Here is a 115,343-nt window from a genome sequence, read left to right on the forward strand (position 1 = left end):
GAAACGCGTTCTTCGGGTTGTGCTTCGACAGAACCTTCGTGATCGCCGCCGTCAGCGTCGTCTTGCCGTGATCGATGTGTCCGATCGTCCCGATGTTCACGTGCGGCTTAGACCGGTCAAACTTTTCCTTCGCCATGACTCTCTCCGTGTTTCCTTGACTTCTAGAAATTCAACTTCACAACTTGCTGCGCCTTACGGTGCAGGTTACTTGTCCTTGCCCTGCACCTTGGCGATGATCTCTTCGGAGACCGACCGCGGCGCCTCTTCGTACTGCTTGAACTGCATCGAGTAGTTCGCGCGGCCCTGTGTCGACGAGCGCATGTGCGTCGCATATCCGAACATCGTGCTCAGCGGCACTGTCGCCTTGATGGCCTGCGTTCCGCCAACCATCTCCATGCCCTCGATGCGGCCACGCCGCGAGTTCAGGTCGCCGATGATCGTTCCCATGAACTCCTCGGGAACCGTCACTTCGACGTCCATCATGGGCTCAAGCAGAACCGGCTTCGCCTTCCTGGCAGCCTCCTTGAAGGCCATTGAACCGGCGATCTTGAACGCCATTTCGTTCGAGTCGACGTCGTGATAGCTGCCGTCGTAGAGCGAAACCTTGATGTCGACCATCTCGTAGCCGGCCAGAACGCCGCGCGTCATCGCGTCCTGAATGCCCTGGTCGATCGGCTTGATGTACTCCTTCGGAATCACGCCGCCCTTGATGTCGTTCGAGAACTCGTATCCCTTGCCCGGCTCGTTTGGCGCGATGCGGATCTTCGCGTGGCCGTAGTTACCCGAACCACCCGTCTGACGGATGTATTTGCCCTCTGCCTCGGCGTTGGCGCGGATCGTCTCGCGGTACGCCACCTGCGGCTTGCCAACGTTCGCCTCGACCTTGTACTCGCGCATCATACGGTCGACGATGATCTCAAGGTGCAGCTCGCCCATGCCGGCGATGATCGTCTGACCCGAGTCAGGATCGGTGTGCACGCGGAAGGTAGGATCTTCCTGTGCCAGCTTTGCCAGCGCCATCGACATCTTCTCCTGGTCAGCCTTCGTCTTCGGCTCGACTGCGAGCTCGATAACGGGTGCCGGGAAGTCGATCGACTCAAGCACAATCGGAGCCTTGTCCGTGCAGATCGTGTCGCCGGTGATCAGGTTCTTGAGACCTACAGCCGCGCAGATATCACCGGCCAGAATCTCCGTGATCTCCTCGCGCTTGTTGGCGTGCATCTTCAGCAGACGCCCAATGCGCTCCGTCTTGCCCGTGCGCGGATTCAGGACCGAATCGCCGGTCTTCAGCGTGCCCGAGTAGACGCGGATGAAGATCAGCTGGCCGACAAAGGGGTCGGTCATGATCTTGAAGCCCAGCGCCGCAAATGGCTCGTTGTCGTCCGTCTTGCGGATGATCTTCTCTTCAGAGTTGTCAGGGTTCGCGCCCTGCACGGGAGGAATGTCGATCGGGCTGGGAAGGTAATCGACCACCGCATCCAGCAGCGTCTGCACGCCCTTGTTCTTGAACGCCGAACCGCACAGCACCGGAAAGATCTTCATCCCGATCGTCGCCTTGCGGATGCCGGCCTTCAACTGCTCGACGGTCGGCTCCTGACCCTCAAGATAGAGGTGCATCAGCTCGTCGTCATTCTCGGCGACAGCTTCGACCAGAGCGTGGCGAGCCTCGTTGGCCTTCTCCACCAGATCAGCCGGAATCTCTTCCACCGAGTACTGGGCGCCCATCGTCTCGTCATGCCACAGGATCGCCTTCATCGTGACCAGATCGACAACGCCGGCAAACTTCGCCTCTGCACCGATCGCGATGTTCAGCGGAATCGCGCGCGCGCCCAACCGGTCAACGATCGTCGAGGTCGCATAGACTGCGTCCGCGCCGGCACGATCCATCTTGTTGATGAAGCAGATACGGGGGACCTTGTACTTGTCAGCCTGGCGCCACACCGTCTCAGACTGCGGCTGCACACCGGCGACCGCATCGAAGCAGGCTACCGCGCCGTCCAGCACGCGCAGCGAACGCTCCACCTCAGCCGTGAAGTCCACGTGGCCGGGAGTATCAATGATATTGATACGGGTGTTCTTCCACGTGCAGGTCGTCGCAGCCGAGGTAATCGTGATGCCGCGCTCCTGCTCCTGCTCCATCCAGTCCATGGTCGCAGTGCCCTCGTGCACTTCGCCGATACGGTGCGTGATGCCCGTATAGAAGAGAATGCGCTCGGTCGTCGTCGTCTTGCCGGCGTCAATGTGCGCCATGATCCCGATATTCCGGCAACGATTCAGAGGTGTAGTGCGTGCCACGATCCGTCTCTCATCTGCGGGCCCAGACCCGCGGTAATAACTACGTTGAAACTAAAAACAAACTCTGCAGAGAATCTCTTTCTTTACCACCGATAGTGCGCAAAGGCCTTGTTCGCTTCAGCCATGCGGTGAACGTCTTCCTTCTTCTTCATCGCCGCGCCACGGCCGTTGGCCGCATCAAGCAGTTCTGCAGTCAGCTTCTCGACCATGCCCTTCTCGCCTCGCGCGCGGCCGTAAGTCACCAGCCAGCGAATCGCCAGGGAGGTGCGACGCTCGGGATTGACCTCAATCGGCACCTGGTAGTTCGCACCGCCCACGCGGCGGCTCTTGACCTCAAGAAGCGGCTTCACGTTCTCGACAGCCTTCTTGAAGAGCTTCAGGGCCTCGTCGCCACCCTTCTGCTCCAGATTCGTCATGGCCTCGTAGAAAATATTCTGCGCGGTCGATTTCTTGCCGCCCCACATCATCGAGTTCACGAACTTCGTCACCAGGGTCGAGTTGTAGACCGGGTCGGCCGCAACCTCACGCTTCGCAATGTAACCTTTTCTCGGCATTCTCTCTTCTCTTCTTCCTCCAGGACCGTAGACCTCTCAAGCCCTGGACCTGTTATCAGACTTCAAATCTCTTGCGGCAAAGCCGCGGCTTACTTGGCAGCAGCCTTCGGACGCTTCGCTCCATACTTCGAGCGGCCCTGCTTCCGGTTGGCCACGCCGACCGAGTCGAGCGTGCCACGCACAACGTGGTACCGAACACCCGGCAGGTCCTTCACACGGCCGCCGCGGATCAGCACAATCGAGTGCTCCTGCAGGTTGTGGCCGATGCCAGGGATGTACGTCGTCACCTCAATCCCGTTCGTCAGGCGGACACGAGCCACCTTACGCAGAGCCGAGTTCGGCTTCTTCGGGGTCTGGGTGTAGACGCGGGTGCAGACGCCGCGGCGCTGAGGCGAACCCTGCAGCGCGGGGCTGGCCGTCTTATAACGAGTGGGCGTGCGGCCCTGCTTGACGAGTTGATGAAACGTAGGCACTCGAACTCCTTGATGTTACAAACCTGATCTTTTGTCAGGCGCGCAGAAAGGGCCGGACTTCGCTTTTGCATCACACGCAAAAATCGAGGACGCACAATGCGCCTCTAGCGAAGAACTCCCCTGCTTCGCGTCTGTTGAACCCTGTACAGCCAGACGAAAACAGTCGACGGTGGCCGGGTCTGCTGGCTATCTCCGGCTTTCTCGCCCTCTTAGCCCGCCCAACTCCGTTTCGCTGTTCCGGCCCACATAGCCCATCCAAGGTGGAGGGTGTCGCAGGCACGTTTCGATGGGCCGCAGATTTCGGCTCTCAACCATCCTGAGAACCCTGCGGTATCTTTCTTATATCCAGTATAGCGCAAGTTTACGTTCTCCGCTCATTGAGAAGAGAACTGAAGACTGCCTGGGCATTTCTCTACCCCCACTTCCTGGTTTCCCTACGAAGTGGTCCGGATACTCGCGGAACCCTCTAACAATAGCAATTCCCTGGCCTAGAGTCAATAAATGGTGCGTCAAATCGTCGTCTTTCGCTCATGCCTGCGCGATATCCGACGCCACCTCACCCAAAATCCACGTGCTACGCTTTCGAAATGATCCTGGCCCGCCGCACGCTCTGCCTGCTGACTCTCTTCTCTGCCTTGGCCATCGCCCCCGCGCCGGCCCAGACTACCTCGTCCGCCTCCGGCTCGCGCATCAGCTCCCTCCTCCAGATGCTCGGAAGCACGCGCACCCCCTTCGAGGCCGCCATCTCCCCCGACGGCGCCACCGTCGCCTGGTCCATGCGAGATCACAAGGACTCGCAGATTCACCTCACCAGCGTCGCCGACCCCACCAAGGACCATCTCCTCACGCCGTCGACCGCGGCCGCCAACTGCAGCAATTCCTCTCCCACCTGGTCGCCTGACGGCAACTCGCTCGCCTACTTCTCTACCTGCACCACCGACATCGATAGGCCGGAGCAGCAGCAGGTCTTCGTCTGGTCGAAGAAGACGGGCCAATCCCGCCAGCTCACCCACCTCACCGGTGAGCTCAGCTCACACGCATGGTCGCCCGATGGCAAGACCATCGCCTTCCTCTTCGTCGAAAACGCCACCCGCTCCGCCGGAGCCCTCGCCGCCATGAAGCCTTGGAGCGGAGTCATCGGCGAAGACGGCGTCGAAGTGCAGCGTGTAGGAGCTGTTGATGTAGCCAGCGGACGTTTTTCTGAGATCACTCCCCAGAAACTCCACGTCTACGAGTTCACATGGTCCCTTGACTCCAAACAACTTGCCTACGTCGCCGCCAATCCTCCAGGAGAGAACAACTGGTGGGTTGCCAAGCTATACACATCCAGCGTCGAACATGAAACGACAACTACGAACGACGTAACAATTCACAATGTGAAGTTGGATGTACATGCCATCCTCGACACTCAAAAAATCTCTGGCCCCCTCCACGGCCTCCAGATCGCCCTGCCCCGCTTCTCCGACGACGGCAAGCAAATCGCCTTCATCGGTGGCCTCATGAGCGACCAGGGCTCGACCGGCGGCGACATCTGGGTCATCCCGTCCACCGGCGGCGAACCGAAGAACCTCACCCCCAACCGCACCTCCACCCCCGCCTTCTTCGGCTGGATCGATGACAAGACCCTCGGCATCTCCGAGCACGTCGGCGGCAGCTCGCGCATCGTCGTCCACCACATCGACACCGGCAAGGACGATCCCGCCCAGGCCGTCACCTTCCCTGAGTCCATCGGCTCCGGAGCCTCCGTGATGAGCGTGTCAGTAGCCGACAATGGGGACATCGCCATCATCCGCAGCTCTTTCGAGCGCGCTCCTGAGGTCTGGGCTGGCCCCCTCACCAACCTCAAGCAGATCACGCACCTCAACGACGCACTCAAGCCGACATGGGGCAAGTCTGAGAACATCGAGTGGACCAACGATGGTTTCCACGTCCAAGGCTGGCTCCTCTATCCCGCCAACTACGACCCTAATAAAAAGTACCCGCTCATTGTCAGCGTCCACGGCGGGCCTTCCTCAGCCGCCACACCGCACTGGCCCGGAGTCGGCTACGGCGGAGTCCCTTTTTCCGCACTGGGCTACTTCGTCTTCATGCCCAATCCACGCGGCTCCTATGGTCAAGGTGAAAAATTCACGCAGGCCAATGTCAAGGACTTCGGCTACGGTGATCTCCGCGACATCCTCGCCGGCATGGACACGCTCGAGCAGCGCCTCCCCATCGACAAGACTCGCGAAGGCCTCACCGGCTGGAGCTACGGCGGCTTCATGACCATGTTCACCGTCACCCAGACGCACCGCTTCCGCGCCGCCGTCGCCGGAGCCGGCATCAGCGACTGGAAGAGCTACTACGGCGAGAACTCCATCGACCAGTGGATGCTCCCCTTCTTCGGTGCCAGCGTCTACGACGACGCCCCCGTCTATGCGAAGAGCTCCGCCATCGAATACATCAAGAACGTGAAGACTCCTACGCTGGTCGTCGTAGGCGACCGCGACGGCGAGTGCCCCGCGCCGCAGAGCTTCGAGTTCTGGCACGCCCTCCGCGACGAAGGCGTCAAAACGCAGCTCGTCATCTACCCCAACGAAGGCCACGCCTTCCGCGATCTGGCACATCGACGCGATGTCCTCGAACGAGCCTTCAACTGGTTCGAGACAGAGATGCCGAAGAACTAGAGGGCTCAGGGCTCAGCGAAGCTACTTCGTCATTTTCGTCGCATACTACCGTTGCGCACTTTGCATTCACCTTTGCGCCCTGTGCGTTTGCATTTCTTGTTGTCGTTCCGTAGCGCAGCGAAGGAATCTGCTGCGCGCGCGTACGTCCACTTCGCTACGTCATCTTCTCGCACATTCCATCCAAACCGTCGCCACTGGAGCCATCTCATTTGCCTCTCCTCAAGTCACCTTTTACACTGATTGCTCGGGTTACACTGATTGCTCGGGAGTTCAGCGTTTGCGGTACAAACCGTCTAACTTGTGTCCCGGTTGGACGGGGAGGTTCAATGCGTCGGTTCGTCACTCTGGCAGTTCTGTTTCTCTTCACAATTCCGTTTGGCATCTCCATCTCAGGCTGTGCAAAGAAAAGCTCCATCACCTATTGCACCGGAGACACGGGCCCCATCGTGGGACAGGCCACAACCCTTACTCTGACGCCTAAGCTCTTCGGCATCTCGCTGAACTTCGCCCAGATCGGTCAGGTTGCATCGCCGACCGCCACCGACTGTAAAGGAACTTCCGTCTCCATCGGAACCTTTACCTATGGAGTCTTCGACGCCAACGGCAACGCCACCATGGACGTCGCCGACGTCGTTCCCACCACAGGCCGCCTCTGCGCCGGGACCTGGAACCGCAATACCGGCGGCGGCATCGCAGACTACACCACCTGCAACCCGACCAATAAGACCGGAACCGTCTACGTCGTAGCTAGCGCCGCCGGCGTCAACAGCAACTCCATTCCCATCTTTGTACATCCGAAGGTCACCAGCGTCGTCCTCGGCAACGCGACCCCCCCGGCCAACTGCTCTACCGACCCCAATCCCTCGTCCAACTGCTGCGCGCTCGCGTCTACCCAGACTGTCACCGCGCCCCCGTATTCCGCCAACTCCTGTCTCTCGCAGGGATCCACCGGCCAGATTGTCGCTCGCGCCTTCGATACCAACGGGAATAACATTACCTGCGCTGTCGGCCATCTCAGCTACATGCCGCAAACCTCCTCCATCGTCACCGTCGACGAGAACGGCGTAGCCACAGCTCAGCAGCCCGGCTCGACCGTCATCACGGCCAACATCGCCAACGCCAGCAGCTCGGCCGGTTTCTTCTCCACCTGCCCACCAGTCTCCATCGCGCTCACCGTGGCCAACTCCGGCGGCCAGACGAGTGCCGTCGTCGACCAGAACACCAACCAGCCGCTCTCGGCCACGGTCCTCGACAAGAATGGGACCAAACTCACCGGCCTGAGCCTCGTCTACAACTCGACCCAGCCCACTACAATCCCCGCCGCCGCCGCCGGAAGCATTACCCCCATCTTCCCGGGAGCCGCGGCCATCACAGCCATCTGCCAGCCGCCTTCCTGCAATCCGTCTCCAATTAATGAGATCGGCCTGCTCGGCAACGGAACCCCGGTCGCCTCCGACTCTGTCTCCATCACCTCGCCGGGAACGAGCAGCACCCTGCTCTACATCGCCAGCACCAAGTCCCTCTATCTCGTGCCGGTCGACTTCACCACTACAACCCTCGGCGCTCCCGTCCGGCTGCCCTACGTACCAAATTCGATGGTCATCGCCAACGACGGCTCCTCCATCTACATGGGGAGCGACACCGAGCTGATGACCTTCAACGCCATCACCAACGCGCTCTCCAAGGAAGACAACACCGTCAAGGGCAAGGTCCTTGCCATCTCGCCTGATGGCACAACAATTGTCATCACCGACCTGGTCCGTCAGCTCGTCTACCTCTACGCCTCGAGCGGCGTCGTCGTCTCTACCGCCGGCGGAGTCGGCACTCACGCTGAATTCACCCCCGACAGTGAGACCGTCTACATCACCACCGGCACGCCGAACTCCGACGGAAGCGTCACCCCCGGAAACACGCTCCTTGTCCACTCCCAGTTCACAGGCTGGTCCAGCATCACGCTCGGCTCGCCCGCCGCTGACATCGCAGTCACCGTCCCCAGCGTGGGAGCCTACCTCGCAGGATCGACAACGACCGCGCGCAGCTACTGCCCCAGCACCACGCTCTCGGCCGACGGCAGCAGCGTTGTCAGCAATGAGTACTACCCGCTCTCCGACAGCGCCACTGTTCCCACAGACATCGTCAGCGCCACCAACGACGGACAACACATTATCGGAGCCACCGTCTCAGGCAGCCCATCCGTTGTCGATCTGGCCTTCAAGTCTTCGACGCCCGGCCTGCCCATCGGCGCCTGCCCCACCGTGGTGCCCAATACCTACTTCACGAACAGCCGGACCGCCGCCACAACCGTTCCCCTCAGCGGTGTCACAGCAACCTCCATCAACGACGTCATCCCGTCCTCTGATTCGAAGATCGCCTTCGTAACCTACAACGGCACTGGATCGCTCCCCGCATACGCTCCCTCAAGCGGAGCCGTCACCAACGTGACTCTCACCGGAGGCGCGACCTCTCCCGTTGCCGCTGCCATCAGCTCGGACAATTCCACGCTCTACGTTGGAACGACCGGCGACAACAAGGTCCACCTCGTCAGCATCAAGACCCTCACCGACGACTCGACCAAGACGATCGCGCCCAACCTGCCCGACGTCAACAACAACATCGTCACGCCGAACCTCATCGTTCAGCACCCGAAGAAGGCCACCTCGTAGCCTTCGGGAACCCACAACGAGCAACACAAAAGCCCTCTCCACCGAGAGGGCTTTCCTTTGCCTGCTCTACTTCCTCAAGCCAGCCGCTGCTTCAGCAGGTCCCGCGCAATGGCATCCAGCACACCGTTCAGAAAATGGATTGACTCCGGCGCGGCATACCGCCGCCCCACCTCCAGCGACTCGTTGATAATGATCGCCGCTGGAGTACTCGGATACCCCAGCATCTCAGCCACCGCCGCGCGCATCAGGTTGCGATCCACCACAGCCATCCGCTCGATCCTCCAGTTCTGCGCGTGCGCCTCGATGAGCTTGTCGATCTCATCCTGCCGCGATGTCGCAATCCGGTAGATGTCCTCGGCGAACCCTCGCGTCTCTTCATCCACAGCCTCGCGCGACGGCCAGAACAGCTTCGCGACCTGCTCCGGCGACTGCTTCCCCAGGTCGCCCTGAAAGAGCATCTGCATCGCCAGCTCACGCGACTTCCTTCGAGTCCCCATCAGCGGCCACCCTCTGCGATCTGAGGCTGGCCAATCTTTTTCTGTATCGACACCATCTCGATCGCCGCAGTCGCCGCCTCAAATCCCTTGTTCCCTGCCTTGAGGCCCGCGCGATCCAGCGCCTGCTCCAGCGTCTCGCACGTCAGCACCCCGAACGCATGCGGCACACCAGTCTCCTGCTGCGATTGCCCGATTCCCCGCGCCACCTCGTTGTAGATAGCCTCATAGTGCGCAGTCTCTCCGCGCAGCAGACACCCCAGCGTCACAATCGCGTCGAACCTCTTCGACTCCGCCAGTGTCCGCGCCGCCGAAGGAATCTCCCACGCGCCCGGAACCCGCACGATCTCGACATCCTTCCGCGCTGCGCCGCTCCGGTACAACCCATCTAGCGCTCCCTGCAGCAGCCGGTCTGTAATCACCGTGTTCCAACGCGTCGTAATCACGGCGAACCGCATCCCCGCTGCCGAAAGATCACCCTCAATCGCCACTGGCCTGCCGTGCAGCACGTTCTCCGACTGCCAGAACCCCAGCGTCAGCTCCTCGCTCGCGCCCGTCGTCAGCTTCACCGTAAACAACCGGCTGTTCCAATGCGTCGGCTCGGGCTTCGTCAGCAGCGACGCAATCTCTTCCGTCCGGTAGCTCCCCAGCATCCACTTCTCAACCGCCATGTGAATCGCATCAAGCTCCGTGACCTCAATCAGCAGGCGAGGCGTCGCCGGCTGCTTCCCTGTCACAAACTCCAGATTCCCCAGCGGAGCCAGCATCGCCGCGCCGCGGCCCGTGCCATCGTCCCATCCCCTGCCTTGCTCAAAACCCAGTGCCAGAAACAGGCTCTGCAACTTGTCGAACATCTCCGGCGACGCAACCGCGTTTACCACCGTCATTCCCTTGATCATGCTTTCGATTGTATCGTTTGAATCGCGCCCCACTCGCGCATATCAGCACCCGGAGATCGCATGCCCGACCTCAACACCTTCCAGACCCTCCTCTGCGAGGTCACCGACAACATCGCCACCGTCACCCTCAACCGCCCCAAGGTTCTCCACGCCCTCGACACCCAGGTCTTCGACGAGCTCGAAGCCGTCTTCACCGCCCTCGCTGCTGACCCCGCCGTCCGAGTCATCCTTCTCACCGGCTCCGGAGAAAAGGCCTTCGCCGCCGGTGCCGACATCAACGAGCTAGTCGCCAGCGACCGCACGACCGGCGAGGCCAAGTCCCTGCGTGGCCAGTCCGTCTTCCGCCTCATCGAGACCTGCGGCAAACCCGTCCTCGCCCTCATCAACGGCTTCGCTCTCGGCGGAGGCTGCGAGCTCGCCCTCGCCTGCACCCTCCGCATCGCCAGCGACAAGGCCCGCCTCGGTCAGCCCGAGGTCAAGCTGGGCCTCCTGCCCGGCTACGGCGGCTCTCAGCGCCTCCCCCGCCTCACCGGCCTCTCCGCCGCGCTCAAGCTCCTCATCACCGGCGAGATCATCGACGCCGCTGAGGCCTTCCGCATCGGCCTCGTCGACGAGGTCGTCCCCGCCGACTGGCTCCTCGCCCGAGGCCATGAACTCGCCCGCTCCATCGCCGCCCAGGCCCCGCTCGCCGTCTCCGCCTGCCTCGACGCCGTCCGCCGCGGCGCCGACCTGCCCCTCGACTCCGCCCTCAAGCTCGAAGCCGAGCTCTTCGGCCAGCTCTGCGCCACCGCCGACAAAGCCGAAGGCACCCGCGCCTTCCTCGAAAAGCGCCCCGCCGCCTGGACCGGCAAATAGTCCTAACGACTTACAGCGGTCAGCTTCTAAAAGACCACGGCAGTCCTATGCTGAGACAAAATCGGGTGCGCCAGGTCTCGATTCTGAGGCCTGGGTTTCGCAGAATGCCCGGGGCCCATGTAAATCGCCCCACAACTGACTCGCTAACTCGCTGGGTCCCCGCCCCTTGCCTTTACCGTCTCCGTTGTTATGCTGATAATCGTGCCAAAGCTCCGCTCCACATTCGCTCTAACTCTCTCCGCAGCCCTCCTCGCGCCTGTCGCCCTCACCGGCTGCTCTCGCCCCGCTGCGCAGAGCGCCTCCCCGACGCTCGCCTCCTCGCAGCAGGCCGCGCTCAACGCCGCCCGTCAGCAGCTGGAGCTCATCCCGCCGCCCGCCAAGTCGCGCTACATGGCCGTCCACAGCCTCGACACTTGGGAGAACCCCTACCTCACCGTTCAGGGCTCCATGGTCACCCTGCACGTCCTGCTCGCTGACGCCAACGCCAGCTCGCTCGGCCAGGGCAGCATCCTCCGCCCCGTCGGAGCCCGGCGCCGCAACCTCGACGTCCGCCTCAGCGACCTCCCCACTGCGCTCAACGCCATCCCTGAGAGCTCCTGGCCCTACGGCCGCGTCATCGCCATCGAAGAGGCCCACGAGACTCCCGCCTCCGCCCGCCCTGTCGTCCGCCGCAACATGGAGGCCGTCATCAAGACCCTCAACGACCTCGGCGTCGTCGTCTACGACTGGTCCACCGCCAACGGCACGCAAGGCTGAATCAAGTTCCTCGATACAGCATGAACTTCCTCCCCTCATGCGCTACTGTGCTCCTTCCCTCGGGTGAGCGATTGCATACGACGGCCCTTATTGTCTTCTGTCTCTTTTTTCTGTTCGTGACCCTCGCCGGATTCTGGGCCGCACGCTGGCGCCGCCCCCCCGGCGGCATTGCCACCCTCGAAGAATGGGGACTCGCCGGCCGCACCTTCGGAACCTGGATCACCTGGTTTCTCATCGGTGGCGACCTCTACACCGCCTACACCGTCATCGCCGTCCCCGCCGCGCTCTACGGCACCGGAGCCATGGGCTTCTTCGCCGTTCCCTACGCCGTCATCGCCTATCCCTACATGATGCTCGTCCTCCCGCGCCTCTGGTCCGTCTGCCACCGTCATGGCTACGTCACCTTCGCCGACTTCGTAGCCGGCCGCTACGGCAACCGTTGGCTCACCGTCGCCGTCGCGCTCACCGGAGTCCTCGCGCTGATGCCCTACATCGCGCTCCAGCTAGTCGGGATCCGCGTCGTCATCGCAGCCATGGGGATCCACGGCGAGTGGCCCCTCGCCGCCGCCTTCATCATCCTCGCCGCCTATACCTACTCGAGCGGCCTCCGCGCCCCTGCTGTCATCGCCATCGTCAAGGACCTCATGCTGTACATCATGGTCCTCGCCGCCATCATCATCCTCCCGCTCAAACTCGGCGGATATGCGCATATCTTCGAGGTCGCCAACCAGGCCCTCGCCACCCACACTCCCGCCGCCACCACATCGCTCCGGCAGGGACAGTTCCTCGGCTACTCTACGCTCGCCATCGGATCGGCCATCGCACTGATGCTCTATCCCCACACCGCAACCGCAGTCCTAAGTGCAAGCAGCGCGAACGTCGTCCGCCGCAATGCAGCGATGCTCCCCGCCTACAGCTTCCTCCTCGGCCTGATCGCGCTCCTCGGCTACGTCGCTCTCGCCGCCGGAATCTCCATCAAAGACACCAGCTCCGCCATCCCGCTTCTCTTCCTCAAGATGTTCCCCGAGTGGTTCAGCGGCTTCTGCCTCGCCGCCATCGCCATCGGAGCCCTCGTTCCCGCGGCCATCATGTCCATCGCCGCCTCCAACCTCTTCACCCGCAATCTCTACGGTGCCATCGCCCGCCGCAAGATGCAGCCGCACGAAGAGTCCAACATGGCGAAGATCGTCTCGCTCGTCGTCAAATTCGGCGCGCTTGCCTTCATCCTCTTCCTTCCCACGCCATACGCCATCCAGATGCAGCTCCTCGGTGGCATCTGGATGGCCCAGCTCTTCCCCGCAGTCGTTATCGGAGTCTTCTCCCGCTGGTTTCACCCCTGGGCGCTCCTTGCCGGTTGGGCCGCAGGTATGGCCAGTGGAAGCGCAATGGCGGCCTCCCTCAGCCTCAAGAGCTCTGTCTACCCGCTCCATCTCCCCGCGTGGCTCGGAGGAACCTGGGCCATGTACGCCGCCATCCCCGCGCTACTGCTGAACCTCGCCGTCTCCGCGCTCCTCACGCTTGTCCTTCGCGCTGCCGGAGCCGCCGAAGGAATCGACACCACCGACGCCGCGGCCTACGTCGGATAAACTCCACGACACAGCCCACCGCGCACCTGGCGCATCATACAATTTGGTGCAAACCAAAAACGGAAGCGGACACATGATGAGACAAAGGCGCCTGGAGATCGTTCGAGACAACACAGTAACCAAAGCAGAACAGAAGCAGCACGGCCGCTCTCTGGCCAAGGGCATCGCAGCCGGGCTCGTCGGCGGACTCGTCGCCACCGCTGCCCGCTCGCTGTCCCATAAGGTCTATCCGCCGCGCCGTAACGGCGAGCCTGAGAGGCCTGAGCTCCCCTCGGGCCAACCCACCGGCTATGCTCTCGCCCTGAGAAGGGTCGCTGCCTCTCCCGCCATGCACTGGGGCCTCGGAGCAGCCGCCGGAGCCGCGTACGGCGCCGTCGCAGAATACTACCCCCAAGCCACATCAAGGGATGGAGCCAGCTTCGGCATGACCCTCGCCGCCGCCTCGCAGGATGGCGCCCTCGCCGCCCTCGGCCTCGCCGCCGCCCCAGCGGTGGAACACAGCACTCGCGAAAAATCCAGCGACATGGCCTCCTTCATCGTCTTCGGCATCGTCACCGAAACCGTCCGGAGAGTCGTTCGAAGGCTCATCTAGCCGAAACGGACCGTGCGTTCCACGAGAGGGGCTAATCCGTCGGCAGTATGTGTGTATAGTCTGGCCTCCTGGAGGGATGCCAAAAATGGAAATCCGCGGTGAATTCCAATTGCGGGGCGCATGAACTCGATGGAATAGCCGCACCCCTTCTCGCGGCGTCTCTCCCATGACTTCTATCCCGGCGGACGCCACGAGATGCTAAATGAGATCAACCGGAATGAAGTCGAGTCGAATTTGCTTCGCAGGCTCTCTGCCACTCTTCACTGGTAGGCGACATCTGTAACAGCAAGGGTTTTTACCGCGAGCGCGGGATATCATCCCGCGTCTGGCCCCAGTTCGCCACCAGTGAGTCCACCACGACGTGCCCGACCCGGTAAGCCGCCTCCAGGGACGGGAGGTAAGCACTGTAGTGCGCGACCTTCGTCTCCGCCAGGCTCTCGGCAGCGGTGATACCGGTTCGCTGCTGGTCGTAGTTCGAAGCCGCGCGCAGCACCAGTACGCGGTGAATATCGACCTTCCCCGCCCGCCCCAGCCAAGTCAGCGACTGCAGCGTGCCGGTGTCTTCCATTCCGCACACTGCGTACGTGCCCTTGCCGTCGGTTTGGTACTTCACCCAATCCCGAGCCCACTGGTTCATCAGCTTGCCGTGCCAGAACGTGGAAGCTGAAAGATTGTCGCCGCGCAGCACAAAGGGCGGACGATGCGCCATCGCGCCCTCATACTGCATCCGCCGCTCCTTGATGTCCTTCGTATCAACCAGTTCGATGTTCTTTGTCAGGTTGAAGGCCCAGTCCACCAGCGCCGTATTCAAATGGTAGACGTTACCGTCGTCGCCAAACCGGGCGGTCCGCGGCTCCTCATAGGGAGTCGACTTTCCCAGCGGGACATAGCCCGTCTTCCAGTCCTTGGGGATCTCCCGCGCATCGATCTCATGCGACAGGTCCCCATCCACAACATAGTCGGACCAAACCGCGGACCCCAGCGAGCCCATCGCCGGATCGATCCCAGCGATGCCGGCGACAAGAAAATAAGCATGAGTCAGATCAAACCGGGGATCGTTGCCGAGCGCCATGATCGTCGCCGCTGCCCGCGCCGTGCCCACGCCCGTCACGACGCCCAGCACGCCGTCCTTGTTCATCCGCAGGTCGTGATATCCCTGCGGAAACGGCAACACTGTATCAAGATGTTCGCGTTCCACCCATAACTGATACTCACCCGGAACATCACCCGTATCGGCGCCGACCTCAAACATGCTGACGACAACAACTTTGATCTCGGTCGGCTTCTGCGGAGCCTGTGCGAAGGCGCAGCTAGCCGTTACCAGAAGGAGAAGGCTTGAAAGGAGACGCATAACTGATGGTAACGCACTCCATACAACACGCTATCGGCTCTTATCCGGCAGTTACGCCCCCAACCTCCAACCCGAAGCGCGATTCGCTCGCGCTTCTGCAGGTTGTCTTTGGAGTCAAACTACAGAAACTGCGCGATTAGACGCCCTTCTTCTGCGGCTCCCAGATGAACTTGTGGATCTGCAGCGACAGCCGTGCCGGCAATCCATCCTCCAGCATCCACTCCACCAGCTTCCGCGGATCAAGCGCCATATTGTCCGCCGTCCGCTGCGGGCTCGGTATCTTCTGGAACGCCGGAGAGAGCAGGATCTGCCCTGCCTTCAGCTCAAGCGAGTGTGCTCTGATGAACTCGCGCGTGAACTCATAATCCGCGCGATCGCTGATGACGAACTTCACCTCGTCATTCGGCGTCAGCGCGTCAAGGTTCTCCATCCGGAAGCTGTTCGCCGCCGAGCCAGCGCCCGGACACTTCACATCGACGATCTTATGCACAGCCTTCGGAACCTCAGCGAGAGGCCGCTCTCCGGAGGTCTCGATCATCAGCGTAAAGCCTTGCGCAAGCAGCCGCTCCATCAACGGGAGCAGCTCGCGTGCCTGCAGCATCGGCTCGCCGCCCGTGAACTCGACGAGTCTGCAAGGCGCAAGCGCTTCGATCTGAGCAACGATCTCGTCCTCGGTAAACGGCTTGCCGCCCGTAAAGGTGTACTCGGAGTCGCACCACGAGCAGCGGAGGTTGCAGCCGGCAAGACGCACAAAGATGCACGGCAGACCGGCGAAGGAAGACTCGCCCTGAACGGACTTGTAAAGCTCAATGAGATACATAGGAAGGTTGCTACTCGTAGTACCGCGCGAAGCTCGTGTCGGTCTCGTAAAGCGTGCAGTCTTTGATCTTCACGCGGCCTGCGGTCATTTCGTCGAGCTGCTTCGCGGTCTCCTGGTAGAAGTAGCGCGCCAGATTCTCAGCCGAAGGATTCACCGTCGTAAAGGGCTCAAGATCATTGATCATCTGGTGATCCAGACGATCCACCAAAGGGCGCATCACCTGCTTCAGCAGCTTGAAGTCGAGCAGAAGTCCAGCCTCATCAAGCTCTTTGCCCACCAGTGTGACAAAGACCTTGTAATTGTGGCCGTGCGGATTCTCGCACTTGCCTCGGTAATTGCGCAGGTAGTGGCCGGAGGAGAATCCGGCTTCTACAGTAACTTCAAACATGACTCTTCGTTCCCTTCAACCGGCCGCGCTGGAGGAATTGTGGTTAGGAGGGCGCGACTCGCAGCGGCCTCTTTTATTGTACCGGTTTTGCCCAGACGTCAGCGTTTGCGCCTCTCGCGACGGGCCTCTTCCGCGCGCCGTTCCGCCTGCTCAAACAGTGAGGACAGAACGCCCGCGAGCGCAACGACCAGCGCCAACACAAACAGCGCAAGCCCGGTCGTGCGCCAGAGGCTCACGTCGCCAGGCGAACCTGGCTGCTGTGCGATGTTCGTATACGCCAGTGCGCACGAGATGAGCGAGAAGACAAACAGCGTCCCGGCAAGAATGTAGAGGTTGCGTCCCATGATGCTGAATCTATTCTATGGGCGCGCAACCTCCCTTGCCCTGAGCTTTCTCAGGCAAAGAGAATGCAGGATGCATTTGCGGACAGCGTTCCAGCTGTCTCGTTCCAATGCGCGACGCGAATCCCGGCTCCCTCGGCGCTCTCCGTAGAGCCGACGTAGACAAGTTGATCTGAGCTGCTTTGCGCCGGAAGCTTCGTTGCGGCGAGGGTGGCGGCTGTGGCAGAGACGAAGGAACGGCGGGTCCAGATGGTCAAAGTTCTCCGCTGTCCATCCTAGCCGATCAACAAGTTACGTCTTGGGATGGAAGAAGTTCTCCACGTCTGTGATCTCCTGCGTGAGCCGGTACGGTGGAAGACTCTCAAAGAAGATGCGGCCGTAGCGCTGCCGCTGAATGCGCGGATCGAGCAGCATGAGCACGCCGCGATCGTGCAGCGAGCGAATCAGACGGCCGAATCCCTGCTTCAGCGTGATGACGGCGCTGGGAATCTGGTAGTCGAAGAACGGCTTTCCTCCGTTCTCCTCAATGGCATGCATACGCGCTTTGACCACCGGATCGGTTGGGACGGCGAAGGGCAGGCGATCGATGATGACGCAGCTCAACTGCTCGCCCTGCACATCGACTCCCTGCCAGAAGCTCGAAGTGCCGAAGAGGACGGCGTTGGGAGTGTTGCGGAACTGCTCAATGAGCACATGGCGCGGGGCAGTGCCATGAAGCAGCAACGGATAGGGCAACTCGGCCAGCATGCGTTCGTAGATCTCTCGCATCTGGTTGTAACTGGTGAAGAGGCAGAAGGCGCGTCCTCTGCTAAGTTCGAGCACACGGCGTATTCGCTCCGCAGCCTTCGCGGTGAACTCCGCATCGCGCGGATCGGGCATGTTCGGCGGAAGGTAGAGCAGCGCCTGCTTCTCGTAGTTGAAGTGCGACGGCACGACTAATTCCCGCGCTGTCGTGAGACCGAGGCGCTTGCGGACGTGCTCGAATCCGCCGGAGACGGTCAGCGTCGCTGACGTAAGGATGACGCTGGGATAGATGTTGAACAGCGACGTTTCGAGCAGCTCCGAGACGTCGATTGGCGTGGCCTGCAGGTGCGTGTTGAAGGCGGCGTTTGCATGCCCACGCGCAAGGTTGCGGACTCCTCCAACAGCGCGGCGCTCGATCCAGAAGACGGTGTTGCGGTCGCTCGATTCGAGCAGGAACGCGAGATGCGCGCGGATGTCGGCGGCCCGCTTGCGCAGTCCAGGCGCCTCGTCGACGTTCTTGACACGCTCCAGTTCTCCTTCGAGGCGTGTAAGCGCGTTCAGCGTCGCCGTGTACATATCTCCGCTCTCTTCGAGGAACTCCTCACGATGCTCGAACGGCATGCGTCCCACGGTCTGGTTCGGCTCCGTGGGCAGCGCGGAGAAGAAGAGGCGCGCGCGGTTGTGCAGTGTGCCGCAGGCGCTCTCGATGGCTGCCGTGGAGGCCTGCTTCGCCTTCAGCATCATCTCGACGTCGCGCGTGAGTTCGTCGAAGCGCTGCGTGCTGAGGCCGATGCCGAAGTAGTTGGAGGCGACCTCCTCGAGTTCGTGCGCCTCGTCGAAGATCACCGCGCCGGCTTCGGGAAGAATGCCCGCGTCGGGAGCGTTCGCCGCCTGCTGCTTGATGCCGAGGTCGGCGAAGAAGAGGTGATGGTTGACGATGACGATGTCTGACTCAAGCGCCTTGCGGCGCATGGCAGTGATGAAGCAGCGTTCCCAGTCGGGGCAGCTCTGGCCGAGACAGGCTTCGGTGCGCGCGTCGAGCTTGTGCCAGAGTGCGGAGGTCTCGGGCAGGGCGTCGATCTCGGCGCGGTCCCCGGTCTCGGTTGTGCGCTCCCACGCTGCGATGTGGTGGAACTGGTCGATCTCTTCCAAGCCACTCAAAATCGGGTTGTCGCGCAGCGCGTAGAGCTTGTGGCGGCAGAGGTAGTTGCCGCGGCCCTTCATGTAGCAGACCTTGAGCGGCCCGAGCAGCGATTCCAGAAACGGAACGTCCTTGAAGTAGAGTTGTTCCTGTAAGTTCTTCGTTCCGGTTGAGATGATGACCCGCTGCTGTCGCTCGCGTGCGAGGCGCAGCGCGGGCAGCAGATAGGCGAGCGTTTTGCCGGTCCCGGTTCCGGCTTCGACGATGAGGTGACGCTTCTCCTCGAAGGCCTTCTCGATGGCTCGCGCCATGTCGTACTGGCCGCGGCGATACTCAAACGACAGGGACGAGCGCGAGAGGATTCCGCCCTGCGCGAAGAAGTCGTGCAGCGACGGAAGGCGCGCTCCTGGTTCAAGCGGCGCGGCCGGAAGAATCGAGATTGGAGTAGTTGAGGACAAGGCGAAGAAGTGGCAAAGCTCTCTCGTTTCTATAATAGACAGGGTTGCAGTCGCTTTTGCTAAGTGGCGATTTTGGAATAACCTTGCCGCCAAGCGTGCGCAGGGAGAAAGCTGGACCTTTCGGTGGCAAAGAACGATAAAAAACGGCTCGGCAAGAAACACCGGCAGGCAAGCACACGGCCTAAGAAGGGCCGAGCGCCCAAGGTCGCTCCCACAACGGGAGCTGTTGACCCGCGCAAGCGCAAGCTGCTGGCCGCGAAGAAGGCAGAGGCCGAGAAGGCGAAGCGGCTGCCAAAGCGCTCGCCCGAGTACGAGGCTCGTAAGACGCTGCGGGCCGATGAACCTTCGCGGCCATCACGGGCGAGCCTCGCGAGCGGTGGCGAGGACTGGCGCGAGGTTGAGCTTGCTGCCTCGCAGCTTTCGGTTGCGACCGATAGCTCGCGCGACGAGATGCCGCTGATTGCAATCTGCGGGCGGCCGAACGTGGGCAAATCGACACTGTTCAACCGACTGACTGGTTCGCGACGCTCGATCGTCGGCGACGAGCCGGGCATTACTCGCGACCGCATCTACGGTGAGATCGAGTGGGCCGGACGCGACGTTCGGCTTGTCGATACTGGCGGCGTGATTCCGGATGACGAAGCGTTGATTCCGAGCGAGATCTTCCGGCAGGCGCAGGTGGCGCTCGATGAGGCCGACGTCATCGTGATGGTCGTCGACGGGCGCACGGAGCTGGCTTCGCCCGATATGGAGCTGGCGCGGCTGCTGCTTCGCGGTGGCAAGCCGGTATTTCTTGCCGTGAACAAAATGGACGCGGCGGAGCTGCTCGCAGGCGCGGAGAACTTTCGGCGGCTGGGTTTCCGGCACGTCCTGCCGGTCTCGGCGGAGCATGGCACGGGCGTCGGCGACCTGCTCGATGAGGTCTTCGCAGCGCTGCCTCCTGAAACGGTCGCCGAGGAGCCGACCGAGGTGATGCTGACCACGGAGGATGAGATCGCCGAGGACGAGGGTGGCCCTCAGGCTCCGGTGCGGCGTCTGAGATCGCACGGCGAGTTCGAGCAGATCGAGACGAAGATTGCTATCATCGGGCGGCCGAATGTGGGCAAGTCAACGCTCCTGAATGCGTTCACGGGAACGCAGCGCGCGATCGTGTCGCCGATTGCGGGCACGACGCGCGATGCAGTGGATGAGGTTGTCGAGCGCGGCGGACACAGATTCCGGTTCGTCGATACGGCGGGAATCCGCCGCAAGGGCAAGACGAAGCTGATGGCCGAGAAGCTCTCGGTGGTGATGGCTCGCAAGCACCTTGAGGCAGCGGACGTGAGTCTGCTGGTGATCGACGCGACCGAGGGTGTGACGGCGCTCGATGCCAACATCGGCGGTTATGCGCATGAGAGCGGGCGCAGCGTTGTGATTGTCGTCAACAAGTGGGATGCCGTGACGACGAATCGGAACGATGGCAAGGCTCCTGCGGACAAGAAGGTTTATGAGGGCCAGGTTCGCGATGCCCTCAAGTATCTGAGTTATGCTCCGCTGTTGTTTATCTCGGCGGCGGAGGGGCAAGGCATCGAGCAGGTCTTCAAGAAGGTGGAGCTTGTGGCCCGCGAGCGGCGCAAGCGCGTTTCAACGGGGCAGATGAACCGGTTTCTCGAGCGCGTCGACTTCCAGAAGGCTTCCGTGCCGATGTCGAAGCGGGTCAAGATTTATTACATGACGCAGGCTGCTGTGGCTCCGCCGACATTTGTGCTGTTCACGGACAAGGACGTGAAGCTGCACTTCAGCTTCGAGCGATTTTTGGAAAACCAGATTCGGGAGGCGTTCGGTTTCATCGGCTCGCCGATCTGGTTCAAGGTTCGGGCCCGGAATAAGAAGAGGGCGGAGTAGGGTACCCTCCCCCTCCCCTCTTTTTTCGTAAACATCATTATTCAATGATTTGCTGTTTTTCCACAGCGAGCCAACTGTCCCATGCTACGAGGGCGCGTTCGCACTGGATGCGGTGGCGTTCTTTTTTGTCGCGGATCTTCTTGCGGAGATCTTCCTCGAGCGGGGGAAGGAGGTCGAAGGTGATGTTGGCCGGGTCGAAGCGTTTGGCCTTCTCCACGCCAGCTGCGTGGGTGATGTAGTGGGTGAGCGAGCCGTTCGCCGCGATGCGGGGGGCGGGGGTGGGGGTGCTGCCCTGGGCGAGGGCGGCGGCGTAGCGTCCGGCGAGTAGGCCGGAGGCGATGGATTCGGTGTAGCCTTCGACTCCGCTGAGCTGGCCGGCGATGAGGATATTGGGGTGCTGCTTGAGTTGGAGGGTTTCGGTGAGGACCGCGGGGGCGTTGATGTAGGTGTTGCGGTGGATCTGGCCGTAGCGGAGGAACTTTGCGTTTTCGAGGCCGGGGATGAGGCGGAGGACGCGGGCCTGCTCGCCGTACTTGAGGTGGTTCTGGAAGCCGACGAGGTTGTAGGAGTCGGCGCGGAGATTCTCCTGGCGGAGCTGGACGACGGCGTAGGGCCACCTGCCGGTCTTCGGGCTGGTGAGGCCGGCGGGTTTCATGGGGCCGAAGCGGAGGGTATCACGGCCGCGGCGGGCGATCTCTTCGATGGGGAGACAGCCTTCGAAGTACTTCAGTTGTTGGTTGCTGGTTGTTAGTTGTTGGTTGTTGCTTGGTTGATTTGGGATTTGTTCCCACTCTTTTGCTGGGACGGCTTCGGCGGTGGCGAGAGCTTCGATGAAGCGGTCGTACTCCTCTTTGGTGAAGGGGCAGTTGATGTAGTCGGCGGTGCCTTTGTCCCAGCGGGCGGCGAAGTAGACCTTGTCCATGTCGATGGTGCTGGCGTCGACGATGGGAGAGATGGAGTCGTAGAAGGCGAGGTGGTCGGAGCCGGTGAGGCGCTGGAGTTCTGAGGTGAGCGCGGGCGAGGTGAGCGGGCCGGAGGCGAGGATGGTGATGGTGTCGGCGGCGTTCTCGTCGAGGCGGGTGATCTCTTCGCGGACTACGGTGATGCGGGGGTGCTGGTCGATGAGGGCTGCTACTTTGGCGGAAAATTCGGTCCGGTCGACGGCGAGTGCGTGGCCGGCGGGGACGGCGGAGGCGTCGGCTGCGGCGAGGAGGAAGGAGTGGGCTCGGCGCATCTCCTGCTTGAGGAGCCAGGGGGCGGAGTTTTCAGACTCAGACTTGAGGGAGTTGGAGCAGACGAGCTCGGCGAAGTCGGAGGTCTGGTGGGCCTCGGTGGAGCGATGCGGGCGCATCTCGTAGAGGGTGACTTCGCAGCCTGCCTCGGCCGCTTGAAGAGCGGCTTCGGGGCCGGCTAATCCGCCTCCGATGACTTTTATCTTCTTCGCCGCCAATGTGTTCTCCCCTCCCCTGCTGTTTTGCGTCAAAGTCTTCGAATCATTGGACTTAGCTTTGGACTTATACCGCAAAGTCTTGACTCTAAAGGGGACAGGCTGCAAAGTATTCCAAGCAAGGGACTTAGCTGCGACTTGGCGCAGCGGGTTTGCCTGGATTTTGGTCTTGCCCCCTCTTTTTATTATATCGGGGGCGTCAAGAGATTGGATAAAACAGGCGACGGCAAAGCCAAGAACAAAGACAAAAAACGGCGATAGATCAGTAGATCACTCGTTCCGGCTACGCCTCCACTCCGGCCTTCGGCAGATAGGAAGTTGGTTTTGGTGTGCGCTCGTAGGTCCGGGCTGAAGCCCGGACCTACCCTGGAGACAACGGAGCAAATCGGCTGATTCGGAGACCTTTGGCTGTTCAAGCATCCCATCCACGTTTCAAAAAGCGAGACGTGGGCTCCCGGCAAAAGCAAGAACAAGAGCTGGCTGGGAGGACTGGATTCATCCCACCCTTGTCGCGATGAAACCGCGACAAGGGTGGGGCACCCGCGCACCCTGACCTCCCGCCACAAATAGAAAAGGCACGGCTTTCGCCGTGCCTCGCTCAAACCAGTGTTCAGATTCTTCAGGTAGTTGGCGCAAACGACACCAGGATTGAGACGAAGATCACACCATACAGGATCACCAGTAGCGGCCACCACCGATCGATCCACAACGATTCACTCGACGAGCTCATTTCAACATTCTCCTTTTCCACTTCAGATCGTAACCGAGGACTAAGGCAACTCTCAATCTGCCTTTGTTGGAAGGCAGATTGTGGCGATCAGGAGTGGGACTTCTCGGCGAGGGCTTTGAGGGATTCGCCGTCTACGCGCATGATGCGCCACTCGTGGAGCATGTGGGCTCCCATCTCTTTGTAGAAGTCGATGGCCATCCGGTTCCAGTCGAGGACGTGCCACTGGAGGCGGTCGCCGCGCTCGAGCGCAATGGCGGCGAGGCGGGCGAAGAGGGCGTTGGCGATGCCCTTGCGCCGGAACTGCGGCCGGACGAAGAGGTCTTCGAGGTGGATGCCGGCGTTGCCGCGCCAGGTGGAGTAGAAGGGGATGTAGAGTGCGAAGCCTGCGGGCTGGGCGACACCGGCTTCGGTCCACTCGGCGATGAGGCAGGAGAAGACGGGGCGCGGGCCGAAGCCGTCGCGGAGAAGGTCGGCCTCGGTGGCGAGGACGGCGTGAGGCTCGCGCTCGTACTCGGCGAGTTCGCGGATGAAGGCGAGCATCTCGGGGACGTCGGCGGGCGTGGCGGGGCGGATGGTAAGGGCTGCGGTGGTTTGGGTTTCGGGCATCGTCAGTCTTGGGAGATCAGTTTTTGACAGAGGCTTTCTGCAAGTTGGCGGCGTTGGCGGCGAGCCACTTTTCGAAGGGGATGGTGAAGGCGAAGAGCTGCTGGTTGCCTTCGAGGGTATGGATCTCCTTCAGGTAGAGCTGCGCGCCTTTGAGGGGCAGGCCGTCCAGTTCGCTGACGTCGTAGAAGAGGTAGCCGGCGAGGGTGGAGTGAGCCTTGACGGTGGTTCCCTGGAAGCCGAAGTCGCTGTCGTCGTTGGTGATCTTTTTGTCGACGGGGGCGTGGTGGATCCTCCAGGGGACGAGAGGGACTTTGGTTCCCATGGCGCTGCTGGTGGAGAAGAGGCGGCGGTTGATGTCGTCGAGCGTTGCAGCGGCGATGACATCGTGGTTGGCGGAGATGAACTGGATGCGTGCGTCGTCGAGCGAGAGGCCGGTGTCGCCGTCGTTGGTAATGATGACGCGGATGGGGATGAAGCCGTGCTGGATGTAGGGTACGCGGAAGAAGCTGCAGTCGGAGGGCGAGGTGCAGGGGTCGGCAGCGATGGTGACGTGCTCCTGCGGGTGGGCGTCGAAGGCGAGGTATTGGTCTGCGGGTTTGGCGGGCGGGGCCTTTTTGTCGGCGGCGAGGGACGAGGCCGTGAGCGCGTAGAAGGAGACGGTGCAGAGGAGCACTTTCGGCAGGATTGTGGGGGTCCGGTGGGACTTCATGAGCAAGTTGATTATCATCTTCGCTGGCGCACCAGGTAAAGCGAGGGCAAGATTCGTGATGATTGTGTATAGCACGCTGCTGGTGGCGGTTCTCGTAGTGGGAGCGCCGTACTGGCTGCTGCGCATGGCGACCAGCGGGCGCTACAGGGCGGGACTGGCCGGGCGGCTGGGACGCGTGCCGGTGGGGCTGCGCGCCGCGGCCGCGGGCAAGCGGGTAGTGTGGGTCCATGCGGTCTCGGTGGGCGAGGTGATGGCGGCGACGCGGTTGATTGCGGAGCTGCGGGAGAAGCTGCCGGGTTGGGTGATCGCGGTCTCCACTACCACTCAGACGGGGCAATTGCTGGCGCGTGAGCGGCTGAAGGACTCTCCGGTGTTCTATATGCCGCTGGATCTTGCGTTTGCCGTGCGGCGGTATCTGCGGGTGATGCGGCCGGAGATGGTCGTGCTGATGGAGAGCGAGCTGTGGCCGCGGCTGATGCGGGAGTGTGCGCGCACAGGCGTGACGATGGCGGTGGTGAATGCCCGGGTGTCGGACCGGTCACTGCCTCGGTATCTGTGGCTGAAGGCGCTTTGGCGGCCGCTGCTGGGTCATGTTGCCCTGTTTTTGGCGCAGAGCGAGGAGAATGCTGAGCGGCTTCGGAAGATTGGGGCTCCGGCGGAGCGCGTGCGGGTGAGCGGAAATTTGAAGTATGACGTGAGGACGGTGGGCGAGAGCGCGATGACAGCGCTGCTGCGCGGACAACTGCCGATGGGGGCTCCGGTGGTGGTGTGCGGGTCGACGCTGGAGGGTGAGGAGCGGATGCTTCTGGAGGCCTGGCCGGCGGTTCTGAAGGCGACGCCGGGAGCAGTGATGGTGCTGGCTCCGCGGCATCCCGACCGGTTCAAAGTTGCGGCTGCGCTGGCGGAGGCGACCGGGTTTGCACTGACGCGAGCAACGGAGCTTCGTGAGAGGCCAGCGCCGATCGCTGCGGGGAGTGTTTTCCTGCTGGATACCATCGGCGATCTGGCTTCGGTTTATTCGCTGGCGACGGTAGCATTCGTGGGAGGAAGCCTGGTCGCTTCGGGCGGACACAATCCGCTGGAGCCGGCGCAGTTCGGGATTCCGGTGGTGATGGGCCCTTCGTTTGAGAATTTCCGGGAGATTGTAGAGGCTATGCGGGCGAACGACGCGATCCGCATAGTCGGGCCGGAAGAACTGGCGGGGGTCTTATGCTCGATGCTCCAGCAACGAACAGAGGCACGTACGCTGGGAGACCGGGGCCGGAGGGTCTTCGAGACGCAGGCCGGCGCGACGCGGCGAACGGTGGACGCCCTGGTGGAGTTGGTGGACGAGAGGGTGGTGAGTGCCCGATGAGCGCGCGCAGGCCTCTGCTACTGCCTCTGGCGCCGCTGTATCGTAGTGTGCTCGCGATCAAGAGGCTGATGCTGCGGCTCGGCTGGCTGAAACAGGGCCGCCTGCCGAGTCCGGTGATCAGCGTGGGCAGCATCTCGGCGGGAGGCGCGGGCAAGACGCCGCTGGTAATTCTGCTGGCGGGGATTCTGAGCCGGCGCGGATATGCAGTGAGCATTCTGACGCGGGGATACAGGCGGGCCTCGAAGCTGACGGGGCGGGTTGAGCCGTACGACGATCCGCGATGGCAGGGAGATGAGCCGGTGCTGCTGGCACAGCGGGCGGGTGTTCCGGTGTTTGCAGGCAGCGACCGATATCAGGCGGGGCTACTAGCCGAGAAGGACACAACCGACGCGAAGACGGCCGTGCATCTGCTTGACGATGGATTTCAGCATCGCAGGCTGGCGCGGGACGTGGATATCGTCCTGCTGACGAAGGAGGACGTAGACGATCACTTGCTGCCGGCGGGGAATCTTCGCGAGCCCCTCTCGGCGCTGCGCGGAGCCGATGTGATTGTTCTGCGCGAGGAGGAGGCGGAGGAGTTGAAGCAGGTCCTCGCGGGAATGCCGGAGTTCGCGGAGTATCCGGAGTCCGCTCCGCGAATGTGGGTGATCCGGCGGAGGCTAAGGCTTGAGGAGAATGGGGAGCCGCTGCCGACGATGCCGCTTGCCTTCTGCGGGATTGCGCGTCCTGAGAGCTTCACGCAGATGCTGAGCGCGGTAGGGTATGAGCCGATGGAGACGATGGCGTTTGAGGACCATCATTCCTATGGAGATGAGGACGTTACGCGGCTGCTGGAGCGCGCCCGCCAGCTGGGGGCGAATGGCTTTGTGACGACGGAGAAGGACGCCGTGAAGATTACGCCGGAGATGCACGGCCACCTGGCGGCAGTAGGGCCGCTGATTGTGTCGAGGCTGATTGTGGAGCTGGTGGACGAGAAGGAGGCGCTGTTTCAGCTGATCACGATGGTGGGCGAGCTGGACCGCCGCAAGCGCTGACCTCCATGCGCTGCGTGAGAGAATGACGGTTTGGGGAACGAAGACCAACTCAGGAACTTCGCTGAAGAGAAGCGACGCGTGCTGATTGTGAGGATCGGCGCGATGGGGGATGTGCTGCACGCGATGCCTGCGGTTGCGGCGCTGCGGCAGAGGCATCCGGAGTGGGAGATTGGGTGGGCGATTGAGCCGGTGTGGAGTCCGCTGTTGCAGACTCATACCGGAGAGGCTGCGGGGAGTGTGGAGATGCCTCTGGTCGACCGGGTTCACATGGTTCCTACACGAGCGTGGAAGAAAAGGCCGCTGGCGGCGCAGACGGGGGCGGAGGTCTTGCGGCTGCGGCGCGAGCTGCGCGGGGAGCAGTATGACCTGTGCGTGGATCTGCAGGGGGCGATACGGTCGTCTGTGATCGGACGGATGGCTGGGGCGCGTGAGTTTGCCGGGCCGAGGGAGCCGAGGGAGGGGCCGGCACTGTGGCTTTATAAGAAGCGGATTGCGACTCGCGCCGCACATGTGACCGAGCAGGGGTGTGAGGTCCTGGGAGGCGCGATTGGTGAGCGGCTCGCTCCTGTTGCCGCGCCGCTTCCTGTGGATGCCGAGGCGGAGGCGTGGTGCGATGAGGTGCTGGAGCGACTTGAGCGGGAGAGGTTTGCGCTCGTCGCTCCATCTGCGGGATGGGGAGCGAAGCAGTGGCCCGCGGAGCGATATGGCGCGGTAGCCAGGGAGTTGGCCGCAGGATATGGGGTGCTGGTCAATGCGGCCTCGACCGATGATCCGCTGGCACGGATGGTTGTGGAGGCGAGCGGCGGATGGGCCACCTCCCTGCCCTGTACGATCGCCCAATTGATCGCGCTGGTTCGAAGAGCGGGGGTGGTGATCGCAGGCGATACGGGGCCTTTGCATCTGGCGGCGGCGCTGCAACGTCCTGTAGTGGCGATCTTCGGGCCGACCGATCCGGCGCGCAATGGGCCGTATGGAACGGTGTCGCGGGTGCTCCGCAGCGCTTCGAGCCTGACCGATCACAGCCGGCATGCGACTGCTGAACAGGGGATGCTTGAGATCGGGGTTGACGAGGTCGTCGCAGCGGCACTTGATCTGCTGCGCACTGAAGAAGGTAAGGTAGTCAGGTGAGTGAACGTACAAGGTGGCAGCGTGTGGCCCGGCGCATCCGCGTGCCGCTTGGATTTGTCTTTGCGGCGGTGTTTCTGTGGCTGGCGCGGCCGACGTGGCATACGATGTTGGCGAGCCTGGTGCTTGTGGTTCCGGGGCTGTGGCTGCGCGGCTATGCCGCCGGGTACGTGCGCAAGAATGCGGAGCTGACGCGGACGGGGCCGTATGCCCATACCCGCAATCCGCTGTACCTGGGGTCAATGATGATTGCGTTCGGGTTCGCGGCGGCGGCGGGGAGCTGGATCATCTTTGTGGCACTGGCGGCGCTGTTTCTTGCGATCTATCTGCCGACGATCCGCTCGGAGGAGGAGTTTCTGCGGGGACGCTTTGCGGGGTTTGACGAATACGCCGCAAAGGTTCCGAGGCTGCTGCCCCGTCTGACGGCCGCGCCGACGACCGAGGCCGCGGGGAGATTTTCGCGGGAGCTATATCTGCACCACCGCGAGTACAATGCTTTTATGGGCGCCATCGCCATCTATGGGGCGTTGGCAGCGCGCCTGCTGTTCTTTTCGCGGTAGCCGCCCATGCGAATCCAAACCCTGCGAGCTGCCTCTGTCGAAGCTTAAATCGGCCCCTTTCTTTTCGGTTGCGGTTCTGCTGGCATCGATAGCCTGCGGAGCGCAGACGCCTGCGCTGGCGGCAGGCGGAGGCTCAACCATCCCAACGCTGCAGGCACCACAGCCAGGCTACGTGGTTCCTGCCCATCAGACACTGACGTATACGGTTGACTGGCGGGTGTTTACGGCAGGGCTGGCCGTCTTCCAGCTGGACCAGCAGGGCGCTATGCAAAAGGTTACCGCGACGGGAGACTCGGTGGGCGGAGTGACGCTGCTGTTTCCGGTAGTCGATCGGTTTCAGTCGACCTGGGACACGAAGACAGGATGCTCCACCGGTTTCAGCAAGCAAACGCAGGAGGGGCGCAGGAAGATCTCGAGCAACCTGACCTTCAATGCGGCGCAGGGGAAGCAGACGCTGGTGGAGCGGAACCTGGTGAAAGGGACGACGAAGGAGCAGACGGCCTCGATCCCGGCTTGCGTGACGGATTCCATGTCAGCGATCTTTTACGCGGCAACCCAGCCGCTGGTGGTCGGGCAGGAGATCCGGTTTCCCCTCGCGGACTCGATGCGTACCGTGACGGTGACGATGAAGGTGGAGGCCAGGGAAGAGATCAAAACGCCGGCCGGGGTCTTTCAGACGATCCGCGTGCAGCCGACAGCGGATGAGGGTATTGTGAAGAATCGCGGCAGGATCTGGGTCTGGTATACGGACGACGCCCGCCATATCCCGGTCCAGATGCGGGCGAGCCTGTTCTGGGGGACCATCACGGCGCATCTCCAGTCATACGAAGTGAAGTGACGCAGATGACAGATACGAATCTGACAAAGACAGGCATGGCTCCGGATTTCGATCCGGAGAACTTTGTGTCGATCGGCAAGTACACGGAGCCGGTGGAGGCACAGATGGCTAAGGGCGTGCTGGAGTCGGCCGGGTTTGAGTGCTTTCTGCAGGGCGAGAATGCGAACAATCTGCTTGGGGCGGCGTTTCGCGCGCGGCTGATGGTTCATAAGAAGGACGAAGAGGCCGCGCGGCAGGTTCTAGAGACGCCGGACGAGGACACGGCCGGCCCGGAGGCCGAGGCAGAGGGAGACGGGCTCGGTACGAGAGATGACGATGAACACTAATCCGCCGCGGCCGCGTGCCGTGTTGTGCCTTTCGGGTGGGATGGACTCCTGCGTGTGCGCGGCGCTGGCAGCGCGCGACTATGACGTGTATGCCTTGCACTTCAGCTATGGCCAGCGTACGGAGGCGCGTGAGCTGAGATCGGCGACCGAGATCGCCCGGCTGACCGGTGCGCGCGAGTTTTTTCCGCTGAAGATGGACCTGTTTCGACGCATCGGAGGGTCGGCGCTGACCGATCCGGAGATCGAGGTTCCGGCGGCACCGGCGGAGGAGGCAGCGATTGGCAGCGAGATTCCGGTGACGTATGTGCCGTTCCGAAATGCCCACTTTCTGTCGGCAGCGGTGAGCTGGGCCGAGGTTCTTGGGGCAAAGACGATCTTTATCGGAGCGGTGGAGCAGGACAGTTCGGGGTATCCGGACTGCCGGCCGGCGTACTACGACGCCTTCAACGAGCTGATCCGTCGGGGGACGAAGGCGGGCGATATTCGCGTGGTGACGCCGCTGATCCATATGCGCAAGAGCGAGATCGTGCGGTTAGGAGTTGAACTGGGCGCGCCGTTCCATGTAAGTTGGTCATGCTATTCCGGCGAGGATGAGGCTTGCGGAGCGTGTGAGAGCTGTGTGTTGCGGCTGAGGGCATTTCGCGAGGCCGGCGCTCAAGACCCTATCCCCTATGCCGCTGTCTCGCACAGGAGCGGCTAAGCATCCAACGATTTGCAGGAGCTGGGTTTAGAGATCTGACAGCACGGGCGCAAAGCAGCGCGGCCACAAAGAGACCAGGAGAAGAAGTGATGAAACGTATCGGATGGAAGTGGAGCAGCGTAGGGGCATTGCTGGTAACAGTTGCTCTGGTTGCATACCCGGCGGCACTGCGGGCGCAGCAGACGGCGAGCGTGCATGGTCACGTCACCAACCCCGTTGGGATGGCGGTGACCAAAGGCGAGGTCAGGCTGACCCAGGACCGGAGCGCGGAAGAGAAGAACCGTAAGTATCCCTACACCTTTGCGCTGGACGCGAACGGCGACTACAAGGGCACGGGAATCACACCGGGCAACTACCTGATCATCGTGTTCCTGGAGGGCCATAGCGTCGACTTTTACGACAACGTGAACCTTGCGGCCAACGATGACAAGGTGCAGAACTTCGACATGTCGCGAAAGGAGTACATCGACAAGATGACTCCCGAAGAGCGAAAGCAGTTTGAGGAGTACAAGAAGAAGAATGCGGACGTGGCGGCCGCGAACGCGAAGATCTCCAACCTGAACACCATGCTGACGCAGGCGCGTGCCGATACCAAGGCGGGCAACTACGACGCGGCCATCACGTCGATGCAGCAGGCGACGACGGCGAAGCCGGATGAGGCGATTCTGTGGGTCGCGCTGGGCGATGCGCAGCTCGGCTCTGCCGATGCGGCGGCCAAGGCGGCGAAGGCAGCAGGCAAGCCGGTAGCGAGCGATCCTGAGATTACGCAGAAGTACAACGACGCGATCGCTTCGTACAAGAAGGCTACGGATGCCAATGCGGCTTCGAAGAAGCCCCTCCCGGAGACAGCTGCGGTGTCCTATAACCAGCTCGGGCAGGCCTATGCGAAGCTGGGCAACGGCAAAGACGCCTCTGACGCCTATGAACAGGCTGCGAAGGCCCAGCCGGCGAACGCAGGAATGTATTACTTCAACGAAGCCGCCACGCTGTACAACGCAGGCAAGGTGGATGAAGCGGGAGCAGCGGCCGACAAGGCGATCGCCGCCGATCCGAAGCGCGCTGACGCTTACTACATCAAGGCGCAGTCTCTGATCCCGAAGGCGACGGTGGACCCGAAGACGCAGAAGATCGTGGCTCCTCCGGGATGCGTCGAGGCCTATCAGGAATATCTGGAGCTTGCTCCCGATGGACCGCGCGCCGAAGAGGTCAAGGGCATCCTGAACGGCATTGGAGCCGAGGTGAAGTCGAGCTACAAGGCCGGAAAGAAGAAGTAGGCTGGTCACAACCGCATAGGGCCTCGGGCGATGGAGCCTGGGGCCCTTTTGCTTTGTGCGCAGTTTGACGGGAGGGTTGGGTGAATCAGGTTTTGGAGTTCGATGAAGCGCTGGCAGTTGTGCTGCGGGAGGCCACTGCGCTACGTCACAGCGATGCGGTCGAGAGGCATCCGCTGCTGGAATGCCTGGGCCGGGTGCTGGCGGAGCCTGTGGTCGCGGACCGGGACCAGCCTGGATTCGATCGCTCGACGAGGGATGGCTTTGCAGTGCGCGCCGCCGATGCCAGCGCGGGCAGGGCGATGCGGGTTCAGGGACTGGTCCGCGCGGGGGAGCAGTGGGAGGGGCTGCTCGAGGCTGGGGCGGCGATTGAGATTATGACCGGGGCTCCGTTGCCGAAGGGCGCCGATGCCGTGCTGATGGTGGAGCATGTCGAGCGTGGAGACGGCTCGATTCGGCTGGCTGAGGGCCGCGGGATTTGCGCTGGAGAGAATATTGTTCCTAAAGGCAGTGAAGCGCAGGCAGGAGATGTTCTGCTGCCTGTAGGGACGGAGCTAGGCGCTGCGGAGATTGCCCTGGCGGCGGCTTGCGGGTGGGCCGAGCCGAAGGTGTTTGCGAGGCCGAAGGTCGCGATTGTGGCGACGGGAGACGAGCTGGTGGAGATCGGTCAGGCGCCCGCTGCGCACCAGATCCGGAACTCGAACAGCTATGGGATCGCGGCGCTGGTGACGCAGGCGGGTGGATGGCCCGGAAGACTTCAGGTTGCGCGGGACCGGCGTGAGGAGCTGTGGGAGCGAGTGGCGCAGGGCAGGATGTGGGACCTGCTGGTCTTCTCCGGCGGCGTGTCGATGGGAAAGTACGACCTGGTGGACGAGGTTCTGGCGGAGTCTGGCGCGGAGTTTTTCTTTACCGGGGTGAAGATGCAGCCGGGCAAGCCCGTGGTCTTCGGACGGCTGCCGGAACGGGACGGTGTGAGGGAGTGCTATTTCTTTGGGCTGCCGGGGAATCCGGTCTCGACGCAGGTGACGTTTCAATGCTTTGTGGGGCCGATGGTGCGGGCTCTGGCTGGAGCGGCGGTGGAAGGGCCGCGGTTTGTGCAGGCGACTTTGGGCGAGGATGTCGCGGGGAAGGCTGGACTGACGCGGCTTCTGCCTGCGCGGCTGACGGGGCACCGAGTGCGTCCGGAGGTAAAGCTGGTGGGGTGGCAGGGGTCGGGTGACCTGGCGGCGAATGCCCGGGCGAACTGCTATGCAGTGCTTCCGGCAGAGGGCAGGAATCTCGGAAAAGGTGAAATGATCTCGGTTCTGCTGCAGTAGGTCGAGCGGTCTGTGATGCTGGTCTGGCATGCTTAAGGATGAGGTGGTTATGACGAAGCTTTCGCACTTTGATGCGGAGGGGCAGGCGCGGATGGTAGACGTGAGCGCCAAGGTGGAAACGCGGCGAGAGGCAGTTGCCTCGGCGTTTGTGGAGCTTTCGGAGGCGGTGCTGAAGGCTTTGCCGGAGAATCCAAAGGGGAATCCGCTGGAGGTGGCGCGATTCGCTGGGATTCAGGCTGCGAAGCAGACGTCGGCGCTGATCCCGATGTGCCATCCGCTGCCATTGAGTTTTGTCGATGTGCAGGCGCGGGTCGTGGAGGGTGGTGTTGCGATTGAGGCGACCGCTGCGACCGTTGCCGGGACGGGAGTCGAGATGGAGGCAATGACGGCTGCCTCAGTAGCTGCGCTGACGGTGTACGACATGACGAAGGCGCTGGATAAAGGGATTCGCATCCGCGAAGTGGTCCTGCTGCGGAAGAGTGGCGGGAAGAGCGGCGAGTATCGGCGGTAGTGTCAGATGGCCGTGGCGAGGTTGACGGCGAAGAGGTTGCCGACGTCGTGCCAGGTGTGGGTGAGGCGGAAGCCGGTGGAAGCGAGAAGCTCCTCCACTGCTGCATGGGTGAATTTGCAGCTGTTCTCCGTGTGAATGGTCTCGCCGGTGGCAAAGTTGAGCGTGAGGGCCGCGCCCGCTGAGTTGGCGGGGATGTGGACGCGCTGGGCGGCGAGAGAGACGAGGTGCATCTCGATGCGGGACTCGGCGGCGTTCCAGATGGCGCGGTGAGTGAAGGCGTCGAGGTTGAAGTCTGCGCCAAGCTCGCGATTGAGACGGACGAGGATGTTGCGATTGAAGGCGGCGGTGACTCCAGCGGCGTCGTTGTAGGCAGCCAGCAGCTTGGCGACGGTCTTCTGCGGGCCGGGGCCGAGGTCGGTGCCGAGGAGGAGCTTGTCGCCGGGGAGAAGCTGGGCGCGCAGGTTACGCAGCAGGCCATTGGCGTCCTCGGGCGAGAAGTTGCCGATGCTGGAACCGATGTAAAGGGCGAGCGTGCGGGTGTTGGGAAGACGGTTGAGAGGAAGCGGCTGCGAGGTGTAGTCGGCGACCTGACAGCGGACGGAGACTCCGGGGATGTTGGCGCGGATGTTCTCCGTGGCCGCAGCGAGCGCGGTAATGGAGACGTCGACAGGCTGGTAGACGACGCTTCCCTGCCGGCGAACGGCAGCGCGGAGGAGGATTCCAGTCTTCGTGGCGGTTCCGGCGCCGAGCTCGATGAGGGTGAGGATGGGCGCGGGATCGTTGCCGCTGGGACGCGAGGCCTCGGCGATGATCTCGTCGGCGCGGGCAGTAAAGATGGCGCGCTCGGTGCGGGTGAGGTAGTACTCGGGGAGCTCGGTGATCTGCTCGAAGAGATGAGAGCCGGCCTCGTCGTAGAAGAGCCAGGGGCGGAGAGTTTTGGGCGTGGCCGTGAGATCGGCACGCGCCTCGGAGGCTACGGCTTCGGCCGCGCTGTGACCGACGAGTACCTCGGACGCTGCTGCGGGTGCTTCAGAGACCGCGGAGATAAGTGGCACCTTGGGGACTCCCCTTCCTCTTATGTGCGCGGTCTGAACCGCATTCCGGTATTGGATGCAATTTGCAGAAGGTCGGTGGCAAGAGAATTGTAACTTGCTGACAGGACGGTGTCAGCAAGTGTGCCGAAGGCGAGATGGAAGCCTGCCAAATGGTCTCAAGAGTGGATGCCTTGGTCTGCCATAAATACGGCTTTTTATGTTGTACTGTTCGGAATCCCTTACGGCCAGTGTCTTCTGCTACCGGTTACGGGCCATTGCTTCGTACGCAGTCGTGCTGACTGTGGAGATTGGCAAGCGCATGGAGGCTCTTATGCTAGCTGAGATCGGCGGCTCTGTGGCAGGGATCGTCACCTTCGCTCGGAGCGAGACGGCCAAGTCGGAAGTTACGGTCCAGAAAATCCGCGGAAATATCAACGTTCTGATGGGCTCGGGCGGCAATATTGCGGTGCTTACCGGGAAAGACGGCAAGGTAATGGTGGACGCGGGGATGACGGAGAACCGCGAGAAGCTGGAGGCGGCACTATCCAGCGTCGGACCCGGGCCGGTGGCTCATCTGATCAACACGCACTGGCACTTTGACCATACTGAGGGGAATGAGTGGCTGCACGCAGCCGGAGCCACCATCATCGCGCATACCAACACGAAGAAGCACCTCTCAACGACGACGCGAGTGGAGGACTGGGACTTCACCTTTCCTCCTGCGGCGGCAGGGGCGATTCCGGCGATGACCTTCGACACTGAGCACACGGCCCACCTGAACGGGATGACGCTGGCGATGAAGTACTACGGGCCAGCCCATACCGACTGCGACATCTCGGTGCACTTTACCGAGGCCGACGTGCTGCATGCGGGTGATACGTGGTGGAACGGGGTTTATCCGTTTATTGACTATTCGACGGGCGGGAGCCTCGACGAGACCATACGGGCGCTTGAGGAGAACATTTCGCAGGTGAGTGCGACGACGGTAGTGATTCCCGGACACGGCCCCGTGGGCGGAAGGGCCGAGATGATGGAGACGAGAGAGGTACTCACCGCGGTGCGGGCAAAGGTGGCCGGGATGAAGAAGAAGGGGATGAGCCTGGAGGAGGTCGTGGCTGCAAAGCCGACAGCAGCTTACGACGCGAAGTTGGGAGGATACCTGATCAACCCGGCGAAGTTCGTGTTGCTGGTCTACAAAGGCGTTTGAGGTTCGAGATCAGCTCCAATTCACCTCGGCGCGTCCTGTGCGAGGCGGAGGCCTGAGAACTGCCAGCGCGTGGCGGGCGAGAAGAAGTTGCGGTAGGTGGCGCGGATGTGGGTGGCCGGGGTGACGCAGGAGCCTCCCCGGAGGACCATCTGCGAGGACATGAACTTGCCGTTGTACTCGCCGAGAGCTCCGGGGAGGGGTTTGTAGCCCGGATAGCCGGTGTAGGCGCTGGCAGTCCATTCCCACACGTCGCCGTAGATCTGCTGCAGGCCGGAGAGTGCGTGCGCGGGTGTGGGGTGGAGGGCACCGGTTTCAAGCATGTTGGCCTTCGTGGGCGGAGCGGTGGTGGCGGCGTGCTCCCACTCAAACTCGCTGGCGAGGCGGAAGCCGGCCCAGCGCGCGTAGGCGTCGGCTTCGAAGAAGCTGAGGTGGCAGACGGGCGTCTCGCTGAGGTCGTCGAGGGACTGGAAGCCGTGGAGGGTGAAGATGCTCCATCCGGAGTTCGTGGCCTCGTCGCGGCGCCAGTAGAGCGGGGCCTGCCAACTTTCAGAGCGGATGATGCTCCAGCCCTCGGCGAGCCAGAGTTCGGGGCGGTTGTAACCGTTCTGGTCGATGAAGGCGAGGTACTCGGCGCAGGTGACGAGGCGCGTGGCGAGACGGAAGGGCTCGAGGTAGACGCGATGGCGCGGGGTTTCGTTGTCGAAGGCGAAGGCGTCGATTGAATTGGGGCTGGGTGTGACGCCGATCTCTACGAGGCCAGCGGAGAAGTCGACCCACTCGAGCGGCGGAGCGATGAGGGCTTCAGGCTTTGCGAAGGCGGGCCCGCGGTAGGCCGGATGGAGCGGATTGGTGAAGAAGGCGTGCTTGATGTCGGTGGCGATGAGCTCCTGGTGCTGCTGCTCGTGCTCGAGGCCGAGGACGATGCGGCGGGCAGCCTCGTCTCCGGCAGGATGCTGAAGGAGGCTCTCAATGGCGCCGTCGACGTGGGCGCGATAGGCGAAGATGGCCTCGAGCGGAGGGCGGGAGAACGAAGAACGGAGCTTCTTTTCGGGCATCTCGCCGAGGGAGTTGTAGTAGCTGTTGAAGAGCCAGCGGAAGTCGGGGTGAAACGGCCTGTATCCGGCGAGGAACTCAGAGAGGACGAAGGTCTCAAAGAACCAGCTCGTATGCGCGAGGTGCCATTTGACGGGGCTGGCCTCAGGACATGATTGCACCATGAGGTCTTCCGGCGAGAGGGGGCTCACAAGCTGCATGGTGGCCTGGCGAACAGCGCGGTAGCGGGTATAAAGCGCGGCTGCAGTGGTCGTCGAGGGAGTTGGAAGGGCCATGGCTTTGTCTCGTTTGGGTGAAGCAGGGTGAACGGAGATTGGACGCTCGCGACGTTTTTTCGTATTGGATGCGCGAGGGTGGCTCATCGTTACAGAGAGTGTGAGTGGTTGTTGAGGAGACTGGCGAGCAGATAAGCGACGGTCGCGGCAGCTCCGCCGATGAGGACGGTCTGAAGGGCGCTGCGCAGCCCTCCGGTGCCGACAAGGCGCCCCTTGAGCGCGCCGAAGATGGCGAGCGCGAGCAGGGTGATGATGACGGAGAGTTTGAGGGCCATGAAGTTGCTCTGGACGAGCATGTAGGGGAGCAACGGAATGAGGCCTCCGGCGATGTAGGAGGCGGCGATGGTGAGGGCGGAGCGATGGGCGCGGTTGCTCGCGGGCTCTTCGAGGCCGAGCTCGAAGCGCATCATGAAGTCGACCCAGGCGGTGGGATTCTGCTTGAGAGCCTCAAGGACAGGCGCAGCGTTGGCACGCGGGACGGAGTACTGCTCGAATATCTCGTAGATCTCTTGCTCTTCGTCGTGCGTGCGGTCGATGATCTCGCGCTCTTCGCGCTGTTTTTCAGAGACGTAGTGCTCGGCGTCGCCGCGTGCGGCGAGGTAGCCTCCGAGCCCCATGGCGATGGAGCCCGCTGCGATCTCGGCGAGTCCGGCGAGGACGACGATGCGGGAGGAGGCGACGGCTCCAGAGAGGCCTGCGGCGAGGGCAAAGGGGACGGTGAGGCCGTCGGAGAGGCCGATGACGATGTCGCGAACGATCTCACTGGACTCGAAGTGGCCTTCTATGTGCGGGGTGTGACTGCCGTGTGTGCGGTGTTCGTGGTGCGTGTGGACGGCTTCGGTCATGGCGGTAGTGTAATTCGGGGCTTGCGCGGATCGTCCGGCGAAAGTGAAGATTTTCTTCAGGGGAAGCGTCTTTCGCCGGGGGGCAACGTCTGTAAGGGCAAAGGTTTCAGGGCGCAACCGGACGCCCGGAAGGCGCGTATGCGAGATCGAAGGGTTAGGCTGGGGACAGGTTTCCTTTGTGCGGCGATGGCGCTGGCCGGGCCGGTGGCGATGCATGCGCAGGAAGGACAGGACGTCGGCTTCGGAAGCGGTCAGGGACGCGGCGAGGGCAGAGGTCAATTTGCCGGCGGCCAGATGGTGCGAGGAACGGTGACGGCAACGGCGGCCGATCACCTGACAGTCAAGACGGACGCAGGCGATGTGTATCAAGTAACTATCTCCGCGAACACGCGGCTGAACAAGGACAGGCAGCCCGTCAAGGTGACCGACATCAAGGTGGGCGATGGCGTGGGCGCGATGGGAGTCTTGGATGCTCCGACGAAGACAGTGCATGCGCTGTTTATCGGAGTGGTGGATGCCGAGCAGGTGAAGAAGATGCGCGAGAACCTGGGCAAGACGTACATCGCGGGCAAGGTGACGGCGATTGACGCCGACAACCTGAAGCTGACGATTGCGCGCTCCGATGGCGTGAGCCAGGTAATTGCGGTGGATGATGGAACGTCCTTCAAGCGCAGAGGACGCGCGATGGTGTCGATGATGAACGGCAGCGGGCCGGTGGAGGACGGAACGGCTGGAGCAGGTTCAGGTGCGGGTTCGTCGGGCGGCGAGAGCATTACCCTGGCCGACATCAAAGTGGGGGACGTGGTCGCCGGGCCGGGCGCGGTGAAGAACGGCGTGTTCGTGCCGACGGAGCTGGGTGTCTCCGACCCGACGCAGCAGCGGCGACGCAGAGCGGCCGAAGGAGGCGGGCCTTCCGGAGCGGCGGCTCCGCAGACTCCTCCCGCGCCGCAGTAGAGCTGAGGGAATCATGATTTGCCTGAGGGCGATTCGGCAAGGCGGCTGACGGATCGGATCGGACCGGTGTCTTTGGATGCACAGACTGAGACGAGGGTGACGTGAGGCGATTGATCGTATTGGTGGCTTTGGGAGCGGCGGCGATGAGCGCGGTCGCGCAGGATGCGACTCCTGCCGCGGCTCCTCCCGTTGCGCCTGCGGCCGCAACTCCCGCGCCAGCGGCTTCGGCTCCGGCTCCCGCGGGAGCCGTGATGGATGGCGGGACGATTCGCGGGACGGTGAAGTCGGGAACGGCGCCTCTGCCCGGAGTGGCCGTGACGGCGACCAATACCCTGACGGGCAAGAAGTATGCGACGACGACGGACATCAGCGGCGGGTTCGCGATGTCGATTCCGCGCAAGGGGCGGTATGTCGTGAAGGCGGAGCTGGCGGCGTTCACTGCGACGACGCAGGAGGTGTTGCTGAATGCTGCCGGCGAGAATGGCGGAAAGCCGGAGCAGGTGGCCGACTTCGCGATGCAACTGACTTCGCGTGTGGAACAGCAAGAAGAACAGCAGCAGCTGCAGCAGAGGGCCGCGGCGAGCGCGGTTGCAGGAGGGTTGGCGCGCGGGGTGCAGTCGCTGAGCCTCACCTCGGGCGGAGACAATCTGGCGGATGCCAGCGCAGGTTCGGGCAATACGGGCACGCAGATGCCTTCGCTGGCCTCGCTGGGAGGATCGGATTCGGCTGCTACGGAATCGGTGACGGTGAGCGGGCAGATGGGCCAGACGAACGGCCTGGCAAACTTCAACGAGGACGAGATCAGGCAGAGGATTCAGGATGCGATGGCGCAGGCACAGCGGCAGGGCGGCGCCATGGGCGATATGGCGAACGCTGTGGTCGGGATGCTCGGCGGAATGATGGTCGGCGGACCAGGCGGCTTTGGCGGACCCGGCGGCTTCGGCGGAGGGGGATTCGGTGGCGGGCGTGGTGGACGCGGCGGTGGTGGTGGTGGCGGCGGGTTTCGGAGTTTCAATCCGACGCAGCCGCACGGAAGCGTGTTCTACCAGGGAGGCTATGGAGCGCTGAACGCCACGAACTACTCGCTGACGGGTGCTCCTGTGGTGAATCCTTCCAATAGCCAGAACCGGTTTGGGGTGAGCCTGACGGGATCGCCCTACATTCCTGGCCGCACCAAGCCGAGCACGAAGCAGTTTGTGTTTTTGAATGTGACAGGACAGAGGAACATTACTCCGCAAAATTATTACGGCACGGTGCCGACACTGGCGGAGCGCAGCGGAGACTTCTCCGGGCTGTCTCATACGATCTACGACCCGGCGACGGGGCAGCCGTTCAACTGCAGTGGAGCGGCCAACGTCATCTGCGCGAACCGTATCTCGCCGCAGTCGACTTCCCTGCTGGGCTATTATCCGGCTCCGAACATTGCCACGACCGGCGCGCAGGGATACAACTACCAGACGATTACGACGGCGGGCTCGAACGCACTGACGGCGGCGGCGCGGTTTGTGCGGAACTTCGGGCAGAATGCGGGCACCTTCGGGCCATGGGGCGGTGGCAGGCGGCAGGCGGCGAACGCTCCCAAAGTGCTGCGGCAGAACATCAACTTCAACGGAAGCTACAGCCACACGGCCTCGGACAACCGCAACGTCTTTCTTCCGCTGGGGGGGTCGACCCAGACGGACGGATACGGTATCACGGCGGGATACACCATCGGGTACGGGCGGTTCACAAACAATGCTTCGCTGAACTGGAACCGGTCGCATGCAACGGCGACGAACTACTTCACGAACGGGCCGACGAATCCGACGGTGACTGCGGGAATCATCGTGGGCAATGACACGATCGTCGGAAACCCTTTCTATTACGGCGTGCCTTCACTCACGTTCTCAGGGTTCACCGGTATGAGCGAGGCGCGGCCGAGCGATGCAATCAACCAGACGATCTCGTTCTCGGACTCAGTGAGCTTTGGGTACAAGAAGCACAATATGCGCTTCGGCGTGGACATTCGCAGAGTCCACGCGGACAGCCTGGGCGGAACGAATGTGGGTGGCACGTTCACTTTCACCGGATATGCGACGCAGAATCCGAACGCAAGCAAGGGAACGCTGACGGGAGGCAACAGCTTCGCGGACTTTCTGCTGGGTATGCCGCAGCAGGCGGCGGTGCAGGCAGGCCTCGCCAAGACATACTTGCGGGCGAATGTATGGGACTGGTACGCGCAGGATGACTGGCGCGTGCTCTCCAACCTGACGCTGAACTACGGGCTGCGATACGAGTACTTCTCGCCCTATGTGCAGAAGTACGACCGGTTGGTCAATCTGGACCACAACGCAGATTTTACCGAGGTCGCTGCGGTGACTCCGGGGCAGCAGGGCCCGTACAGCGGCAGGTTTCCACGCTCGCTGGTGAATCCTGACCTGACGATGTTCTCACCGCGGCTCGCGTTTGCCTACCGGCCGAAGCCGAAGATCTTCAAAGAAACGGTGATACGCGGCGGCTACGGGATCAACTACAACACCGTACAGTATGCGAGCTTTGCCAAGCAGCTGGCGTTCCAGCCGCCGTTTGCTGTGACCCAGACGAACACAGCAAACGGCCAGGGGTGCGGGGCGCTGCAACTGGCGAACGCCTTCAATTGTTCGACGGCGACGGTGCTGAATAACTACGGCGTGAACCTGAACTACAGGCTCGGGCGGGTGCAGGTGTGGAACCTCGATATTCAGCGGACGCTGCCGATGGGCGTCGTGATGAACGTCGGGTATAACGGGGCCAAGGGCGGCGATTTGGACATTGTGCGGGCGCCGAACCGCACGTTCGCCGAGGTGCTGAACCCAACGGCTCAGCCATTCAATTTTGAGGATTCGCTGGGCTTCTCGCGGTTCAACGCGCTGGTTGTCAATGTGCGGAAGCGCATGCAGAAGGGGATCGCGCTGCAAACGACGTACACGTATGGACACTCGATCGATGATGCATCGTCGATTGGCGGGACGACAGCGGTTCCGGCACAGAACGACAAGGACCTGGCCGCGGAAGAGGGCAACAGCTCCTTTGACGTGCGCCACAAGGTGACAGGGGCGTGGGTGGCGGAGCTTCCGTTCGGGCCGAACCGCGCGTTTCTTTCGAAGGGCGGGTTCTGGTCGAAGGCGCTCGATGGCTTCTCGCTCTCGGGCGGCTTCACCTTCGCGACGGGAACGTACTACACGCCGCACTACTTAGCGACTGCGGCGGAGACCGCCTCGGGAACGACGAATACGCTGCGGCCGGATCGCGTCTTCTCGCAGCCGATTGGCGGATCGCAGAATGTCCTGAACTGGTTCAACAAGGCGGCGTTTACGACTCCGGCGAACGGATATGGAACGGCGTCACGCGGCTCGATTGAGGGGCCGGGGACGGTTTCGGTGGACGCTTCGCTGGCGCGGACCGTGCCGCTGGGCGAGACTCGGTCGTTTGAGGCGCGGGTGACGGCGTCGAATGTCTTCAACACTGTGCAGTACTCAGGGATCGACACGACGCTGAACTCGGCGACGTTCGGACAGGTGACCTCGACCGCGCCGATGCGGAAGCTCACGTTTGTTGCACGGTACCGGTTTTAGCGAGGAGTTATGCGGCGAATCACATCAGCGGTGCTGGCAGGAGTGATGGCAGGCGCGCCGGGCCTCGGTACAGGCTCGGCCATCGCGCAGCAGGCGGCGGGCGACGGCACATTCACCCTGAAGGTGCAGAGCGACATCGTGCTGACGAACGTCGTCGTGCGCGACAAGAAGACCGGCGAGGTGGTGAAGGGTCTGAAGGCAAGTGACTTCACTATCTTTGAGAACGGCAAGCCGCAGAGGATTGAAACCTTCGACTACCAGAACGTAGATGAGGCGGCAGTGCTGCAAGAGAAGTCGACCGTGTCAGGCAAGGCGACGATCGCGGACCTCGTCAACCGGAACTTCGCTACCGACCCTACTCAGCTGAAGGACCACAGGCTGATCGTGATGTTCTTTGACCTGAGCAGCATGCAGCCGGAGGACACGGACAGAGCCGTCGAAGCAGCGCAGAATTACATCAACAAGAAGATGCAGCCTGCCGACCTGGTCGCGCTGGTGAGCATGTCGACCGGGCTGACCATGGACCAGGACTTCACTTCAGACAAGACCACGCTGCTGAAGGGCGTAGGAAAGTACAACGGGAGCGAGGGCACGGGGTTTGTGAACGGAAGCGAGGGCGGCGACTCGAGTGGCACGTCGGATGACGCCTCGAGTTATACGGCCGATGACAGCGAGTACAACGCGCTGAATACAGACCGGGAGTTGTATGCAATTCGTGCGATTGCGAAGAGTCTGGAGCGGGTCGATCAGCGCAAGAGCCTGCTGTACTTTTCGGGCGGGCTGACGCGGCAAGGCATCGAGAACCAGGCGAGCCTGCGCGCGGCGACGAACGAAGCGGTGAAGGCGAACATGGCGATCTACAGTGTGGACTCGCGCGGACTGCAGGCGCTGAATCCGGTGGGCGATGCCTCGAAGGGAAGCCTGCGCGGGACGGCTGCGTATAGCGGGGCGGCGATGCAGAGCCAGCTTGACTCGAACTTCGGCTCACAGGAACTGCTGGCGACGCTTTCCAGCGACACCGGAGGAAAGGCATTCTTTGATTCGAACGACTTTGCTCCCGCATTCCAGCAGATCCAGCATGATACCGAGGCTTACTACATCGTCGGGTTCCGCTCGACGAACACGGCGCGGGATGGAAGTTTCCGGCGATTAACGGTGAAGCTGAACCGCAACGACGTGAAGCTGGAGTACAGGCCGGGATACTATGCGGCAGCCGACTTCCAGCACCAGAAGAACGAAGACCGCGAACAGGTGCTCAACGACGAGCTGAGGAGCGACCTCCCAGCCACCGATGTGGCGGTCTACTTGCAGGCGCTTTACTTCAGGATCGAGGACAACCGCTTCTTTGTGCCGGTGTCGCTGATCGTGCCGGGCTCGCAGATTCCCTTCCTCAAGAATGGCGACCGTGACAAGGCAAACATCGACATCCTCGGTGAGGTGAAGAATGCGCAGGGCATCATCGTCGGCAACGTGCGCGATACGGTGAAGCTGGCGCTGGACCAGTCGCAACAAGTACAGCGAAAGAACATCCAGTACTCGACAGGCTTTACACTGGCGCCGGGACGGTACCACGTGAAGTTTGTGGTGCGCGAAAACCAGACGGGGCGGCTGGGAAGCTTCGAGACCGACCTGCAGGTTCCGGATATGAAGAAGACTCCGCTGAAGCTGAGCTCGATTGTGCTGGCAAGCCAGCGAACTCCGAACACGACGAAGAAGACGGTAAATCCGCTGGTGCGCGATGGCGTGGAGTGGATTCCGAATGTTGCGCATGTCTTCCGTCAGGACCAGCATCTCTACTTCCTGTATGAGGTTTACGATCCGGCACGGCAGAAGACAGATGCCGCGACGCCGGCTCCGTCGCCTGGGCTGACGCGGCGGCCGGGCGGCGCGGTGCGAGTGTTGACGAGCATTGAGTTCATGACCGGCGGCGTGAAAGTGTACGAGACTCCGTTGGTGGAGGCCGATGCAATCAATACTCCTGAGCGGGGGGCGGTGGCGTTCCAATTCGATGTGCCTCTGGCGCAACTGAAGCCGGGGACGTACGTTTGCCAGGTGAACGTGATCGACGACGCGGGCGGGAGCTTCAGCTTCCCCAGGCTCGCGTTGCGCGTGCAGGGGCCGGCAACTCAAGCCCCTGCAACAACTGCAACGGCCTTGGTGGAGGCACCTGCGCAGTGACGAATCCCTGCTTTCGAGTGACGAGGGACTGTTGACAGTGGGGTGACGGAGGCGGATGATGATGGCGTACTTTGTCGGAGGTATGCCATGATTCGGCTCTTCCGCTCGTCGCTTCCCTACATCTTCTTTGGAATCCTGCTTTTATGTGCCCCGTTGTGTGCGCAGAAGCCTCTCAGCCACGAAGAGGCGCGTGCTCTGGACCATGAGAATCCGACGTGGGGGTTGGTGGTTCATCACCTTCCCGATCCGACCACGGCAACGGCTGCGCAGTTGGAGACGGCTTCAGATGTGTTGCGCGCGAGGCGATTCCTCGAGGACGCCCTGGATTACCTCGGTTATGCGATGCAACGCGGCGGCAATCAGACAAGACTACTGAACAAGATGGGCATTACGGAACTGGAGCTGCGACGCCCAGAGCAGGCAAGGTTGTACTTCCAGCGCGTGGTGAAGATTAATAAGAAGGACTCCGAGGGATGGAACAACCTGGGTGCGATCGAATATCTCGAAGGCCGCTACAACTATGCCATCTCGAACTACAAGCGTGCGATCAAGCTGGACAAGAACGCGGCATCGTACCACTCCAATCTGGCCACAGCGTACTTCGACAAGAAAGACTTCAACAGCGGCCGGAAGGAGTACGAGATTGCGCTTAAGATCGATCCCGGGATGCTGCAACACCATGGAACCGCTGGCACTACGACTCGGATGCTCTCGCCGGAGGACCACGCGCGATTCTGCTATGAACTGGCGCGGCTCTACGCGGGGCTCGGCGACGAGCAGAATATGCTGCACTACCTGACCATGTCGAGCGAGTCGGGGTTCGACGTGCTGCACGAGATGGGCTCGGACGGAGTGATGGGGAAGTATCGCAAGGACCCGCGAGTGCTGTTGCTGGTGAAGAATGCCACCGACCTGCGCAGCCGGACCTCGCTTGCCGATGCAGCGCCTCTTCCACCTCTGGCTCCGGATAAGAAGTAGGTCAGGCTCAACGATAAGGACAGTGGCGGCAACCGGAGTTGCAGCAGTAGCCTCGCTTGAGGTGATAGGCCGCCGTGAAGACGAGGTAGGGGCCTTCATAGTAGAAGTCCTCGGGCGTGAGAGGTTGCGCTGCGTCGCGCGAGGTTTCTCCTGCCGGAGATGAGGGGTCGGTCGCGGGCTCAGTGGGGTCAGGCATCGCTAGAACAAGGGTAGTTCTGTTGGTGGGGTCGTGGGAAGAATTGAAGAGGTGATGGCTGGTGCGAGCGGCCCGGTTGCGGGTTCGTAGGCTTGCGTCTCGTCGGAGTGGAGCGAGCCGTTGCGGTAGAGGACCTGGCGCCCGGAGATCGCAGGAACGCGCTCGCCCGGAAGGATGATGCCGGCGAGGTTGGCAGGGTCGGCGGCCGAGACGGTGATGATGGCGGAGCAGTCGCGGGAGCGCGCGGCCCGGAGGGAGTCGACGGCCTCGGGGAGTGTGTATTGTTCGCCTCCGAAGGCGGTGACGAAGCGACCGCCGCGGAGTTCGCCACGGGCTTCGAGCCGGCGGAGGATGCCCAGAAGGTCGCGCCACTTGGGAGCATTGGATTCGCGGGTGAGCAGATCGCGGAAAAGGATGCCGTAGCGGGCGAGGAGCATGCGAGCGTAGGACTCGAGCGCGGATTCGGTGCGGCGGGCTTGCTCGATGGCGGTGGGTGCGGCGTGGGCCTCTTCGGTGAGGAGCGACCAGCGGCCTGCAGTGCTTCGCGATGGGCGCTTGCCCTGGGGGCCATTGGTCACTGCGGACTTGCGGCGGGGGTCCATGATGGCGCGAAGCTGGTCGTAGCCGTCGGCGGCGGCGAGGCCTGCTGTAGCAAGCTCCCAGAGGGCGCGCTGGGTCTGCTGTTTCGAGAGACTGAGGATGCGCTGGATGTCGTTGGCGAAGCATGCTCCGCGATCGAGGAGGAGCGAGCGGACCTGGAGGGCTTCTGGGCTGAGCGACTGCTGGAGGCGTGGCTCTTCGACGCGCTCACGGGCCAGTGCGTGGGGCAGCCAGTCGGCGGTTTCGCGGATGTAGAAGGTGATGGGCGCGGCGTTGGTGGGGATGACGCGGCGCGGCGCGCCTCCGTCGGCGGCGGACCAGGCCGGATGCGGCGAGATGCGACCCCAGCCAACTGCTCCGGAGAGGCAGAGTGCGTCGAGCCAGCGGGGGTCGTAGTTGGCGACTCGCGCGGGGAGCAGCGTGCGTTCCCACTCGATGGCGGGGGCCTCGAAGCCTTCGAGCTGGTGCAGAGCTTCGAGTACGCCCTCTTCGCCTGAGAGCTGCGTCTGTGGCGCGAGGTGTTGCCAGCCGAGCAGCCAGCGCATGTAGACGGCAGGCGTGACGGGCTCGATCTGCTTGCGCAGCGTGTGGAGCGTGCGGCGATGAATGCGCTGCAGGATGCGGCGCTCGCACCACTCGATGTCGTGATCGTGCGTGGGCTTGTGCCGCTCGAAGACGCCGCGCATGAGCAGGCCTTGCATCTCCATCGCGAGGAAGGCCTGGAAGATTTCGGAGGGATTGAGCGCAAGGTGTTCCGCGAAGGTATTGGCAGTGGTCGGGCCGAGGATCTGAACCCATCCCTGAACGCATTGCTTGATGGCCTGTTCTTTGGCGACTCCATTAGTTATTTTTTCCTGAAGCATTTGTGGCGCTTCGGACAAAATGCGGGGGTTCTTCGCTTCGCTCAGAATGACGGCATCTAGGGTAGTGATTGAGGAAGCTGCTGTCGGTGGCCAGAGATTGGCTACGTGGACGGCACGCTCGGCGGAGGTCCAGCAGGGGATGCCGTTGCAGTCGATGGTCTGGGCGCGTCCGTTGCGGGTCAGTCGGTCGTAAAGCGTGGGCCAGTGGCGGGATTCGGGGTTGTCCGCAAAAAAGGCGATGGGGAGCGCGACGAGAGAGTGGAGGAGGTCATGTAGCTCGTGCTCGTCGCGGATATCGGGCCAGCACTCGCGGCGAATCTCGTCGATGGCGCTCTGATCGAGGCGGCCTGCTTCTTCGAGGACGCTTGCGGGCAGCGTGCGCGAGAGCGAGACGGCGCGGGCGCGGCGCTCTTCCAGACCGGCCTCGTCGAGGAAAGCGTAGGGGTTGGCGTTGAGGAGCTCGTGGGCGAACTGCGAGGGCACGGGCGTGTCGACGGCGAGACAGCGGATGGTGCCGTCCTTGATGGCGCGGAGGACTTCGATGAGACCTTCAAGGTCCATCGCCTCCTGCAAAACATCTCTCATCACTTCGTCAACGAGAGGATGGTCGGGGATCTGGATGTCGCCTTCGATGTTTTCGAAGCAGGCGGCGGCCTGCGGAAAGACGCTGGCGAGGAGGTCTTCGGAGCGCGTGCGCTGGATCTGCGGAGCGATGCGTTTGCCCTTGGAGAAGCGCAGAAGCTGCAGGCTGCGGCCGGCGGCCCAGCGCCAGCGAGTCTTGAAGATGGGCGAGGCGAGAGAGGCCTGTTCGAGCAACTCCTTCGCGGTGTGCTCGGTGAGGAACTGGAAGACATCGGCGAGCGGGAAGCTATGCTGCTCGGCGAGGGCGATGTTGATGCCGTTGTCGGTGGCAGCGGCTTGAAGCTCGAAGTTGAATCCGCGGCAGAATCGCTTGCGCAGCGCGAGCCCCCAGGCCTTGTTGATGCGGCCTCCGAAGGGAGCATGCAGGATGAGCTGCATGCCGCCGCCCTCGTCGAAGAAGCGCTCGGCGATGATGGTGGTCTTCGACGGTACGGCTCCGAGAACGGCGCGTCCGGTGACGATGTACGCGATGAGCTGTTGCGCGCCGCTGGGACAGAGGCCGCAGTTGGCCATGATCCATTGAGCGGCGGTAGCGACCTCGGGGTCAGCGGGTGAGATGTAGCCGGGGGTGACGTTGGGTGTCAGTGCGGAGATGTGTTCGCGCAGTTCGCCGACGCCAGTGGAGAGGACCGCCGTGCGCTGCGGAGCTTCGCCGAACCAGAAAGGGAGCGTTGGCGAGGCACCGTGGGCGTCTTCGACGAGGACGCGCCCGGCAGCCTCGATACGCTGAATACGCCAACTGGTATTGCCGAGCAGAATGACGTCGCCAGGCGAGGAGTCGACGGCAAAGTGCTCGTCCAGCGTGGCGATCTGCACACCTTCGGGTTGCAGGATGACGGAGTAGAGGTTTGTCTCGGGAATTGCACCGCCGTTGGTGATGGCGATCATGCGTGAGCCGCGCCGCGGGTGGAGCTGACCGTGGATGCCATCGCGGAGAAGATAAGCGCCGTAGCGGCCTCGGCTGGACTCGATGCCGTTGGCGAGGAGGGTGATGATCTCGTCGAAGCGCGCATGGGTGAGGTTGCGATAGGGATATGCGCGCGTGAGCATGCTGTAGAGCGCGTCTTCGTCCCATGGTTCAGCCCCGCAGGCTGCGACGATCTGCTGCATGAGGACGTCGGTGGGCTCGGGTGGGATCTCAAGCTGGTCAAGTTCGCCGGAGCGCATCTTGCGGATGAGCGCGGCCTGTTCGAGCATGTCGTCGCGCGTGGTGGCGAAGAAGCGGCCTTTGGGGATGGCTCCGCGCCAGTGTCCGGCGCGGCCGATGCGCTGCATCGCAACGGCAACAGCGCGAGTGGTGGCGATCTGGCAGACGAGGTCGACGTCGCCGATGTCGATGCCGAGCTCGAGCGATGCTGTGGCGATGAGGATCTTTATTTCGCCGTTCTTCAGCCGCTGCTCGGCATCGAGGCGGAGGGTGCGCGAGAGCGAGCCGTGGTGCGCGGCGACGTTCTCCGAGCCGAGGCGCTCGGCGAGGGCGAAGGCGATCTTCTCGACGAGGCGGCGGGTATTGACGAAGACCAGCGTTGAGCGATGCGTTTCGGTGTAGGCGGCGAGTTTGTCAAAGATCTCTTCCCACATCTTTGTGGTGAGGACGGAGCTGAGTTCGTCGCTCGGAACTTCAATCGCGAGGTCTAGCTCACGGCGCTGGCCTACCTGCACGATGTTGGCAGGCTTGCGGTTTTCGTGGACGCCGGTGAGGAAGTCGGCGACGAGCTTGATGGGATTCTGCGTGGCAGAGAGGCCGATGCGCTGCGGCGGCGTGGTGAGGCCGGTGAGGAAGGCTCCGGGCGAGAGGCGGTTTTCGCCGCAGACCAGCGAGTCCAATCGCTCAAGAGAAAGGGCGAGGTGGGCTCCGCGCTTGTCGTCGGCTACAGCGTGGATCTCGTCGACGATGACGGTGTGGACGCGGCGGAGGTGCTCGCGCGACTTGCCCGCGGTGAGAAGGATGTAGAGCGATTCAGGCGTGGTGACGAGGATGTGCGGCGGATTACGCAGCATGGCGGCGCGCTCTTTGGGCAGCGTGTCGCCGGTGCGGACCGCGGTGCGAATTTCGGTGGAGAGGTAGCCGCGTTCGAACGCAAGCTGCTGAATCTCGCGCAGGGGCTGGTCGAGGTTCTTCTGGACGTCGTTGGAGAGCGCCTTGAGCGGGCTGACGTAGACGACCTGTGTCGTGGGCGCGAGCGTTCCTGCGATGGCATCGCGGAGGAGCCTGTCGATACAGACGAGGAATGCGGCGAGGGTCTTGCCGCTTCCGGTGGGCGCAGAGATGAGCGTAGCGTCTCCGGCGAGGATGCTGGGCCAGCCCTGCTCCTGCGGCTCGGTGGGCGAGCCGAACTTCGAGAGGAACCACTCAGCGGTGACGGGATGCGCCCAGGCAAGTGAGGTCGGGATCGCGAGAGCTTCGGCGGCCTGGGGCATGCCGTATTCTAGCGCGGATTTGTTCGATCTTTATTCGCCGGGATTTAGCGAGTTAGCCAGTCAGCGGGTTAGCAAGTCAGCGCGATTCTGAGCGGCTGAAGCAGATGCTGACTCGCCGACTGGCTAACTCACCTACATATTGCCCACGCCAACATCGGCGACTTCCGCCGCCTTGTTCTCCTCGTCGAGGTACTGCTCGATGACCTTGGCAAGGCTTCCCTGGGCGGAGAGGATGAAGTCGATGGCGTCGCGGCCTGCCCCCTGGCCGCCGGGGTTGGGTGTGATGTAGTGGGCGACGTCCTTGACCTGCTGGCGGGCGTTGGCTGTGGCGATGGCGAGGCCGCACTCGCGCATGACGGGAAGATCGACGATGTCGTCGCCCACGTAGGAGAGCTGGTCGAGGGTGAAGCCGGTCTTCGCGAGGATATCGCGGATGGCGTTCATCTTGTGTGCCTGGCCCTGGTAGACGAACTCGAGCTTGAGATCGCGGGCGCGGATGGCGACGGTCTGCGAGTTGCGCTTGGTGATGATACCGATGCGCAGGCCACCGAGACGGCCGAGCGTGATGCCGAGGCCGTCGTGCGCGGCGAAGCCTTTGGATTCGATTCCCTTGCCGTCGGGGCCGGGGAGGACGAAGATCTGGCCGTCGGTGAGGGTGCCATCGACGTCGAAGATGAGAACTTTGATGTTTTTGGCGCGTGCTTCAGAGGTCATACGTTGATGATAGCTTGGCGGGCCTGAAGGTCGAAGCACAGGACTGCCCGGCGTCCATCAGCCTGGGCGGTTTAGTAGTAGCGCCAGTGGCCCTCGATCCAGACATAACCGCGCGACGTGGCGCGCCAGTGGCCCGGCACCCAGATGCGACCACTAGGCGGACGCAAATACTGTTCCGGAAACCAGACATAGCGGCCCCCATACCAGCGGTAGTAGCCGTCCTGCCCGGCGTAGCCCGGGAGCGTAGGAGGGATGACTGCGCGTGATGGCGGTGGCGGAGCAATCCTAGGATAAGGAGGCGGCTGCGCGTGCGCCATCGCGATGGCCAGTGTGAGAGCAACACCACTGGCAACGGCAAGTGGTTGCTTCCTCATTCGGTCTCCTTACTGTTGACTAGGACGTCGATTTCGGCGTGGACGTGGCCTGTTCGCCCCCACTGTGCTGGAAAGACTCGGAGTGTTCATTGGGGAAAAGGGGGAGGTGGTTGATGATCTTCATTCCTCTGACTTTGCCGGAAGGCGGTGTCCGGGTTGACCCCGTTGCTGGTAAAGTTTGACAATCATAGAGCATGCGCTCACGCGCATCTCTTCTTCCCTCGAGGTTTGTCATGGCTGCCTATCTTGTCCTCTTGTTCGCCGTTCTGAGCCGTCTTCTGCCGCATGCCTTCAGCACCACCAGCGTCGGGTTTACGGCGGTTGGCGGCGGTCTGCTGTTCTTTGGCGCGCGTCGCAGCCGCTGGCATGCGATTGCAGCCGTGCTCGCGTTGATGGCGACCGACTATTACCTGACCACCCATGTCTACAGCTTTGCGTTTCACCCGAGCGCTTATCTGGTGACCTGGGCGTGGTACGCGGCGGTCTCCCTGATAGGACATGAAGTGCTTCAGGGCAAGCCCTCAATGCTGCGCGTTACGGGCGCGGTGCTGGCCTCCTCGACGTCGTTCTTCGTGCTGAGCAACTTCATGGTCTGGATCGGCGACGGACTCTATCCGCACACGGTCTCGGGGCTCGCGACCTGCTACGTCGCGGCGATTCCGTTCTATGCGAATGATGTGATGTCGACGGCGGTGACGGCGGGCGCGCTGTTTGGACTGCCGGTGCTGGCGGCCAACATCGCCGAGAGCGTTCGCGAGGCACAGAACAGCCAGCGCGCTGCGTAATCACTATCCTGACAGGAAGCAAAGAGGGCTGCGGAATCTTCCGCAGCCCTCGTTTATTTCGGCATCGCCGACTGTTTAGACGTCTCCTTCGACGGGGAACTGGGTTCCGCGGCGGCGAAGAGCTTGTGCGATGTACACCCCGAGCAGGACGAGGAGGGTTCCTACGCCTGCGAGGACAATTCCAGCGTGGCGGTGGAACTCGCGGCTGACAGTGTGGACGATGGCTGGACCGTAGACGACGGTGATGATGGCAAAGAGCAGGAAGCGGATCAACTTCCCACAGAAGATGGCGGCGGCGAAGGGGAAGGGCTTCATCTCGAAGACGCCGGCGGCGAACTCGAAGAGCTTGAGCGGGAAGGGTGGTGGGATCATGGCCGGAATGGCGATGACGAAGAACTCCTGCCGCTCGAAGCGGTCGCGGAGGTGCTCGTAGCGCTCCCGGTTGATGCGTTTCAGCAGGAAAAGCTCTCCGCCGGCGCGGCCGATGTAATACGGGATGAGGCTTCCCAGCGCGGAGCCGAGGGCGGCGACCAGGCAGTAGAGCAAAAGGCGGGAGTGGTCTGCGGCGACGTAGCCGATCAGGACCAGGTCCATCGTTGGCGGGATGGGAAAGAGCCCGGCGTCGACGAAGGACAGGCCGCCCAGCCCCCAGAAACCGAAGGGCTTCAGCAAGGCCATCGTCATGATGCCAGCTTTGCGGAACCAGATGACAGGATGAAGTTTCACGAGTGCTTCTCCGAGTCTACTCGCCCGGATATGGCCGGTTCATCACAGTGGTGCGAATCTGGAGCCTGGCTGGCCGACGCGGAGACAGCGGGAGGGTGGGCAGTACGGCCTGCAAGGAGGTCGAGTGCGTGCGGAAGAAGATCCAGGATGGCCTCCAGCGAGCTGCGTGCACCGGCTGGGCTACCCGGGAGGTTGACGATGAGTGTGCCGCCTGCGCTTCCGCAGACGGCACGGCTGAGCGCGGCGAAAGGCGTGTGACGAGCTCCTTCGGCGCGCATGCGCTCGGCGAGGCCCTCGATGAGACGGTCGCAGACCATCCGCGTGGCCTCAGGGGTGACATCGCGCGGCGCGAGCCCCGTTCCTCCGGTGGTGACGATCAGCTGGGCTTTGCCGATGTACCGCCTGAGGACAGAGGCGATTTGCTCGACCTCGTCGGAGACGGTCTCGGCAACGACGGCAGCTCCGGCGGCTTTGAGGATTCTCGATACAGAGGGGCCGGAGAGGTCATACTGCTCGCCGCGGGAGCAGCGGTCGCTGACGGTGAGAACAACGGCGGGCGTATCGACAGGAAAAGGCACCTGCTTAGTCTACGACTTAGCTCCCCCATTTGGGTCAGACCCCGGGGGGCGGCAAAGATGAGAAAATATATGGATGACGCAAACTCGGGCGGGCAGCCCGGGTTAAGACTTTCGTACCCTTTAGCCAGGAAACTTTCGCGTCACGAAGCCGTCAGATCAACGAACCGATGCCAACACTCGAGACGCCTCCCAACCCCGCACCACCCTCCCCGCCTGTTAAGGTGCGTAGTTCCCGCTATGGCGACCTCGAAGAGCATGAGCTGATCCATCTTCTGGACACGCTGGACGATGAGCGCTCACGTGCAAGGTTCCGCGAGGCCGTCTACATCTCGATCATCATCTGGCTGGCAATTGCCTGGTTTGTGCTGTACGGCCCGCAGGTCATCTTCCACCAGCCCCGCCTGATCAATCCGGCCGACGTGTTGAGAGAGCGTGACAAGCAGCAACTGACCTATCTGGACATGCCGAACGATGTGTCCAAGGCGCTGCCGAAGAAGCCGAGCAACGTCATCAGCGATAAGGACCGCGTGCAGCAGACGGCGAAGCCGACGCTGGACAAGAAGACGCTTGAGCAGCTTCAGGCCATGCGCCGCGCGGGTGAGCCTTCTCCCGCGCCTTCAGCACCGGCTCCGCAGCCCGCGCAGCAGCAGTCGCAACAACAGGCTGAACAGCCGTCTGCGCCCCAGCCTTTGCCGCAGCATCCTCCACAACAGCAGCCGATAGTCGATGCACCGAGACCCGCTCCCACCAGGCCGAACTTCGGCAGCCAGACGCAATCCGCAGGCGACGCCATTCGACAGGCAGCCGAGCAGGCGGCGCGGAGCCGGGGTCAGGGCGGCGACTTCGGAGCCAATGCGCCGGTGGCCCATGGCGGGCTGAACACCGGTGTCGAGGTGCTGTCGGACACGATGGGCGTAGACTTCGCTCCGTATCTGCGACGGATCCTCGGCGACATCCGCAGGACGTGGGTTCCGCTCATCCCCGAGGAGGCGCGGCCTCCGTTGAACAAGCAGGGCGAGACGCTGATCCGCTTCACGATTCTCCCCGATGGCAGAATCGGCGAGATGCACCTTGAGGCCTCCACACACGACCAGGCGATCGACCGCGCGGCGTGGGGCGGCATCACCGGCGTCGGCCAGTTCCCTCCCCTGCCGAGCAACTTCAAGGGGCCGAACCTCGAGTTGCGCATCGCCTTCCTCGTCAACAAGAATCCGGAGTAGTCTCTGGATGCCTGACTCGACCCCTCAGTCTTCCTCACAGGACGAACAGCAGGAGCGCCGCCGCCAGCTTCGCGGGCTTATCTTTCTTGCAATGGCTGTGCTGGTGTTCAGTCTGCTGCGAGCGGGCATCCATCACGTCTTTACACCGGGCTGGTGGCGGGTATGGTGAAGCATCGATCGCATGGTCGCGATGAGGTCCCGCTGATAGTGCTGGTGGGCCCCACGGCGAGCGGAAAGACTGCGCTGGCGCTGCGGCTGGCCGAGGAGTTCGACGGCGAGATCGTAAGCTGCGACTCGGTTGCGGTGTACCGCGAGATGGAGATTGGCACGGCCAAGCCAACCCACGAAGAGCGCGCGATGGTGCCGCACCACATGATCGACGTAGCGTGGCCGGACGAGCCCGTAACGGCGGGCGACTACAGCCGTCAGGCCCGTGAGGCTCTGCGCGGAATCGCCGAGCGCGGGCATCTGCCGATCGTTGCGGGCGGCACGGGACTGTATCTGAGGGCGCTGATCGACGGACTCTTTCCTGCTCCGCCGCAAAAGCCAGGGCAGCGCGAGAGGCTGCGAGAGATTGCCGCGAAGCGAGGGCCGGCGTATCTGCACCGCATGTTGCGGCGGCTTGATCGAGCGGCCGCCGAGGCCATCCATGAAAACGATGTTCCGAAGGTCGTCCGCGCGATCGAAGTCTCGCTTGCCGCCGATGAGCCTCTAACGGAGCAGTGGCAGAAGGGACGCGATGAACTCAAGGGATACCGCATACTGCGGCTTGGGCTGAACCCTCCGCGGCAGCGGTTGTACGAGCGCATCAATCAGCGGGCGGCGGCGATGTTCGACCGCGGACTCGTCGAAGAGATAGAACGGCTCATCGAGCGCTACGGAGCCGAGTGCCGTTCGCTGGGATCGCTGGGATATGCCGAGGCCGCTCAAGTGTTGCGGCGCGAACTCAGCCGTGAAGACGCGGTCGCCAGGGCGCAGCAAGGCCACCGCAACTACGCCAAACGCCAGCTCACGTGGTTTCGGCGCGAGCGGGAGATGCACTGGCTGAACGGATGCGGAGGCGATGATGAGGTCCTTGCCGAAGCGCGCGCGCTGGTAGCGGCTCATCTCGACAAGGGCGAGCGTGATTTGGACTTGCGCGAGGCGACCGGTAGGTTACAGTAATGGCAACGGGAATGAGGTCTCCCATCAACCGCCCATCATCAGACCAAGATGGGAGACCAAGATGGGCTGATGACTTCTGCCAAATTGATTTCCATATGAGGAGAGGTTGAGGCAGATCATCATGACCTATCTCTGGATCGCTCTCGGCAGCGCACTCGGTGGGGTCCTGCGGTACGCAATCACCCGTGCCACCCTGAACATCGACAACGGTTTTCCTTACGGCACTGTACTGATCAATATCATCGGGTGCTTCGTCATCGGCTTCTTCGGCACGTTGACACTGCACGGTGACAGGTACTCTGTACCCGATCACATCCGCCTGTTCGTCATGGTAGGCATCTGCGGAGGCTTCACGACCTTCTCGTCTTTCAGCCTGCAGACGTTCGACCTGATGCGCTCCGGGGCATGGGGGCGAGCTCTGGCGAATGTTGTCGCGTCAGTCGTGCTCTGCTTTCTCTCGGTAGCGGCCGGGCACATGGCCGCGCATCGCGCGGTGGCACGCGAAGAGATCGCGCAGAACCGCGTTGAGGAGTACACCGGCTGACCTCGCTTCGGAATTTCATGGGAAAGGCCCATCCATCGTGGATGGGCCTTTCGCTTGCAAAATTGCTGCCGAGAAAGCTACGAGGGGTGCACGACCAGGTCGTCCGCCAGCTTGAAGCGGACGATGGACTCCGATGGGATGTCGAGATCGCGGTTGCCGGTGAGTCCGGCTGTCGCGGTGCCTGCGCCAGCGCCGGCCAGTCCACCGATCAACATACCGCTGCCGCCGCCGGCTACTCCGCCAAGCAACATGCCCAGCCCGGTGCCGCCGCCGATGAGGGCCGCAGAGCGCTTGCCCTTACCCTTCTTCGTGCGAGTCAGGTCAGAGGAGGCGATGGGGTAGCGAGTGCCGTTAAGCGTGAGCGACGTCAGACGAAGCTCGAGGATCGACGCGCCTTTGAAGCGGCCGCGGCTGTGGGATGCTTCGATCACGCCGCCCACAGGCGTTCCCTTGGGGATGATGACGCCGTTGCCTTCGCCGCGGAGGACGGGATCGACAACTTCACCGTCGAAACGGTCTCCTGCCCGGCTCGTCTTGACGCTGATGTGCTGATTGATGCGGATGGCGAGCGTCGTTCCCGCGGGAACCCTGACCTCAGCTGGAGCAACAACAGGTGCTCCACGAGGAACAGGGGCAACTGCGGGCTGAGAGACGGATGCGGTGGTGGGCTGCTCTGCAGGAGTTCCCGGAGCTACAGCCGGTGAATTTGCCGGAACTGTCGTGGCTGGGGTTACGGTGGTCGTGATGGCCCCGGTGGTCTGCCCGGGAGCCGGTGGCTGGATGGTGGTTGTGGTGACGTTGCCAGCTTTGTCAGCAGTGATGACCTGCTGGGGCTGTCCGGTTGCTGCTGCCACCTTCTTTGCCTGTTCGATGGCGGCGTCCTGTTTGGATTGGCATCCGGTAAACAGCGTAAGCGCAAGCCCTATGGCTGCGGCTGGTATCAGTCTGTGGGGAGGGATCATCGTACGAGCCTTTCTTGACTCAGAATTTGTGACTACATCGGCGCAGAAAAATGAGCTGATCCGCCTGCGCCTATATCTCTAGGATGCCACGTCGAAGCACGAGACTGCCTGCCGTGTGCGGGTTTACGATGGTTTCTATGACCACTTCAGCCGCAACCCGCCCGCAACTTGCACATCTTACAGCACAATTGAACGATCTCAGGCAACGCGGGACCTACTTTCGGCTTCGCGTTCTCGAAGATGAGCAGGGCCCCGTCTGCACGTACGACGGGAAAAAAGTCATCAATCTTGCGAGCAACAACTATCTCGGTCTGTGCGATCATCCGAAGCTGCGCGAGGCAGCCATCGCTGCGACGGAGAAGTTTGGCGTAGGCTCAGGCGCCGTGCGCACCATCGCCGGTACGATGCGCATCCACATGGAACTGGAGGAGAAGATCGCGGCCTTCAAGGGCGTGGAGGCCTGCGTGGTCTTCCAGTCGGGCTTCACGGCAAATGCAGGTACAGTCTCGAGCATTCTTGGCAAAGAAGACTTCATCATCTCCGATGAGCTGAATCACGCGAGCATCATCGATGGCGCGAGGCTCTCGCGCGCGAAGATCAAGGTCTTCCGCCATAAGGACGTCGCTCACGCAGAGGAGATCTTGAAAGAGATTCAGAACGAGCCCGGGCGAAAGCTCGTAATCACCGATGGAGTGTTCTCGATGGACGGCGACATCGGCCCGGTCGACAAACTCTGCGACGTGTGCGACAAGTACGGCGCGATCATGATGGTCGACGACGCGCACGCAAGCGGCGTTCTGGGACGCAATGGGCGCGGCTCAGTCGATCACTTCGGCTGCACGTCGCGCGTGGATGTGCAGGTAGGTACACTGTCGAAGGCGATCGGCGCGTTGGGCGGCTACGTCTGCGGCAGCCGCGACCTGATCGAATATCTGTATCACCGCGCGCGACCGTTCCTGTTCTCGACCTCGCATCCGCCTTCGGTCGCGGCGTCGTGCATCGCTGCCTTCGACCTGCTGGAGACGGAGCCTGAGCGCATCGAGCGGCTGTGGTCGAATACGCGCTACTTCAAGGAGCAGCTTACCGCGACTGGCTTCGACACTGGCGGGCGAACGACTCCTGCGAGCGAGACTCCGATTACACCGATCATCATCGGAGACGGACGCAAGACGATGGAGTTCAGCAAGACCCTGTTCGACGCCGGAGTGATGGCGACGGGAATCGCCTTCCCCACGGTTCCTGAGGGCAAGGCGCGCATTCGCACCATTATGACGAGCGAGCATAACCGCGAGCAGATCGATCGGGCACTCGAGACCCTGACGACCGTCGCGCGCAAAATGGCAATTCTCAACTAGCGCTCTCACGCCGAGGATGCTTGATGCCACGATGGCGTGAGTGGAAGGTGTAGAAGCAGTCCAGACAGCGCCAGGGATGGAGTCCCAGGCGTCGCGCGATGACGCGCTCGAAGAAGCTCTTGCGCGTAATGCGCGTTGTACGAAGCGAGCTGCACTGCTTGCAGACAACTCTACTATTTTCTGAAAGCATGGTGTGTTGCTTGCAGATTATAAGCAATTCTCTGCCTCTTGTAGTAGTAAATTCAGCAATTTAGAGGCAGGAGCAGAGATTTAGCGAGCGGCTGGGGAGCGGGGGTCGGTGCTCAGGTCGGCTCGGTAGCGCATGATCCAGGTGTCTCGGTGCTGGGTGAGTTCCTTTGCGACGCTATGCCAGGCGGTGCGCTGGCCTACGGACATGTTGGATTCGATGGGGTCGGGCTGGTCGAGTTGGGCGAAGTTTTTGAGGCGGGTGACGATGAGGATTCGGTCGGGGCTCTCGCCTACGGTAGTAGTGAAGACCTCGAACTCGATGAGGTTGGCCTTGCGGGCGGCGGGAAGCATGAAGTCGTGGACGGCTTTGAGGAAGGCGGCGGAGGTGCCGGGGCGGAGGCGGTACTCGGTGAAGTAGCTGGTGGGGTATTCGGCGTTGGAGGCGGTGGGAAGGGTCGAGAGGTCGCGGTGGAGGGCGATGGCGGACTCGTGGTTCGAGGCGATGGGCGGGACGCGGCGGGCGCTGAGAGCCTTGGCTTCTTCGGGGGTGAGGCCCTTGTCGGTGTACTTGCCCTGGTCGTAATGGATGAAGGAGGCGAAGGGCAGGACGGTGAAGTAGCGATCGGACTGGCCGAAGGTGGCGGTGGAGAAGATGAGGCAGGCGGGCGCTCCACCTTTGACGACGGCGGCGCAGTAGTCCTTCTGGGCGGATTCGAACTGGCCGGCGGTGCCGGAGTGGATGATGGTCTCTTCGAGGAGGGCATTGCTGATGTTGGATTGGGCGGCGAGAGGGATGGTCAGGGTGAGAAGTGCCAGGGCCAGTGGACGCATGAGGTTATGGTCGATGGTGGTTGGACTTCGGTCAAGAGATTCTTGAAGGGAGCGCCCTGCGAAGGGTTCGAGCTGGGGCACCCGGTTTCATGGCCCACCTAGTCTATTTGCCCTGAAGCTGGAGGGTCATTTTTGTGAGATCCATGAAGTTCCATCCGTCGATGAGTTTGCCATCCCGGCAGGTGATGAAGGACGAACCGCCGAGGGTGGTTTTCTTTCCACTGGCTGGGAAGCCTAGCGCGTCGCCGTTATGAGTCATCGTGCAGGTCCAGCGGATCGCCACGCGATCTCCTTCGGCAATCAGGTCGTCGATGTCGATGTGGATGCCGGAGAAGGCACCGTGGAACTGGCGATGGATGGTTTTGAAGTCTCCGGGGCCGTGGAGGACTGACTCGGGCTCGGGGAAGCCGTAGGCTTTGCCCTGTGGGTGGAAGAGTTCGTCGATAGTCGATTCCCTGCCCTGGTTCCAGACTTCTTCGAACCAGCGTCTTGCGAGGGCCTTGTTCGCCTGCTCTGACATGACAGCCTCCTCGGTGCGGGAAAGATTAGCACGGGGCTCCAACGAGCACACGAGATAGGGTATTGTAAGGCCACTGCCTTCTGGGCCCACTCGAGCGGTCCTTTTTCGATTTTCCGAAGGGCAAGCGCGACTCCATGCAGCAGGGTAAGAGAGCGCTTGAGGCGGAAACGCCAAACCTCCATGTGCGGACGAGAAGAATCAGCAGCGATTGAGCGAGTCAAGCCATGGCGCGGCAGGAACCCTCAATGCGGAAGACCCTACCTTGGATGCTGCGGTACGGTCTTGCAGTCGCGTCCGTTGCGACAGCACTCGGGGTAGCACTGCTCCTGCACCACTTTCAATTTCGTGGTCGGGAACTTTCGCTTTTCCTGTTTGCGGTAGCGATCACCGCCTGGAATGCCGGAGTGGGACCTGCAGTCGTGTCGATTGTGCTTTCGACCGCTTCCTTCGATTACTTCTTCGTGCCGCCCCTTTACAGCTTCTATTTCACTTTTTCCGATCTTCCGTCCCTTATCATTTTGGTGCTGATCGCGGCGCTCGTTACACGTTTTAGTTCCCTTCGGCACCGAGTCGAGGCAGACCTTCGTCAAGCTCGCGACGAGCTCCAAATTGAAGTAGAGGAACGAACCCAGCAGGCCAGCCTGCTCAATCTCACACATGACACCATTTTCGTCCGTGACATGAGTGACATCATTACGTACTGGAATCGAGGGGCTGAGGAGTTGTACGGGTGGACGGCAGAGGAGGCAATCGGGAAGAACAGTCACCAACTCCTGCAGACAGAATTTCCGATACCGATCGAGGACGTTCGCGCGGAGTTGCTGCGCACCCGCCGGTGGGAAGGCGAACTCCGGAAGACGAAAGCTAACGGGTTCAGGGTGGTGGTGGCAAGCCGATGGTCTCTGCGTCGAGACGAGCAGGGGCGTGCCGTTGCGATCCTGGAAACCAATAATGACATCAGCGATCGGAAGCGACGGGAAGAAGAGATTCGCCAGCTCAACGACGAGCTTGCGAAAAGAACCACCGACCTCGAAGCCATTAACAAGGAATTGGAGGCGTTTGCTTATTCCGTATCGCATGACCTGCGTGCGCCTCTTCGGCATGTGGCCGGATATACAGAGCTGCTTCAGAAGAATTCCTCGTCAGTCCTGGATGAAAAGAGCCACCGATATATGGCGACGATCCTGGAGGCGGCGAAAAAGATGGGCAACTTGATCGACGATCTCCTGGCCTTTTCGAGAATTGGACGCACGGAGACGCGCGAGACGACGGTCAGCCTGGAAGAACTTGTAAAGGAAGTTCTAGGCGAAGTGCAGGAGGAGACAGATGGTCGCAATATTGCCTGGAGAATCGGCCCATTGCCCAATTTGTATGCCGACCGTTCGATGCTAAAGCTTGCGCTGGTCAATCTCATTTCCAATGCTGTGAAATTCACACGGACACGCCCGCAAGCCGAAATTGAAATAGGATGTACGGCAAAGGAAGAGGATGGGGTTGTGGTGTTTATCCGGGACAACGGAGTTGGCTTTGATATGAAGTATGTCAACAAGCTATTTGGCGTATTTCAACGTCTTCACCAGTCTGATGCATTTGAAGGCACTGGCATAGGTCTGGCTACCGTGCAACGTATCATCCATCGTCACGGAGGCAGAGTCTGGGCTGAGGGCTTTGTGGATAGAGGTGCGACCTTTTTTTTCTCAGTTCCTGGCCAAAGGAGATAGAGATTATGGACATGTTAGGACGCATCTTGATGGTGGAGGACGACCCTAAGGACGTGGAGCTTACTCTGATGGCTCTGGACGAATACAAACTTGCTAATGAGGTTGTTGTCACTCGCGATGGGGAAGAGGCCCTGGACTATCTTTATTGCCGCGGAAACTTCAGTGCGCGTACCAGCGGGAATCCTGCTGTCCTGCTGCTCGATCTAAAGTTGCCTAAGGTTGACGGATTGGAGGTGCTGCAGCAGATCAAGTCTGATGAGAAGCTGAGAATGATTCCCGTGGTGGTGCTGACCTCGTCGCGTGAGGAAAAAGACATGGTGGCGAGCTATAGACATAGTGTGAACGCCTATGTAGTAAAACCAGTTGATTTTCACGAGTTTGTCAATGCCATCAAGGAGCTCGGGATCTTTTGGGCGATTGTCAATGAGCCGCCACCGGGAAGCATAAAAAGGAATTAGCGGATTCGAGAGTTGAAAGATCGGAGATGACTGTGAAATCTCCCTTGAGCATTCTGTATCTTGAAGATGATCCCAGCGACGCAGGACTTGTTCAGGCACTGCTCGAGTCAGAGGGTGTCGCTTGTTGTGTAACCCGTGTTGAGACTCAGGTTGATTTCCAGGCTTCACTTGAACAGGGCGGGTTTGACCTGATCCTGGGAGATTACACCCTTCCCTCCTTCGACGGCATTTCGGCATTGAAGATCGCAGTGGAGAAGCGCCCGGAAGTGCCGTTTATCTTTGTTTCTGGAACCCTGGGCGAGGAAGTGGCGATCGAAGCGCTCAAGATCGGGGCAACAGACTATATTCTCAAGTCTCGACTGTCGAGGATACTGCCCTCAGTGCAAAGAGCATTACGCGAAGGCCAGGAAAGAGCCGAGCGTAAGTCTGCAGAGGAGGCGCTGCGACGGAGTAAGGCTTACTTAGCTGAAGCGCAGCGACTGAGCCACACAGGCAGCTTCGGCTGGGATGTTTCCAGCGGAGAGATCTACTGGTCTCAAGAGACCTTTCGGATATTTGGATACGATCCAGCATCCGGGATTACGATTGAAAAAATAGTGCAACGAACTCACCCGGAAGACAGAGGGGCGGTGCAGCAATTAATCGAACGCGTTTCACGCGAGAGGGAGGAGTTCGATATTGAGCATCGGTTGCTGCTGCCTGATGGATCCGTCAGATACCTACGAGTCGTGGGTCATCCCTCAAGAAACGAGTCGGGCAACTTTGAGTTTGTGGGAGCGGTCACGGACATCACCGAGCGCAAGCAGGCAGAAGAAGAGTTGCGTCGAAGCGAGAGTTATCTGGCGGAAGCACAGAGGCTTTGCCATACAGGCAGCTTCGGCTGGGATGTTTCCAGCGGAGAGATCTACTGGTCTCAAGAGACCTTTCGGATATTTGGATACGATCCCGCATCCGGGATTACGATTGAAAAAATAGTGCAACGAACTCACCCGGAAGACAGAGGGGCGGTGCAGCAATTAATCGAACGCGTTTCACGCGAGAGGGAGGAGTTCGAATTTGAGCATCGGTTGCTGCTGCCTGATGGATCCGTCAGATACCTGCGAGTCGTGGGTCATCCCTCAAGAAACGAGTCGGGCAACTTTGAGTTTGTGGGAGCGGTCACGGACATCACCGAGCGCAAACGGGCGGCAGATGAACTTCAGGAAGCGTTTAACGAAATCAAGAAACTGAAGGACCAGCTATATAAAGAGAACATTGCGCTAAGGGAAGAGATCGATAAGGTATCGATGTTCGAGGAGATCGTAGGCGAGTCCCCGGCGCTTCAAGCAGTTCTTGCGCGTCTCGCCAAAGTTGCGCCTTCCGATTCCACCGTTCTCATAACCGGCGAGACGGGAACGGGTAAAGAACTCATTGCTCGCGCCATCCACAAACGATCGCGGCGCTCCTCAAGGGCCTTTGTGAGTGTGAATTGTGCTGCCATCCCTGCAACGTTGATCGCCTCGGAGCTGTTCGGTCACGAGAAGGGAGCCTTCACTGGAGCAATGCAGCGCCGGCTAGGCCGGTTCGAGCTAGCTCAAGGGGGAACGATCTTCCTGGATGAGATCGGTGAACTGCTTCCGGAGACTCAAATCGCTCTGCTGCGCGTTTTGCAGGAGCGCGAATTTGAGCGTGTCGGCGGAGATCGATCCATCCAATCCGATGTTCGTGTGATTGCCGCCACCAACCGCGACCTGCAGGCTGCCATCGCTGCGGGCACCTTTCGTAGCGATCTGTTTTACCGGCTGAGCGTTTTTCCGATTGAGATTCCTGCTCTGCGCGAACGCAGAGAAGACATTCCCCTGCTGGTGGAGTACTTCATCGATCGCTATGCAAGAAAAGCGGGGAAGAAGATACGGACCGTAGAGAAGAGCACCATGGAAATGCTGCAGTCATATTACTGGCCTGGAAACATTCGTGAACTACAGAACGTAGTTGAACGCTCCGTGATTGTTTGCGATGGGGAGAATTTCTCCATCGACGAGAGTTGGCTTTCGCGACAGCCTTGTGCAGTAGAGCTGAAGAGCCCGCTTGACCTCTCCGAAAAGCTTGCCACTCAGGAGAAGGAGATCATCGAGGCGGCTTTGGCGAAGACCGCAGGCATGGTGTCCGGACCTTCAGGTGCGGCGACTATGCTGGGCATTCGCGCTTCTACGTTAGAGTCAAAGATTCGGTCGCTGAAGATCAACAAGTTTCGCTTCAAGACAAGTTAGGTCCAACCGGCTTCCACTGAGAATCCAGCTGTTTGTTCGCGAGATTTCGCGAAATCGCGATCGATCGCGACCTTTTGGCGATTAATACTGGTACTTTCAATAACTTGCGACTGGCAACCGAATTGCATTCTCCAGGGGCGAAGAATGGTTGCAAAGAAGGTAGCCATGCTGAAGATCCAGAGATCAGCAAACGGAAACGTGGTCTTGTTGAGCGGCCGAATGGACGCTGAAAATGTAGCCGAGTTGAAAAAACTGATCAGCTCAGAAGCTAACAGTCACCGCATGGTTCTGGATCTAGAAGACTTAACGCTCGTGGATCGAGAGGCCGTCGGTTTTCTCCAACTCTGCGAAGCGGACAACATCGAACTCAAGAATTGCCCAGCATATATCCGCGAGTGGATTACGAGAGAACGACGGGGAAGCTAGGGGTTCATTGGGGAAAAAAGCGCAGGTCCGGGATCGGCAGGGTGCGACTGCTGTACTCCGTGATCAGGGAGGATGTTATGGAACATACTGGAGCTTCGACATCGAGTTGGTTGATGGCGGAACTGAACGGCAATGAACAGCTAGCGGTAAATGTTGAGTCTCACGAGCAATTTCGCCTCCGCGCCCTCATTGCTGAGTTGCTATGCGAGAATCAAACCCTTCGTTTCGACATCCGCAACACCCGGGACAAGCTAGAAGAAGTAGAAGCAACAGTGTTTAGGGTCGGGTCGTCAGACTGCTTCTGCACCTCGACCGAGGCGTTGATGGTCTTACGTTCTCTCTTTCAGAGAGAGGATCAATACGCCTAGATATCCCCCTCCGTCGAATTTTGCGCAAAATCTTCATTTTATTGCGCTTAGCTTTGGACTTATGGTGGAAAGTATTGAATCTAGAGACTTGCATATTGCAAGGTCTTCAAAATACAGCGGTTAACGAGAAAAGCCCCGGATGGTCGGGGCTTTTTGCTGCTGCGATCTGAGTTCTATTTTAGCAAATTCGCTGAAACTGCTCTGCCAACTCTATCCGGTTTGTTTTTATGGGTTTAAGTGGTTTGGGGGCTTGACAGGATTTCTGAGCGTTATTCGCGGGATTAGCCGGTCGAGCATCCTGCGAAGGTTCGAGCCTCGCTCGAATGACCCACCTTAGGCGCTTCGCGCCGCAGATGAGGCGCCCGAATCTGTGGCTGGGCGAGATTTGGGCCACCCAGCCTCGAATGCCCACCCCAGGCTTTGCGCGCCGGAGATGGGGTACCCTTCGTTGTTGGGTCAGATGTGGACTGAGCCGCAGCATCGGTCGGGCGAGTGCTCAGGTCTCTGGAGTGGAGGAGCTATGGACTGGGTCCGCTTTATCACTCTGTATGGAAACTACGTCGCTGTTGCGATGCTGTGTGGCGCGGCGATCGGGATTTATGGGCTTTGCCGACGGGGGCGAGGGTATGCACCGCGCGGCTTCGCCGGGTGGGCGGCGGTGGTTGTGCTGCTGCTGCTCACGATTCCCGCGGAGGATTGGCTGATCCGCATGGGGCCGAAGAATGCGGCGCTGAAGCGCTCGTACCAGAAGCAGGGGCAGACGGCTCCCGCACTCGAGTTCCGTTTAATGCCGGATGGCAGCGTGCATCATCTCGCGGAGTTGCAGGGAAAGCTGGTGCTCGTGAACGTGTGGGCGACGTGGTGCGGGCCGTGCCGCGTGGAGATGCCGGATCTGGATCGGCTGCAGCGCGCGTATGCGGACAAGGGCCTTGTTGTCCTGACCATCAGCGATGAGACGCCGGAGGAGATTGCGCGGTATCGGCAGTACGCGTCGATGGCTGTGATGAAAGGCGCAGTCGAGGAGGGCGGCGCGCGCGACTATATCGCCACGGGCAGCGCGCGGCCAGTGACGTACCTGGTGGACCGCTCAGGCATCCTGCGCGAGACGTATGTGGGACCGCATGACCTGGCTTTCTTCAGCAGGACAGTGGATCACTGGCTGGCTGCGAGCGCAAGGTAGAAGATGTGGGCCACCCGCCGCTGAACATGACGAAGTTGGATAAGCTGTTTCCGTGGGTCGAGTCGGTGGCAGAGAGACCAATCTTTGAACTGAGAGGATAAAGGGACGATATGAAGAAGGGTTACTGGGTGGTTGCGTACAGGACGGTTGGTGACGAGGCGATGATGGCTCGCTATGTTGCGCTCGCCGGTGCGGCGCTGCGGCCGCTTGGGGCGCGTACCGTAGTGTCGCCGCGGAGTGCTGTCACGGCTCGCGAGGCAGGAGTGGTGCAGGCGACGGTGGTGGTGGAGTTCGATAGCTACGAGATCGCTCTGGCGGCGTATGAGAGCGAGGATTATAAGAAGGCGCTGGCGGTGCTTGGGCCTGAGGTGGAGAGGGATTTTCGGATTGTGGAAGGGGCTTAGTTGTGCCCCTTGTGCTTCACGGGTTCGAGCTTCGCTCGAATGCCCACTTTAGCGCGATGAAACCGCGCGGAGATGGGGCACTCAGATTTAGGCCTGGGCCGCCTGTTGAAATTAGGTTGAATACAGGTTTTTCTCGCGCTCTAAACAGCAATCAATATATCGAGAACCTTTACCACACCAGCACTCACCTTTCGGATCTAGGGTGAGATGCTCTCGACCGCTGTGCGCGGCAACGCCGGGCCAAAATCCTCGCCAGATTGTCGGTTCATCCGGTTGCACCTGCCAAATCGAGTTCGACGGAAGATTTCGCATGATAGTGGTCATATCCACACCGTCATGAATCACCCTCCCGGTGGCGTTGAATAACTTTTGAGTACTAAGCCATATCACGTGCTTCGCCAGAAAGATTGAGACTTGACCTAAGAATTGAGGGAGTCTTGGCACCAGAGGATCGTAGACGAATTCAGCGGCCGAGTAGACGCAGAGGCCGTTCAAAGTCCTCGACGGTAGCGCAATGCTGCGGTCAGAGCGCAAATGGGGATGCGATGGAAAAAGTGAGCTGGAAATGGCTGGTTGAAGCGAAAAGACCCATGGATGCGCAGGAGGATCAAGCTCCACTACGAGGACATCAAACGATATACCTGTTTTCTGCATCCTCGATTCTTCAGGGTGATGCTTCATCAGGCTAGCTTCTGATGTAGGAAGAACTTGCCCTGCTAGAACATCAACCGGACGATCTGCAGCCAGAAGACGCAGTATCTCCTTGGCCGCTATATCGGTCTCAAATGGCTTGATAACGCCTCGCCACACTCTAAGAGGGTTTATGTTTTCTATGATAACTCGCCCATGAGCATGAAGTGTTTGTAGCGTCAAATTGCCCGGGATTGGGATCTGCTCAAACTGGGGGAAAGAAGGGAAAGCAGGCTGGCCTGCCTTCCCTGAAAGTGCATGAAGATTAGCCATGACTACACCGAATGCGAATGCGCTGGAACAGTGCGAGTCGGAGGAACAACGGGCTTCGGCGCTTCCTCGCAGTGCTTCAAAGCAAGAAGGTTATCCGGACGAATACCATCGCGCTCAGTCTTCAAATACGGGCGACCCTCATGCTCAGCGATGATCACCTTTGCGGTGTATCCTCCGCCGGTGACATGAAACTCGTCGCCGCTGCGAATACGGTTAATGGCTTCGTCTTCAGTGAAGCGCTGATAGAGACCGGTGTCAGTGACACAACCGATGTGTGTAATGCGTTCATAGGTGGAGTGTTTTGTGGTGCAGGTCACGCTGTATTTCATAAGCCTCCGTGTAAAAATTTCCACAGTTACGGTCCGCATGCGACCGAGACGCTTACGAAGTGCAGGTGGTAATCTGCATTGGGCGCTGCTTCGTTTACGAGGTAGCGGGCGGACACACCATCCGCCACCTGGGCCAGCTGCGGCGGTGAACCACAGCTGGTCTCTCTTTTCCCTTCAAATGAGGATTACTAACTGCCATTTGACAATACATATTTGCGAGGCAAATTGCAAGTATAGGTTGATGGCTAAAACTTTTGCTAACCAGGACTTGTCAATATTCTCGAATGCAAGTTTAGCTTTACAATGCACCCAAAATGGTGCATAATGATTTGCAAATGCGGGTAAATTATGTGAAAAACTTGTCCGCGATAGTCAACAGAAGCTTCGGTCAAAAGCTAAGTCGCATCAGAGGTCTCAGGGATTTGACGCAGGCTGAGCTTGGTTCACGAATTGGAGTTTCTAGAACCACTATTGCAAATCTCGAAATTGGGAAACAAAATGTACAGCTACATCAGGTCTTTGCACTGGCTCGAGCGTTAAATACTCAGGTTCAAGACCTAATTCCAGGCTCGCAGGATCTCGGCTCAGATCTAGATGTCTTTCGGAACAAGGATCAAATGTTCATCGCAATTGCAAAGAGACACCTTTCCAGTGTTCCTAAGGGAAAACGAGGGAAAGAAAATGAATAGACGAGACATTGAGAAAAGAGCTGCTCAGCTTCTCCAGCACCACGGTGTTTCTCAAGCTCCGATTCCGATCAAAGAAATTGCTGAAGCAGAAGGCTTGGTTGTCGTTGAGATGTCCTTCAATGGGGATATATCTGGCGCACTCATTCGGAATCACGGCTCTAGTGGTATAGCTGTTAACGCTACTCAGCACACGAATCGTAAGCGATTCACCATAGCCCACGAACTTGCCCACTATCTGCTAGATCATAAAGACAAAGATGAAGACCATATCGACTGGAAATTTACGGTTATTCGCCGCGATGGCAAATCGTCAGAAGCCTCCGATGTGCAGGAGATTGAGGCCAACACGTTTGCCGCTTGTCTATTGATGCCAAGTCACTTTCTTCGCGCCGATTTAAACAATCAAATTGGATTTAATGGTGAAGCTGATTTGGACGACGCGCATATCAAAGCGATGGCTAAGAAATATCGCGTCAGCGAGATGGCGTTGAGATTTCGTCTGGCAAATCTCGGGCTTATTCCACCCGCATAATTAAAAATCCGAGCGGAAGTCTATCCGCTCGGATATTTGTGGGTTGACCCATAAGCCTGAAGTTGCCCCCTTGGTTCTTCAATAACTTACCGGACACGTGTCCCCATAACGCTGAAGCAAATCGATCTCTTCCCTGCCTGCACCGAGCAGCGTGTCCGCCCAACCTCATCTCTACCACCGATGCCGCCGCCAGTCGCGAGTTTCAACTCTTCAACGACACTGCAACCCTCGGAAAGACCTAGTGGGACGCGTTGAGCAACGCAGGATGCTTTTCCGCAAGCGTTGCCACAAGTTCACCGAAGAGCGTGTTGGCCCACGCAAACCAGGCTCTTGTGAACTTTGCGGCATCGTTGCGGTTGAAGCTCTCGTGCATAAAGCCTGAGCCGGCGCTGGCATGTTTCAGGATTGCCAGCGCGTTGGTCATCTCGGCTTCCGATTGGCTCGTGAGTGCGTAGACGGCGATGGCCATGGGCCAGATCATGTCCTTGCCCACATGGGGTCCACCGATGCCCTCCCCGGCACTCCCCTGGAAGAACCATGGATTGCGCTCACTCCATGCAAAACTCCTGGTGCGCGCATAGAGCGCGGCATCCGGCGAACTCTCGAGATACGGCAACCCAAGCAGGCTTGGGACATTCGCGTCGTCCATCAGCAACTGGCTGCCGTAACCGTCGACCTCGTAGGCCCAGAGCGATCCCTCGGCGGTCTGCGCCACTCCATACTGCCGCAGCGCCTTCGCGACCGCGCCGGCCAGTGCGGCCGCTTCGTTGGCTAATGCATCGTCATGCAAGACCGTGTGGGCGATCTGCGCCAGATGGCCGAGCGACGTAACGGCGAAGTGGTTGGAAGGCACGAGAAATGGGAAGGTACACGCATCATCGGACGGCCGGAAGCCTGAGGCGATGAGTCCGACAGGCTTCACCGGGGCGCCGTAGCCGTCATTGGGCAGCATCTCCGTAGACACCTTGGAGGCTCGCTGGAAATGGTAGGGGCCGAGGCCGTTCCTGCGCTGCTGAACCCGCATCGTCTCCACGGCAAGCTTCATAGCCTCGTGCCAGCTTCCGGCGAATGGCGCTATGTCTCCTGTCGCGCGCCAGTATCCGTAGGCCAGGCGCATCGGGTAGCAAAGCGAGTCGATCTCCCACTTGCGCTCGCCCACCCCGCGCTTCATCTCCGTGCTATCGCTCCTGCTCCACTCGAGTGGCGGTTCATCCAGGTTCGCCATGAAAGCATTGGCATAGGGATCGATTAGTATGCATCGTGCCTGCCGCCGGATGACCCCTTCGAGCATCTGGCGCAGCGCAGCATCCTTCGCCGCCAGCGGGACATACGGCCACACTTGAGCGGACGAGTCGCGCAACCACATCGCAGCAATATCACCTGTGATTACGGCCGTGTCCGGCTTGCCCTCGAAGCTGCCCATCTCTACCGTAGTGTCCAATGTGTTCGGGTAGCAGTTCTCAAACAGCCACGCCAGCTCCGGATCGCCGATCCTGCGACGCACGTCGGCCAGATACGCCTCAACAGCGTGACTATGAAATTTTCGGTCCTGTACAGCGGGTCGTCGCGACGTGAAAGAATCTGGCGTTAGGCCGGCTGGTGCAGCCCATGACGGCAGCGCGGTCATCACGGCTGCTCCACCTGCAAGCTGCAACATATGGCGGCGCGTTATTGTGTTCTGCAAGTTTTCTCCTCGTTCGCTGGTCCAGACCGGACGGTTCATCATCCCTATCCAATCACAAGCCAGCGGACCACGCTGGCTTCTACAATCAATAACGCATCACGACTGTACCTGGTACAAATGTTTTGATTTCAATCGACGGAGTTCCTGTGATTTCAAGAAGAACGTTCCTCGGCGGCGTCTCTGCTGTCTGCGCCGCCAGTGCCACTGGCGCCACCGCGCTCGGCCAGATGGTCCCCCATTCCAAAGCATCAGGCGCGGCAACCGACCCCGCCTCATTCGTCGATATCACCATCGGAACCGGCGGGCATGGGCACAACTATCCTGGTGCCACCGTGCCCTTTGGCGCGGTCCAACTGAGCCCCGACACCTTCAACGATCAGTGGGACTGGTGCTCGGGATACCACATCTCCGACACCTCCATCATGGGCTTCAGCCACACCCACTTGAGCGGAACCGGATGCGGCGATCTGCTGGATTTCCTCGTGATGCCCGGCACCGGCGAGTCGAAGCTCGTGCCCGGACCGCGCAGCAATCCCGACGAGGGCTATCGCTCGCGCTTCGACCACAAGGATGAGCATGCCGAGCCCGGCTTCTACTCCGTGCTCCTGAAGGACTACGGCATCCACGCAGAGATGACCGCAACCGAGCGCACGGGACTGCACCGGTACACCTTCCCTAGCGGCAACGACGCGCCAAAGAGCGGACACATCATCGTCGATCTCGAGCATGGGTACCAGTCGAATGGCGGCCCCTCCGTCGTTACTGCTTCGCTCCAGAGCACTGCACCCGACACCCTCGCCGGAGGCCGAACGACCAAGGCCTGGGGCAACGGAAGGGAGATCTACTTCACCATGCAGTTCTCGAAGCGACCCACTCGGATTGCCTTCTATAGGGATGGCGCAGAGGTTCCGGCGGGGACTCAGCCGCTCACCGGCAAATCGCTCAAGTGCGTTCTTTTCTTCGATCTTGCGCACGATCCCGTCATCCTTGTGAAGACCGGAATCTCCGGCGTCAGCGCAGAGTCGGCCGCCAAAAACCTGAAGGCCGAGCTGCCCGGCTGGGACTTCGAGCGTGTCCGCCGCACCGCCCGCGACAAATGGAACAAGCAGCTCTCACGCATCCAGATCACGACCGGCAACGAGACGCACAAGCGCATCTTTTACGCCGCGCTCTACCACCTCTCGCTCGGCCCCACGCTGTTCGACGATGTCGACGGGCGCTATCGCGGCATGGATAAGCAGATCCACCAGCTCAACCCCGGCCAGCACAACTACACCACCTTCTCGCTGTGGGACACGTACCGTGCTGCCCACCCGATGTACACGCTGATGTGCGCCGAGCGGGTGCCGGACTTCGTCAACACGCTGATCCGCATGGCCGAGCAGAGTCCTGCCGGCATGCCCGTGTGGCCGCTCCAGGGCACCGAGACCGGCACCATGACTGGCTACCACTCGGCCGCCGTCATCGCCGAGGCCTGCAACAAGGGCATCGCGGGAGTCGACTACGAGCGCGGATACAAGGCGATGATGAAGCGCGCCATGGTGGACGACTACCGCGGCCTCGGCCACTACCGGTCAATGCACTACATCCCCTGCGATCTGGAAGGGGAATCCGTCAGCAAGGCATTCGAGTACTGCTACGACGACTGGGCGATCGCGCACGTTGCGAAGAAGCTCGGTCACGCCGACGATGCGAAGATGCTCGTCGCACGCTCGCTGAACTACCGCAACTACTACGATCGCGCTACCGGCTTTGCGCGGCCTAAACTAGCCAACGGCGAATGGGCCGCGCCCTTCAGCCCCTTCGAGATGGGCACTTCGAGGAAGTGGCGCGACTTCACCGAGTCCAACTCCTGGCAGACGACCTTCGGCATCCAGCATGACGCTGCGGGCCTTATTGAGGTCCTGGGCGGTCCGAAGCCGTTCCTCGCCAAACTCAATGAGCTCTTCGACCAGCCCTCCACCCTTCCTGCCGATGCGCCGCCCGACATCGCTGGCTTAGTGGGACAGTACGCCCATGGCAACGAGCCTTCGCACCACATTGCCTACCTCTATGCTTATGCCGGTCAACCCTACAAGACGCAGCAGCGCGTTCGCATGTTGATGGAGACGATGTACGCTGCGCTCCCCGATGGTCTGCAGGGCAACGAGGACGTCGGCCAGATGTCGGCGTGGTACATCATCAGCGCGATGGGGTTCTACTCAGTCGATCCTGTCAGCGGCAACTACATCTTCGGCACGCCGCTGTTCGACCGCGTCAGCCTGGAGCTCGGCAATGGCAAGCAACTTGAGATCGTGGCCCATCGCAGCACGCCGTCCGACCAGTACATCCAGTCAGTCACCTTCAACGGCAAGCCATACACGCGCTCATGGTTCAATCACCGCGAGATCGCCAATGGGGCCCGAATCGTCTTCGAGATGGGCAGCAAGCCGAATTCCGAGTTCGGTTCGCAGGCTGCGGATATACCTCCTTCCCTGACGCTTGAGAGCGCCTGACGATCGTCAACAACTCGCTGCAGGACAGTTCCAAGTCTGACTTTGGGACTGTCCTGCAGCGGCATCCGAACACTTCTCGCTTTACTTTTCGAAAGACCCAAGTCGGCGTGCATGCCACAGTGCACCTTCCAGGGAATCCACCGTCCCGGGCACGAACTCAAGCCGCGGATAGGTTTTCAAGAGGACTCGCTGCATCGCGTCTGACACTTCGTGGACATGCTTGAAAATTGAGCCGGTGCAGGCGATCCTCAAGCCGTCCTCAATGCCCGGCTCAGCTGCGGCCAGCCTGCGTATTACGTGCAGCACAAGCCCCGCCAGCTCCTCGCCACCACGATCGAGTGCCGCCTGCGCCACACGATCTCCATCCCGTGCGGCCTGTGCCACCGTAGGGATCAGTTGCGCGAACGAAAAGTTCGAGGCATTGGCCACGGCTATCAGCTCGTCCCTCGTCCGGAGCCCAAGATAGTCGAGCACGCGGCGCAGCAGCATTGGCTCCTCGCCGGCGTTGATCGCGGCAAACACACCGCGCAGAGCCTGCTGCCCAAGCAGATTGCCCGAGCCCTCATCCGCGAGCGCAGGTCCCCATCCTCCTGCTCCCGTCATCTGTCCGCTGCGGCCGCGGCCAATCACGTTAGATCCCGTCCCCGCAATCACAACCACGCCGGCCTCAGATGGAAATGCGGCATCGAGCGTAACGACCTCATCACCCAATATTGTTAAAGCGCCGCCCACGCGCGACGCCATCTGCTGCCGCAGCCACTGCACGACCTCCGATATAGCTGCGCCGGAAGTGCCAATGCAGGATGCGGTCACATCCGCCAGCGCTACGCCGCTCTCGGCCGAGACCCCATCGAGCACCTCACGCAGGTGCGCCACCGCCTCTTCCTTGCCCACTCTCAGCACCTTCGTGCTGCCCGACTGTGCGCGACCCAGCACCTTGTGCTCATCGGCCAGCACACATGCGGTCTTCGTGCCTCCCACATCCAATCCGAGAAAATGCCTCATCCTCGATTCACGCTGTCCTCTATGCGTTAGTCAGATGCTCGATCATAGAGCGCACGTCGCTGGTTTCGACGACAAACCGGCTTTGCGTAAACGGGCCGACATCGTCGGGCATGCAAGACTCCTCATGGCGTGTGGAGTTTGCGGCTACCCGGCGCAGGGAGCCGTGGAAGTGCCGCGCTCCGGTCGTGCGGGCCACTGACGCGGCATTTTTCAGCCGCAGCCCTCCCCCAACGGCAATCTCGATTCTGCCTGCTGCCTGGTTCACCAGCCGTGCCAGCGATTTGGCGCCGCTGACGACATCGCGCTTGCCGCCGGAGGTCAGCACGCGTCTGCAGCCGGTGGCAATCACATCCTCGAGTGCTTGCTCAAGCGAAGCGGAATGGTCGAACGCCCGGTTGAAGGTTACGTCGAGCGGACCGGCCATAGCCACCAACTCGCGGGTGCGCTCGACGTCCACGGTACCGTCGGCGCGCAGTACACCCAGCACGACTCCGTTCGCCCCAAGACGGCGCATGTGAGTCAGGTCCTCACGCATCACATCAAACTCGGCGTGCGTGTAAACAAAATCGCCGCCGCGAGGACGCAGTAGCACGTGCACCGGCAAACCGCTGCGCTGCAGCGCCTCACGGATCAGGCCGTGACTCGGCGTCAACCCGCCTTCACTTAGCGCGCTGCACAGCTCAATGCGATCCGCCCCACCGTCTCGTGCAGCGAGACAGGCGTCAATACTATCGGCGCAGAGTTCGAAGACAATCTTGCGCATCAGGAACACACCAATCGGAAATGGACCATACCAAGGCTTCTCTCATCGAACGGTCGAGTAGGTCGAAGACTCGCCGGCTCAACACTCTGAGCCGGCGAGTTGGATCATGCAGGAAGTCACACTCTCTCTTTGGAGCCAGTGTAACAACGGAACAATGGAAGCCTCCGGCTTGACACTAGAAGCGGTAATGGGCGCTGAACTGGATCTGCCGTTGAGGAGAGCGAACGCTGGTGATCTGACCGAAGTTGCTATCCGTTACGTTGTTGTCGGGATTTTGATAGCTGGAGATGTTGAAGGTGTTGAAGAAATCTGTACGAAAGCCGATCGTGTGTTCGCCCACAATGTGAAAGTCCTTGAAGACGGAGGAGTCGATCTGGCGGTAGCCCGGAGCGCGTTCGGTATCGATGGCGGCGGTGCCGAAGGTGAGCGGGGCTGAAGATCCGTAGGCGCAGACTCCGTTGTCGCCGCCAGCAGAGCACGGCGTTGCGGAGGGATCGGTTCCCCACCAGTTATCGATGGAACGGTTGCGGATCTTCAGGGGGCGGTAGTGGTTTGCGCGTGCCTGGCCGAATGTATTGGTATTGCTGTTGCTGGGACCATTGATGGTGATAGGGAATCCGGAGTAGGCGAGGACTGAGCCTGATACTCTCCAGCCGCCGGCGAGAAGGTCGAGGAATTGATTCATCTTGCTGCCGTAGGCCTGTCCGCGTCCGACGGGAAGGGCGTAGACAAAGATGGCATTGAGATTGTGGCGGATGTCCTGGCCGGAGGGGCCGTAGTCGGCGTGCGAGTCGTATCCGTTCTGATAGGCACCATTGGAGCCGTTGATACCGGGCTGGCCGTAGTTGCCGGAGGAGTTCGTCATGGCCTTGGCATAGGTGTAGTTGACGGTGTATTCCAGGCCGCGGGCCGCGCGCTGGCGGAGAGTTACCTGGCCGCCGTTGTAGTTCATGATGGCGCCGGATTCGGTGACGAGCAGGCCGCCGAACTGACCAACGAGCTTGGTATACGGCGCGACGCCGCCGGGGAGGGGGTTATTGGGGTCTGGGCTGTTGGTTGCGATGGTTGCCTGTGCCAGGGTGAGCTGGTTGGCGTTGCGATAGTCCGCGAGGTGGTGGCCGTTTTCGCCGAGATAACCGACACTAAGCGACATCTTGTTGGTGATCTCGAATTCCGTAGTGAGGCTGAACTGATGAATGTAGGCGGGCCGCTGGTGCTGGGGCCAGACGGAGTATCCGCTGGTGGCACTGAAGTCGGGGGTGAAGCCGTCTTCGATCTTGAAGGGCGTGCCTGTGGTGGTGTTTGTCGGCGTGAGAGCCTTGAGATCGCTACCGAGGGCAAAGGGCGGGCTGGAGGTCAGGCGCTGATTGAACGCATCTCCTTCAAAGAAGCTGGTGGCGCCATAGCCTCCGCGAATGACGAACCGCGGAGCTGCCTGAAACGCGAAGCCTAGACGGGGCATGAATTGGGCGTAGTTGGGCTCGTAGCAGGCGCGGTTGTGGCAGAGCTGAGCGCCAGCGATTGCGCCGTTGGGGATGCTGCCGGCATAGATGACGGTGCCGGTGTCGAGCAGGACGTTGGCGGTCCTGTCGTGGACCTCGTACCAGGGCTGGTCGTACTCGTAGCGCAGACCAACGTTGAGGGTGAGCTTCGGTGATGCCTTGAAGTCGTCCTGAACGTAGCCGGCGATGCGCCACTGGCGGTTGCCGACGATGCCGATGGTGGACCCGAGCTTGTTCTCGGCAACGCGGTCGAGGACGAAGTCTGCGGGGCCGTAGCCGCCGGCGCCAGAAGTTACGTTGGGGTTGCTGGTGAATATCCCGCTGTAGTCGAACTCACCGAGGAATCCATAGTTGGACGCGTTGAGATAGTTCTGCTGGTAGCGCGTTGCCTGTACGCCGATGGAGAGGTAGTGGCGCCCGCGCTGCCATGTGAGGTTGTCGTAGTAGTTGAAAGTGTTGTCGCGGAGGATCTGAGTGTTCGCGCTGGTTCCGAGATAGGACGCATTGTTGCCAAGGCTCTGGCCGGAGAAGCCAGGATAGAGCTGCTTGCCGAAGGGGATGCTGACCTTCTTATCGCCGGTGAGACCGAACTGGCCGGATGGGTCGGTGGGGATGTTGTTGTCCCAGCGGACGCGGGTGAAGCCGAAGCGAGCCTCATTGACGATGGCGGAGGAGAAGGTATGGATCCAGCTCCCACCGCCGAGCTTTGTGGGATAAATGTTCGCCGACGGAAAGAAGACGGGGATGAGAGCGGTGGTGAGGTCGTTTGCGGTGGACTGCGCATAGAAGGCGGTAAACTTGTTAGCTGAACCGGGATCCCACTCGATCTTCAGGTCACCTTGATTATTGACGCGGAAGGTCCGCTGAGTTCCCTGGAAGTTGTTCTGCAGAAGCCCGTCGACGGGCGCAGCGTTGGGCAGGGGATAAAGCTCGGGATGCGCAAAGAGATATTTCGCCACCGGATTGAGGATCGGGAGGCCTTTGTTTCCGGCGTATGGGGCAAAGTTGTTCTGCGAGTCGTACAGCTGGATGCCCTGAGTGAGGAGCGCGGAGAAATCTCCGTTGCGCATGGCCTGAGGGAGCACGCTGGCGCTGACGAGACCGCCGGTGTGGTAGCGCACGCCCTCGTAGTCGACGAAGAAAAAGAGCTTGTCGCGCAGAATCGGTCCGCCGAGCGTGCCGCCGAAGATGCTTTGCGTGTAGGTATTTCTTGGGATGATCGGCTGCGTATGCTTATTGGCCCAGGTATTTGCGTCGAGGTTGTAGTTCTCGAGATACCCGTAGGCCGAGCCGTGGTAATTTTTGGTGCCGGACTTGAGGATGGAGATGACCGCGCCGCCGTTCGCGTTACCGTAGGAGGCGGGAGCGTTGGCGGAGATGACCCGGACCTCAGCAAGGGCGTCGGGCGCTGGATTATAGGCGATGAGATTGTTTTGCGGCTCGTTCATGTCGGCGCCGTCGAGCGTGTAGTAGTTCGCCTGATTGCGGTTGCCGTTGATGGAGGCGATGCCGTTGTTGTAAGTGCTCCGCTCGAGGGCGTTCGGTCCGGTCAGGCCCGTGGGATCAGTGGCGACTGCGCCGGGCTGAAAGAGCGTCACCGAGGAGAAGTTGCGGCCGTTCAGCGGGATGTTCGCGATCTCGTTGGTGGAGAGCGTGATGCCGAGGGATGAGTCGTTTGTGTTCAGAATCGGCGCGACATTGTCCTGCACGTCGACGATCGTGTCGCTGGTGCCGACCGTCATGGTGGCGTTGATCTTTGCCGTCTGGTTGATCTCAATCGCGAAGGGTGGAATGGTCTGCGTGGAGAACCCAGACGCATAGATAGTTACGCGATAGGTGCCGATCGGCAGAAAACGAATGGTGTATGCACCTGAATCGTTCGTCTGGGCCTGTGTTTTTACGCCCGTGCCGGTATTTTCCGCGATGACCTGCGCGCCAGGGATGACGGCGCCACTGGGGTCGGACACGGCTCCGGTGATGGCGCCGGTGACCGTCTGCGCAAACATGGTCGAGGTGCACAACAGAGCCGCCAGCGCATATCCGGCCAAAGGAAAGAGTTTCGTTCTCATCGGTTCCTCACTTCTTGGTACTGGGTAAGCAATTGGTTCAAAAGAGGTAAATAAACGCCGGCATACGCGTCGGTTCCTATGAGGCTTGCCTCTTTGAAAACATTGCTGAAACGTGACGTGGCAAAGAATAGAAAGCCGGACAGAGAAATGTCAAGGAAGTAATCACAATTATGAAAAATATATGTACATATGCTCACTTTATTGGTTAAATGTCGCGTGTATCCTGATTCTGGCCCCCCCAGACGTTGGCTGTAGGAGGAAGGACCTCAAGTGGCTCCAAAGACCCTCGATCGCGCAAAACAGATCCTTCATCTGCTCCTGCAAAAGGGCACTAGCAGCATCGAAGACCTCGCCGCCACCGTCGATGCCTCACCGGCCAGCGTCCGCCGCGACCTCGTCAAGCTCGAGCAGCGGGGCCTAGTGCATCGCACCCACGGCGCCGTGGAGCTTGCAGGCAAGCTCACTTACGAGCCGTTCCGCTTCGATGCGGCCTTCCCTCTCCGCGAAGAACGGTTCGCCGATGAGAAGCGACGCATCGCGATAGCCGCCGCGGAGATGGTCGCGGAAGGCGATACGATTGCGCTCTCCCCCGGCACCACCACCACCCAGGTCGCTCGCAGCCTCCGCCACCGCGAGGGCATCCACATCGTCACCAGCGCGGTCAACATCGGCATGGAACTCTCCAGCCAGCCCAACGCCAAAGTCACTCTTACCGGAGGCTCTATCCGCTGGCCCGGCTCCTTCTCCATGGTCGGCGCCACTGCCTTCAACTCGATCCAGAAGCTCTACTTCGACAAGGTCTTCATGGGCGCAACCGGCGTCCACCCTGAATTCGGTCTCACCGTGATTGAGTCTGACGAAGCCCTCATCCTCGGCGAGATGGTCAAACACGCGAAGCAGGTCGTCGCCGTCGTGGACGCCAGCAAGTTGGGGATGGTCAGCGCCAACAAGGTCTGCGAGCCGGCGCAGATTCACACGATCATCACCGACGACAGCATCGATCCGGAAGTTGCTGAACTTTTTCGGCGCCAGCACATCCATGTGCTCGCCGTCTAACCCGATCCGTCCCTTGGTCCCGCTGCTGCTTTCCACGCTTTGAAACAGAACTTGGCGTCTTAATTCCTATCTGGTGCTAATCGCAACCGACGGCAGTTACTTTCATTTCAAAAATCCTTACCGGCTACTGGCCACCGGAAGATGACGAAATTTCGGAACACCAGAAACCTTCGGCGGTCTTGCACTGTAGGCCTGATTGAACATTCTCCTCAAGATTCCAAGCTCACGATCCACCACGCGGTGGCGGCATCACAACTGGTCGTATCGTTTACATCAACCAACTGAAACGGAGTCGCAAGGAGCAAACGCTCGTCCGTTTTGCAAAGTTTCGCGATTATCTCCATGTACCAGGTATGTCGTTTACCCTTCCCCTGCCGTATGCTCGCAGAGGCGCTAAGGCATCACTACGAGGCTTCTACGCCGCGAGATGCGACTCCAACCCTGTTACCCCTCCATCTCAGACCGGCTGGCAAGCAGATCGGCGCTCCCTGGCTTGGCTGGCATACTCTCAGACGGACCCACGCAACTCTGCTCTCGCAGGCAGGAGCCTCCCCCCAAGGACGCTCAGGCGCAGCTAGGGCACGCACACATGTCCAAAACGATGGACATTTACACCCAACCGACTCCGACCCATCAACGCGCAGCCGTCGAGAGAATGTCTCAATTGGCGACGATTGGTGACGAGTTGGCCGCATCCCAGAGGGAACCGCGGTTTGGTTCTCTTTGCATGAATGATTTGAATGGTAGGCACGAGCGGATTGAACCCACAGATGGACCCACGCTGGACGCGAACATAAACGCGGCATGAACGGCACCCAGCGAGTCCCCGCCTACTGTGCGGTTCTTCATGTCGTGAAGAAAAATAGAAAGACTGCATCCGCGTTGGAGCAGTACGTTTCGTAACGATGTCCAGCTTATCTAAGAGAAGCGATTCGAGCAGCGAGTCTTGATATCGATTGCGGCGGATCACTCAGAAAAAGGGATTTGCGCCAACTATTTTCCTGCTGCAACACCGGATTACTGGGTCAAGGTACAGACGAGAAAGTGAGCCAGCTCGGGCTTGCTAACTCGATGGAATCAAATTTGTTCCAGACGCAGATTAAAAACACCAAATGACGCCGATCAAATACGGGAAGGAAACGTGCAAGAGATAACAGGCGAGTGAGAGCCCGCACGGTCAACACCCGACAGCATCGCTCAAGCAACAACAGAAGCGGTCGATAGTAACAGTACGGTCGTGTGGGTTCTCCGGCGACTGCCAAGAAATCGAGCGGTCAACGCGGACACAGCTCACGATTGTTGCGGGTAATTTGCGGTCCTCTATATATGGGGCCAGAGCATGAGGGGATTGAATAGATGAGATGGGATAAGTACAGCTGGTGCCAAGGAGCTCCTAATCGATCGCGGTCTATAGTTGTTTCGCTCGGCCTTCGACGGCAGCACGGCTGACATCCTGCGACTGTATTTGAAAGGTTCTCGTTTGGCCATTCGGATAGCGGGTGCGATTTAGGCCGTCAGCTTTTCAAATGACCTAAACGCCTCCACTACCATCTTCGGCACCTCATCACGATTCCGCTTCGTCATCAGTTCATGCCCCCGTACCGGTGATCGGAAGCAGTTCAGTTTGTGCTGGGATGAGCTCCATCGCCGCTTCGATAGAGCCGAACCCATCCCGTGTGCCGTGAACAAACAGCGCAGGGGTCTGTAAGCTCGTAAAGTGCCCTGTCCGCAATTCACTAGGTCGTTGTGGTGGGTGGAGCGGGTACGAGAGCAGTAGAAGCCGATCAACGAGGCCGGGTTCAGACGCAGCAAGCATCGATGCCTGTCTCCCTCCGTACGAATGACCACCCAGGAAGACACGACCCGAAGTCTTTCGTCGCATAGCCACAATTGCCGCTCGAAGTCCAAGTTGGTCACGTTCTACACTACCGCGTGGCGGTGGGCCGTGCGGTCGCAACTGACGGAAGGGGAGATCACAACGAAGGACGGTCAACCCCGAGGCGCAGAACGCATCGGCAAGTGTCGCAAGAAGTGGAGAGTCGCAGTTCGCCCCCGCGCCGTGCGTCAAGACGAGACAATCCTTGCCCGAACCGATAGAGGGATGCAAAAACCCACGAACGGGTATTTCATTCGGTGGGGCATCTAAGAATTCTCGACAAGTGTTCATATTCACTGCCACACATTATGCCCTGGTTTTGATTCAATGCGGGTTGCGATGTCATTGCGGAGGACAGATGCTCAATCGGAGGTTACATGCCATTCCCGCTCGAACTTGGCGGAGGCTCGCAGAGTCTTATTGTGGAGTGCCGAGATAACCATTCCAGCCACGGGCTCTCGTATCTTTACGCCTGCCGTGAGAAGGGCTTCGAATGCAGCCCGGTAGTGCCGGTGTCCACTGCATCGCGGAAGCCTGCACCAGCAGAAAGTCGCGACATCCTCATATCCACACATGCACGTCCAGAGAAAGCCCGTCTGGAACTAGCGTTTATAGCAGTCGGTATCAGTGTCCCATCGCCACGGAAGAAGGTCTTAATGAGGTCGATTGGTATTGTTTCAAGAATAGCAGTGCCAATGAACGGACCCTCCAGTACAACCGCGATGCTACATTTAGACCGCAGCGTTTGTTCTGACAGGGCACAGATAAAGTGGCGAAACTCATAAGATTACTGTTAGCAGCGACACTGTTTGCCGATGCTATGGCAGGAGCACAGCAGGCATCTCACCCAATGCAGCTCGAATTTCATTCATCCAGCTCTTCGCTTGATGCGATGTTTCGATGGGCCCGCGGCCAGGCACTTGCTTATGTGGCTCCATCGTCGAGCTCCATCGGTCCGTGGTACGAGGCTGCTCTGCCTGGCCGCAATGCCTTCTGCATACGGGATGTCTCACACCAGACAGAGGGCGCAGTTGTGCTTGGGCTCTCTGCGGCAAACCACAATATGCTCGAGCGCTTCGCGACGTCCATTGACGAAAGGCGGGATTGGGCGGGCTATTGGGAGATCGACGGCGAAGGGCGCCCTTCCTCTGCGGACTACTCCTCGGATGACGACTTCTGGTTCAATCTGCCGGCAAACTTCGATGTGCTGGACGCTATTGTTCGTATGTGGCGTTGGACTGGCGATGATACGTATCGCGACGATCCCCGATTTCTCGAGTTCTTTCGTAGGACGGTCACTGACTATATCACCCGCTGGCAGCTTCAGCCTGAGACGATCCTTCATCGTCCACGCATCGCCAACCAGCGCCTGGAGAACGGGCGATTCGTCCATTCGCGCGGCATACCAAGCTATTCGGAAGGTCCGAAGGACTTTATATTCGGTGCCGATCTTCTGGCGGCCGAGTACCGCGCTCTTCGTTCATTTCAGGAGATTGCAGTTACACCCCAGGACAAAGCTCTCGCAGCTTCCGCACAGTCGGTGGCGAACAAGGTACAGCAGTTGCTTGAGCGCGTCGCGTGGTCGCAAAGCCAACAGCATTATCTTGGAGTCATTCGACAGGATGAGAGCGGCTTTGAGTCCGGAGACGTCATGACACTGTATTTTGGAGCGGCAAAAGATCCTGATCACCTGCGTGGCGCGCTTGACTATATCTCTTCACCGAAGTATTGGCAGAAGATCAATATCGAAGAGGAAAGTTATGCCCCGCTCTTGCTCTTCCGCTATGGGCGGACCGAGCTTGCCTACCGGATCCTGACCGATCTCAGCAGACCGGGAAAACCTCGCCGCGAATACCCCGAGGTCTCTTACGCAGTCATCGCGGCTGTTGTTGGAGGGACGATGGGGGTTGCGCCGTCGCGATCTGGCGAACCCTTCGACGTTCAAACGTTGGCTCAGCTTCCCAGTGCTGGTGACGATGCATCGCTCCAGTCGCTTCCTTTTCGCAGCAACCTGCTTGACATCAAACACACTGGATCCTTGAGCAGCAGTCTCAGCAACCGTTCAGGACCGGCATTACGCTGGCAAGCTGTGTTCCAGGGAACGGTGCGCCGGCTCAAGGTGGATGGAAAGGCAGTACTTGCCAGGCATGATGCCTTGCCGGGCGGAATGGCGGTGAGCTCGGTTACGGCCACTGTATCCCCTGGCACTACTGTCATCGTCAGCAGGTTGGAGAAGTAGAATAGATGCACCGGCACGCTAGCGCGAGCCGCTATTGACGTCGTCTCAGGACCCGGCTGTCCACTTGTTCGGTGACTCTTCAGACTGCTATGATGGCCCCTCAGCGAAAGACAGGCCATCTTGGAACATACTGATTCTTCAATGAGTATCCAAGGAAGCGCTCCCGGTGTCGGGCAGTGTGAGGACCAGGTGCGCCGGGTGCTCCGGTCTACCACTTTCCGTAATGCCATGACTCTGCAGCAGCTCTTAAGTTTTCTTGCCTCTCGTTCGATCGCAGGAGCCGCGGAAAACCTCAAGGAATACACAATTGGAGTGGAAGCGCTTGGCCGTAAAAGCGATTTCGATCCCAAGATCGATCCGATCGTCAGGGTGCAAAGCCATCGCTTGCGAGTCAAGCTTAAGGAGTACTACGAGGTCGAAGGGAAGCATGATCCCATCCTGATCCAGATCCCCAAAGGGCATTACCTCCCTACCTTCGAGGTGGTTTCATCAGTTCAAGCGCGCACGGAGTCAATAGGCTCGGAGATTGTCGCATCCGATCCTCTGCTGGCAGACGGAGATGGGGGCCGTCACCATCAGACCGCGAGTCCTCGTTCTGTTGAGAGGAATCAAGGCGTGGCGAAACGGTGGACCCGGCCGCAGGCGATATTCCTTGTAGCCATGTTGGCGGTATTTTCGGTCGCCGGATACTGGTTGGGACGCTTGCGGTCCAACAGCCCTTCGGAATCAGCTTTCACCGCCGTCTCCGCTTCGACTTCGCATGATCGGAAACCTCACGATTCAGCCGAGTTGTTCTGGTGGAAGTTTCTCGATAACGATATGTCGCCGGTAATTGGATACCCCGATGCGGTGTTCCTGCTTGATGACTCAAACGACCTCTTCCGCTTCCGGCATGGGGCCAGCGATAACCGGGGCGCAGTCGTCGATCCACATCTCGCGCGCCAGTTTGCCTCGAATTCCAAACTCGTTGGCTTGGCTGGCCCTCTTTATTACGAGAATGGCTACACCGGAACAGGAGAGCTGGAATCGATCGCGATGTTATCGGGACTTCTGAACCGCATCGGCGCTAAGCCAATTATCAAAGCGTCGCGCGATATTACGCCAGATGACCTGGACCGGCATAATGTGATCCTTCTGGGATCTCCCTTTCAAAACGTTGCCGTAGCCCAGCTGCTGACGGCCGGAGATTTCTCCTTCAGGAATCCTGATGAGCGACACGAACAGTGGAGAGCTCAGATTATCGATACCCATCCAGCAGATGGAGATAAGGCCGTCTATACCACGGAGCGAGATGCCTCCACACGCATGCTGACGACCGACTATAGTCTCATCACGCTCACCTCCGGAGTAACTCAGGGGCGGCGCATCGCGTTTCTTGGGGGTCTGGACACCAAGGGAACCCAGGGAGCGACGATGTTTGCCACTTCATCGTCCGGCGTGGAGCAGATTGAGAAGGCGCTGGCACCTGCCTCAAGCAATCGCGAAAATCCCACCGCCTTTCAGGCGCTGGTACGCGTGAGACTGGCTAAGGGGTATCAGGTATTAGGTTCAGATCTGGTCGCTGTACGACCTCTCGTGCCAGCAGACGCATCGCTAGTCAAAGACAAACCTACGTTATCAAGGCACTGAGTTCTCTCAATGTCGAAATCAGGAAGCTTGCCCTGATCCGTTGTTTTTGGACTCATCTAGCTCTTGCCATTCCCTTGCTGAACCTGTTTCAGGAGTTGTTGCTGCAAAATTCTGCCAGAATACTCTAAAACATCATGTAACAACGCTTGTAACGTAGCTGAAACACGCCTTCAATCGAGTGCGAAACATATACGTGTCAGTTATTTGTATCCCTTGCGTAACTAGTCATCCGTCGATTCTCTTCAGTAGGGTTGCGAACGCTGAACAAACCCAGAAGGGCCCCCTTCTATCGATATCCGGTAAATACGTGGTGTCGCATAGGGGCGGGACAAACAGGAAAGAAATTACTGGAGGAGGCTGATTGATGCGCAACCCATATCAAGGCACTAGAACCACTACCCCCGAGTGGTCGACCACATTGATGCAGGCAACAAAGGCTGTCCTTTTGATCTGTCTACTCGTTGCGATCCCCGTTGCTTTGGCCCAAGGTGTCAGCGGACGCATTGTCGGTACAGTTGTGGACCCAACAGGTGCCGTTCTCGCCAATGCCACCATAGCCATCTCCAACCAGGACACAGGCGCCATCACCAAAGTGACGACCAACGGCAGCGGCCAGTACAGGGCCGATACCCTCCGTCCAGGCAACTACCAGATTAAGATTGAGGCCCCCGGTCTGCAGACGATCGTCTCCAACGGCAATGTGGTCACGGTCGACAATGCAACGGTCGTTGATATCACCATGAAGGTCGGCTCCACCAGCGACACCGTGGTGGTCTCATCAGCGAGTCCGCTCATTGATACTACGAGCTCCTCGCTGGGTGAAGTTCTCAATGCCAACGACATCACAAGCCTTCCGCTAAACGGGCGTGTCTTCTCACAACTGGTTCAAACCGTTCCTGGGTCGGTCGCCGCAGGATTTGGCAGCGCGCCAGAGGCGGCTGCCGGAGCCGGCAGTTCAGGTTCGATCACTGCCAGCGTCAACGGAATGCCATGGGGAGGAACCACCTACACGTTGGACGGCGTGAACAATATGGAGCTGCTGAACGCCTTTATCAATGTCACTCCGCCGCTCGATGCCATCCAGGAGCTGAAGATCTCAACCAACAACGCCGACATCACCGTAGGGACCTATGGAGGAGCGCAGGTAAACGCCTTTCTTAAATCTGGCACCAACGCATTCCACGGCTCGGCGTATGAGTTCTTCCGCGACGATGCCTTAAACGCATATAAGTGGAGAGCCAAATCGAAGGCGCCCTATCGAGCCAATCAGTTCGGCGGCTCGATCGGCGGGCCGATCATTCACAACAAGGCATTCTTCTTTGCGGACTATCAGGGACTGCTGCTGCGTAACGGGATCAGCTACATTCTGACGGTTCCCACTGACCTGATGAAGCAGGGGACCTTCCTCAAGAGCCAGTTCCCAGCCGCCATCTATGATCCCACGACCGGGGCGCCCTTCCCCACAGTCACCACGCCCCAAGGTGATGCCTGGCAGATACCGCGGGCACGGTTCGATAAGGTCTCCGCCAACATGGTCAATGGCAATACCATCTGGCCGACGGCGACCAACCAGAACGCAATCAGCAACAATTTCAACGCCAACACCGTTGAACCAGACAACAATCACCAGTTCGACGTGAAGGGCGATTACCAGTTCGGCCCAAGCGATCGTATCTTCGTGCGCGAATCCTACCAGCGCCGCGACCTCACAGCGCCTTCACCCGGAACACGTTTCATCCAGATCGGCGACGTGAATGCAACCACGCGCGATCACAATGCTGCCATCGGCTACAGCCACATCTTCTCGACCAGCATGGTCAACGAGCTGCGCCTCGGCTTCAACCGTTTCTATACCCTCGACTTCGGCAATGACTACGGAACCAACCAGAACACCGCAGTCGGTATCCCGAACGGCAACGATGCCGCCTTTGGGGCCACGGGATTCGGCAACTTCTCCATCGGCAACATCGTCCAGACCGGCTCGCAGGGATGGACCAACTCGCACCGCATCAGCAACTCCTACCAGTTGACCGACAACCTCACCAAAGCGTGGGGTTCGCATACCTTTACCTTTGGTGAAGACTTTCGCCGGTTGCAGGCTTCGCTGACTAACTCCGATGCCAACAAGAACGGCGATTTCAGCTATATCTCCGACTACACCAGCAGCTGCACCATGCAGCCCAACTGTTCCAATCCCACAGGAGGCAATCAGTTCGCAAGCTTCCTGCTTGGAATGCCGTCAAGCACCGATCGCGGATATGTTGCCACAAAGCCGGCGACACGTGCGACCCTGCTCGGTGTCTATGCGCAGGATCAGTACCGTATCCGAAGAAATCTGACATTGATCCTGGCGCTTCGCTGGGACTTGATTACTGCTGCGATCGACAAGAACAACAAACAGTCCAACTTCAACCTGGTTACGGGCATGCTTGAATTCGCGACCGATGGAAACCGTGCGCCGAACGTCGACAACTACTATGGGGGCTACTCTCCTCGTGTCGGTTTCGCGTATACACCAGCAGGCAACAACACAACCGTCAGCGGCGCATTTGGTGTCACGCACTTTCCGGGAAACTTCGGCGCCATGGGTGGATTCCTCGAGCGTAACTTTCCGTTCTTCGAGGTCTTTAACTCTCCCGCGCAGCAGCGGAACGTTCCACTTCCGTCTATCAGCGTAACCGGCCTTCCTCAATATGTACCGACGCCAATCACCGCGCCTGTCCAACCGCCACCCGGCGTTGGAGTCTCTCTGATGGCGAGAAACTTCCAGCCTGACTTGGCCTATGCATGGAACCTCGGGGTGCAGCAGAGGCTCACTAACTCCGCCTCGTTCAGCATCACGTATGTCGGAACCCGCGGCGTTCACCTGTTCCGCCGGTACAACATCAACACGCCTCCGCCAGGAAACACGCCCTTCAACTCCCGGCTTCCTTACAAGTATTTCAACAGCCAGGGTCAGCAGTATGCGACCAACATCGGATATGCAACAGCCGACGGCTCCTCCATGTATCACGGCCTCCAGACCGAGTTCAAGATGAGCCTGATGCATGGCCTGACTGGCCGGGTGAACTATACATGGTCGAAGGAGATCGACGATATGAGCGTGTGGTGGCCTCTTAATGACCGCTACAACCGGGGCGAAGGCACCAATCAGGCCCCAAACATCCCCCAGAACTTCATCGCCAGTCTTGTCTACAAGCTTCCCTTCGGTCGCGGTGAGCGCTGGATGGCGGGAGCATCGCGGCCTGCGCAAATTCTGGTAGGGGGATGGCAGCTGAGCACCTTCACCAGGCTGCAATCAGGCTCGCCGCTGACGTTCAACGCCGCATTCGACAACCTGGGAAGCGGCGTAACCAACCGCGCCAACGTGACCTGCTCCTCGGTAAGGACTATCGGCTCCGTGTCGAAGTGGTTCGATACAAGCTGCTTCGTAACGCCCGGGCCGCTTCTGCTGGGCAACTCAGGATCGGGAAAGGTGCATGGTCCGCGCTTCTACAACGCAGATCTATCGCTATCGAAGACCGAGACGATTCATGAACAAGTGAAGATCACCGTCCAGGCCGACGCCTTCAACGTGTCCAACACTCCGCACTACTCCAATCCGGATACCAACCTCTCGCACTCCAACTTCGGACAGATCAGCGGAGCCAACGGCATCCCCAGGCAGTTCCAGTTGGGGGCCCATCTCACCTTCTAACTCCCGACAGCAGCAGGCGCAGCGCATCGCGACGAACGGATGGGCAGAAGCGCTTGCTGCTCCTTACTCTTCATCCCCTTAACACGTCGCCTCGCGGTGCCGAATCGACGTGCCCCTACGGAAAGGAACTTACAGGATGCTGGACAGAAGGAACTTTCTGACAGGAGCCGCAGCCACTGTGTTGACGGTCCGCAAAGCGCTCGGCGCACCTCAGCGCAAGTCAGAGCGGAAAGACAACTTGATACCGTCGCAGCCAGGAAAGGCTCCGAACTACTGGTGCACGTGGGCTGCGCAGAACTATATGTACGGTCACCGTCTGCCGCACCTGGACCCTTCTATCCTCGAAGGAGACTCGGGAGGCGCGCTGGCACGCGAAGCAATCGGCGAACAACAACTATTCGGCATCAATGGCTGGGCGAAATCGTTCTACCCGCAGGTCCGAAGCGACGCTTATTTGCTGCTCGATGACGGATGGGAGACTGGTGGGACCGCTACCTTCGAACTGGACCCGAAGAAATTTCCATCCTTCTCTGGTGCACCCGTGGAGCGGATGGCTGCCTTAAACCGCAAGGCTCGCCAGGAGCAATGGCGCGGCATCGCTTTGTGGTGCCGTAACCCTCCGGGCGGAGAGGCAGACAGGCGCCTCGAAGACTGGAGCGCAAAGGCAGATATCGGCTACTGGAAGATCGACATTGGCGATCCATCCTTTCGTCTGACTGCACTGCGTGACCAGACGCGCCTTCCACTCACGTTGGAGCACGTACATGGCGAGCTGCCTGTTAATGGAGATTGGCGCAACGATGGCAGATTCGGCTCGCAGCCCTGGGGTTCGCGTCGTCTGGATATTCTCGCTCACACCGATGTCTACCGCACCTATGACGTCACTTCGATCCTCTCACTGCCCACAACTCTTGATCGGGTCGCAGAGATGCTGAAAGGGGCAGAGGGTCACCCTGAGGTATCCAGCCTGCTCAACGTTGAAGATGAAGTGTATGTCGCTGCCGTTCTTGGCTGCACGATGGGTATCCTTCGTCATCCGCTCGAGGGCCTGCGTCCCGGACCGGACGCGGATCTCTTCTTTAATGGTCCGCGGCGTGCAAAGCGGCGTATGGACGAGGTTGTCCGCGCCTTGAGATGGCAGCGGCTGGCGCAACCTTTCTCGCCCGGGTCGGGAACAGTCAAGACCAGCCAGGATATTCTGACCGACAGCTGGCGCTTCGAGCGTGGCCAGACATGGCAGAATGACCTCGTCGACGCAACCGTCCGGCAGGGCGCACCCGCGTGTATTACACGGAATCTTGATCTTCCTTCCGTGCAGAGCGCAGGAGAGAAACCCTTCGTCTTTGCAGCACGTTTCCCTAATGGGGCGGTAGCGATCGGAGCTCAACAGCGTACTAAACCATCCCGAGCTTGGTATATGCCTGAAGCACATATCACGCTACACGTGGGCAATGCACCAGGACCATTCGGCATCTTCGGAGATATCTCAAGCCTTACCCTCGTCTTCGACAGGCCGCTGGGCAAGCAGCGTGTTCAGATGCAGGACCTCGCGGGAGATCGGGCCGAGGACATTACAACCCAGATTAGCCAGGGCGAAAGAAGGTTGCAGCTCTCACGGTCTCTGATACGAAAATTTGGGCTTTCCGCCGCGACGCCGGGAGACCTGTCGAGCCCCGGTTTGGTTCTTGTGCTCGAAGATGGCGCTACTTGATAATGGTCTGCTGGAAATCAGAGTTGAGACCAATTTGTGAACGCCCAAGGCCACGCTCTCGGGGATACGGAGTGAGGAGTAGCCTCGCTTCTTCCTCAACTTCGGACGATCGATCTTCAGAACGCCAGGCTCTACCGCGAATATTCTTCTAACGAGCTTCACGCTTATTCCCCAAAGCTCAGCCAACTCCGTGGCTTTGTAATGTCTCTCCAGTGCCCTCACCGTGCGCCCCTCGAATCGCCCCTTTTAGCGAGGAGCGAATGAGGGCCAATACCCATCAGAGCGTCAAGACCCGGATTATCGGCTCAAGATTTCATCAAAATTGTCGTGAACACTCTCCGGGTTCCCACAAATGTCCCGAAGTGACCAGCTGTACTCGGAAAAATCAAGAATGACAACGACTACATCATGCATCCGTTGCCGCATCGCAGTGCGGAACTGTGTAGAAAGGGCCGGCCCTAGTGGACGATTTTAGAACTTTTCAATTGGCTGATCCCCCTTCGAGCTGTCGGGTTGCTCACGATCGCCTGTAGATCTAACTGGTCATCGGTCTTGATCGGGACGAAGCGCATGTTCTGCCGAGCTACTGCTTCCGCGATGGCTTCAGCATCTAGGAAGTCGTTCTTGTTGGACTTCACGAATGGCTTAACGAACTGCGCGGGGATCAGCCGCACGTCATGACCCTGTGCTCGAAGGGCTCGACCCAGGAAATGCGCCCCCGAACAAGCTTCCAACCCCATCAGAGAGCTGATTAGGTTGGCCGTATAAGTCAACAACTGCTTCTGCGAGAACTTCCGACGCACAAGAACCTGTCCAGCAGGCCAGTGCCACAAGGTGAAAGGTCGTCTTACCCAGGTCGATACAATAGATGCAATCTGCATATAGATGATCCTCCGATCAGAAGCTGCCACCACGATCCTCCGTCAACTGGAGAGGATCAAGCGGCGGACCATCTCATTAGCCGACTTTCTATACTCCGGGAAAGCTGTTCACACCGGCCAACGATGCGTAAGCCAGAGGACGATCGGGACTGTGATGGCTAAAGAAAGTGTTGACAGTAAGAGCATGGATGCCGTTTCAGATTCGGAGGACTTGTATCGCGCCGCAAAGAGCACGACCACGGTCGCTAGGGGAAAACTGCAGCAGAACAATGCCTCATGCGCGAATGGACTGTGTACGTGCAACAAATGCAGGAGAGCGAGCAAAACCAAATTCTGTACAGTGAGACGGCCGAGAGTGCCGAGCAATACCACACGCGAAATTTGAAGCGCATACGCTGCCAGTACCAGGCCTACGGCAAAGACAGCAACACCGGAAGTAGTCGACCCGATCAACTCGAAGCATCCGGCTATCATTCGCGGTAGCGGTAGTTTGAAAAGGACAATAGCGATTCCAAGAATGGGCCCCCACAGAAGCGGTGATTTCAGGCCCGAACTCAGGCCAGTCAGGACGGGGCTCGGCTGCGAAGAATCCTTCGTGACTCCTCGATGCTTAGCTGCATCCACTTCAAGCAGAACAACCGCCGCAGGCACTACGAGGTTGATGGACAGAGCTACGAGTCCCACGGCCCCGGCAGCAGTAGGACCTAGGATTGGCCCGAGAACGGCCAATCCAAAAACCGGAGTCGCGGATGTCGCCAACATGAGGGCATAAAGGATCGCGGGGGTCCCCTGCAGACTCTTCACACGCGGGAGAATTAACCAGGCAACGAAAAAGAGGCCAACATGAGCGAGAATCAGCGCCAGGACAAGAGGCCCCTGCTGCAAAAGCAAGTCCCTGGAGATATCCGTCATGCTGACGAACAGTGACGCGGGCAATGCATACGAAGTCGCAAGCTTGCTTAATCCCGCAGCCTGATCAGCATCGAATGCATTCCTCTTGCCCGCAAAATAGCCGAGTGCAAGGACAAAGAATACTGGAAGCAGGGCTCCTACAAGTCCACTAATGTTCACGCGGAATTCCTTTCAGAGCTCTTCCTAAAACTCCACTTTGGTTCTGAATCCGAAAATCACGGCGTGCTGACTCCTTCCGCCGACATTCGCGTAATACTGAACGACAGGCTGCAAAAGAAGCATAGGTCCGACGTCCAGAAGAGTGTTGAATTCGAGGCCGTGCTCAGGCTTCCAGGGTGGGGTACCGGGCGGAACGAACTGCTGACTTTGGCTATTCCGCACGTAACCGAGCGACATCGTATTGTGAATGCGCAGAGGTAACGGCTCGTTGAAGCGCAGTCCAGTGGTGAGCATTGTGTTGTTCTGATTGACATCTGGTGGGCTCCAGTCGTAGGAAAACGTCGCATCAAGGCCCTTCCCGCCCTTCGGATCAACACGCCAGATCGCCTGGCTCGCCATCCAGTACAAGAGGTAGTTCCCTGACCTGGTTTGGTTCGTTGCCGTCGTGAATTTTCCGGGATTGTAGGACGCACCGAACAGATACAGTCCCGAATAGCCCTTCCGACTCTCGACGTTATCGAAGGCGCGAATTGACGTTGCCTTCTTGCCTGGAGTGAATCCGATCTCCGAGATGCTTACAGGGACGCCATTAAATTGCGGAACGAACCCGGTTGGATTGTTGGCAAAGGGAGTGCGGTCTTCGGCCTCAACCATCGATTTCACATAAAGGTTATGAATGGGAACGACTCGTACTTCCAATGCCGGAGTCGAGGGCGGATCAAAGGACTCGAAATCAGTAAACAGATTGCCCAGGGCATACCCCATCGGTTCGAAGATGAACGACGAAGCGTAGTGCTGGGCTCCATAAAAATCCTGGCCCGCGAATTGACCGATTCGCCCTACAAGGCGTTGGTTGAGCCATCGTTTTTCGATCCACCATGAGTCCAAGCGGCAGGTATTCATGCTTGACATGCCGCTGGGACTGGTCAGCAGACCAAGATATTTTCCGAGGTTCCCCCCGCCCTGCCAGAGTCCAGTGATATGAAAGTACAACCCGGATTGTCCTGCCAGCGCACCAAAATCGATGTCAACCGTGCCTCGGAACCTGTTCCAGCTCGCAAACCGCTCCGGCTGCACACTCTTGAGATTCCAGAGAGAGTCGCTGATGTACTGAAAATCGAACCGCACACCGCGCTCGAGGAGCTCCGTCCTTTTTCCACCCCACTCTCCGAAAAGATGTCCGTGAGGACCCTGGCCCGTTTCATGGCTGTCCGGGCCACTGAGAGTCTCTTCCAGTCCACTCTGCGGACGAGCACTCACCGCGGAGACACAGAATGTGGCCCACACTCCAATAACCACGAGTTTTCTCGAAAGCCGTCGCATCGTTGGCATCGGAGACTCTCAAGACCGCTATGCGGGCCGCTGGTTTGAAGTATTCCGGCTTGTGGACGTATTCCGCGAATGAAGGCAACTATGTCAGCCGTTGGTGAGACGCGAGCGAGGCCCAGAAATCAAAGACTAGCTTTGCCAGGGATGCTGCCAACTGGATTTCGGTCTCCAGCACGCTAAATCGGAACGGGTAAGGTAGCCCTTGTTAGGGCTCAGAGTGTATCATAACCCGCCATACCTGACCCAGGTCCCCCCGCTTCTAATCCAGTCAAAAGCGAAGGAGGATTCCAGCGACTCGTCGATGCCATTCCTAATCACCATAATCCCGGTCAAGAAGGAGACATGAGATGACAGAATTTCGCAAAGAGACCGATAGTCTTGGCGAAGTAAATGTTCCCGCCGACAAACTCTGGGGCGCACAAACCCAGCGTTCGCTCGAACACTTCAGCATTGGGCAGGATTTAATTCCGCGCGAAATGATAACCGCCTACGCGATTCTCAAGAAAGGCGCGGCTAATGCAAACTTTGCCGGTAAACGTCTCGATCAGAAGCGTCACGATTTGATCGTTCAAGTCTGCGACGAAATCCTCGCCGGCCAGCATCATGACATGTTCCCGCTGCACGTGTGGATGACTGGCAGCGGCACGCAATTCAACATGAACGTCAACGAGGTGATCTCCAACCGTTGCTCCCAAATCGCGGGTACGCCGCTCGGAAGCCACGCACCGGTTCACCCCAACGATCACGTCAACATGTCCCAGTCGTCAAACGACTCCTTCCCGTCGGCCATGAATATCGCGGCTGCGCTCAATGTGAAGCAGCGGCTGATCCCGGCTGTTCAGCAACTGCATGATGCGATTGCCGCGAAGGTCAAGGACTGGGACGACATCGTCAAGATCGGCCGCACGCACATGCAAGATGCCACGCCGCTCACACTTGGGCAGGAGTGGTCCGGCTACGAGGGCGTGCTCGCGGACGATCTCGATCGGATGGAAGATGCGCTGAAGGGAGTCTATCGTCTCGCGCTCGGTGGTACGGCAGTAGGTACCGGCATCAATTCAGCGCCCGGCTTCGCCGAGGCTGCTGCAGCCGAGATCGCTAAACTCACAAGCCTGCCCTTCGTTACTGCGCCAAACAAATTCGCTGTGCAAGGCGCTCACGACGCGCTGGTACAGCTTTCTGGCACACTGCGCACCCTAGCCGTCTCACTCTACAAGATTGCCAACGACATCCGCCTCATGTCTTGTGGCCCACGAGCAGGTTTCGCGGAGCTGAATATTCCAGAGAACGAACCAGGCTCGTCGATTATGCCCGGCAAAGTGAACCCAACCCAGGCCGAGGCTCTTACGATGGTCGCCGTCCAGGTGATGGCGAACGACACAGCAGTGGGCTTTGGCGGTGCCGGCGGTTACCTCGAAATGAACGTTTACAAGCCCCTGATTATCTACAATGTGACCCACTCCATCACCATCATGACCGATTCATGCACGAACTTCCGGAAATTCCTGGTGGAAGGAACCACGCCCAATCTGAAGAGGATCAACCAGTATGTCGAAGAATCGCTCATGCTGGTCACGGCGCTTTCGCCGGTGATCGGCTATGACAAGGCTTCCAAGATTGCCCATTATGCGATGGACAACGATCTCACGCTCAAGGCCGCGGCGCTGAAGCTCGGCTTTGTCACTGAAGCTGAATTCGATCGCGTTGTTGATCCGAAGAAAATGGTCCGACCCTACGTAGCGTCGCCCGTTGCTGCATAGGGCACGGGAGCTACTAAAAGTCGAGAAGCCCGAGGGCTAGAGCCGGCTCAAATAGTTTCGGCCGGCTACACTTCAACGATGCGCCGTTTGGAGGTGCAGATGACTCCAGCAGTCGCTAAACCGCGGTCATCAGGGCAAGTATGACGCGGGAGGAACGCTCGGATTTAGTCCTCGCGTGTGCTCGAGTTTTGTATATCAACGGCGAATCCACGCATCAGACTTTGGGCGCCGTCGAACGCTTGAGCAACTGTCTGGGATCTCGCGCCACAATCTTCCCGCGCTGGGGAGAACTGGAAGTTCAAACCGAGGACACCGACGGCAAATTCATTTCGGCAATTGAGGCCACTCCTTCCGGCGTGGATATGGATCGCGTGGCTTCGACTTTGCGAACGGTTGAGGAATTGTGTGACGGTTGGCTGGCCCCGGCCAACGCAATGGAAGCAATCAACAGAATCGCAGAGACGCCACCTGCGCCGACATGGCTATTCACTCTAGCGGCCGCGGTGGGTGCTGTGGCGTTAGCGGTGCTTTTCGGCGTCCAACACCTGACCGCAGCGGCGCTCATATTTGGGAGCGCGGCGGCCGGTGCTATTCTGCGACGGGCGTTGGCGCGTTACAGCACGAATATCTTTCTACAACCGTTCAGCGCGGCGTTAGTCGCTGGCGTAGTTGGGGCGCTGGCAGTTCGGTATGAACTGAGTTCATCGCTGCGGCTTGTCGCGGTCTGCCCGTGCATGGTTCTCGTGCCGGGGCCGCATTTCCTTAATGGCATGTTGGACTTGATCAGGGGCCGGATGGATCTCGGAGCGGCCCGGCTGATCTACGCATTGCTCATCGTTGTGGCCATCTCGATGGGGCTGCTGCTTGGGCTCGATCTTCTTGGCGTCTCTTTACCGGTGGACCCGGCTGGCAGAGCGGTGCCGCTTTGGCGTGACGTTATTGCTGCAGGCATCGCGGTCGCTTGTTACAGTATTTTCTTTTCCTCGCCTCTGAATATGCTCCCCTGGCCGGTGGCAGCCGGCACGCTGGCCCACGCTCTAAGGTGGGTCGCGCTTACCGTGCTTGGGGTCAGCGCAGCGATGGGTGCATTTGTTGCGTGTCTCATCGTTGGCGTGATCATCGCACCGGTCTCGCGCCGTTGGAATATGCCTTTCGCGGCCATTGGCTTCGCCTCTGTGGTCTCAATGATGCCCGGGGTCTTCATGTTCAGGATGGCAAGCGGTTTTGTGCAACTTACTCACAATTCACAAAAGACGTGGGAGCTCATGGGAGCGACGCTCGTCGACGGCTCGATTGCCATTCTCATTATTTCGGCGATGAGCTTCGGGCTCATCGCCCCGAAGCTCATCATTGATTACGTTAGTCAAGAAGCGATGAAGTCTTGAGTAATTAAGAAATCTTTCATGTTCACGATAGAACCAGCCGCGTAAACGACGGTGCTGGCCGCTTAGCATTTGCACGCATGTATGACTGGCTCGGCCAAACCTTTGGGTTGGCCGAGTCTGCTTGCGGCTGCGCTATGGTTCCGGCGGTAACTACTCTAAATAAGCTACGGCGGTTCTCTTTTGATTTAACTTCAGTGGATGGATAGCGCCGTTCGTTATTTGGCATCCCTCCTTAGCCCAGAAAAGCGCGTTTGTGTGGACGGACCGGGTTGGCTCGCGACGCGAATGCGCTCTGGGAGAATTGCGATCATGACCTGATCGCGATGTAAAAAGCAAACGCCCGGCGCATGGCCGGGCGTTTGAGCCGATCCAAAGTTACACTGAGGACATTGGACGCTGCAACGCCGCTCCCAGTACCTCCATGAACCGGGACGTTGACTCCGAGGTGGTCAGAAAGCGGATGAGGCCCGGTGGCAGCATCTTCACCTTCTTAGTAATTTCGGCGGCGCTTGGCGGAAGCTGCTCAGCGAGCAGCTTCTTCTCGACGGGGCGCGACGAATCTTCATGGCGCTTCACATACCGGTTGGCTGTCGACACCGGAGTTCCCCGGTCCTTGAGCAAGGGTGCCCAACGACCGTCACGACCAGTTCCTACGAGCAGCGTCTTGTAGGTATGCAGCAGTTTGGCGAGGGACTCTCGAACTCGGTTCAGTTCCTCGCGGCTCTGCTTGACGGAGGAATTCTTCTTGTTATGCGACCACCAGAGCTTGCCGATCTGCTCCACCAACTGAGCCTCCCTCTCGTTCCTGGCCCCTGAATCTTCGGGAACGATGACTCCTTCCGTCCTCGGACACGAGGTCTGATCCAGCCGGTCGGAATCGGAGCGAGTCTTACCTGATGCGGGCTCAGAAGAGCTAGGAGGCGGCATCAGAGAGCTGTGAACCATCCTTCAGTCGCGATTAGTCGCAGAGCCCGCGACCGGCTTGGCCGTTGCAGGTTCAATAGGGGTGTGGGAACCGTTCCGTTGTTCTCGCTGCGCGGACGGTCTCCGTTTGACTGCACAGTTGACACCGTGTCACGTGTGTCGCCAGAGACGGGCTGAGGAGGAGGCGTCTTCACTGCCTGCGGCACGATTGCCACTGGAGTGGGCTCGGTATTGAACCTAGTCTGATTAAGCATGGTGGTTCTCCATTGCTGGGTTGAGTACAGGACATGAAATGTCCTAATGGTGAATACCGCTCGTGCTCCCATTTGCCCGAATATTACGGAACTTTATTTCGTGGCCTTCTTGGAAGGCCGAAGGAACATAGACTTTCCCCGTGATGCGCTCAATGACACCTGCCATCTCCGGGGATTGCGAGGTGGCCTTGGGGACGGGATTTCTATGCGGCTAGAGTTTCCCCATCAGGTTTCGTAAACGAGAAAGTCTTAATCCCCGTGTGCCCGTTCTTGGTGCTCTGCATGCCAAGCAAGGCCCTAAACCTCTGCTCGTAAGTCATGAGAAGCCGGCTGAAGTACTTCGGAGCCAAAAGATCATTCTCGTGATGGTCATGCTCTTCGATACCGTTCTGGAGACGGGATGCCCATTCACGCGCACCGAACATTTTGCCTGTCAGCGCAGGCTGACGCTGGAGAAGCTCAGACAAAAGGTCAGCAAGGCGGCGCGCGTTGACAGGGGCAGCTTCCTGTTCACCTTCGACGCGTGGGTCGATCTGAAGACTGGCAAACCAGAACCTGGTGTCGGTGTAATGCTGGAAGGTTTGAGTACTGCGGTATCTCTATCGTCGCCTATCGATCTGGCATCTCTCGAACGAAACTTTCTTCTGATCCACTTTTTCTATGGCGCCCTCCATGAGGGTGTCTACAGCCTTTTCGACAATCTCGCGTATCTGACGGGTCGAGAATTTTCTGCCAGTCAAGAGCGCGGCCAAATGATTGTCGGCCCGAAGCATTCCGAGGAAGTGCCTGGCCGCGGTATCCGGCTCCCGCACGACGATCTTGCCTAAACGATTCTGCGCCTCAAAAATTTTAGCAAGGCTGCGGGTCCCAGTCATTGGCCCGTTCTCGAAAAAGGTTTTTGCGAGTTCCGGGAAAAAAGCGGCTTCTGAGACCATTGCTCGATAGAGGGCCAGTGTTTCAGGCATATAGAGAGCCTCCAGAAAGCGTGTACCCATCGCTTGCAAGTTCGTTCTGAAGTCTCCGGTTTCCTTCCATTCAAGGCGGGTCAAAACCCGGCGCGAGACGTTGCTGACGATTGCAGCGAACAGCTCCTCTTTCCCCTTGAAATGTTTGTAAAGAGTTCTTTTGGACCCACCAATGACGTTGAGGACATCGTCCATTGATGTCCTGCCATAACCCTTTTCAAAAAACAGAGCGGTGGCAGCGGCCAGTATCTCAGCCCGCCGTTGCGCCTGGCGGCGCTCGTGTCCGTTTTCCTGCAAGTCCATGATTTTACTCCCTTTGCGACATGAGTTATTCGCATTCCCCAGCTCTGGGTACGGCACCGTACCCAGATTAGATCATTTGTCCTCCCGAGAGAAAGATTCCCCCAGAAGAACTCCCGAATCTGAGACCTCCTGTACGGCATCTATCCTTTGGTACGGTACGTTACAGTACCTAGATCGAACAGAGGCGAGTTATGGTTGACCACCATGCAGATGAGATTGACAGTCAGTTACTCCTGGATGCCAGGGGCGGTAACCAGCAGGCGTTCACGGAACTCTGTACCCGAAATGGGCCTTACGTAAGGCGGAAAATCTTCAGCATCGTGCAAAATCAGGAGGACGCGGACGATGTGCTCCAGGAAACCTTGCTTAGTGCGTACACGCATTTCGAGACGTTCCGTGGGGCGAGCAGGTTTTCAACATGGATTACGCAGATCGGAATTAACCAGGCATTAATGCTACTCCGTAGACGAAAGCGTCAACCAATCCGGCTGGCAGAGTTGGAAGTTGGAAATACAAAAGCTACCGGCTGGCGAGATCTGTCAGACCCTTCGCCTGATCCAGAACAAGCCTGTATGAAGCACGAGGAGGTCCTGCTTCTGCGACGTGCAGTCCAGCACCAGCGAGCAGATTACCGCAGCGTCTTCGCATGCGTATTACCAAGGTGAACTGTCCTTGCATGAGACTGCAGATGTGCTGGGGATATCCGTGGCCGCGGCTAAGTCTCGCATTATCCGTGGACGGCGGAAACTCCGCAGAGTCATGGAGTCGTACAGGTCGGCTATGCGTCGATAAAAGACTTCGGTCGGCGAAAAGTTATCCGCAAATCCCGAATCAGTGAATCCCCAACCCGTTTTCCGCATCACAATAATCATCATTGTTATGGTACGGTATCGTACCGTACCACCCAAAAAGCAAAAAATGACGACACACCGCTATCGAATCCACATTGAACCAATGTCACACGACGCCCAGGCCGCCTCGCACTTTGAGCAGTTTGCTTTTGAAATAACCATGCAAACGGACCTGGATAGATGTGTCGCGGCCGCTCATGCACAAGGGCTCGTTGAGGAGGATCATGCTGCTGCTTACGGAGTCACGCTCACGCTTTTGACAGAGGTGCTGATTTGCCGCGCTTCGGAACCATTATTTGCTGCGCTGGTTGAACAACTGCGGCTTCTGCTCGGGCGTTTGCCAGATACCAACGACTTTCTGTCGGAAGTTCTCTTCCCTGAGGAGTTGGAGAAACGCCTCGAGGGGGTAGTGAGCGAAGGCCCTGTCAAGGGAAATAGGAGCTTCAATGAGAAAGCGTAATGCGGGGCCGCCGAGATTCCTCCTTGTCCTGGTGGTTTTAGCACTGACCTTATCCTGCGCTATCCGAACAGTGGCCCAGGCTGTCAGTTCCCAGGGAGTCACTGGAAGTGTTCCGAGTGGACCGGCAACGAATGAAGTCCTGCAATTAACTCTACGCGATGCGATCGCCCAGGCTCTGCGGTACAACCTGGGGACAATTGAGTGCGGAGAAAATGCACGCATAGCCCGCGGTCAGCGGCTGCTCGCATTGAGCGCCCTGCTGCCGCAGGTCAGCGCGGGCCTCTCAGAGCACGTCGAACAAAGAAGTATCTCAACCTTTGGCTTTCAGAATGTCACACACATCCCAAAAGTTATTGGTCCTTTCAGCTACAGCAGCGTCGATGCGACGCTGAGCCAACTCTTCAGCCTCGAATCAATTCAACACCTGCGTGCTGCTCGCACCGCGGAGCAAGCCGCCCAACTCAGCTATCAGGACATCTTGGACGCGGTCACACTAGCCGTCGGAAACGGCTATCTGCAAATTATCGAGGCCAACTCACGGATTCAGGCGCAGGAGGCCCAGGTACAAAATGCGAAAGCTCTTTACGATCAGGCGGAAGACGAGTTCCAGGCTGGCACGGCTCCGCGGATCGACGTCACAAACACCGCGGTTCAGTTGCACACGGAGGAGTACAACCTGAGCATTGCGCGCAATAACTTCGCAATTGCGAAGTTAAATCTTGCGCGGGCCATTGGACTTCCGCTCGGCCAACAATTCGAACTGGCCGAACAGATTCCATATTCCGATATCAATCCGCCGACCCTCGATGACGCCTTTAGCCTGGCATATCGGTCGCGCAGCGACTTCCGTGCGGCCCTCGATTCTGAGAAATCTGCCTCCTATTCGCTTTCAGCCGCCAAAGGTGAACGTTATCCCGTGGCAACGGTGAATGGTGATTATGGCGATACGGGCGCGACATTCGGCCACTCCCATGGAGTGTTCAGCTTTGAGGCGGGAGTCAGAATGCCGATCTTCACCGGCGGTCGGATCAAAGGTGACATCACTCAAGCGGAAGCGGAACTAAAGCAGCGCAAAGCGGAAGCGGAAAACCTCCGCGGCCAGATTGATTACGACGTACGAACCGCGTTTCTCAATCTCAACGCAGCGAAAGAGCAGGTTGCAGTCGCGAAGCAGAACATTGAACTCGCAAATGAGAGCCTGGACCGGTCGAAAGACCGCTACAGTTCGGGCGTGACCGACAGCGTCGAAGTAGTGCAAGCCGAGCAGGCCCTCGCCAGCGCCAATGACCAATACATAACCAGCTTGTATAACCACAATCTCGCCAAGCTCTCGTTAGCTCGCGCACTCGGCGTAGCACGTACGAATTACAGCCAGTATCTGGGAGCAAAGTAATGTCGAACAACTTGCATGACAAAGATAGTGACGAAACACTGCACGTTCGTGATCAACCGCCCACTGTTATGGGCCGTAAGCCGAACAGTTCACAATCAAATGCCGGTGAGGCTAAAGCGACGGGTAACGCTTCGGCGGCTCGCCGCAAAAGGATGCTCTTGATTTCGATCGCTGCGGTGATCGCTGTCGTGGGCGCGTATTTCGTCTGGAACGCGTTCCAGTACGAGGATACGGACGACGCACAGGTGGACGGGCACATTATGCCACTGAGTGCTCGGATTACCGGGCAGGTGGAGAAGGTGAACTTCATCGAGGGTCAGATTGTCCATGCCGGAGATGTACTGGTAGTAATCGATTCCCGGGATTACCAGGTCGCAACGGACCAGATTACCGCGAATCTGGCCAATGCCGAAGCCACTTCTGCAAGCTCGCACTACAACATCCCCATCGCTTCCGCTAGCGCTTACAGCAGCCTCGATTCGGCACAGGCGGCTGTCACGAACGCCCAGGCCGGAGTGGCCGCAGCCGAACATAACCTGGAAGCTGATCAGGCGTCGCTATTGCAGGCAAGGGCCAACGCCGCCAAGACAGACTCCGATCTGGCTCGTTACGAACAACTGGTCCAAAAGGAAGACATTTCGCGCCAACAATATGACGCCGCGGTAGCCGCCGCGCAGGCAAATCGGGCCATGGTGAAGTCAGGGGAAGCTGTGGTCGCCTCGGCGGAGCAGGCGCTCGATCAGGCGCACGCAAAGCTGCTGCAAGCCAAGGCGGACTTACGAAACGCGCAAACTGCCCCGCAGCAGGTTTCGCTGACCAATGCCAGAGCGAAAGCTGCTGATGCCCAGGTTCTGCAGAGCAGGGCGCAGTTGGCGCAAGCGCGGCTCAACCTTAGCTACACGATCATTCGGTCTCCCGTCACCGGGATCGTTGGCAAGAAGAGGGTCGAAGTTGGCCAGAACGTGAGCATTGGACAGGAACTTCTCGAGGTTGTGCCTCTGGACGACATCTGGGTAACGGCCAACTTTAAAGAAACACAACTCAAACACATGAGACCAGGCCAAGCCGCTGAGGTGCATGTCGACGCGTACGGCCGCGCTTGGAAGGGGCACATAACTAACCTTGGCGGCGGCACAGGTTCCGTCTTCAGCCTGCTTCCACCTGAAAACGCGACTGGAAATTACGTGAAAGTTGTGCAGCGGGAGCCAGTGCGAATCGATTTCGACCGCTCTCAAACGCAGGATTTCAATGCGGAAGGACTGTTGAAGCCAGGTTTGTCCGTAGAGCCTGATGTGAGGGTCCGATGAGCACTGCAGTCGCGCTGAGCGCTGAACAGGCTGTATGGAAGCCGAAGGTCAACCCGTGGACCATTGGAGTGGTGGTTTCGCTGGCTGCCTTCATGGAAGTGCTCGATACCAGCATTGCAAATGTGGCGCTCCCGTACATCGCAGGCAACCTGGGTGCGAGCAATGACGAGAGCACCTGGGTGCTCACCACTTATCTCGTTGCGAATGCCATTGTGCTTCCAATGAGCGGTTTCCTTGTTGGCTGGCTGGGGCGCAAGCGCTTCTTCATGACATGCATTGTGTTCTTCACTCTGAGTTCCTTCTTATGCGGCATCGCGCCAAGCCTCGGACTGCTGCTTCTGTTCCGGGTAATGCAAGGCACCTTTGGGGGTGGATTGCAGCCCATGGTGCAGGCCATTCTCACCGATACATTTCCCCCAGAAAAGCGTGGAATGGCCTTTGCGCTATATGGAATCACTATGGTCTGCGCGCCCGCCATTGGCCCCACGCTGGGTGGGTGGATTACTGACAACTATTCCTGGCGCTGGATCTTCTACATCAATGTTCCAGTGGGCATTCTGGCGACCCTGCTGGTGTATCAGCTACTCGAAGATCCTCCCTATCTGTCCCGCCTGAAAACAAGCATCGCAAGGTTCGACTATATTGGCTTTACTCTGCTCGTCCTCGGTGTAAGCGCACTGCAAATCACCCTCGACAAAGGGCAGGAAGATGACTGGTTCGGCTCTCGCTTTATCACAACACTGATCGTCATTGCCGCTGTAAGTCTAGTCTCGTTGGTGGCCTGGGAATGGTTTCACAAGGAGCCACTCGTAGATGTTCAGTTGTTCAAGATATTCAATTTTGCGAGCTGCAATTTGATGTTCTTCGCGCTCGGCGTTGCGCTCTTGGGTGGTACCGTGCTCATTCCTCTGTTCCTGCAGACATTAATGGGTTACACAGCGGAAATAGCCGGATTGGTCTTATCGGGCTCAGCCGTTCTCCTCTTGCTTCTCATACCACTGGTTGGCCGGCTTACGTCGCGATTCCAGTCGCGACACCTGATAGCCTTCGGGTGGATCACCATGGCTCTCGGCATGTTTATTTCCTGCAAGCAAATAGACACGTTGATAAGCTTTCGAGCGGCTTCATGGCTGCGCATCGTGCAGTACCTGCCCGTTGGATTCCTGATGGTACCGATCACGGCGAGTGGGTATGTCGGCATTTCGAAGGAAAAAACCAATGCCGCCGCTGGCCTCATGAATTTCACGCGCAACATAGGGATGAGCGTTGGAACTTCAGCTGTCACGACGTTGATTACACGCAGAAGTCAATATCATCAATCCGTTCTGGCCGAGCACACCAGGTCGGGCCGTTTCGATGCCGCGGTTGCAGGGCTGGCTAACCGGCTGACACATGCGGGCTTAAACATGCATTTGGCCCATGAGCAGGCGCTCGGCAGAATGTATGTCATGTTGGGGGCTCAGGCTCAGGCTCTCTCCTATGTGGATGTCTACTGGCTGTTTACCGTGATGTGCCTGCTGATGTTCTGCTTGTCATTTCTACTCGAAAAAAACACTCCCGGTGAAGGTGAAGTAGGGCCGGTCCATTAACGGCTCATACTGCCGGTGACGTATCTGGTGGATCGCTAGGGCGTGCTGCGTGAGACGTATGTGGGGCTGCATGACCTGGCTTTCTTCAGCAGGACGGTGGATCGGTGGCTGGCTGATGGCAAAAGGCTGATGCTTCGTCATGACGGTACCCCTCCCCCCTGATTTCGTGCAAAATATTCATAACATGGGACTTAATCCTGGACTTCCTAGCGCACGTTTGATGCCATTCTCCATAGACGTCAGAAGCCCGGCTTTCGCCGGGCTTCGGGATTTCTCCCTGATTTAAGGTTAGCAGCCGCGTCAAGGGTGAGGCTGTGGAAAAAGGGTCCGGCGGGGTTCTTATGGAGTCCGTTCTTGGCTTTGACTCCGATGCAGCTTCGATTCTCTACCTGGTCTGTTGGAGACCGATCGCTCGTGGAGTGATGATCCCGATGTTGTCTACACCAGCCTGATGTCCGTAATCGACGATGTCGGCCACCAGAGAGAAGTCCAGATCGGGGTCACCTTTGATAAACATCACCTTGTCGGTTCGAGTTGCAAAGAATTCGGACAGCTTCGGCGCGATATCGAGTTTGTTCAACGAGGTCTCATTGATCTTGTACGTTACACCGTGGTCTCTGTCGCCGAGGACCTGAACCACAATTGCCTGTGGCTGAGCGGGATGGTCAGGGGATTTGGGAGGCTGCGGTATGAGAGTGTCGAGGCCGTGAACAGCGAGTGGCGTTATGACCATGAAGATGATCAGCAGCACAAGGAGAACATCGATGAGAGGAGTAACGTTGATGTCGGCCCGTAGTTCTTTGCTACCACCTGATGTCATGCCCATATGACAGATCCTCCATATCTTCCTTGGACACCAATCGTAGGATGTATGTTCCCGAGCGCGGAGGTTCGAGCTTCGCTCGAATGATCCCACTCATGCGATGAGACCGCATGAATGGGGCACCCACATGATTGGCTCAATGTATGGGCCACCCGCTCGGTTCGAGCTTTGCTCGAATGGCCCACCTTAGGCGCTGCGCGGAGGATGGGGCACCCGATTGTGGTGGGTCTAGATGTGGGCCACCCAGCCAACTCGGCCCTAATTCAGGGAGTGCTTTTTCTTTGTTGATGTGCTTATCTATTTTTGATGCCACTACAAACTATCCCTGCAGAAGCGGTGGAATGTCCCCCGTCCGTCACCTTTGAGACCATTGAGTTTTCAGATGGAACAAGTATTGAGCTTCTACCTAATGACATCGTCGTGTTTGTGGGTCCCAACAATGCCGGGAAGAGCGCCGCGTTACGAGATCTTGATGATCTTGTCATCAACGGAGGGTCGAGCAATATCCCAAAGATAGTTATTAAGTCCGCCACACTGCGACGCGCTGGTACATTAGCCGACGTAGAGAAGTTTTTGGAAGCAAATTGCAAAGTAACTGGCAGTGCGCCACATCGTCAATTTCATTGGCTCGGGAGCGCTGTGTTTGAGGCGCACTTGCTACAGATGTGGCAAGGAAACTTGAGTACGTTAGGTCGCTTTTTTTGCCATCTTATCAGGACAGAGACGCGCATTAGTGATGGAAATCTCGCTCCGTCGCAATCGTTTCTAAATCAACCACCGAATCACCCTATACACCTCCTATATCTTGATGAGTGCCTAGAGGAAAAGCTCAGCAACCATTTTCAAAATGCCTTTGGACGGGAATTGCTAGTTTTTCGCATGGGCGGGGCCCACATTCCGCTCCTCATCGGTCAGAAACCGTCGTTTCAGCCCGGCGAGGATCGACTATCCCCCAGGTATCTCGAACGACTGCATGAGCAGAATACTCCCTTGGATACACAGGGAGACGGAATGCGCAGCTTCACAACCGTAATCTTGCGCACGCTTGCGCCGACGATGACATCGCTCGTCCTACTCGATGAGCCGGAAGCCTTTCTTCATCCTCCACAAGCCCGTCTATTAGGCGAATTGCTCGCAAAGGAACGGCCCGCGAATCGCCAGCTATTTATTGCCACACACAGCCCCGATGTGTTGCAGGGTTTGCTTAATGCAGCGCCCGCAAATCTACGAATAATTCGCCTTCAGCGCGATCGCGGCGTGAACTTGGTTAGGGAACTCGACAAAGGGCTCGTTAAGAGAATTAGTACTGATTCAATCATGAGGTTTTCATCTGTATTGTCTGGAGTGTTTCATAAGAGAGTAATCATTTGTGAATCGGACTCTGATTGCATGCTCTACAGCACTATCCTTGATATCCCTTCGGTGCATGGAGTTGAAAGCCCCGACGTGCTATTCGTCCAAGCGAACGGAAAGCATCGTCTGGCCATGCTCGCTGAGACGCTTCGTGCACTGGACGTCACCGTTGACGTCATCGCGGATATTGATGTCTTGAATGACCTAACAGTTCTTAAGCGATTGGTCGCCAGCTTGGGAGGCGATTGGAATTTGATTGAGCCGCATGCGAAAGCCGTAAAGGCGTCTATTGAAACAGCCGTCACTTGGTTAGATGCAAAGGAAGTGACAAAACGAATCCAAGAAATACTGAGGACGCCTCAGGAGGCAGGAGCATTTTCTACAAAGCTTCGTGAGGAAATTTTTGGCATCTTAGGGAAATCGTCGCCGTGGTCTGTGGTCAAGTCGGCTGGAGAGACCGCGATAGCACAGGGAGACGCGACCAAACACTATCAAGAATTGCGCAATATGTGTAATTCGGTGGGGTTATGGATCGTTCCAGTGGGAGAGGCGGAGGGATTCTGTAAATCTGAGGGAGGCCATGGTCCCTCGTGGGTCCAAAATGTCTTGGAAAAATATAACGTTGCTGAATCCGCGGAACTCGCTGGTGTTCGAGATTTTGTCCAGCGGATTTGGGAGAGGGGTAGGGTAGGGAGTTAGGTTCAGATGAAGGCGCCGCAATCCGTAGCAAAATTATGACTCCGAATTGCGGCATCTTCACTGCCTAGTAAGGGTGTGGGTTGACCCATAAGCCTGAAGTTGCCCCCTTGGTTCTTCAATAACTTACCGGACACGTGTCCCCATAACGCTGAAGCAAACGTCCCCATAAGTCTGAAGTTCCGCCGGGTTTTTACCCATAAGACTGAAGTTTCCATCAAGCCGTGTGACGTCGGCGAGAGAACTAATCCCTAAATGACTGAAAACAGAATTGATGCGGATGGTGGCGTTTGAAATTGAGGGTATTTCCAAGAAATGACTTACCCTTTTGTTCGCGGTGTTCGGGAACGGTATACCCTGCGCTGGCGCGGAGGATCCGTACCCTTATCGAAACAGGAGTAAAGGACCACCAGACGGCTCCGCGCCCGGATAAAGAGCCTCTCCGTTAAGCCGACGGCATGCTGCGCCTCGCCGTAAGTGTCGGTAGTCTGGATGGCCCTGATGACCTCAAGTAGCTCGGGGTTGTGAATTTTGACGAATCTGAGGAACTCATCCACGAGGATGCCGTTCTGAATAGCTTGGTCATAGCTCATCCCGAAGGCCCCGCGTTCGCTGGCGAGCGCATAGATGTAATCCTCGTCGAGCAGCGTTCCATCCGGCTCCGGTGAATAGAAGCTGCACGTGTTGGACCCGCGAACGGGGTTCGACGCGGCCTTCTGCCACAGCGAGATAAGGCGGTTCGTCAGGATTATTTTGATGTAATTGAAGAAGCGAGGCTCTGAAGCGCCATAGGCAAGGTCCGGATTGAAGGTCTGAATGCGGTCCTTGCACCCCTCGGGGAAGCCGTTGTAGCCCAGGACGCGGAACTTGGACCTATCGGGCAAGCTCATCAGGAATATGAGCAGCTGCTCTCGTGGTCTCCTCACGCTCCGAATCGGTACCGTTGGGACGGCAAAGACGGACACGGCCACGGACGTACCGGGGATGCCTCTCAAAGAACTCTTCGAAGCTGCGTGGAACGATGAATCCAGGTGGCCGATGAAGTGGCCATCCTCGGAAATAGTGTACAAGTCGCCTGTCCATCCCGGCTTCTCAGGCGCGGCGACCCCCACTGCATTTGACTTTGAGCGGGAGGAGACATGCTGCGGACTTTCCTTCTTGGGATGGGCTGGGGCGTTGCCCAGGTCCTGTTCGGTCTTGCGGTCGTTCGTCTTGGCACGGCGCTTGGCTTCACCCTGGTAGTGGGGTTGGGCACGGTGTTTGGAATGCTGATTTCCCTTCTTCGCGCGGCACGAAGCTGCGCTCATGAGCAAGGAACAGGCTGCTGCTCCTGTCTGGCTGCCTTGTCATGGTGCTTGGTGTCGGTCTGTCGGGATGGGCGGCCAAATGCGGGAGGCACCGGAAAGTTCATCGACTGACTGTCTTACCATTGCGATTCTCTACCGCTTCAACTTCGACTGATTTGCGCGCTGCACCACAGCAGCTTGGACAATGGCTAGGCCCCGCAGGTGTTTGCATTAGTAAAAATGTATATTCACTATTAACTTTGTTATTTCGAAGCGATAGCTTCGAGGCCGTCGACTCCAAGACGAGTCGGCTGAAAGGAAAAGTTGATGCTGACGACCCGACGTGACTTCTTACAGGGCAGTGTGGCGCTGGCGGCGCTTCCCTACCTGACCTTGCCATTGACGGCGCAAACGCCCGCTGCAGCAGAGGAGCTTTGGTATGTTCGTCCTGCGGAGCGATGGCTGGAGGCGTTGCCTGTTGGCAATGGGCGGCTGGGGGGCATGGTCTTCGGCGGCAACGCGACCGAACGCATTGCGCTTTCGGAGAGTACGGCTTGGTCCGGAGCGCCAGCCACAGGAGAGGTCAATCCCGATGCCCTGTCGCATCTGTCTGAGATCCGGGAGCTCTTCTTCAACGGCAATTACGACGAGGCGCAGGCGCTATGCGCGAAATACCTGCCTGGTCATGCGAAGAACTTCGGGACCAACCTTCCGTTATCCGATTTACTTCTACACTTTTCAGGAAGTGACACAGCTATGGCATACCGGCGCTCTCTCAATCTTGGGGACGCTACGGCGCACGTGAGCTATCGGAGTGAGGATGCCACGTTTACGCGCGAGTTTTTCGCGACCCATGCTGATGGGCTGCTGGTGGTTCGGTTAGCCTGCACCCAGCCGAAACTTCTTGGATTCCGGCTGGAATTCGATAAGGGGGTTCTGCCCAACACAGTTTCGACCAACGGGAACGATACGCTGGTCCAGCAGGGGGACTGCTACGAAAAGATGCACAGCAGCGGGCATGATGGGGTGGCATTTGAGATTCGGGCGAAGGTAATTGCAGAAGGCGGAACAACAGCGGCTACGGATCAGGCAATCGAGGTGCGAGGCGCGGATGTGGTAACTGTGTTGGTGGCGATCGGCACAAGCTACGGGGGAGCGGACCCCGGGGACACGTGCAAGGAAATGCTTCAACGAGCCGCCAACAAGAGTTATGCGGAGCTTCGTGAGCGACACGTTGCGGACTACCAGCCACTTTATCGGCGCATGTCTCTGGATCTTGGGGAAACCCCGGCTGCAGTACGGCGACAGCCTATTGACGTTCGCCGCAAAGCCATGAACAACGGCGCGGAGGATCCGGAGCTTCTGGCCTTGTTCTTTCAGTATGGCCGCTACCTGACGATTGCCGGTTCGCGCGCCGATTCCCCGCTGCCCCTGGCGCTCCAAGGGATTTGGAATGACGGCTTGGCGAGCAGCATGGGATGGACAGATGACTTTCATCTCGACATCAATACACAGCAGAACTACTGGGCGGCCGAGGTGAGCAATCTTTCCGAATGCCAGATGCCCCTGTTCCGGTTGATCGAAAGACTGCGCAGTGGGGGCCGCACGACCGCGAAGGAGATGTACGGCGCACCAGGATGGGTGGCGCATACGGTGACGAACCCCTGGGGGTTTACGGCTCCGGGGAGCCCCGGCTGGGGAATCTTCGTCACGGCGGGCATCTGGATTTCACAACAGATATGGGACCACTACACGTTTACGGGCGATACGGAGTTTCTTGGGACCCAGGCTTACCCGGTGCTGCGAGAAGCGGCCGAGTTTTTCCTTGCTTATATGACGCCGGAGCCGAAACACGGCTGGCTGGTGACGGGTCCTTCGGACTCGCCGGAGAACTGGTTCATTGCTCCTTCGGGCCATCACATTGCGGAGTCCATGGGCAACACCGTGGACCGCGTCTTCGTTTATGCGCTGTACAGCATGTGTATTGAGGCCTCAAAGACACTGTCCACTGACGAAGAGTTTCGGACGAAGTTGGAGGGCGCACGTGCGAAGCTGCCACCATTTCAGGTGGGACGACATGGGCAGTTGCAGGAGTGGCTGGAGGATTTTGAGGATGCAGTGCCGAACCATCGGCACACGTCGCATCTGGTTTCCGTGTATCCCGAGAACCAGATCTCGCCGCGTCGCACGCCGGAACTCGCCCGCGCGGCAGAGATCACGATCCAACGTCGCATAAACGCGCCGCACTGGGAGCAGAGCGAGTGGGGACGAGCAAATCTGGTAGCGTACTACGCGCGGCTTCTGAAGGGGAACGAAGCGCTGGTGTCCCTGGCGGGGCTGGTGGCGAAGGCTGCTGACGATAATCTCCTGACATACTCAAGCGGCGGCATTGCAGGGGCACAGTCGAACATCTTTGCGCTGGATGGGAACACCGCCGGAACTGCCGGGATCGCCGAGATGCTGGTGCAGTCTCAGGCAGATGAGATTGAGTTGCTGCCTGCGCTGCCGGCTGCATGGCGAACAGGTTCTGTGCGGGGTCTGTGTGCGCGCGGTGGTTTTGTCGTCGATATTGCGTGGCGGGATGGCAGGCTGGAGTCCGCGCTGATCAAGAGCAAGCGCGGCGTCAGTACGCCGGTGCGGCTTGGAGACCGGGTGATTACGATCCATCTTCAGCCGAAGCAGACAACACGATTGCGAGAAGAGAGCTTCCATGCAGTGGAAAAGAAATAGACTGACCTGGTCGCACCAAGGAGTTTTCTTGAAGCAGCGTAGTTTTCGATTCAACAGCCTTTCGTCGGTTAGCAGAATGTGCCGTCTTTGTTGTGCATGCGCTCTCCTGTTTGGCTCTCTTGTACTGAGCCGTGCTGAAGCGCAGTCTACTCCGCCAGCGATCCGCTTCGATGCTGGGACGAAAGTATTTCGCATCGATGCTGCGGATATTACGTATGTGCTCGGCGTGAACGAAAATGGCCAAGTGCAGACGCTGTACTGGGGTAAGCGGCTAAGCCCAGGGGACCACTTTGCGGCGGCACGCAACCTGCCGAGCCCGTCCTCGTTCGATCTTCCCATCACGGTGACGCCGCAGGAGTACGTCGGGTGGGGCGGTGGTCTGTACGTAGAACCGGACCTGAAGATCACGTTTCCAGATGGCAATCGCGATCTTGCGCTGAAGTATGTCTCACACACGATCAGCTATAGAAGTCTCGCGATTGTGATGAAGGATATCTCGCGCGAAGTGTACGTCACGCTTTCGTATGAAGTGGACGCAGAGACGGGTATTCTGCGGCGTTCGGCGACGATCGAGAATCGCACAGCAGCTCCGTTCACTATCGAGCAGGTCGCGGCGGGCACGTGGAACCTTCCCCGCGGAACGGACTACCGGCTGCGCTACCTGACCGGACGCTGGGCTGGGGAGTGGAACGTGAAAGAGCAGCCTGTCCAGCCAGGCAAAACCATTTTGGAGAGTCGGCGAGGTACGACGGGGGCGCAGAACAATCCCTGGTTTGCGATCGATCAGAGTGGGCGTTCGGACCAGGACGAGGGCAGCGTGTGGTTCGGCGCGCTGGGCTGGAGTGGGTCGTGGCAGATTGCCGTGGAGCAGGACCAACTGCAGCAGGTACGGGTTACGGGCGGGCCGAATGCCTTCGACTTCGGGTATCTGCTGAAACAGGGGGAGCGGTATCAGACGCCCGCCTTTTACGGTGGCTATTCAAGTCATGGGATTGGGGAGGCTTCACGGCTGATGCACCGTTTTGAGGTGGACTCGGTGTTGCCCAACCATCCAGCGCCAAAGCTTCGACCGGTTCTTTATAACTCGTGGGAGGCGACCGAGTTCAACGTGGACGAGGCCGGGCAGACGAAATTGGCGGAGAAGGCGGCAAGCATCGGGGTGGAACGGTTCGTCATGGACGACGGCTGGTTTGGACAGCGGAAGAACGATCACGCGGGGCTAGGCGACTGGTATGTCAACCCGGAGAAGTTTCCGCATGGTTTGAAATCGCTGATCGACAAGGTGCATTCGTTGCATATGGAGTTTGGATTGTGGGTAGAACCAGAGATGGTGAATCCGGATAGCGACCTATATCGCAAGCATCCGGATTGGGTGCTAAATTTTCCTGGGCGGCCGCAAACCGAGGGGCGCAATCAATTGGTGCTAAACCTGGCGAGGCCTGATGTTCGCGCGTATGTGTTTGGGTTTTTGGATAAGCTCTTGACGGAGAATGACATTGCGTTCCTGAAGTGGGACTACAACCGCAACTGGTCCGAACCGGGCTGGCCTGCCATGGCTCCGGATGCCGAAAAGAATGTGTATGTGGATTTCACACGCAACTTCTACGGCATTCTTGCCGAGTTAAGGCAGAAGCATCCGGCAGTGGAAATCGAATCTTGCTCCGGAGGCGGTAGCCGCGTGGATCTTGGCGTGATGCAGTACGTAGACGAGGTGTGGCCTTCAGACAATACGGACGCATTTGACCGGCTGCGGATCCAGAACGGCTTTACGTATGCATACAGCCCGGGAGTGATGATGGCCTGGGTAACGGACTCGCCAACCTGGGTGAACCAGCGAAACCTCTCACTGGAGTATCGCTTTCTTTCTGCCATGCAGGGATCGCTGGGAATCGGAGCGAACCTGAACAAGTGGGGGCCGGACGATTTTGAGAAAGCCAAGGAGATGATTGCGGAGTACAAGACGATTCGCGAGACGATTCAGCGGGGTGCGCTGTATCGGCTGGTTGCCCCGGATGGAGGGAGCCAGCAGTCGGTGACCGAGTCCGTCTCGCGCGATGGAAAGCAGGCGGTTACATTCGCTTTTCTGCATTCGAGCACGGAGCTGTATCCGTTTCCGCGAATCTTCCCGCGCGGGCTGGACGAGAATGCCTCGTACAGTGTGAGGGTTCTCGCGGGCAAGCTGGCAGCGGAGACTCCGCAGACGGCGAGTGGCGCTTACTGGATGCACGCCGGTGTGGATCTGGAGCTGCGGGGCGATTTTCAGGCGACGCTGTTTACGTTGACTCACAACTAGCAAAACGGGCGGACGCAGCTGCGGGCAGTTCCCCTTTGTGGGGGCTGCCCACACTTGCGTTGGCAAGATGATAGTTTCGAAGCCGCGAGGATGGGCCTGCACCTTTATCCGAGAAAAGACTGAATAAAGGACTAGAATAATCACATATGAATTTATCTTTTCACCAACGGATGAGCCCGGATTATTCGTTCAAAGCCGCACGACGCACCATCTTCGGCCTCTCTTTGATTCTTTGCATATCAGTAGTTGTACCTTTGCGAGCCCAAAAGCCGGTATCCATTCCTGAAGAGATTGAGTGGACGTGGGAGGTACGGCCACCGCATCCGAATGCAAACCTGCCCAATGTGCTGCTGCTGG

General features: G+C 59.4%; 97 protein-coding genes, 1 pseudogene and 1 riboswitch (1 of these 99 running past the window's edge). Of the genes and pseudogenes, 55 read left to right on the forward strand and 43 right to left on the reverse strand.

What is annotated here, in order from left to right:
• The 4 genes from OHL16_RS12325 to rpsL form a co-directional block, all read right to left on the reverse strand.
• The coding region (locus OHL16_RS12325; RefSeq protein WP_263367967.1) for a GTP-binding protein at positions 1-136 on the reverse strand (136 nt) is incomplete at its 3' end.
• 68 nt (positions 137-204) lie between these two features.
• On the reverse strand, positions 205-2,295 hold the full coding sequence (fusA, locus tag OHL16_RS12330) for an elongation factor G (protein ID WP_263367461.1): 2,091 nt from the start codon (positions 2,293-2,295) through the stop codon (positions 205-207).
• Between the two features lie 83 nt (positions 2,296-2,378).
• Positions 2,379-2,849 (reverse strand): 30S ribosomal protein S7, encoded by a 471-nt coding sequence (gene rpsG, locus OHL16_RS12335; RefSeq protein ID WP_263367462.1) that lies wholly within the window; start codon positions 2,847-2,849, stop codon positions 2,379-2,381.
• Positions 2,850-2,938: 89 nt separating this feature from the next.
• Positions 2,939-3,322, reverse strand: a complete 384-nt coding sequence (rpsL, locus tag OHL16_RS12340; RefSeq protein WP_263367463.1) for a 30S ribosomal protein S12 — start codon at positions 3,320-3,322, stop codon at positions 2,939-2,941.
• Between the two features lie 587 nt (positions 3,323-3,909).
• Here rpsL and OHL16_RS12345 point away from each other — a divergent pair.
• Together OHL16_RS12345 and OHL16_RS12350 are read left to right on the forward strand one after the other, a co-directional pair.
• On the forward strand, positions 3,910-5,988 hold the full coding sequence (locus tag OHL16_RS12345) for a S9 family peptidase (RefSeq protein ID WP_263367464.1): 2,079 nt from the start codon (positions 3,910-3,912) through the stop codon (positions 5,986-5,988).
• 326 nt (positions 5,989-6,314) lie between these two features.
• The gene (locus tag OHL16_RS12350; RefSeq protein ID WP_263367465.1) at positions 6,315-8,651 is read left to right on the forward strand and encodes a hypothetical protein; all 2,337 of its coding nucleotides are present in this window, start codon (positions 6,315-6,317) and stop codon (positions 8,649-8,651) included.
• A gap of 74 nt (positions 8,652-8,725) precedes the next feature.
• On the opposite strand, the gene nusB is transcribed toward OHL16_RS12350, so the two are convergent.
• Both nusB and ribH read right to left on the reverse strand, forming a co-directional pair.
• The gene (gene nusB, locus OHL16_RS12355) at positions 8,726-9,148 is read right to left on the reverse strand and encodes a transcription antitermination factor NusB (protein ID WP_263367466.1); all 423 of its coding nucleotides are present in this window, start codon (positions 9,146-9,148) and stop codon (positions 8,726-8,728) included.
• Positions 9,148-10,044 carry a 6,7-dimethyl-8-ribityllumazine synthase gene (gene ribH, locus OHL16_RS12360; RefSeq protein WP_263367467.1) on the reverse strand — a complete coding sequence of 299 codons (897 nt, stop codon included), beginning with the start codon at positions 10,042-10,044 and terminating at the stop codon, positions 9,148-9,150. The genes nusB and ribH overlap by 1 nt, the downstream gene beginning before the upstream one ends.
• Before the next feature lie 60 nt (positions 10,045-10,104).
• Between ribH and OHL16_RS12365 the strand changes: the two genes are divergently transcribed.
• The 4 genes from OHL16_RS12365 (at position 10,105) to OHL16_RS12380 (ending at position 13,833) form a co-directional block, all read left to right on the forward strand.
• Positions 10,105-10,899, forward strand: a complete 795-nt coding sequence (locus OHL16_RS12365) for an enoyl-CoA hydratase/isomerase family protein (protein WP_263367468.1) — start codon at positions 10,105-10,107, stop codon at positions 10,897-10,899.
• Positions 10,900-11,100: 201 nt separating this feature from the next.
• Complete coding sequence (locus tag OHL16_RS12370; RefSeq protein ID WP_263367469.1) at positions 11,101-11,655, forward strand: hypothetical protein; 555 nt, start codon at positions 11,101-11,103, stop codon at positions 11,653-11,655.
• Between the two features lie 20 nt (positions 11,656-11,675).
• Positions 11,676-13,241: a monocarboxylate uptake permease MctP gene (mctP, locus tag OHL16_RS12375; RefSeq protein ID WP_263367470.1), complete on the forward strand. Its 1,566-nt coding sequence runs from the start codon at positions 11,676-11,678 to the stop codon at positions 13,239-13,241.
• Positions 13,242-13,314: 73 nt separating this feature from the next.
• On the forward strand, positions 13,315-13,833 hold the full coding sequence (locus OHL16_RS12380) for a DUF1440 domain-containing protein (protein ID WP_263367471.1): 519 nt from the start codon (positions 13,315-13,317) through the stop codon (positions 13,831-13,833).
• A gap of 295 nt (positions 13,834-14,128) precedes the next feature.
• Here OHL16_RS12380 and OHL16_RS12385 read toward each other — a convergent pair whose 3' ends face one another.
• The 6 genes from OHL16_RS12385 to OHL16_RS12410 all read right to left on the reverse strand — a co-directional run bounded on the left by OHL16_RS12385 (position 14,129) and on the right by OHL16_RS12410 (position 19,076).
• Positions 14,129-15,184, reverse strand: a complete 1,056-nt coding sequence (locus OHL16_RS12385; RefSeq protein ID WP_263367472.1) for a purine nucleoside permease — start codon at positions 15,182-15,184, stop codon at positions 14,129-14,131.
• A gap of 136 nt (positions 15,185-15,320) precedes the next feature.
• A complete protein-coding gene (locus OHL16_RS12390) occupies positions 15,321-16,004 on the reverse strand; it encodes a 7-carboxy-7-deazaguanine synthase QueE (RefSeq protein ID WP_263367473.1) in 684 nt (227 codons plus the stop codon).
• A gap of 10 nt (positions 16,005-16,014) precedes the next feature.
• Entirely contained in the window at positions 16,015-16,392 is a 378-nt protein-coding gene (queD, locus tag OHL16_RS12395; protein ID WP_263367474.1) for a 6-carboxytetrahydropterin synthase QueD, read from the reverse strand.
• A gap of 98 nt (positions 16,393-16,490) precedes the next feature.
• Positions 16,491-16,736: a hypothetical protein gene (locus tag OHL16_RS12400; RefSeq protein ID WP_263367475.1), complete on the reverse strand. Its 246-nt coding sequence runs from the start codon at positions 16,734-16,736 to the stop codon at positions 16,491-16,493.
• 50 nt (positions 16,737-16,786) lie between these two features.
• Positions 16,787-16,990 carry a hypothetical protein gene (locus OHL16_RS12405; protein ID WP_263367476.1) on the reverse strand — a complete coding sequence of 68 codons (204 nt, stop codon included), beginning with the start codon at positions 16,988-16,990 and terminating at the stop codon, positions 16,787-16,789.
• A 34-nt stretch (positions 16,991-17,024) separates the two neighbouring features.
• Positions 17,025-19,076, reverse strand: coding sequence for an ATP-dependent DNA helicase (locus tag OHL16_RS12410; RefSeq protein ID WP_263367477.1), 2,052 nt, complete (start codon positions 19,074-19,076; stop codon positions 17,025-17,027).
• 123 nt (positions 19,077-19,199) lie between these two features.
• Between OHL16_RS12410 and der the strand changes: the two genes are divergently transcribed.
• Positions 19,200-20,960: a ribosome biogenesis GTPase Der gene (gene der, locus OHL16_RS12415; RefSeq protein WP_396127195.1), complete on the forward strand. Its 1,761-nt coding sequence runs from the start codon at positions 19,200-19,202 to the stop codon at positions 20,958-20,960.
• Between the two features lie 37 nt (positions 20,961-20,997).
• Here der and trmFO read toward each other — a convergent pair whose 3' ends face one another.
• The 3 genes from trmFO to OHL16_RS12430 form a co-directional block, all read right to left on the reverse strand.
• The gene (trmFO, locus tag OHL16_RS12420) at positions 20,998-22,410 is read right to left on the reverse strand and encodes a methylenetetrahydrofolate--tRNA-(uracil(54)-C(5))-methyltransferase (FADH(2)-oxidizing) TrmFO (RefSeq protein ID WP_263367478.1); all 1,413 of its coding nucleotides are present in this window, start codon (positions 22,408-22,410) and stop codon (positions 20,998-21,000) included.
• Between the two features lie 814 nt (positions 22,411-23,224).
• Positions 23,225-23,743, reverse strand: a complete 519-nt coding sequence (locus OHL16_RS12425) for a GNAT family N-acetyltransferase (RefSeq protein ID WP_263367479.1) — start codon at positions 23,741-23,743, stop codon at positions 23,225-23,227.
• A 16-nt stretch (positions 23,744-23,759) separates the two neighbouring features.
• Complete coding sequence (locus tag OHL16_RS12430) at positions 23,760-24,452, reverse strand: hypothetical protein (protein ID WP_263367480.1); 693 nt, start codon at positions 24,450-24,452, stop codon at positions 23,760-23,762.
• On the opposite strand from OHL16_RS12430, the gene OHL16_RS12435 reads away from it, so the two are divergent.
• The 10 genes from OHL16_RS12435 (at position 24,451) to moaC (ending at position 33,487) form a co-directional block, all read left to right on the forward strand.
• On the forward strand, positions 24,451-25,806 hold the full coding sequence (locus OHL16_RS12435) for a 3-deoxy-D-manno-octulosonic acid transferase (protein ID WP_263367481.1): 1,356 nt from the start codon (positions 24,451-24,453) through the stop codon (positions 25,804-25,806). The two genes, OHL16_RS12430 and OHL16_RS12435, sit on opposite strands and share 2 nt — an antisense overlap.
• Positions 25,803-26,840 (forward strand): tetraacyldisaccharide 4'-kinase, encoded by a 1,038-nt coding sequence (lpxK, locus tag OHL16_RS12440; RefSeq protein WP_263367482.1) that lies wholly within the window; start codon positions 25,803-25,805, stop codon positions 26,838-26,840. Before OHL16_RS12435 ends, lpxK begins: the two co-directional genes overlap by 4 nt.
• A gap of 30 nt (positions 26,841-26,870) precedes the next feature.
• On the forward strand, positions 26,871-27,968 hold the full coding sequence (locus tag OHL16_RS12445) for a glycosyltransferase family 9 protein (RefSeq protein ID WP_263367483.1): 1,098 nt from the start codon (positions 26,871-26,873) through the stop codon (positions 27,966-27,968).
• Positions 27,965-28,525, forward strand: coding sequence for a methyltransferase family protein (locus OHL16_RS12450; protein WP_263367484.1), 561 nt, complete (start codon positions 27,965-27,967; stop codon positions 28,523-28,525). The genes OHL16_RS12445 and OHL16_RS12450 overlap by 4 nt, the downstream gene beginning before the upstream one ends.
• Positions 28,485-29,363 (forward strand): DUF3108 domain-containing protein, encoded by an 879-nt coding sequence (locus OHL16_RS12455; protein ID WP_263367485.1) that lies wholly within the window; start codon positions 28,485-28,487, stop codon positions 29,361-29,363. Before OHL16_RS12450 ends, OHL16_RS12455 begins: the two co-directional genes overlap by 41 nt.
• Before the next feature lie 5 nt (positions 29,364-29,368).
• Entirely contained in the window at positions 29,369-29,689 is a 321-nt protein-coding gene (locus tag OHL16_RS12460) for a putative signal transducing protein (protein WP_263367486.1), read from the forward strand.
• Entirely contained in the window at positions 29,673-30,389 is a 717-nt protein-coding gene (gene queC / locus OHL16_RS12465) for a 7-cyano-7-deazaguanine synthase QueC (RefSeq protein ID WP_263367487.1), read from the forward strand. The genes OHL16_RS12460 and queC overlap by 17 nt, the downstream gene beginning before the upstream one ends.
• 89 nt (positions 30,390-30,478) lie before the next feature.
• The gene (locus OHL16_RS12470; protein ID WP_263367488.1) at positions 30,479-31,663 is read left to right on the forward strand and encodes a tetratricopeptide repeat protein; all 1,185 of its coding nucleotides are present in this window, start codon (positions 30,479-30,481) and stop codon (positions 31,661-31,663) included.
• 80 nt (positions 31,664-31,743) lie between these two features.
• Complete coding sequence (locus OHL16_RS12475) at positions 31,744-32,976, forward strand: molybdopterin molybdotransferase MoeA (RefSeq protein WP_263367489.1); 1,233 nt, start codon at positions 31,744-31,746, stop codon at positions 32,974-32,976.
• Positions 32,977-33,025: 49 nt separating this feature from the next.
• Positions 33,026-33,487: a cyclic pyranopterin monophosphate synthase MoaC gene (moaC, locus tag OHL16_RS12480; protein ID WP_263367490.1), complete on the forward strand. Its 462-nt coding sequence runs from the start codon at positions 33,026-33,028 to the stop codon at positions 33,485-33,487.
• A 2-nt stretch (positions 33,488-33,489) separates the two neighbouring features.
• Here moaC and egtD read toward each other — a convergent pair whose 3' ends face one another.
• The gene (gene egtD / locus OHL16_RS12485) at positions 33,490-34,542 is read right to left on the reverse strand and encodes an L-histidine N(alpha)-methyltransferase (protein ID WP_263367492.1); all 1,053 of its coding nucleotides are present in this window, start codon (positions 34,540-34,542) and stop codon (positions 33,490-33,492) included.
• 310 nt (positions 34,543-34,852) lie between these two features.
• On the opposite strand from egtD, the gene OHL16_RS12490 reads away from it, so the two are divergent.
• The gene (locus OHL16_RS12490) at positions 34,853-35,728 is read left to right on the forward strand and encodes an MBL fold metallo-hydrolase (protein WP_263367493.1); all 876 of its coding nucleotides are present in this window, start codon (positions 34,853-34,855) and stop codon (positions 35,726-35,728) included.
• A gap of 20 nt (positions 35,729-35,748) precedes the next feature.
• On the opposite strand, the gene egtB is transcribed toward OHL16_RS12490, so the two are convergent.
• Both egtB and OHL16_RS12500 read right to left on the reverse strand, forming a co-directional pair.
• Entirely contained in the window at positions 35,749-37,056 is a 1,308-nt protein-coding gene (gene egtB / locus OHL16_RS12495; RefSeq protein ID WP_263367495.1) for an ergothioneine biosynthesis protein EgtB, read from the reverse strand.
• Positions 37,057-37,145: 89 nt separating this feature from the next.
• Positions 37,146-37,901 (reverse strand): VIT1/CCC1 transporter family protein, encoded by a 756-nt coding sequence (locus tag OHL16_RS12500; protein ID WP_263367496.1) that lies wholly within the window; start codon positions 37,899-37,901, stop codon positions 37,146-37,148.
• 138 nt (positions 37,902-38,039) lie between these two features.
• Between OHL16_RS12500 and OHL16_RS12505 the strand changes: the two genes are divergently transcribed.
• The 4 genes from OHL16_RS12505 (at position 38,040) to OHL16_RS12520 (ending at position 45,604) form a co-directional block, all read left to right on the forward strand.
• Positions 38,040-38,855 (forward strand): hypothetical protein, encoded by an 816-nt coding sequence (locus OHL16_RS12505; protein ID WP_263367497.1) that lies wholly within the window; start codon positions 38,040-38,042, stop codon positions 38,853-38,855.
• Between the two features lie 101 nt (positions 38,856-38,956).
• Entirely contained in the window at positions 38,957-42,448 is a 3,492-nt protein-coding gene (locus OHL16_RS12510) for a TonB-dependent receptor (RefSeq protein ID WP_263367498.1), read from the forward strand.
• A 9-nt stretch (positions 42,449-42,457) separates the two neighbouring features.
• Positions 42,458-44,626 carry a VWA domain-containing protein gene (locus OHL16_RS12515; protein ID WP_263367499.1) on the forward strand — a complete coding sequence of 723 codons (2,169 nt, stop codon included), beginning with the start codon at positions 42,458-42,460 and terminating at the stop codon, positions 44,624-44,626.
• A gap of 87 nt (positions 44,627-44,713) precedes the next feature.
• Positions 44,714-45,604 (forward strand): tetratricopeptide repeat protein, encoded by an 891-nt coding sequence (locus OHL16_RS12520; RefSeq protein WP_263367500.1) that lies wholly within the window; start codon positions 44,714-44,716, stop codon positions 45,602-45,604.
• A 7-nt stretch (positions 45,605-45,611) separates the two neighbouring features.
• Here the strand turns inward: OHL16_RS12520 and OHL16_RS12525 are convergent, their stop codons facing one another.
• The 4 genes from OHL16_RS12525 to OHL16_RS12540 form a co-directional block, all read right to left on the reverse strand.
• Positions 45,612-45,800 carry a DUF5522 domain-containing protein gene (locus OHL16_RS12525; RefSeq protein ID WP_263367501.1) on the reverse strand — a complete coding sequence of 63 codons (189 nt, stop codon included), beginning with the start codon at positions 45,798-45,800 and terminating at the stop codon, positions 45,612-45,614.
• A 2-nt stretch (positions 45,801-45,802) separates the two neighbouring features.
• Entirely contained in the window at positions 45,803-50,326 is a 4,524-nt protein-coding gene (locus OHL16_RS12530; protein WP_263367502.1) for a DEAD/DEAH box helicase, read from the reverse strand.
• A gap of 132 nt (positions 50,327-50,458) precedes the next feature.
• The gene (locus OHL16_RS12535; RefSeq protein ID WP_263367503.1) at positions 50,459-51,040 is read right to left on the reverse strand and encodes a KdsC family phosphatase; all 582 of its coding nucleotides are present in this window, start codon (positions 51,038-51,040) and stop codon (positions 50,459-50,461) included.
• Positions 51,041-51,111: 71 nt separating this feature from the next.
• Entirely contained in the window at positions 51,112-51,414 is a 303-nt protein-coding gene (locus tag OHL16_RS12540) for a hypothetical protein (RefSeq protein ID WP_263367504.1), read from the reverse strand.
• 233 nt (positions 51,415-51,647) lie between these two features.
• On the opposite strand from OHL16_RS12540, the gene OHL16_RS12545 reads away from it, so the two are divergent.
• On the forward strand, positions 51,648-52,199 hold the full coding sequence (locus OHL16_RS12545; protein WP_263367505.1) for a DUF6580 family putative transport protein: 552 nt from the start codon (positions 51,648-51,650) through the stop codon (positions 52,197-52,199).
• Between the two features lie 75 nt (positions 52,200-52,274).
• On the opposite strand, the gene OHL16_RS12550 is transcribed toward OHL16_RS12545, so the two are convergent.
• Positions 52,275-52,925: a YqaA family protein gene (locus OHL16_RS12550; protein WP_263367506.1), complete on the reverse strand. Its 651-nt coding sequence runs from the start codon at positions 52,923-52,925 to the stop codon at positions 52,275-52,277.
• Positions 52,922-53,503 carry a MogA/MoaB family molybdenum cofactor biosynthesis protein gene (locus OHL16_RS12555; RefSeq protein ID WP_263367507.1) on the reverse strand — a complete coding sequence of 194 codons (582 nt, stop codon included), beginning with the start codon at positions 53,501-53,503 and terminating at the stop codon, positions 52,922-52,924. Before OHL16_RS12555 ends, OHL16_RS12550 begins: the two co-directional genes overlap by 4 nt.
• Positions 53,504-53,670: 167 nt before the next feature.
• Between OHL16_RS12555 and OHL16_RS12560 the strand changes: the two genes are divergently transcribed.
• The 4 genes from OHL16_RS12560 to crcB all read left to right on the forward strand — a co-directional run bounded on the left by OHL16_RS12560 (position 53,671) and on the right by crcB (position 56,431).
• Complete coding sequence (locus tag OHL16_RS12560) at positions 53,671-54,723, forward strand: TonB C-terminal domain-containing protein (protein ID WP_263367508.1); 1,053 nt, start codon at positions 53,671-53,673, stop codon at positions 54,721-54,723.
• Between the two features lie 7 nt (positions 54,724-54,730).
• Positions 54,731-54,892 (forward strand): hypothetical protein, encoded by a 162-nt coding sequence (locus tag OHL16_RS12565; RefSeq protein ID WP_263367509.1) that lies wholly within the window; start codon positions 54,731-54,733, stop codon positions 54,890-54,892.
• The gene (miaA, locus tag OHL16_RS12570) at positions 54,886-55,887 is read left to right on the forward strand and encodes a tRNA (adenosine(37)-N6)-dimethylallyltransferase MiaA (protein WP_263367510.1); all 1,002 of its coding nucleotides are present in this window, start codon (positions 54,886-54,888) and stop codon (positions 55,885-55,887) included. Before OHL16_RS12565 ends, miaA begins: the two co-directional genes overlap by 7 nt.
• Positions 55,886-55,973: riboswitch (Fluoride riboswitch) on the forward strand. It overlaps the preceding gene by 2 nt.
• Positions 55,974-55,993: 20 nt before the next feature.
• Positions 55,994-56,431 (forward strand): fluoride efflux transporter CrcB, encoded by a 438-nt coding sequence (gene crcB, locus OHL16_RS12575; RefSeq protein ID WP_263367511.1) that lies wholly within the window; start codon positions 55,994-55,996, stop codon positions 56,429-56,431.
• Between the two features lie 77 nt (positions 56,432-56,508).
• Here crcB and OHL16_RS12580 read toward each other — a convergent pair whose 3' ends face one another.
• Positions 56,509-57,393, reverse strand: a complete 885-nt coding sequence (locus OHL16_RS12580) for a hypothetical protein (RefSeq protein ID WP_263367512.1) — start codon at positions 57,391-57,393, stop codon at positions 56,509-56,511.
• 137 nt (positions 57,394-57,530) lie between these two features.
• Between OHL16_RS12580 and OHL16_RS12585 the strand changes: the two genes are divergently transcribed.
• Positions 57,531-58,748 carry a glycine C-acetyltransferase gene (locus OHL16_RS12585; protein WP_263367513.1) on the forward strand — a complete coding sequence of 406 codons (1,218 nt, stop codon included), beginning with the start codon at positions 57,531-57,533 and terminating at the stop codon, positions 58,746-58,748.
• Between the two features lie 270 nt (positions 58,749-59,018).
• On the opposite strand, the gene OHL16_RS12590 is transcribed toward OHL16_RS12585, so the two are convergent.
• Both OHL16_RS12590 and OHL16_RS12595 read right to left on the reverse strand, forming a co-directional pair.
• Positions 59,019-59,768: a hypothetical protein gene (locus tag OHL16_RS12590; protein ID WP_263367514.1), complete on the reverse strand. Its 750-nt coding sequence runs from the start codon at positions 59,766-59,768 to the stop codon at positions 59,019-59,021.
• Between the two features lie 103 nt (positions 59,769-59,871).
• On the reverse strand, positions 59,872-60,288 hold the full coding sequence (locus OHL16_RS12595; protein ID WP_263367515.1) for an ester cyclase: 417 nt from the start codon (positions 60,286-60,288) through the stop codon (positions 59,872-59,874).
• Positions 60,289-60,533: 245 nt separating this feature from the next.
• Here OHL16_RS12595 and OHL16_RS12600 point away from each other — a divergent pair, with 245 nt between their 5' ends.
• From OHL16_RS12600 to OHL16_RS12630, 7 genes are all read left to right on the forward strand, one after another.
• Positions 60,534-62,009 (forward strand): sensor histidine kinase, encoded by a 1,476-nt coding sequence (locus tag OHL16_RS12600; protein WP_263367516.1) that lies wholly within the window; start codon positions 60,534-60,536, stop codon positions 62,007-62,009.
• Positions 62,010-62,014: 5 nt separating this feature from the next.
• Entirely contained in the window at positions 62,015-62,467 is a 453-nt protein-coding gene (locus OHL16_RS12605) for a response regulator (RefSeq protein WP_317891059.1), read from the forward strand.
• A gap of 32 nt (positions 62,468-62,499) precedes the next feature.
• Complete coding sequence (locus OHL16_RS12610; protein ID WP_263367517.1) at positions 62,500-64,716, forward strand: sigma 54-interacting transcriptional regulator; 2,217 nt, start codon at positions 62,500-62,502, stop codon at positions 64,714-64,716.
• A gap of 144 nt (positions 64,717-64,860) precedes the next feature.
• Positions 64,861-65,142 (forward strand): STAS domain-containing protein, encoded by a 282-nt coding sequence (locus tag OHL16_RS12615; RefSeq protein WP_263367518.1) that lies wholly within the window; start codon positions 64,861-64,863, stop codon positions 65,140-65,142.
• 77 nt (positions 65,143-65,219) lie between these two features.
• On the forward strand, positions 65,220-65,510 hold the full coding sequence (locus OHL16_RS12620; RefSeq protein ID WP_263367519.1) for a hypothetical protein: 291 nt from the start codon (positions 65,220-65,222) through the stop codon (positions 65,508-65,510).
• Between the two features lie 520 nt (positions 65,511-66,030).
• On the forward strand, positions 66,031-66,690 hold the full coding sequence (locus OHL16_RS12625; protein WP_263367520.1) for a redoxin domain-containing protein: 660 nt from the start codon (positions 66,031-66,033) through the stop codon (positions 66,688-66,690).
• A 110-nt stretch (positions 66,691-66,800) separates the two neighbouring features.
• Complete coding sequence (locus OHL16_RS12630; RefSeq protein ID WP_263367521.1) at positions 66,801-67,094, forward strand: DUF1330 domain-containing protein; 294 nt, start codon at positions 66,801-66,803, stop codon at positions 67,092-67,094.
• Positions 67,095-67,205: 111 nt separating this feature from the next.
• On the opposite strand, the gene OHL16_RS12635 is transcribed toward OHL16_RS12630, so the two are convergent.
• Together OHL16_RS12635 and OHL16_RS12640 are read right to left on the reverse strand one after the other, a co-directional pair.
• Positions 67,206-68,057: a hypothetical protein gene (locus OHL16_RS12635; RefSeq protein WP_263367522.1), complete on the reverse strand. Its 852-nt coding sequence runs from the start codon at positions 68,055-68,057 to the stop codon at positions 67,206-67,208.
• 2 nt (positions 68,058-68,059) lie between these two features.
• A complete protein-coding gene (locus OHL16_RS12640; protein WP_263367523.1) occupies positions 68,060-68,386 on the reverse strand; it encodes a DUF3892 domain-containing protein in 327 nt (108 codons plus the stop codon).
• Positions 68,387-68,721: 335 nt separating this feature from the next.
• On the opposite strand from OHL16_RS12640, the gene OHL16_RS20310 reads away from it, so the two are divergent.
• Entirely contained in the window at positions 68,722-69,075 is a 354-nt protein-coding gene (locus OHL16_RS20310) for a helix-turn-helix transcriptional regulator (RefSeq protein ID WP_396127203.1), read from the forward strand.
• Positions 69,068-69,607, forward strand: coding sequence for an ImmA/IrrE family metallo-endopeptidase (locus tag OHL16_RS12645; protein WP_263367524.1), 540 nt, complete (start codon positions 69,068-69,070; stop codon positions 69,605-69,607). Before OHL16_RS20310 ends, OHL16_RS12645 begins: the two co-directional genes overlap by 8 nt.
• 238 nt (positions 69,608-69,845) lie before the next feature.
• On the opposite strand, the gene OHL16_RS12650 is transcribed toward OHL16_RS12645, so the two are convergent.
• Positions 69,846-71,291, reverse strand: a complete 1,446-nt coding sequence (locus tag OHL16_RS12650) for a glycoside hydrolase family 125 protein (RefSeq protein WP_317891060.1) — start codon at positions 71,289-71,291, stop codon at positions 69,846-69,848.
• A 146-nt stretch (positions 71,292-71,437) separates the two neighbouring features.
• On the opposite strand from OHL16_RS12650, the gene OHL16_RS12655 reads away from it, so the two are divergent.
• Complete coding sequence (locus OHL16_RS12655) at positions 71,438-73,786, forward strand: GH92 family glycosyl hydrolase (protein ID WP_263367525.1); 2,349 nt, start codon at positions 71,438-71,440, stop codon at positions 73,784-73,786.
• Positions 73,787-73,867: 81 nt separating this feature from the next.
• Here the strand turns inward: OHL16_RS12655 and OHL16_RS12660 are convergent, their stop codons facing one another.
• The 3 genes from OHL16_RS12660 to OHL16_RS12670 all read right to left on the reverse strand — a co-directional run bounded on the left by OHL16_RS12660 (position 73,868) and on the right by OHL16_RS12670 (position 79,125).
• On the reverse strand, positions 73,868-74,791 hold the full coding sequence (locus OHL16_RS12660; protein WP_263367526.1) for a BadF/BadG/BcrA/BcrD ATPase family protein: 924 nt from the start codon (positions 74,789-74,791) through the stop codon (positions 73,868-73,870).
• A gap of 19 nt (positions 74,792-74,810) precedes the next feature.
• Positions 74,811-75,554: a copper homeostasis protein CutC gene (locus OHL16_RS12665; protein ID WP_263367527.1), complete on the reverse strand. Its 744-nt coding sequence runs from the start codon at positions 75,552-75,554 to the stop codon at positions 74,811-74,813.
• A 175-nt stretch (positions 75,555-75,729) separates the two neighbouring features.
• Positions 75,730-79,125: a TonB-dependent receptor gene (locus OHL16_RS12670; protein WP_263367528.1), complete on the reverse strand. Its 3,396-nt coding sequence runs from the start codon at positions 79,123-79,125 to the stop codon at positions 75,730-75,732.
• 270 nt (positions 79,126-79,395) lie between these two features.
• Here OHL16_RS12670 and OHL16_RS12675 point away from each other — a divergent pair, with 270 nt between their 5' ends.
• Positions 79,396-80,181, forward strand: coding sequence for a DeoR/GlpR family DNA-binding transcription regulator (locus tag OHL16_RS12675; protein WP_263367529.1), 786 nt, complete (start codon positions 79,396-79,398; stop codon positions 80,179-80,181).
• A 209-nt stretch (positions 80,182-80,390) separates the two neighbouring features.
• On the opposite strand, the gene OHL16_RS12680 is transcribed toward OHL16_RS12675, so the two are convergent.
• Together OHL16_RS12680 and OHL16_RS12685 are read right to left on the reverse strand one after the other, a co-directional pair.
• Complete coding sequence (locus OHL16_RS12680; protein WP_263367971.1) at positions 80,391-80,561, reverse strand: hypothetical protein; 171 nt, start codon at positions 80,559-80,561, stop codon at positions 80,391-80,393.
• 1,208 nt (positions 80,562-81,769) lie between these two features.
• Positions 81,770-82,348: an alpha/beta hydrolase family protein gene (locus tag OHL16_RS12685; RefSeq protein WP_263367530.1), complete on the reverse strand. Its 579-nt coding sequence runs from the start codon at positions 82,346-82,348 to the stop codon at positions 81,770-81,772.
• 559 nt (positions 82,349-82,907) lie between these two features.
• Between OHL16_RS12685 and OHL16_RS12690 the strand changes: the two genes are divergently transcribed.
• The 4 genes from OHL16_RS12690 to OHL16_RS12705 all read left to right on the forward strand — a co-directional run bounded on the left by OHL16_RS12690 (position 82,908) and on the right by OHL16_RS12705 (position 91,333).
• A complete protein-coding gene (locus tag OHL16_RS12690; protein ID WP_263367531.1) occupies positions 82,908-84,296 on the forward strand; it encodes a hypothetical protein in 1,389 nt (462 codons plus the stop codon).
• 228 nt (positions 84,297-84,524) lie between these two features.
• Positions 84,525-85,925 carry a hypothetical protein gene (locus OHL16_RS12695; RefSeq protein ID WP_263367532.1) on the forward strand — a complete coding sequence of 467 codons (1,401 nt, stop codon included), beginning with the start codon at positions 84,525-84,527 and terminating at the stop codon, positions 85,923-85,925.
• 364 nt (positions 85,926-86,289) lie between these two features.
• Positions 86,290-89,622 (forward strand): carboxypeptidase regulatory-like domain-containing protein, encoded by a 3,333-nt coding sequence (locus tag OHL16_RS12700; RefSeq protein ID WP_263367533.1) that lies wholly within the window; start codon positions 86,290-86,292, stop codon positions 89,620-89,622.
• A gap of 136 nt (positions 89,623-89,758) precedes the next feature.
• Positions 89,759-91,333, forward strand: coding sequence for a hypothetical protein (locus OHL16_RS12705; RefSeq protein WP_263367534.1), 1,575 nt, complete (start codon positions 89,759-89,761; stop codon positions 91,331-91,333).
• A 550-nt stretch (positions 91,334-91,883) separates the two neighbouring features.
• Here OHL16_RS12705 and OHL16_RS20475 read toward each other — a convergent pair.
• The 3 genes and pseudogenes from OHL16_RS20475 to OHL16_RS12720 all read right to left on the reverse strand — a co-directional run.
• Positions 91,884-92,214: pseudogene (locus OHL16_RS20475) on the reverse strand (IS110 family transposase); the annotation flags it as partial.
• Between the two features lie 108 nt (positions 92,215-92,322).
• Positions 92,323-93,285, reverse strand: coding sequence for an AEC family transporter (locus tag OHL16_RS12715; protein WP_263367536.1), 963 nt, complete (start codon positions 93,283-93,285; stop codon positions 92,323-92,325).
• Positions 93,286-93,309: 24 nt separating this feature from the next.
• Complete coding sequence (locus tag OHL16_RS12720) at positions 93,310-94,413, reverse strand: carbohydrate porin (protein ID WP_263367537.1); 1,104 nt, start codon at positions 94,411-94,413, stop codon at positions 93,310-93,312.
• 548 nt (positions 94,414-94,961) lie between these two features.
• Here OHL16_RS12720 and fumC point away from each other — a divergent pair.
• Positions 94,962-96,374, forward strand: coding sequence for a class II fumarate hydratase (gene fumC / locus OHL16_RS12725; protein ID WP_263367538.1), 1,413 nt, complete (start codon positions 94,962-94,964; stop codon positions 96,372-96,374).
• A gap of 140 nt (positions 96,375-96,514) precedes the next feature.
• The gene (locus OHL16_RS12730) at positions 96,515-97,759 is read left to right on the forward strand and encodes a threonine/serine exporter family protein (RefSeq protein ID WP_263367539.1); all 1,245 of its coding nucleotides are present in this window, start codon (positions 96,515-96,517) and stop codon (positions 97,757-97,759) included.
• Between the two features lie 375 nt (positions 97,760-98,134).
• Here the strand turns inward: OHL16_RS12730 and OHL16_RS12735 are convergent, their stop codons facing one another.
• The 3 genes from OHL16_RS12735 to OHL16_RS12745 all read right to left on the reverse strand — a co-directional run bounded on the left by OHL16_RS12735 (position 98,135) and on the right by OHL16_RS12745 (position 100,205).
• Complete coding sequence (locus OHL16_RS12735) at positions 98,135-98,545, reverse strand: hypothetical protein (protein WP_263367540.1); 411 nt, start codon at positions 98,543-98,545, stop codon at positions 98,135-98,137.
• A 140-nt stretch (positions 98,546-98,685) separates the two neighbouring features.
• Positions 98,686-98,937: a hypothetical protein gene (locus OHL16_RS12740; protein WP_263367542.1), complete on the reverse strand. Its 252-nt coding sequence runs from the start codon at positions 98,935-98,937 to the stop codon at positions 98,686-98,688.
• Between the two features lie 599 nt (positions 98,938-99,536).
• Positions 99,537-100,205, reverse strand: coding sequence for a TetR/AcrR family transcriptional regulator (locus OHL16_RS12745; RefSeq protein ID WP_263367543.1), 669 nt, complete (start codon positions 100,203-100,205; stop codon positions 99,537-99,539).
• Between the two features lie 191 nt (positions 100,206-100,396).
• On the opposite strand from OHL16_RS12745, the gene OHL16_RS20320 reads away from it, so the two are divergent.
• The 6 genes from OHL16_RS20320 (at position 100,397) to OHL16_RS12765 (ending at position 105,805) form a co-directional block, all read left to right on the forward strand.
• Positions 100,397-100,870: a sigma-70 family RNA polymerase sigma factor gene (locus OHL16_RS20320; protein ID WP_396127196.1), complete on the forward strand. Its 474-nt coding sequence runs from the start codon at positions 100,397-100,399 to the stop codon at positions 100,868-100,870.
• Complete coding sequence (locus OHL16_RS20325) at positions 100,809-100,997, forward strand: RNA polymerase sigma factor (RefSeq protein ID WP_396127197.1); 189 nt, start codon at positions 100,809-100,811, stop codon at positions 100,995-100,997. The genes OHL16_RS20320 and OHL16_RS20325 overlap by 62 nt, the downstream gene beginning before the upstream one ends.
• 126 nt (positions 100,998-101,123) lie before the next feature.
• A complete protein-coding gene (locus tag OHL16_RS12750) occupies positions 101,124-101,516 on the forward strand; it encodes a DUF3861 domain-containing protein (protein ID WP_263367544.1) in 393 nt (130 codons plus the stop codon).
• Positions 101,503-102,909: a TolC family protein gene (locus tag OHL16_RS12755; protein WP_263367545.1), complete on the forward strand. Its 1,407-nt coding sequence runs from the start codon at positions 101,503-101,505 to the stop codon at positions 102,907-102,909. The genes OHL16_RS12750 and OHL16_RS12755 overlap by 14 nt, the downstream gene beginning before the upstream one ends.
• Positions 102,909-104,216 carry an HlyD family secretion protein gene (locus OHL16_RS12760; protein WP_263367546.1) on the forward strand — a complete coding sequence of 436 codons (1,308 nt, stop codon included), beginning with the start codon at positions 102,909-102,911 and terminating at the stop codon, positions 104,214-104,216. The genes OHL16_RS12755 and OHL16_RS12760 overlap by 1 nt, the downstream gene beginning before the upstream one ends.
• Positions 104,213-105,805 carry a DHA2 family efflux MFS transporter permease subunit gene (locus tag OHL16_RS12765; RefSeq protein WP_263367547.1) on the forward strand — a complete coding sequence of 531 codons (1,593 nt, stop codon included), beginning with the start codon at positions 104,213-104,215 and terminating at the stop codon, positions 105,803-105,805. Before OHL16_RS12760 ends, OHL16_RS12765 begins: the two co-directional genes overlap by 4 nt.
• Before the next feature lie 385 nt (positions 105,806-106,190).
• On the opposite strand, the gene OHL16_RS12770 is transcribed toward OHL16_RS12765, so the two are convergent.
• Positions 106,191-106,631 carry an ExbD/TolR family protein gene (locus OHL16_RS12770; RefSeq protein ID WP_263367548.1) on the reverse strand — a complete coding sequence of 147 codons (441 nt, stop codon included), beginning with the start codon at positions 106,629-106,631 and terminating at the stop codon, positions 106,191-106,193.
• 303 nt (positions 106,632-106,934) lie between these two features.
• On the opposite strand from OHL16_RS12770, the gene OHL16_RS12775 reads away from it, so the two are divergent.
• Positions 106,935-108,680, forward strand: a complete 1,746-nt coding sequence (locus OHL16_RS12775) for an ATP-dependent nuclease (RefSeq protein WP_263367549.1) — start codon at positions 106,935-106,937, stop codon at positions 108,678-108,680.
• 317 nt (positions 108,681-108,997) lie between these two features.
• Here OHL16_RS12775 and OHL16_RS12780 read toward each other — a convergent pair whose 3' ends face one another.
• Positions 108,998-109,984, reverse strand: a complete 987-nt coding sequence (locus tag OHL16_RS12780) for a hypothetical protein (RefSeq protein ID WP_263367550.1) — start codon at positions 109,982-109,984, stop codon at positions 108,998-109,000.
• A gap of 306 nt (positions 109,985-110,290) precedes the next feature.
• On the opposite strand from OHL16_RS12780, the gene OHL16_RS12785 reads away from it, so the two are divergent.
• The 3 genes from OHL16_RS12785 to OHL16_RS12795 all read left to right on the forward strand — a co-directional run.
• Complete coding sequence (locus OHL16_RS12785) at positions 110,291-112,693, forward strand: glycoside hydrolase family 95 protein (protein ID WP_263367551.1); 2,403 nt, start codon at positions 110,291-110,293, stop codon at positions 112,691-112,693.
• Positions 112,694-112,769: 76 nt separating this feature from the next.
• Positions 112,770-114,986, forward strand: coding sequence for an alpha-galactosidase (locus OHL16_RS12790; RefSeq protein WP_449506064.1), 2,217 nt, complete (start codon positions 112,770-112,772; stop codon positions 114,984-114,986).
• Positions 114,987-115,240: 254 nt separating this feature from the next.
• On the forward strand, positions 115,241-115,343 hold the start of the coding sequence (locus OHL16_RS12795) for an SGNH/GDSL hydrolase family protein (RefSeq protein WP_263367553.1). Its footprint extends 518 nt past the window's final position; 103 of the gene's 621 nt are visible here — the first part of the coding sequence; it begins with the start codon at positions 115,241-115,243; its stop codon lies beyond the right edge, outside the window.

The sequence above is a fragment of the Edaphobacter bradus genome (assembly GCF_025685645.1).
GTDB classification, from domain to species: Bacteria; Acidobacteriota; Terriglobia; order Terriglobales; family Acidobacteriaceae; genus Edaphobacter; species Edaphobacter bradus.

What these genes read in the sequence shown, in the direction of transcription:
- OHL16_RS12380 (WP_263367471.1), top strand. Translation starts at nt 13,315, where the DNA reads ATGATGAGACAAAGGCGCCTGGAGATCGTTCGAGACAACACAGTAACC.
- queD (WP_263367474.1), bottom strand. Translation starts at nt 16,392, where the DNA reads ATGTTTGAAGTTACTGTAGAAGCCGGATTCTCCTCCGGCCACTACCTG.
- OHL16_RS12645 (WP_263367524.1), top strand. Translation starts at nt 69,068, where the DNA reads ATGAATAGACGAGACATTGAGAAAAGAGCTGCTCAGCTTCTCCAGCAC.
- OHL16_RS12430 (WP_263367480.1), bottom strand. Translation starts at nt 24,452, where the DNA reads ATGAAGTCCCACCGGACCCCCACAATCCTGCCGAAAGTGCTCCTCTGC.
- nusB (WP_263367466.1), bottom strand. Translation starts at nt 9,148, where the DNA reads ATGGGGACTCGAAGGAAGTCGCGTGAGCTGGCGATGCAGATGCTCTTT.
- moaC (WP_263367490.1), top strand. Translation starts at nt 33,026, where the DNA reads ATGACGAAGCTTTCGCACTTTGATGCGGAGGGGCAGGCGCGGATGGTA.
- OHL16_RS12365 (WP_263367468.1), top strand. Translation starts at nt 10,105, where the DNA reads ATGCCCGACCTCAACACCTTCCAGACCCTCCTCTGCGAGGTCACCGAC.
- queC (WP_263367487.1), top strand. Translation starts at nt 29,673, where the DNA reads ATGACGATGAACACTAATCCGCCGCGGCCGCGTGCCGTGTTGTGCCTT.
- OHL16_RS12770 (WP_263367548.1), bottom strand. Translation starts at nt 106,631, where the DNA reads ATGGGCATGACATCAGGTGGTAGCAAAGAACTACGGGCCGACATCAAC.
- mctP (WP_263367470.1), top strand. Translation starts at nt 11,676, where the DNA reads ATGAACTTCCTCCCCTCATGCGCTACTGTGCTCCTTCCCTCGGGTGAG.
- OHL16_RS12775 (WP_263367549.1), top strand. Translation starts at nt 106,935, where the DNA reads ATGCCACTACAAACTATCCCTGCAGAAGCGGTGGAATGTCCCCCGTCC.
- OHL16_RS12390 (WP_263367473.1), bottom strand. Translation starts at nt 16,004, where the DNA reads ATGTATCTCATTGAGCTTTACAAGTCCGTTCAGGGCGAGTCTTCCTTC.
- OHL16_RS12385 (WP_263367472.1), bottom strand. Translation starts at nt 15,184, where the DNA reads ATGCGTCTCCTTTCAAGCCTTCTCCTTCTGGTAACGGCTAGCTGCGCC.
- OHL16_RS12780 (WP_263367550.1), bottom strand. Translation starts at nt 109,984, where the DNA reads ATGAGCGCAGCTTCGTGCCGCGCGAAGAAGGGAAATCAGCATTCCAAA.
- OHL16_RS12350 (WP_263367465.1), top strand. Translation starts at nt 6,315, where the DNA reads ATGCGTCGGTTCGTCACTCTGGCAGTTCTGTTTCTCTTCACAATTCCG.
- OHL16_RS12625 (WP_263367520.1), top strand. Translation starts at nt 66,031, where the DNA reads ATGGACTGGGTCCGCTTTATCACTCTGTATGGAAACTACGTCGCTGTT.
- OHL16_RS12785 (WP_263367551.1), top strand. Translation starts at nt 110,291, where the DNA reads ATGCTGACGACCCGACGTGACTTCTTACAGGGCAGTGTGGCGCTGGCG.
- egtB (WP_263367495.1), bottom strand. Translation starts at nt 37,056, where the DNA reads ATGGCCCTTCCAACTCCCTCGACGACCACTGCAGCCGCGCTTTATACC.
- ribH (WP_263367467.1), bottom strand. Translation starts at nt 10,044, where the DNA reads ATGATCAAGGGAATGACGGTGGTAAACGCGGTTGCGTCGCCGGAGATG.
- OHL16_RS12705 (WP_263367534.1), top strand. Translation starts at nt 89,759, where the DNA reads ATGCTGGACAGAAGGAACTTTCTGACAGGAGCCGCAGCCACTGTGTTG.
- OHL16_RS12600 (WP_263367516.1), top strand. Translation starts at nt 60,534, where the DNA reads ATGCGGAAGACCCTACCTTGGATGCTGCGGTACGGTCTTGCAGTCGCG.
- OHL16_RS12755 (WP_263367545.1), top strand. Translation starts at nt 101,503, where the DNA reads ATGAGAAAGCGTAATGCGGGGCCGCCGAGATTCCTCCTTGTCCTGGTG.
- OHL16_RS12535 (WP_263367503.1), bottom strand. Translation starts at nt 51,040, where the DNA reads ATGACCTCTGAAGCACGCGCCAAAAACATCAAAGTTCTCATCTTCGAC.
- OHL16_RS12640 (WP_263367523.1), bottom strand. Translation starts at nt 68,386, where the DNA reads ATGAAATACAGCGTGACCTGCACCACAAAACACTCCACCTATGAACGC.
- OHL16_RS12565 (WP_263367509.1), top strand. Translation starts at nt 54,731, where the DNA reads ATGCCTGACTCGACCCCTCAGTCTTCCTCACAGGACGAACAGCAGGAG.
- OHL16_RS12730 (WP_263367539.1), top strand. Translation starts at nt 96,515, where the DNA reads ATGACGCGGGAGGAACGCTCGGATTTAGTCCTCGCGTGTGCTCGAGTT.
- OHL16_RS12500 (WP_263367496.1), bottom strand. Translation starts at nt 37,901, where the DNA reads ATGACCGAAGCCGTCCACACGCACCACGAACACCGCACACACGGCAGT.
- OHL16_RS12530 (WP_263367502.1), bottom strand. Translation starts at nt 50,326, where the DNA reads ATGCCCCAGGCCGCCGAAGCTCTCGCGATCCCGACCTCACTTGCCTGG.
- OHL16_RS20310 (WP_396127203.1), top strand. Translation starts at nt 68,722, where the DNA reads ATGCGGGTAAATTATGTGAAAAACTTGTCCGCGATAGTCAACAGAAGC.
- OHL16_RS12545 (WP_263367505.1), top strand. Translation starts at nt 51,648, where the DNA reads ATGGCTGCCTATCTTGTCCTCTTGTTCGCCGTTCTGAGCCGTCTTCTG.
- OHL16_RS12460 (WP_263367486.1), top strand. Translation starts at nt 29,369, where the DNA reads ATGACAGATACGAATCTGACAAAGACAGGCATGGCTCCGGATTTCGAT.
- OHL16_RS12790 (WP_449506064.1), top strand. Translation starts at nt 112,770, where the DNA reads ATGTGCCGTCTTTGTTGTGCATGCGCTCTCCTGTTTGGCTCTCTTGTA.
- OHL16_RS12515 (WP_263367499.1), top strand. Translation starts at nt 42,458, where the DNA reads ATGCGGCGAATCACATCAGCGGTGCTGGCAGGAGTGATGGCAGGCGCG.
- OHL16_RS12505 (WP_263367497.1), top strand. Translation starts at nt 38,040, where the DNA reads ATGCGAGATCGAAGGGTTAGGCTGGGGACAGGTTTCCTTTGTGCGGCG.
- OHL16_RS12595 (WP_263367515.1), bottom strand. Translation starts at nt 60,288, where the DNA reads ATGTCAGAGCAGGCGAACAAGGCCCTCGCAAGACGCTGGTTCGAAGAA.
- OHL16_RS12520 (WP_263367500.1), top strand. Translation starts at nt 44,714, where the DNA reads ATGATTCGGCTCTTCCGCTCGTCGCTTCCCTACATCTTCTTTGGAATC.
- lpxK (WP_263367482.1), top strand. Translation starts at nt 25,803, where the DNA reads ATGAGCGCGCGCAGGCCTCTGCTACTGCCTCTGGCGCCGCTGTATCGT.
- OHL16_RS12695 (WP_263367532.1), top strand. Translation starts at nt 84,525, where the DNA reads ATGACTCTGCAGCAGCTCTTAAGTTTTCTTGCCTCTCGTTCGATCGCA.
- OHL16_RS12620 (WP_263367519.1), top strand. Translation starts at nt 65,220, where the DNA reads ATGGAACATACTGGAGCTTCGACATCGAGTTGGTTGATGGCGGAACTG.
- OHL16_RS12745 (WP_263367543.1), bottom strand. Translation starts at nt 100,205, where the DNA reads ATGGACTTGCAGGAAAACGGACACGAGCGCCGCCAGGCGCAACGGCGG.
- OHL16_RS12585 (WP_263367513.1), top strand. Translation starts at nt 57,531, where the DNA reads ATGACCACTTCAGCCGCAACCCGCCCGCAACTTGCACATCTTACAGCA.
- OHL16_RS20320 (WP_396127196.1), top strand. Translation starts at nt 100,397, where the DNA reads ATGGTTGACCACCATGCAGATGAGATTGACAGTCAGTTACTCCTGGAT.
- OHL16_RS12490 (WP_263367493.1), top strand. Translation starts at nt 34,853, where the DNA reads ATGCTAGCTGAGATCGGCGGCTCTGTGGCAGGGATCGTCACCTTCGCT.
- OHL16_RS12765 (WP_263367547.1), top strand. Translation starts at nt 104,213, where the DNA reads ATGAGCACTGCAGTCGCGCTGAGCGCTGAACAGGCTGTATGGAAGCCG.
- OHL16_RS12345 (WP_263367464.1), top strand. Translation starts at nt 3,910, where the DNA reads ATGATCCTGGCCCGCCGCACGCTCTGCCTGCTGACTCTCTTCTCTGCC.
- OHL16_RS12525 (WP_263367501.1), bottom strand. Translation starts at nt 45,800, where the DNA reads ATGCCTGACCCCACTGAGCCCGCGACCGACCCCTCATCTCCGGCAGGA.
- OHL16_RS12700 (WP_263367533.1), top strand. Translation starts at nt 86,290, where the DNA reads ATGCGCAACCCATATCAAGGCACTAGAACCACTACCCCCGAGTGGTCG.
- OHL16_RS12605 (WP_317891059.1), top strand. Translation starts at nt 62,015, where the DNA reads ATGGACATGTTAGGACGCATCTTGATGGTGGAGGACGACCCTAAGGAC.
- OHL16_RS12670 (WP_263367528.1), bottom strand. Translation starts at nt 79,125, where the DNA reads ATGAGAACGAAACTCTTTCCTTTGGCCGGATATGCGCTGGCGGCTCTG.
- OHL16_RS12630 (WP_263367521.1), top strand. Translation starts at nt 66,801, where the DNA reads ATGAAGAAGGGTTACTGGGTGGTTGCGTACAGGACGGTTGGTGACGAG.
- fumC (WP_263367538.1), top strand. Translation starts at nt 94,962, where the DNA reads ATGACAGAATTTCGCAAAGAGACCGATAGTCTTGGCGAAGTAAATGTT.
- OHL16_RS12590 (WP_263367514.1), bottom strand. Translation starts at nt 59,768, where the DNA reads ATGCGTCCACTGGCCCTGGCACTTCTCACCCTGACCATCCCTCTCGCC.
- OHL16_RS12435 (WP_263367481.1), top strand. Translation starts at nt 24,451, where the DNA reads ATGAGCAAGTTGATTATCATCTTCGCTGGCGCACCAGGTAAAGCGAGG.
- OHL16_RS12540 (WP_263367504.1), bottom strand. Translation starts at nt 51,414, where the DNA reads ATGAGGAAGCAACCACTTGCCGTTGCCAGTGGTGTTGCTCTCACACTG.
- OHL16_RS12455 (WP_263367485.1), top strand. Translation starts at nt 28,485, where the DNA reads ATGGGGCGTTGGCAGCGCGCCTGCTGTTCTTTTCGCGGTAGCCGCCCA.
- OHL16_RS12740 (WP_263367542.1), bottom strand. Translation starts at nt 98,937, where the DNA reads ATGCTTAATCAGACTAGGTTCAATACCGAGCCCACTCCAGTGGCAATC.
- OHL16_RS12685 (WP_263367530.1), bottom strand. Translation starts at nt 82,348, where the DNA reads ATGAACACTTGTCGAGAATTCTTAGATGCCCCACCGAATGAAATACCC.
- OHL16_RS12560 (WP_263367508.1), top strand. Translation starts at nt 53,671, where the DNA reads ATGCCAACACTCGAGACGCCTCCCAACCCCGCACCACCCTCCCCGCCT.
- OHL16_RS12750 (WP_263367544.1), top strand. Translation starts at nt 101,124, where the DNA reads ATGACGACACACCGCTATCGAATCCACATTGAACCAATGTCACACGAC.
- OHL16_RS12470 (WP_263367488.1), top strand. Translation starts at nt 30,479, where the DNA reads ATGAAACGTATCGGATGGAAGTGGAGCAGCGTAGGGGCATTGCTGGTA.
- OHL16_RS12580 (WP_263367512.1), bottom strand. Translation starts at nt 57,393, where the DNA reads ATGATCCCTCCCCACAGACTGATACCAGCCGCAGCCATAGGGCTTGCG.
- rpsG (WP_263367462.1), bottom strand. Translation starts at nt 2,849, where the DNA reads ATGCCGAGAAAAGGTTACATTGCGAAGCGTGAGGTTGCGGCCGACCCG.
- OHL16_RS12665 (WP_263367527.1), bottom strand. Translation starts at nt 75,554, where the DNA reads ATGCGCAAGATTGTCTTCGAACTCTGCGCCGATAGTATTGACGCCTGT.
- OHL16_RS12660 (WP_263367526.1), bottom strand. Translation starts at nt 74,791, where the DNA reads ATGAGGCATTTTCTCGGATTGGATGTGGGAGGCACGAAGACCGCATGT.
- OHL16_RS12690 (WP_263367531.1), top strand. Translation starts at nt 82,908, where the DNA reads ATGCAGCTCGAATTTCATTCATCCAGCTCTTCGCTTGATGCGATGTTT.
- miaA (WP_263367510.1), top strand. Translation starts at nt 54,886, where the DNA reads ATGGTGAAGCATCGATCGCATGGTCGCGATGAGGTCCCGCTGATAGTG.
- OHL16_RS12425 (WP_263367479.1), bottom strand. Translation starts at nt 23,743, where the DNA reads ATGCCCGAAACCCAAACCACCGCAGCCCTTACCATCCGCCCCGCCACG.
- OHL16_RS12400 (WP_263367475.1), bottom strand. Translation starts at nt 16,736, where the DNA reads ATGGGACGCAACCTCTACATTCTTGCCGGGACGCTGTTTGTCTTCTCG.
- OHL16_RS12615 (WP_263367518.1), top strand. Translation starts at nt 64,861, where the DNA reads ATGGTTGCAAAGAAGGTAGCCATGCTGAAGATCCAGAGATCAGCAAAC.
- OHL16_RS12760 (WP_263367546.1), top strand. Translation starts at nt 102,909, where the DNA reads ATGTCGAACAACTTGCATGACAAAGATAGTGACGAAACACTGCACGTT.
- OHL16_RS12635 (WP_263367522.1), bottom strand. Translation starts at nt 68,057, where the DNA reads ATGGCTAATCTTCATGCACTTTCAGGGAAGGCAGGCCAGCCTGCTTTC.